General features: G+C 71.2%; 103 protein-coding genes, 8 tRNA genes, 5 pseudogenes and 1 riboswitch (2 of these 117 only partly in view). Of the genes and pseudogenes, 60 read left to right on the top strand and 56 right to left on the bottom strand.

Annotated features, from left to right (window positions below; translation table 11 throughout):
- Positions 1-411, bottom strand: the 5' end (the start) of a protein-coding gene (locus ABH925_RS20210; protein ID WP_370149784.1) for a Pls/PosA family non-ribosomal peptide synthetase. The gene continues 3654 nt to the left of window position 1, outside the view; only the first 411 of its 4065 coding nucleotides appear in the window; it begins with the start codon at positions 409-411; its stop codon lies off the left edge, out of view.
- A gap of 409 nt (positions 412-820) precedes the next feature.
- Here ABH925_RS20210 and ABH925_RS20205 point away from each other — a divergent pair, with 409 nt between their 5' ends.
- The 3 genes from ABH925_RS20205 (at position 821) to ABH925_RS20195 (ending at position 2827) form a co-directional block, all read left to right on the top strand.
- Positions 821-1726 carry a LamG domain-containing protein gene (locus ABH925_RS20205; RefSeq protein ID WP_370149782.1) on the top strand — a complete coding sequence of 302 codons (906 nt, stop codon included), beginning with the start codon at positions 821-823 and terminating at the stop codon, positions 1724-1726.
- A gap of 168 nt (positions 1727-1894) precedes the next feature.
- Positions 1895-2362, top strand: a complete 468-nt coding sequence (locus tag ABH925_RS20200; RefSeq protein ID WP_370149780.1) for a DUF1003 domain-containing protein — start codon at positions 1895-1897, stop codon at positions 2360-2362.
- A 261-nt stretch (positions 2363-2623) separates the two neighbouring features.
- The gene (locus ABH925_RS20195) at positions 2624-2827 is read left to right on the top strand and encodes a cold-shock protein (RefSeq protein WP_370149779.1); all 204 of its coding nucleotides are present in this window, start codon (positions 2624-2626) and stop codon (positions 2825-2827) included.
- A gap of 116 nt (positions 2828-2943) precedes the next feature.
- Here the strand turns inward: ABH925_RS20195 and ABH925_RS20190 are convergent, their stop codons facing one another.
- A complete protein-coding gene (locus ABH925_RS20190) occupies positions 2944-3306 on the bottom strand; it encodes a four-helix bundle copper-binding protein (protein WP_370149777.1) in 363 nt (120 codons plus the stop codon).
- Between the two features lie 307 nt (positions 3307-3613).
- Between ABH925_RS20190 and ABH925_RS20185 the strand changes: the two genes are divergently transcribed.
- The 4 genes and pseudogenes from ABH925_RS20185 (at position 3614) to ABH925_RS20170 (ending at position 5542) form a co-directional block, all read left to right on the top strand.
- Positions 3614-3817 (top strand): cold-shock protein, encoded by a 204-nt coding sequence (locus ABH925_RS20185; protein WP_134001919.1) that lies wholly within the window; start codon positions 3614-3616, stop codon positions 3815-3817.
- Between the two features lie 219 nt (positions 3818-4036).
- Positions 4037-4886 (top strand): annotated as a pseudogene (locus ABH925_RS20180) (helix-turn-helix domain-containing protein).
- Between the two features lie 60 nt (positions 4887-4946).
- Positions 4947-5360: a hypothetical protein gene (locus tag ABH925_RS20175; RefSeq protein WP_370149775.1), complete on the top strand. Its 414-nt coding sequence runs from the start codon at positions 4947-4949 to the stop codon at positions 5358-5360.
- A complete protein-coding gene (locus ABH925_RS20170; protein ID WP_370149773.1) occupies positions 5357-5542 on the top strand; it encodes a hypothetical protein in 186 nt (61 codons plus the stop codon). The genes ABH925_RS20175 and ABH925_RS20170 overlap by 4 nt, the downstream gene beginning before the upstream one ends.
- Positions 5543-5973: 431 nt before the next feature.
- Here the strand turns inward: ABH925_RS20170 and ABH925_RS20165 are convergent, their stop codons facing one another.
- Positions 5974-6450, bottom strand: a complete 477-nt coding sequence (locus ABH925_RS20165) for a hypothetical protein (RefSeq protein ID WP_370149771.1) — start codon at positions 6448-6450, stop codon at positions 5974-5976.
- A 228-nt stretch (positions 6451-6678) separates the two neighbouring features.
- Between ABH925_RS20165 and ABH925_RS20160 the strand changes: the two are divergent.
- The 5 genes and pseudogenes from ABH925_RS20160 to ABH925_RS20140 all read left to right on the top strand — a co-directional run.
- Positions 6679-6765, top strand: a pseudogene (locus ABH925_RS20160) (cold-shock protein); the annotation flags it as partial.
- Positions 6766-7123: 358 nt separating this feature from the next.
- Positions 7124-7345 (top strand): hypothetical protein, encoded by a 222-nt coding sequence (locus ABH925_RS20155; protein ID WP_370149770.1) that lies wholly within the window; start codon positions 7124-7126, stop codon positions 7343-7345.
- Between the two features lie 43 nt (positions 7346-7388).
- Positions 7389-7832 carry a DUF6879 family protein gene (locus ABH925_RS20150; RefSeq protein ID WP_370149769.1) on the top strand — a complete coding sequence of 148 codons (444 nt, stop codon included), beginning with the start codon at positions 7389-7391 and terminating at the stop codon, positions 7830-7832.
- 19 nt (positions 7833-7851) lie between these two features.
- Entirely contained in the window at positions 7852-8694 is an 843-nt protein-coding gene (locus tag ABH925_RS20145) for a helix-turn-helix domain-containing protein (protein WP_370149767.1), read from the top strand.
- Positions 8695-8756: 62 nt separating this feature from the next.
- Entirely contained in the window at positions 8757-9668 is a 912-nt protein-coding gene (locus ABH925_RS20140; RefSeq protein WP_370149765.1) for a hypothetical protein, read from the top strand.
- Positions 9669-10048: 380 nt separating this feature from the next.
- Here the strand turns inward: ABH925_RS20140 and ABH925_RS20135 are convergent.
- A tRNA-Lys gene (locus tag ABH925_RS20135) sits at positions 10049-10124 on the bottom strand.
- Between the two features lie 81 nt (positions 10125-10205).
- Entirely contained in the window at positions 10206-10706 is a 501-nt protein-coding gene (locus ABH925_RS20130) for a MarR family winged helix-turn-helix transcriptional regulator (RefSeq protein ID WP_370149764.1), read from the bottom strand.
- Positions 10707-10829: 123 nt separating this feature from the next.
- On the opposite strand from ABH925_RS20130, the gene ABH925_RS20125 reads away from it, so the two are divergent.
- On the top strand, positions 10830-11675 hold the full coding sequence (locus ABH925_RS20125) for an SDR family NAD(P)-dependent oxidoreductase (protein ID WP_370149762.1): 846 nt from the start codon (positions 10830-10832) through the stop codon (positions 11673-11675).
- A gap of 64 nt (positions 11676-11739) precedes the next feature.
- On the opposite strand, the gene ABH925_RS20120 is transcribed toward ABH925_RS20125, so the two are convergent.
- The 3 genes from ABH925_RS20120 to ABH925_RS20110 form a co-directional block, all read right to left on the bottom strand.
- Positions 11740-11816, bottom strand: a tRNA-Phe gene (locus ABH925_RS20120).
- 42 nt (positions 11817-11858) lie between these two features.
- Positions 11859-11932, bottom strand: a tRNA-Asp gene (locus tag ABH925_RS20115).
- 31 nt (positions 11933-11963) lie between these two features.
- Positions 11964-12036, bottom strand: a tRNA-Glu gene (locus tag ABH925_RS20110).
- Positions 12037-12193: 157 nt separating this feature from the next.
- Between ABH925_RS20110 and ABH925_RS20105 the strand changes: the two genes are divergently transcribed.
- The 7 genes from ABH925_RS20105 (at position 12194) to ABH925_RS20075 (ending at position 19840) form a co-directional block, all read left to right on the top strand.
- Entirely contained in the window at positions 12194-12535 is a 342-nt protein-coding gene (locus ABH925_RS20105; protein WP_370149819.1) for a metallopeptidase family protein, read from the top strand.
- A 229-nt stretch (positions 12536-12764) separates the two neighbouring features.
- Positions 12765-13271 (top strand): hypothetical protein, encoded by a 507-nt coding sequence (locus ABH925_RS20100; protein WP_370149760.1) that lies wholly within the window; start codon positions 12765-12767, stop codon positions 13269-13271.
- 443 nt (positions 13272-13714) lie between these two features.
- Positions 13715-16093 (top strand): DEAD/DEAH box helicase, encoded by a 2379-nt coding sequence (locus tag ABH925_RS20095; protein ID WP_370149759.1) that lies wholly within the window; start codon positions 13715-13717, stop codon positions 16091-16093.
- A 243-nt stretch (positions 16094-16336) separates the two neighbouring features.
- Positions 16337-17905 carry a hypothetical protein gene (locus ABH925_RS20090; protein WP_370149758.1) on the top strand — a complete coding sequence of 523 codons (1569 nt, stop codon included), beginning with the start codon at positions 16337-16339 and terminating at the stop codon, positions 17903-17905.
- A gap of 183 nt (positions 17906-18088) precedes the next feature.
- On the top strand, positions 18089-18817 hold the full coding sequence (locus tag ABH925_RS20085) for a VIT family protein (RefSeq protein WP_370149757.1): 729 nt from the start codon (positions 18089-18091) through the stop codon (positions 18815-18817).
- A 266-nt stretch (positions 18818-19083) separates the two neighbouring features.
- Positions 19084-19641 (top strand): NADPH-dependent FMN reductase, encoded by a 558-nt coding sequence (gene ssuE, locus ABH925_RS20080; RefSeq protein WP_370149754.1) that lies wholly within the window; start codon positions 19084-19086, stop codon positions 19639-19641.
- A 125-nt stretch (positions 19642-19766) separates the two neighbouring features.
- A tRNA-Asp gene (locus ABH925_RS20075) sits at positions 19767-19840 on the top strand.
- Between the two features lie 388 nt (positions 19841-20228).
- On the opposite strand, the gene bldC is transcribed toward ABH925_RS20075, so the two are convergent.
- Together bldC and ABH925_RS20065 are read right to left on the bottom strand one after the other, a co-directional pair.
- Positions 20229-20435, bottom strand: a complete 207-nt coding sequence (gene bldC, locus ABH925_RS20070) for a developmental transcriptional regulator BldC (protein ID WP_003949541.1) — start codon at positions 20433-20435, stop codon at positions 20229-20231.
- A 570-nt stretch (positions 20436-21005) separates the two neighbouring features.
- Positions 21006-21992 (bottom strand): hypothetical protein, encoded by a 987-nt coding sequence (locus ABH925_RS20065; protein WP_370149751.1) that lies wholly within the window; start codon positions 21990-21992, stop codon positions 21006-21008.
- Between the two features lie 180 nt (positions 21993-22172).
- On the opposite strand from ABH925_RS20065, the gene ABH925_RS20060 reads away from it, so the two are divergent.
- Entirely contained in the window at positions 22173-23315 is a 1143-nt protein-coding gene (locus ABH925_RS20060; protein ID WP_370149750.1) for a Glu/Leu/Phe/Val dehydrogenase dimerization domain-containing protein, read from the top strand.
- Positions 23316-23729: 414 nt separating this feature from the next.
- The gene (locus ABH925_RS20055; protein WP_370149749.1) at positions 23730-23981 is read left to right on the top strand and encodes a DUF3073 domain-containing protein; all 252 of its coding nucleotides are present in this window, start codon (positions 23730-23732) and stop codon (positions 23979-23981) included.
- A 268-nt stretch (positions 23982-24249) separates the two neighbouring features.
- On the opposite strand, the gene purM is transcribed toward ABH925_RS20055, so the two are convergent.
- The 3 genes from purM to ABH925_RS20040 all read right to left on the bottom strand — a co-directional run bounded on the left by purM (position 24250) and on the right by ABH925_RS20040 (position 27956).
- On the bottom strand, positions 24250-25332 hold the full coding sequence (gene purM, locus ABH925_RS20050; protein WP_370149747.1) for a phosphoribosylformylglycinamidine cyclo-ligase: 1083 nt from the start codon (positions 25330-25332) through the stop codon (positions 24250-24252).
- 74 nt (positions 25333-25406) lie between these two features.
- On the bottom strand, positions 25407-26993 hold the full coding sequence (gene purF, locus ABH925_RS20045; RefSeq protein WP_370149745.1) for an amidophosphoribosyltransferase: 1587 nt from the start codon (positions 26991-26993) through the stop codon (positions 25407-25409).
- A 111-nt stretch (positions 26994-27104) separates the two neighbouring features.
- Entirely contained in the window at positions 27105-27956 is an 852-nt protein-coding gene (locus ABH925_RS20040; protein ID WP_370149743.1) for a sterol carrier family protein, read from the bottom strand.
- Positions 27957-28172: 216 nt separating this feature from the next.
- Here ABH925_RS20040 and ABH925_RS20035 point away from each other — a divergent pair, with 216 nt between their 5' ends.
- Entirely contained in the window at positions 28173-28805 is a 633-nt protein-coding gene (locus ABH925_RS20035; protein WP_370149741.1) for a uridine kinase, read from the top strand.
- A 24-nt stretch (positions 28806-28829) separates the two neighbouring features.
- Here the strand turns inward: ABH925_RS20035 and mscL are convergent, their stop codons facing one another.
- The 6 genes from mscL to ABH925_RS20005 form a co-directional block, all read right to left on the bottom strand.
- Entirely contained in the window at positions 28830-29258 is a 429-nt protein-coding gene (mscL, locus tag ABH925_RS20030; protein ID WP_370149817.1) for a large conductance mechanosensitive channel protein MscL, read from the bottom strand.
- A 189-nt stretch (positions 29259-29447) separates the two neighbouring features.
- Complete coding sequence (locus ABH925_RS20025) at positions 29448-31244, bottom strand: MDR family MFS transporter (protein WP_370149739.1); 1797 nt, start codon at positions 31242-31244, stop codon at positions 29448-29450.
- On the bottom strand, positions 31241-31762 hold the full coding sequence (locus ABH925_RS20020; protein ID WP_370149737.1) for a MarR family winged helix-turn-helix transcriptional regulator: 522 nt from the start codon (positions 31760-31762) through the stop codon (positions 31241-31243). The genes ABH925_RS20025 and ABH925_RS20020 overlap by 4 nt, the downstream gene beginning before the upstream one ends.
- A 304-nt stretch (positions 31763-32066) precedes the next feature.
- A complete protein-coding gene (locus ABH925_RS20015; protein ID WP_370149735.1) occupies positions 32067-32519 on the bottom strand; it encodes a hypothetical protein in 453 nt (150 codons plus the stop codon).
- 494 nt (positions 32520-33013) lie between these two features.
- A tRNA-Arg gene (locus ABH925_RS20010) sits at positions 33014-33086 on the bottom strand.
- Between the two features lie 210 nt (positions 33087-33296).
- A tRNA-Ser gene (locus tag ABH925_RS20005) sits at positions 33297-33387 on the bottom strand.
- A gap of 230 nt (positions 33388-33617) precedes the next feature.
- Here ABH925_RS20005 and ABH925_RS20000 point away from each other — a divergent pair.
- Positions 33618-37277, top strand: a complete 3660-nt coding sequence (locus ABH925_RS20000; RefSeq protein ID WP_370149734.1) for a PAS domain-containing protein — start codon at positions 33618-33620, stop codon at positions 37275-37277.
- A gap of 157 nt (positions 37278-37434) precedes the next feature.
- Here the strand turns inward: ABH925_RS20000 and ABH925_RS19995 are convergent, their stop codons facing one another.
- Together ABH925_RS19995 and ABH925_RS19990 are read right to left on the bottom strand one after the other, a co-directional pair.
- Complete coding sequence (locus tag ABH925_RS19995) at positions 37435-39117, bottom strand: long-chain fatty acid--CoA ligase (protein WP_370149732.1); 1683 nt, start codon at positions 39115-39117, stop codon at positions 37435-37437.
- Between the two features lie 128 nt (positions 39118-39245).
- Positions 39246-40097, bottom strand: a complete 852-nt coding sequence (locus tag ABH925_RS19990) for a DUF1906 domain-containing protein (protein WP_370149731.1) — start codon at positions 40095-40097, stop codon at positions 39246-39248.
- A gap of 224 nt (positions 40098-40321) precedes the next feature.
- On the opposite strand from ABH925_RS19990, the gene ABH925_RS19985 reads away from it, so the two are divergent.
- Positions 40322-41656: a protein kinase gene (locus ABH925_RS19985; protein WP_370149729.1), complete on the top strand. Its 1335-nt coding sequence runs from the start codon at positions 40322-40324 to the stop codon at positions 41654-41656.
- 115 nt (positions 41657-41771) lie between these two features.
- Here the strand turns inward: ABH925_RS19985 and ABH925_RS19980 are convergent, their stop codons facing one another.
- The 4 genes and pseudogenes from ABH925_RS19980 to ABH925_RS19965 all read right to left on the bottom strand — a co-directional run.
- Positions 41772-42956, bottom strand: coding sequence for a lipid-transfer protein (locus ABH925_RS19980; RefSeq protein WP_370149727.1), 1185 nt, complete (start codon positions 42954-42956; stop codon positions 41772-41774).
- On the bottom strand, positions 42953-44365 hold the full coding sequence (locus ABH925_RS19975; RefSeq protein ID WP_370149725.1) for an OB-fold domain-containing protein: 1413 nt from the start codon (positions 44363-44365) through the stop codon (positions 42953-42955). Before ABH925_RS19975 ends, ABH925_RS19980 begins: the two co-directional genes overlap by 4 nt.
- A gap of 93 nt (positions 44366-44458) precedes the next feature.
- Positions 44459-44752, bottom strand: coding sequence for a hypothetical protein (locus tag ABH925_RS19970; RefSeq protein ID WP_370149722.1), 294 nt, complete (start codon positions 44750-44752; stop codon positions 44459-44461).
- 369 nt (positions 44753-45121) lie between these two features.
- Positions 45122-45283: pseudogene (locus ABH925_RS19965) on the bottom strand (GntR family transcriptional regulator); the annotation flags it as partial.
- Here ABH925_RS19965 and ABH925_RS19960 point away from each other — a divergent pair.
- From ABH925_RS19960 to ABH925_RS19920, 9 genes are all read left to right on the top strand, one after another.
- The gene (locus tag ABH925_RS19960) at positions 45263-45478 is read left to right on the top strand and encodes a helix-turn-helix domain-containing protein (protein ID WP_370149815.1); all 216 of its coding nucleotides are present in this window, start codon (positions 45263-45265) and stop codon (positions 45476-45478) included. The pseudogene ABH925_RS19965 and the gene ABH925_RS19960 sit on opposite strands and share 21 nt — an antisense overlap.
- A 29-nt stretch (positions 45479-45507) precedes the next feature.
- A complete protein-coding gene (locus ABH925_RS19955) occupies positions 45508-45819 on the top strand; it encodes a Uma2 family endonuclease (RefSeq protein WP_370149720.1) in 312 nt (103 codons plus the stop codon).
- A gap of 642 nt (positions 45820-46461) precedes the next feature.
- A complete protein-coding gene (locus ABH925_RS19950) occupies positions 46462-47169 on the top strand; it encodes a TetR/AcrR family transcriptional regulator (RefSeq protein ID WP_370149717.1) in 708 nt (235 codons plus the stop codon).
- 158 nt (positions 47170-47327) lie between these two features.
- Positions 47328-47969, top strand: a complete 642-nt coding sequence (locus ABH925_RS19945) for a thermostable hemolysin (RefSeq protein WP_370149715.1) — start codon at positions 47328-47330, stop codon at positions 47967-47969.
- A complete protein-coding gene (locus ABH925_RS19940; protein ID WP_370149713.1) occupies positions 47969-49516 on the top strand; it encodes an AMP-binding protein in 1548 nt (515 codons plus the stop codon). Before ABH925_RS19945 ends, ABH925_RS19940 begins: the two co-directional genes overlap by 1 nt.
- A 36-nt stretch (positions 49517-49552) precedes the next feature.
- A complete protein-coding gene (locus ABH925_RS19935) occupies positions 49553-50464 on the top strand; it encodes a TauD/TfdA family dioxygenase (protein ID WP_370149712.1) in 912 nt (303 codons plus the stop codon).
- Positions 50465-50469: 5 nt separating this feature from the next.
- A complete protein-coding gene (locus ABH925_RS19930) occupies positions 50470-50799 on the top strand; it encodes a darcynin family protein (RefSeq protein WP_370149710.1) in 330 nt (109 codons plus the stop codon).
- Entirely contained in the window at positions 50786-51778 is a 993-nt protein-coding gene (locus ABH925_RS19925) for a hypothetical protein (protein WP_370149708.1), read from the top strand. The genes ABH925_RS19930 and ABH925_RS19925 overlap by 14 nt, the downstream gene beginning before the upstream one ends.
- Positions 51775-53169: an MFS transporter gene (locus ABH925_RS19920; protein WP_370149706.1), complete on the top strand. Its 1395-nt coding sequence runs from the start codon at positions 51775-51777 to the stop codon at positions 53167-53169. Before ABH925_RS19925 ends, ABH925_RS19920 begins: the two co-directional genes overlap by 4 nt.
- Before the next feature lie 646 nt (positions 53170-53815).
- On the opposite strand, the gene ABH925_RS19915 is transcribed toward ABH925_RS19920, so the two are convergent.
- Positions 53816-53903: transfer RNA gene (locus tag ABH925_RS19915), tRNA-Ser, on the bottom strand.
- Between the two features lie 148 nt (positions 53904-54051).
- The gene (locus tag ABH925_RS19910; protein WP_370149704.1) at positions 54052-55863 is read right to left on the bottom strand and encodes a S1C family serine protease; all 1812 of its coding nucleotides are present in this window, start codon (positions 55861-55863) and stop codon (positions 54052-54054) included.
- A gap of 270 nt (positions 55864-56133) precedes the next feature.
- A riboswitch (TPP riboswitch) is annotated at positions 56134-56248 on the top strand.
- Here ABH925_RS19910 and ABH925_RS19905 point away from each other — a divergent pair.
- The 4 genes from ABH925_RS19905 (at position 56242) to ABH925_RS19890 (ending at position 60543) form a co-directional block, all read left to right on the top strand.
- On the top strand, positions 56242-57768 hold the full coding sequence (locus ABH925_RS19905; protein ID WP_370149702.1) for a cytosine permease: 1527 nt from the start codon (positions 56242-56244) through the stop codon (positions 57766-57768). Its footprint overlaps the riboswitch before it by 7 nt.
- A 92-nt stretch (positions 57769-57860) precedes the next feature.
- Positions 57861-58706 carry a glycerophosphodiester phosphodiesterase gene (locus tag ABH925_RS19900; RefSeq protein ID WP_370149701.1) on the top strand — a complete coding sequence of 282 codons (846 nt, stop codon included), beginning with the start codon at positions 57861-57863 and terminating at the stop codon, positions 58704-58706.
- Between the two features lie 270 nt (positions 58707-58976).
- The gene (locus ABH925_RS19895) at positions 58977-59480 is read left to right on the top strand and encodes an ATP-binding protein (protein ID WP_370149699.1); all 504 of its coding nucleotides are present in this window, start codon (positions 58977-58979) and stop codon (positions 59478-59480) included.
- Between the two features lie 76 nt (positions 59481-59556).
- Positions 59557-60543 carry a DUF5926 family protein gene (locus ABH925_RS19890; protein ID WP_370149697.1) on the top strand — a complete coding sequence of 329 codons (987 nt, stop codon included), beginning with the start codon at positions 59557-59559 and terminating at the stop codon, positions 60541-60543.
- A gap of 333 nt (positions 60544-60876) precedes the next feature.
- Here the strand turns inward: ABH925_RS19890 and ABH925_RS19885 are convergent, their stop codons facing one another.
- Positions 60877-61584 (bottom strand): bifunctional DNA primase/polymerase, encoded by a 708-nt coding sequence (locus ABH925_RS19885; protein WP_370149694.1) that lies wholly within the window; start codon positions 61582-61584, stop codon positions 60877-60879.
- 366 nt (positions 61585-61950) lie between these two features.
- Between ABH925_RS19885 and ABH925_RS19880 the strand changes: the two genes are divergently transcribed.
- The 3 genes from ABH925_RS19880 to ABH925_RS19870 all read left to right on the top strand — a co-directional run bounded on the left by ABH925_RS19880 (position 61951) and on the right by ABH925_RS19870 (position 66165).
- A complete protein-coding gene (locus ABH925_RS19880; RefSeq protein ID WP_370149692.1) occupies positions 61951-62787 on the top strand; it encodes a glycosyltransferase in 837 nt (278 codons plus the stop codon).
- Between the two features lie 251 nt (positions 62788-63038).
- Complete coding sequence (locus ABH925_RS19875; RefSeq protein WP_370149690.1) at positions 63039-64529, top strand: PP2C family protein-serine/threonine phosphatase; 1491 nt, start codon at positions 63039-63041, stop codon at positions 64527-64529.
- A 163-nt stretch (positions 64530-64692) separates the two neighbouring features.
- Entirely contained in the window at positions 64693-66165 is a 1473-nt protein-coding gene (locus ABH925_RS19870) for an aminopeptidase P family protein (protein WP_370149689.1), read from the top strand.
- 90 nt (positions 66166-66255) lie between these two features.
- Here the strand turns inward: ABH925_RS19870 and ABH925_RS19865 are convergent, their stop codons facing one another.
- The gene (locus tag ABH925_RS19865) at positions 66256-66507 is read right to left on the bottom strand and encodes a hypothetical protein (protein ID WP_370149687.1); all 252 of its coding nucleotides are present in this window, start codon (positions 66505-66507) and stop codon (positions 66256-66258) included.
- A 256-nt stretch (positions 66508-66763) separates the two neighbouring features.
- Here ABH925_RS19865 and ABH925_RS19860 point away from each other — a divergent pair, with 256 nt between their 5' ends.
- Positions 66764-67756, top strand: coding sequence for a helix-turn-helix domain-containing protein (locus tag ABH925_RS19860; RefSeq protein WP_370149686.1), 993 nt, complete (start codon positions 66764-66766; stop codon positions 67754-67756).
- A 61-nt stretch (positions 67757-67817) separates the two neighbouring features.
- On the opposite strand, the gene ABH925_RS19855 is transcribed toward ABH925_RS19860, so the two are convergent.
- Both ABH925_RS19855 and ABH925_RS19850 read right to left on the bottom strand, forming a co-directional pair.
- Entirely contained in the window at positions 67818-68588 is a 771-nt protein-coding gene (locus ABH925_RS19855; protein WP_370149684.1) for a MerR family transcriptional regulator, read from the bottom strand.
- Positions 68589-68666: 78 nt separating this feature from the next.
- Positions 68667-69326 carry an ATP-binding protein gene (locus tag ABH925_RS19850; RefSeq protein ID WP_370149683.1) on the bottom strand — a complete coding sequence of 220 codons (660 nt, stop codon included), beginning with the start codon at positions 69324-69326 and terminating at the stop codon, positions 68667-68669.
- A gap of 235 nt (positions 69327-69561) precedes the next feature.
- Here ABH925_RS19850 and ABH925_RS19845 point away from each other — a divergent pair, with 235 nt between their 5' ends.
- From ABH925_RS19845 to pheA, 8 genes are all read left to right on the top strand, one after another.
- Positions 69562-70479 carry a hypothetical protein gene (locus ABH925_RS19845; RefSeq protein ID WP_370149682.1) on the top strand — a complete coding sequence of 306 codons (918 nt, stop codon included), beginning with the start codon at positions 69562-69564 and terminating at the stop codon, positions 70477-70479.
- A gap of 92 nt (positions 70480-70571) precedes the next feature.
- Positions 70572-71321, top strand: a complete 750-nt coding sequence (locus tag ABH925_RS19840; protein WP_370149679.1) for a YcnI family protein — start codon at positions 70572-70574, stop codon at positions 71319-71321.
- A 123-nt stretch (positions 71322-71444) separates the two neighbouring features.
- Positions 71445-72113 (top strand): SCO family protein, encoded by a 669-nt coding sequence (locus tag ABH925_RS19835; protein ID WP_370149677.1) that lies wholly within the window; start codon positions 71445-71447, stop codon positions 72111-72113.
- Positions 72110-72592 carry a copper chaperone PCu(A)C gene (locus ABH925_RS19830; RefSeq protein ID WP_370149676.1) on the top strand — a complete coding sequence of 161 codons (483 nt, stop codon included), beginning with the start codon at positions 72110-72112 and terminating at the stop codon, positions 72590-72592. Before ABH925_RS19835 ends, ABH925_RS19830 begins: the two co-directional genes overlap by 4 nt.
- 8 nt (positions 72593-72600) lie before the next feature.
- Positions 72601-74778: a copper resistance protein CopC gene (locus ABH925_RS19825; RefSeq protein WP_370149674.1), complete on the top strand. Its 2178-nt coding sequence runs from the start codon at positions 72601-72603 to the stop codon at positions 74776-74778.
- Between the two features lie 4 nt (positions 74779-74782).
- Entirely contained in the window at positions 74783-76021 is a 1239-nt protein-coding gene (gene efeB, locus ABH925_RS19820; RefSeq protein WP_370149672.1) for an iron uptake transporter deferrochelatase/peroxidase subunit, read from the top strand.
- Positions 76022-76552: 531 nt separating this feature from the next.
- Positions 76553-76786, top strand: coding sequence for a hypothetical protein (locus ABH925_RS19815; protein ID WP_370149671.1), 234 nt, complete (start codon positions 76553-76555; stop codon positions 76784-76786).
- Positions 76787-76956: 170 nt separating this feature from the next.
- Entirely contained in the window at positions 76957-77889 is a 933-nt protein-coding gene (gene pheA / locus ABH925_RS19810) for a prephenate dehydratase (RefSeq protein WP_370149669.1), read from the top strand.
- A 479-nt stretch (positions 77890-78368) separates the two neighbouring features.
- On the opposite strand, the gene ABH925_RS19805 is transcribed toward pheA, so the two are convergent.
- A complete protein-coding gene (locus ABH925_RS19805) occupies positions 78369-79244 on the bottom strand; it encodes a polysaccharide deacetylase family protein (protein ID WP_370149667.1) in 876 nt (291 codons plus the stop codon).
- A 180-nt stretch (positions 79245-79424) separates the two neighbouring features.
- Between ABH925_RS19805 and serS the strand changes: the two genes are divergently transcribed.
- The 6 genes from serS to ABH925_RS19775 all read left to right on the top strand — a co-directional run bounded on the left by serS (position 79425) and on the right by ABH925_RS19775 (position 86586).
- Complete coding sequence (gene serS / locus ABH925_RS19800; RefSeq protein ID WP_370149666.1) at positions 79425-80702, top strand: serine--tRNA ligase; 1278 nt, start codon at positions 79425-79427, stop codon at positions 80700-80702.
- Positions 80699-81523, top strand: coding sequence for an HAD family hydrolase (locus tag ABH925_RS19795; RefSeq protein WP_370149665.1), 825 nt, complete (start codon positions 80699-80701; stop codon positions 81521-81523). Before serS ends, ABH925_RS19795 begins: the two co-directional genes overlap by 4 nt.
- 43 nt (positions 81524-81566) lie before the next feature.
- Positions 81567-82394 (top strand): SDR family oxidoreductase, encoded by an 828-nt coding sequence (locus ABH925_RS19790; RefSeq protein ID WP_370149663.1) that lies wholly within the window; start codon positions 81567-81569, stop codon positions 82392-82394.
- Positions 82395-82499: 105 nt separating this feature from the next.
- Positions 82500-84470, top strand: coding sequence for a serine/threonine-protein kinase (locus tag ABH925_RS19785; protein WP_370149661.1), 1971 nt, complete (start codon positions 82500-82502; stop codon positions 84468-84470).
- A gap of 104 nt (positions 84471-84574) precedes the next feature.
- Positions 84575-85294 carry a FadR/GntR family transcriptional regulator gene (locus tag ABH925_RS19780; RefSeq protein WP_370149660.1) on the top strand — a complete coding sequence of 240 codons (720 nt, stop codon included), beginning with the start codon at positions 84575-84577 and terminating at the stop codon, positions 85292-85294.
- A gap of 38 nt (positions 85295-85332) precedes the next feature.
- Positions 85333-86586 carry a CynX/NimT family MFS transporter gene (locus ABH925_RS19775; protein ID WP_370149658.1) on the top strand — a complete coding sequence of 418 codons (1254 nt, stop codon included), beginning with the start codon at positions 85333-85335 and terminating at the stop codon, positions 86584-86586.
- A 115-nt stretch (positions 86587-86701) separates the two neighbouring features.
- Here ABH925_RS19775 and ABH925_RS19770 read toward each other — a convergent pair whose 3' ends face one another.
- The 9 genes from ABH925_RS19770 to ABH925_RS19730 form a co-directional block, all read right to left on the bottom strand.
- A complete protein-coding gene (locus ABH925_RS19770; RefSeq protein WP_370149656.1) occupies positions 86702-87418 on the bottom strand; it encodes an ABC transporter permease in 717 nt (238 codons plus the stop codon).
- Between the two features lie 43 nt (positions 87419-87461).
- Entirely contained in the window at positions 87462-88382 is a 921-nt protein-coding gene (locus ABH925_RS19765; RefSeq protein WP_370149655.1) for an ABC transporter ATP-binding protein, read from the bottom strand.
- Positions 88383-88392: 10 nt separating this feature from the next.
- Positions 88393-89322 carry an ABC transporter permease gene (locus ABH925_RS19760; protein WP_370149654.1) on the bottom strand — a complete coding sequence of 310 codons (930 nt, stop codon included), beginning with the start codon at positions 89320-89322 and terminating at the stop codon, positions 88393-88395.
- Positions 89315-90319 (bottom strand): ABC transporter ATP-binding protein, encoded by a 1005-nt coding sequence (locus ABH925_RS19755; RefSeq protein ID WP_370149652.1) that lies wholly within the window; start codon positions 90317-90319, stop codon positions 89315-89317. The genes ABH925_RS19760 and ABH925_RS19755 overlap by 8 nt, the downstream gene beginning before the upstream one ends.
- Positions 90320-90402: 83 nt before the next feature.
- Positions 90403-91287 carry a hypothetical protein gene (locus tag ABH925_RS19750; protein WP_370149650.1) on the bottom strand — a complete coding sequence of 295 codons (885 nt, stop codon included), beginning with the start codon at positions 91285-91287 and terminating at the stop codon, positions 90403-90405.
- On the bottom strand, positions 91284-92096 hold the full coding sequence (locus ABH925_RS19745; RefSeq protein ID WP_370149648.1) for a hypothetical protein: 813 nt from the start codon (positions 92094-92096) through the stop codon (positions 91284-91286). The genes ABH925_RS19750 and ABH925_RS19745 overlap by 4 nt, the downstream gene beginning before the upstream one ends.
- Positions 92093-92902, bottom strand: coding sequence for a hypothetical protein (locus tag ABH925_RS19740; RefSeq protein WP_370149647.1), 810 nt, complete (start codon positions 92900-92902; stop codon positions 92093-92095). The genes ABH925_RS19745 and ABH925_RS19740 overlap by 4 nt, the downstream gene beginning before the upstream one ends.
- Before the next feature lie 72 nt (positions 92903-92974).
- The gene (locus ABH925_RS19735) at positions 92975-93808 is read right to left on the bottom strand and encodes a hypothetical protein (RefSeq protein WP_370149646.1); all 834 of its coding nucleotides are present in this window, start codon (positions 93806-93808) and stop codon (positions 92975-92977) included.
- A gap of 356 nt (positions 93809-94164) precedes the next feature.
- A complete protein-coding gene (locus ABH925_RS19730) occupies positions 94165-94782 on the bottom strand; it encodes a hypothetical protein (RefSeq protein WP_370149645.1) in 618 nt (205 codons plus the stop codon).
- 298 nt (positions 94783-95080) lie between these two features.
- On the opposite strand from ABH925_RS19730, the gene ABH925_RS19725 reads away from it, so the two are divergent.
- Positions 95081-95872 carry a hypothetical protein gene (locus ABH925_RS19725; RefSeq protein WP_370149644.1) on the top strand — a complete coding sequence of 264 codons (792 nt, stop codon included), beginning with the start codon at positions 95081-95083 and terminating at the stop codon, positions 95870-95872.
- A 26-nt stretch (positions 95873-95898) separates the two neighbouring features.
- On the opposite strand, the pseudogene ABH925_RS19720 reads toward ABH925_RS19725, so the two are convergent.
- Positions 95899-96290 (bottom strand): annotated as a pseudogene (locus ABH925_RS19720) (type II toxin-antitoxin system VapC family toxin).
- Positions 96287-96553: a hypothetical protein gene (locus ABH925_RS19715; RefSeq protein WP_370149642.1), complete on the bottom strand. Its 267-nt coding sequence runs from the start codon at positions 96551-96553 to the stop codon at positions 96287-96289. The pseudogene ABH925_RS19720 and the gene ABH925_RS19715 overlap by 4 nt, the downstream one beginning before the upstream one ends.
- Before the next feature lie 89 nt (positions 96554-96642).
- Here ABH925_RS19715 and ABH925_RS19710 point away from each other — a divergent pair.
- Positions 96643-96879, top strand: a pseudogene (locus tag ABH925_RS19710) (LLM class flavin-dependent oxidoreductase); the annotation flags it as partial.
- A 44-nt stretch (positions 96880-96923) separates the two neighbouring features.
- Here ABH925_RS19710 and ABH925_RS19705 read toward each other — a convergent pair.
- The 3 genes from ABH925_RS19705 to ABH925_RS19695 all read right to left on the bottom strand — a co-directional run bounded on the left by ABH925_RS19705 (position 96924) and on the right by ABH925_RS19695 (position 99353).
- A complete protein-coding gene (locus ABH925_RS19705; protein ID WP_370149640.1) occupies positions 96924-97385 on the bottom strand; it encodes a DUF5615 family PIN-like protein in 462 nt (153 codons plus the stop codon).
- Positions 97382-98029, bottom strand: coding sequence for a DUF433 domain-containing protein (locus ABH925_RS19700; protein WP_280691158.1), 648 nt, complete (start codon positions 98027-98029; stop codon positions 97382-97384). Before ABH925_RS19700 ends, ABH925_RS19705 begins: the two co-directional genes overlap by 4 nt.
- A gap of 76 nt (positions 98030-98105) precedes the next feature.
- Entirely contained in the window at positions 98106-99353 is a 1248-nt protein-coding gene (locus tag ABH925_RS19695) for a hypothetical protein (RefSeq protein ID WP_370149637.1), read from the bottom strand.
- Positions 99354-99533: 180 nt separating this feature from the next.
- Here ABH925_RS19695 and ABH925_RS19690 point away from each other — a divergent pair, with 180 nt between their 5' ends.
- The gene (locus ABH925_RS19690) at positions 99534-100421 is read left to right on the top strand and encodes an LLM class flavin-dependent oxidoreductase (protein ID WP_370149636.1); all 888 of its coding nucleotides are present in this window, start codon (positions 99534-99536) and stop codon (positions 100419-100421) included.
- Between the two features lie 13 nt (positions 100422-100434).
- On the opposite strand, the gene ABH925_RS19685 is transcribed toward ABH925_RS19690, so the two are convergent.
- Positions 100435-101103: an alpha-ketoglutarate-dependent dioxygenase AlkB gene (locus ABH925_RS19685; protein ID WP_370149634.1), complete on the bottom strand. Its 669-nt coding sequence runs from the start codon at positions 101101-101103 to the stop codon at positions 100435-100437.
- A 140-nt stretch (positions 101104-101243) separates the two neighbouring features.
- Here ABH925_RS19685 and ABH925_RS19680 point away from each other — a divergent pair, with 140 nt between their 5' ends.
- Positions 101244-102062, top strand: a complete 819-nt coding sequence (locus ABH925_RS19680) for an HAD family hydrolase (protein WP_370149632.1) — start codon at positions 101244-101246, stop codon at positions 102060-102062.
- A 20-nt stretch (positions 102063-102082) separates the two neighbouring features.
- On the opposite strand, the gene ABH925_RS19675 is transcribed toward ABH925_RS19680, so the two are convergent.
- The 9 genes from ABH925_RS19675 to ABH925_RS19635 all read right to left on the bottom strand — a co-directional run.
- Positions 102083-103900 carry a GAF domain-containing protein gene (locus ABH925_RS19675; RefSeq protein WP_370149630.1) on the bottom strand — a complete coding sequence of 606 codons (1818 nt, stop codon included), beginning with the start codon at positions 103898-103900 and terminating at the stop codon, positions 102083-102085.
- 151 nt (positions 103901-104051) lie between these two features.
- The gene (cydD, locus tag ABH925_RS19670; RefSeq protein ID WP_370149627.1) at positions 104052-107768 is read right to left on the bottom strand and encodes a thiol reductant ABC exporter subunit CydD; all 3717 of its coding nucleotides are present in this window, start codon (positions 107766-107768) and stop codon (positions 104052-104054) included.
- A 108-nt stretch (positions 107769-107876) separates the two neighbouring features.
- A complete protein-coding gene (cydB, locus tag ABH925_RS19665) occupies positions 107877-108875 on the bottom strand; it encodes a cytochrome d ubiquinol oxidase subunit II (RefSeq protein WP_370149626.1) in 999 nt (332 codons plus the stop codon).
- 10 nt (positions 108876-108885) lie between these two features.
- Complete coding sequence (locus ABH925_RS19660) at positions 108886-110421, bottom strand: cytochrome ubiquinol oxidase subunit I (RefSeq protein ID WP_370149625.1); 1536 nt, start codon at positions 110419-110421, stop codon at positions 108886-108888.
- 288 nt (positions 110422-110709) lie between these two features.
- Positions 110710-112206, bottom strand: a complete 1497-nt coding sequence (locus tag ABH925_RS19655) for a sensor histidine kinase (protein ID WP_370149624.1) — start codon at positions 112204-112206, stop codon at positions 110710-110712.
- Entirely contained in the window at positions 112181-112909 is a 729-nt protein-coding gene (locus ABH925_RS19650; protein WP_370149623.1) for a response regulator transcription factor, read from the bottom strand. Before ABH925_RS19650 ends, ABH925_RS19655 begins: the two co-directional genes overlap by 26 nt.
- 105 nt (positions 112910-113014) lie before the next feature.
- On the bottom strand, positions 113015-113773 hold the full coding sequence (locus ABH925_RS19645) for a hypothetical protein (RefSeq protein ID WP_370149621.1): 759 nt from the start codon (positions 113771-113773) through the stop codon (positions 113015-113017).
- The gene (locus ABH925_RS19640) at positions 113766-114977 is read right to left on the bottom strand and encodes an ABC transporter permease (protein WP_370149619.1); all 1212 of its coding nucleotides are present in this window, start codon (positions 114975-114977) and stop codon (positions 113766-113768) included. The genes ABH925_RS19645 and ABH925_RS19640 overlap by 8 nt, the downstream gene beginning before the upstream one ends.
- Positions 114974-115343: the end of an ABC transporter ATP-binding protein gene (locus ABH925_RS19635; RefSeq protein WP_370149618.1), read on the bottom strand. The gene runs 506 nt beyond the window's last position; only the last 370 of its 876 coding nucleotides appear in the window; its start codon lies off the right edge, out of view; the stop codon is at positions 114974-114976. The genes ABH925_RS19640 and ABH925_RS19635 overlap by 4 nt, the downstream gene beginning before the upstream one ends.

Raw genomic sequence — 115343 nt, 5'->3', positions numbered from 1 at the left:
GACCCGCACCCCGACCCGGTCCCCCGGGCCGATGCCGTACCCGGACAGGGTGGCCGCCAGTCGCCCGGTCGCCGCGAGCAGCCCCTGGTAGTCGAGCACGACACCGCCCGCGTCCAGCGCCGGGGCGTGGGGGTGGCGTCGGCAGGTGTCGTCGAGCAGGTCGAGCAGCGTGCGAGCGGGTGCGGCGGCTTCGACCGGCCAGACCGCCCCCGTCGCCCAGGTCTGCGGATGCTCGGGGAGCTGCTCCTGCGGGTACGAGGTCTGCGGGTAACCGGCCTGCGGGTATTGGGCCTGTGCGTACGGAGCCTGCGGGTATTGGGCCTGCGGGTATTGAGCCTGTGCGTACGGAGCCTGTGGGTGCGGCTCCTGCGGGTACGGCGGTGGGGCCGCAAGGTACTGCTGTGATTCCACGCGCTGTTCTTGTCCTCAGGTCAACTGTCTGTTCGACGGCTACATCCTCGCCTCTGCGGCGATCACCCCGTCAGCCGGGGTCGGTCATTCGCGAGTTTCGAGGAGCGTGGGCCTTCGTTCGTACGATCGATCCAGCTGGCAGAGCGCGAAATCCCAGGCCGTCCCCCCGGGTCCCGAGCCGAGCCACCCGCCGAGCACGACGCCCGTCAACACCCCCGGGGTTCCACTCCGCGCCCGGAACGCTAACCGCGGCTCTTGTGAATACCTTGTGGCCCGTTCGCACCGTCCCCCGGGTCACCCCGACCGCCGTGCGCCCCGAGGGGTGGCCTACAGTTCCGCCGACGGAGAGTGCCGGGGGAAGCGGGGACGTGTGGGTGGCGACTGGGGCACACCGGGCTACCGGGCCGGGGTGACCGGAAGCACGCCGGACTGGGCCGGGATGGCCGAGGCCAACGAGCGCGAGGGCCGCCGGAAGCGGCTGCTGCGCGTCGGCCTCGGACTGGCGGGCGCGCTCGCACTGGGCGGCATCGTGGTCGCCGCCGTGGTCGTGCAGGGCTCCGGCGGTACGACACCCTCGGCCGACCACCTGCCGGCGATGTCCGCGTCGGCTTCGAGCCCGGCCTCCGGTTCGGCGTCGAGCCCGGCCGGTGCGCAGTCCGTCACTCCGTCCGCCACGGCGTCCGGTGCCGGCGATGGCCTGAGCCTCGGCCCCGCCGCCCAGGTCGGCTCCGTCGACGGCCACAACGGCCCGGCCCTGACAGTGCTGGGGCACTCCGACGGCTACGCCGAGGCCGACTCCACGGGCGTCGACACCGCCACCAGCTTCACCGTCTCCGCGATGGTCCGCAACGACGCGTCGGCGCAGCCCAAGGCCGCCGTCTCCGAGGGCGGCGACGCGTTCTTCTCCCTCTACCTGGGCCGTGAGGACTATTCGACTGCCACCCGCGACCGCTGGGTCTTCAAGGTGCAGACCGCCGCGGCGGCCGGCAACAGCGTCATGGCTCTGTCCACCACCCCGGCCGCCATCGGCCGGTGGACCACGCTGACCGGTGTGTACGACGCGAAGGCCAGGACCATCTCCCTGTACGTCGACGGCGCGCTCGCGCAGACCACCCCGGTGCCGCACATCCTGCCGGCCAACGGCCCGATCGAGATCGGCCGGGCACGGTACAAGTCCCACTGGGCCGACGCCTGGAACGGCTCGATCGCCGATGTCCAGGTATGGGCGCAATCCCTGGCCCCGACCCAGGTCGCCCAGTTGGCCAGAACCCGCTCAGCGGACATCCCCGCCCAGGCGACCTGGCTCCGGTTCTGATTCTGCAGGTCGAGCAGACGGGAATCGCACGGTCAATCAATTCTGCTTTTCCACAGTGGAACTGACGTGGCAACGGCGAATTCCTCGCAGCCTGACAGCCGCCATTCGGAGGGATCATGGGGCCCGTCCGGCCGATACCCATGTATGGGCCTGGCACAATACCCCGCCATGAGCAATCAGCTGATATCCACGGCCGCCGAGACCGCCAGGACGACGATGCACCGATGGCACCGCCACCCCGGCGTGCGCAGCGACAAGCAGCTCACCCTGGGCGAGCGCGCCGCCGACAAGATGCGCAACAGCATGGGCTCCTGGACCTTCGTCCTTGGCTCGCTGATTTTCCTGGCCGTGTGGATGGGCTTCAACGGCAGCCACGGCTTCGACCCCTACCCGTTCATCCTGCTCAATCTGGTGCTGTCCTGCCTTGCGGCGATGCAGGGTGCGATCCTGCTGATCGCCGCGAAGCGCAGCGACCAGATCTCCAGTGAACTGGCCGAGCACGACTTCGAGACAAACTGTCGCTCGGAGGAACTGCTGAAGCAGCTGATGGCCAACTTCGAGGCGCTCAGCGCCCAGCACGGCGAAATGCACCAGCAGCTCGCCCGGGTGACCGCCCAGCTCGAGGCCAAGGTGTAGCCGCGGTCCGCCCCCGTTGCCCTGCACGGATCCCGACATTCCTGGCATCGTGCAGGCGCTTCAGGTCCCCATCACGATCCGGCCGTCGGCATATGAGGTCCGTATATTCCATGGCGGCGGAGACTCGCTTCGGATAGCGTCATGACCAGCAGTCGTGGCTCCGATGTTCCGCTTCACCAGCAGTCCGAGGACCAGGGCGATCACCTCACCCAGGGGTACTGAACAGCCAGTACCCCACAATCCCGGACAGGGAGCAACATCGTGGCCAGTGGCACCGTGAAGTGGTTCAACGCCGAAAAGGGCTTCGGCTTCATCGAGCAGGACGGCGGCGGCGCCGACGTCTTCGCCCACTACTCCAACATCAACGCCCAGGGCTTCCGCGAGCTCCAGGAAGGCCAGAAGGTCACCTTCGACGTGACCCAGGGCCAGAAGGGCCCCCAGGCCGAGAACATCACCCCGGCCTGATCCAGGGCAGAAGAGGTGCCCCGTACCGGTCCGGTACGGGGCACCTCCGCGTTCCGGCACGGATCGGGCTTGTGGTGTGGCCGCACATGCCCGGCGGCCGGCCCGACCAGGGCGGCTCAGACGGCCGCGTCAGCCATCTGCAGGCACATGCTCGCCGCGTGCCGACACGCGTCCGCGCAGGCGCGCATCGTCGGATCGTCGAAGCGCGCACACATCTCGGCGCAGGACATACAGATCTCCGCGCACATCCGGCACATCTGCGCGGCCATGCTGGACTGGCGCATCATCATGTCGGCCGACATTCGGCAGCTGTCCGCGCAGTCCATCAGCGCCATCACCACATCGCGCCGGGCAAGCTCGCCGCCCTTGTTGAGGGCGTACGCGATGGTCCGCTCGCACATGGAGTGCGTCTCGTTGCAGGCGTCGATGCACTGACGCATCTGCATGGACATGGCCATGGTGCCTTGGGTCTGAGTCATGGGAATCCTCCAGCGGTGGGTTGTATGAACCTCACCCAGCCGACACGGGCGCATTCTTGATCGCACACCGAGCCGGGCGAACGGGTGACATCGCAGCGAGGAGACCCGTACGCGTGGCCCAGGCTCGGGCTCCTGAATCTGACGGCTCAGAGCCTCCTGGCCCGTTGATCGCCCTGCGCGTAACGTGGTCGTCGAACGCACGTGGCTCCGATGTTCCGCTTCACCAGCTGTCCCGAGGACCAGGGCGATCACCTCACCCCTGAGGTACGCGCCAGTGCGTACCTCGCGATCCCGATTGGGAAGCACCATGGCCAGTGGCACCGTGAAGTGGTTCAACGCCGAAAAGGGCTTCGGCTTCATCGAGCAGGACGGCGGCGGCGCCGACGTCTTCGCCCACTACTCCAACATCAACGCCCAGGGCTTCCGCGAGCTCCAGGAGGGCCAGAAGGTCACCTTCGACGTGACCCAGGGCCAGAAGGGCCCCCAGGCCGAGAACATCGTCCCGGCCTGACCCTGCTCCCAGCTGCGCCCCGCACCGGATCGGACTGGTGCGGGGCGTTCGCCGACTTCGGTCACCCGAATCTCGTGCAAGTTCCCGCATATCCATGGCTCCGCCAACAGCAGAGCGTGCAAGCTCGGTCACAGCACCCTCCCCGACCGAGAGAGGCACAGCCATGACGCTGCACAAGCTCGGCAAGGACCCGGAGTCCCCGGTCGACAACTCCTGAGCATGTCCTCACCGTCCTCCAGCGTCCAACAGGCCAAGCAAGCCCTCGGTCAGCGCCTGCGCGAGATCCGGCTCGACTCCGGTCTCACTGCGCGGGCGCTGGCAGACTTGTGTGGCTGGCATGAGTCGAAGTGCTCCCGCATCGAGCACGGTAGGACGCCGCCGTCGGACGCCGACCTACGGGGCCTGGACGAAACACTGCGGGGCGGCGGACCAGATCGCCGACTTGATCGCCACTGCCTGAGGCATCGACGGCATGTACGTCGAATGGAGGCGCGTGGAAGGCGCGGGCCTCAAGAGGGCCCAGGAGAGCGTGAAGCCGCTATTCGAGAGCACCCGCCGGTTCCGCGCCTACGCATCGTGGCTCATCCCCGGACCGCTGCAGACCGAGGCGTACACCCGGGCCCTGTTGCTGGCGACGGCTCGTCAGCACGGGCACTCCGAGAACGTCGACGACGCCGTCGCAGTACGCATGGAGCGCCAACGTGTGCTGTACGAGGGTGACCACCGATTCGCCATCCTCATCGAGGAACACGTTCTTCGGAAGATCATCGGTGGCCCTGACGCGATGGTCCGCCAACTCGGGCATCTGATCGAAGTAGGCACGCTGCCGAGTGTGAGCCTGGGCATCGTTCCGGACGCTGCGGACCGACGCGTGATGCGCCCGGTCGAAGGGTTCTGGATCTTCGACGATGCGCACGTGAACGTCGAGCTGGTCTCGGCATATCTGACAGTCACCCAACCGCACGAGGTGGACTCGTACATCCCGACCTTCGCGGAGCTCGCCGGGCTTGCCGTGTATGGCGCCCCCGCGCGGCGGCTCGTCACCTCTGCGATCAACGCGTTGGAGTGATCGTGCAAGTCTGTACACATCCGTTGAGGTCAGATTCCGGCCGTCCCTAGCGTCAGTGGTATGGCGGATTCAGTGAGCCCCTCCACGCTCGCGCTGCCGGTGGACGATGCTCTGCTCGCCCGCCTGCACGGCGCAGCCTGCATCACCTGCGGCACCACGACGGCTCCCCTGACCGCTGCCGTCCACATCTACAGCGGTGACCAGGACGGCGGCCGTCTGGGCTGGCCGGTGGCCGCCTGTCCCAAGCACCTGGGGGTTCCCGTGCCACTGACCGAACCTGTCACCATCAAGCCGCCGCTGACGCCCGCCCAGGACTTTCGCGTCGGTGTCGCCCGCCACGACCTGGAACGCGCCCGACACGTCGACCTGTTCACCGTCGCGCCGGCCGAGCTGCTGCTCCTCGCCTCGGCGTTGACCGGCACTGTCGAGGACCTGCTCCGGCTCGTCGCCGACCTCGCGAAGGTGACCGAATGAACGTTCCCACCACTCCGCGCCCGGCCCGCAGGTGCGACTTCTGCCAGCAGCCCGCCGACGGGATCACAGTCCGCGCTGACGTCAGCGACCCGACGTCCAAGCGGGTCGCGATCAACCACGCTGACTGCTTCCGCGAGTACGTCACCGGCCTGCCCATCGTCCTCGTCGAGCCGGCGCCATGACCGAGCACCCCGACGACACGGCGTTCCTCGACTCGCTGCAGTGGGAGTCGGGTTGGATGCGCCGGTACTGCGACCGATGCGGGCAGCAGGCCTCGACGATCCCGGTCGGGCATGTCGAGGCCGCGTCCGGGCCCGGCTACGAGCTCAGGTACTGCCGGGCGTGCGTCGCCCCCTTCCTGCAGCGGGCCAGGCCGCGGCGAAGAGGCCCCGGTCGTTTCGTCCCACTGTGCCGGTCCTGGTGTACGCCTGAGCCCTGAGACTGCCGTCCGGGACCTGCCCACCATCGCGGGCCCGGACGCTGGGCCGTCCCGCCCGAGTCGTGGAGGCAGTGGGCGGGGCGGGCGGCCGACCAACCCACTTGTGCCCCTAGAAGGATCACGAGGAGAACTGCGCTGACCTACGTGCCGGACTGGTGCACGGCCCATGTTCGATCAGTCCTGCAGGAGGTTGGAATGCTGCGCTGCGGCAGCGGTAGCGCCGAAGGTGATCTGCGGATGGTCGCCCACCCAGTTGATCTGCGGTACGGGCGGGCTCTGGAAGCCGGTCCTGGCCATCATCCAACCCCACCGGGCCGCCTCGCGCATGACCTGCTCGACGGCGTCGCGTCGTAGGGCCTGGACGTGGTCCTGGACTTGGTCCTGCGTGGGCGCCTGCCCCTCCCCACTGGTGGACTGGGCGAGTTGTGCGTCAGGTGCGGCTGCCATCGCGACGGCAGCCGAGGACGGGGGAGACCAGTCGAAACCTATGCCGCCGGGGAGGTCGACTTTGAGGCCGCGGCTGATGACGGCGTTCCGTAAGGCGGCCTTGGTGGCCGGGCTGCTGCGCTTGATCCCGACGACGACAAGGCCAACGAGGATCAGGGTCAGGAAGACCCACTTCATGTCAACGATGAACTGGAGGATGGTCACGGCGGCATTCTGGCCCACCAAGCATCGCCCCGGACGGACTTGGAGCCAGCCATCTTCCGTCGGCGCCGTGTGGTCCTGCCGCATGCTCCCCAACTCCGCAGGGCAGGCACGGCGGGTGAAAGGACGGCAGCAAGGAACTGCTCGGCTACTTCGAGGACGTCGACGAATGGGAGGACAACCCGCTCAGCGGAACCGGGCTGTGCGTTACGAGTCCGTGTCGGGCGTCTCCGCAAGACGCAAGAAGGCCAGAAAGTCACCTTCGACGTGACCCAGGGCCAGAAGGGCCCCCAGGCCGAGAACATCGTCCCTGCCTGACCCAGAGCGACACGGGCGCCCTGCACCGCACTGGTGCGGGGCGCCTCGCCGTTGCGGAGTGCTCAGCCGATGCTGTTGACCGCAGTCTGGTAGTCCTTCGCCTGGTCGGGTGTCAGGTAGTGGCTGACACGGATCAGGACGGTGTCGTGGACGTAGTCGTACTCGGCTGCGGCGGGCAGGGCCTTAGTGACGGCCTGGATGTAGGCGGCGCGGGTACGCGGCGTTCGACTACTGGCCGAGCAGGCAAGCTGGGCGTTAGGCAGATCAGACCCGCAAGTTTCCGCATCCTCATGGCGATCTCGACAACGGAGCGTGCAAGCTCAGTCACAGCACCCTCCCGACCGAGAGAGGCACAGCCATGACACTGCACAAGCTCGGCAAAGACCCCGAAAGCCCCAACAATGGCAGCCCGACGGTGTACCTCGACGACGAAACCGACACATACGTGCTGCAGGGCTGGAAGGTCACCGACCCCGACCGGCTGGCCGAACTGGTCGTCCCCGAGCACGAGACTGTGATCGAATTCCCCCGACGCATGATGCAGTTCTTCCCGGAGGTCAACGGTGGCGGCGGCGTTTGAGGGCCTGTTCCGCTCGGCACAGCGATCAGCTGTACACCTGGAGATGCGCGACGGCTACGGCCGTGACGCGGACTTCGAGGAGTGGACGAGCGGGCGTCGCTTCGACCCCGCCGAGCGGTGGCGGTCCTGGTTCGATCTCATGGCTCAGACCACGATCCGGGGCATCGAGGTTCGCCGCGCCCGGATCGTCTCCGAGCCGGTCAGCGACTACATCCGGTTCGAGTACGACGTCACCAGCGGACACAACATCAAGTCGGGCGAGCAGGTGCGTTGGCTTCCGCGCCGGCTCGCCTCCGACCTCGCTCTGCCAGGTAACGACTACTGGCTTTTTGACGGCGAGACTGTGCTGTTCAACCACTTCGCCGGAGACGGCACGATGACCGGCGAGGAACTGGTCACCGAGGTCCGCACGGTAGCGCTGTGCAGCGTGGCCTTCGAGGCCGTTTGGCAACGCGCGATCCCTCATGAGGACTACCGCCCAGCCTGAGAGTCGGCAAGCTGATCACGTGTCCTCATCCAGCGTCGCCCACGCACGGGAAGCCCTCGGTCAGCGCCTGCGCGAGATCCGGCTCGACTCCGGTCTCACTGCGCGGGCGCTGGCCGTGTTGTGCAGCTGGCACGAGTCCAAGTGCTCCCGCATCGAGCACGGCGGGATGACCCCCTCCGATGCCGACCTACGGGCTTGGGCACTGCACTGCGGCGTCCCGGAACAGGCCGCGGATCTGATCGCCACCGCCCGCGGCATCGACGGCATGTACGTCGAATGGCGCCGGATTGAGAGCTCCGGTCTCAAGCACGCCCAGCAGTCCGTGCTGCCTCTGTGGGAGCGCACCCGGCGCTTCCGCGCCTACTCGTCCTGGCTCATTCCAGGACCACTGCAGACACGGACGTACATCGAGACGCTGCTGGCCGCGATCCGCGACCGGCGAGCCGTCCCTGATGACCTGGACGCCGCAGTGCAGGTCCGCATCAACAAGCAGCAGGTCCTGCATCAGGGCGGGCGGAGGTTCGCGATCCTGCTGGAGGAGAACGTGCTCCGGCATCGGATCGGCAGCGAAGAGGCCATGGCGGAGCAGCTCGGCCATCTCCTGTCGGTGGCGTCGCTGCCGGCGGTGAGTCTGGGCATCGTGCCGTTCACCGCGGACCGTTCGGAATTGTGGCCGGTCGAGGACTTTTGGATCTTCGACGATGCGCAAGTGAACGTCGAGCTGGTGTCGGCGTATCTGACGGTCTCGCAGCCGCATGAGATCGGCATGTATGTGGACACCTTCACGGCATTGTCCCGGCTGGCTGTGTTCGGCGGCGGCGCCCGCCGGCTGATCGGCGCGGCAATTCAGGCGCTCGGCTGACCGTCCGCAAGTTCTCGCACATCCGTTGAGACTGGATTCCGACCATCTCTACCGTCACTGGCATGGCGGATTCAGTGAGCCCCTCCACGCTCGCGCTGCCGGTGGACGATGCTCTGCTCGCCCGCCTGCACGGCGCAGCATGCTTCACCTGCGGCACCGTCGAGGCCTCGTTGACCGCTGCCGGCCGCATCTACACCGGCGACCAGGACGGCGGCCGTCTGGGCTGGCCAGTGGTCGAGTGGATCAGCGCGACCAGGAATCCCGCCGAACATGACCACGCCGGTGACCTCGCCGGCGGCAATGCCGCAGCCGAGTCCGGCGTGCGCGGCGGCCTAACCGCCCGCCTGCGCCAGAGCCACGCCGATGTGGGGCGCGACACGGGCTGCTGGAACAGCTGGATGGCGGTCCTATCACGATCGCGGGAAGCAGCATCCGGGTGGCGTCCCGCCGCGGCAGGCTGTCAGCCGGGGTGGTCCAGGTCAACGGCTGGGGGGCTCATGCTTGCTGAGATCGGCACGATCGGCAGCCTTATCGGGTTGATCATCACGCTTCTTCTGCTCGGCTGGCAGACCCGTGCCGTGGCCCAGCAAACTCAGATCGCCAACAACATCGCCGGCGCCGGCGTACTGCACGACGCGTTAGACGATGTCCGCTCAGTGCTGCTGATCCTGGTCGAGCGGCCAGAACTGAGGAAGTACCTGTACGACAACAAGCCTTGCCCGACTGTTGGTCTGGAAAGAGATCGGATTCTCGCGCTGGTCGAGATTCTGGCCGACGCCCTGGAGGCCGGCCTCCTGTCGACGCGGAGGGTCAGCGCGAGCGAATCGTTCGACGACTGGAGCGCATACACCTCCTACATGCTTGCGCACAGTCCAACCCTCGCATCCATGGTTGGTCAGCACGAGGGTTGGTGGCCCAACATGGCGAAGCTCCTCGCTTCTGGCGGTACAGGTCAGCCACTGCCATCCCCGTGAGACCGCTGAGCCCGAGTGTGCAGTTGCCGGCCAAGACGACGTGCTGCCCGCCGCCACTGCCGCGCGAGCAGGGGACGGTGTGGCGCAACAGGTAGGTGATCCGACTGCTGACGGTACGTATCACGGAGGGAAGCGAGCGGGCGCTCGACTACTCCGATATCCGGGCTCCGTGGACCACTCGACGGTGTGCTCTCTACCTCCCTGAACGGCGATCAGAGCAGGTCACGGACGTGCGGCCGACCGCCGCGCCACGAGTCCTGAAGTCCCAGCAGCGTCCCAGCAGACGTAGATCGTTTTGCGCTCGTCCCGGCAGGACCACATTTCGACCGCCCTGAGGGCATGAAAAAGCCCAGGCCATGTGCTCTGACCTGGGATCGAAATGGTGGGCCGCGTGGGGCTCGAACCCACAACCTACGGATTAAAAGTCCGCAGCTCTGCCAATTGAGCTAGCAGCCCGTCAGCCTACGGAGCACCCGTCGGGGTACGCCACCGGCCACCGTGATCCTACCCGCAGATCCACAACGGTTGGCCACCCGGTTACCGCCGCCGCGCGGCGTTCTGGGCCTCTCCCGCGCGCGACGTGCCGCCGGGCTGCTTGAGCTTGCCCCACACGGTCTCCAGGGCCTGGATGTCGTGGTCGTCCAGGCGGTCGTCGAAGACCTCGGCGAGGGCCTGCCGCCGGGTCGCGTCCGCCTCGGCGAAGAGGCTGCGGCCCGCCTCGGTGAGTGCTATCCGCACCGAGCGGGCGTCAGTCGGCGAGGGGATCCGGTCGACTAGGCCGCGCGCCTTGAGCGCGTCCGCGACGCGGGAGACCTGGCTGCGGCTGAGCAGGGTCCGGTCCCCCAGGTCGGAGGCGGCGATGGGCTCGTCCTGCCCGTTCAGCCAGAGCATGACCTCGAACCAGGAGAGCGGCAGGTCGTGCGCACGCGTCAGGGCGCGGTCGACGTGCGCGGTGAGGGTCGTGCCCGCCCAGACCAGGCCGTAGAAGGCGTGGTCGCGGGCGGAGATCTGGCCCAGGGTGATGTCGGAGCTCGCCATGCAGGCACCGTACCAGGTTGCGTGTGCACGCACACAGCCGTATCGTCTGTGCGTGCACACGCACAGACAGGTCCGTGCCCTCGTTCCCGTCCCGTCACTCCCCCGCGCAGCGAAGGAAGAGCCATGACCTCCAGCAGCACCGTCCTGATCACCGGAACCTCCTCGGGCATCGGCCTGGCCGCCGCCGTCGCCGCCGCGGACGCCGGCTGGACCGTCATCGCCACCATGCGCGACACCGCGAAGGCGGGCGCCCTGCAGGAGGCCGCCGACCGGGCCGGTGTCGCCGACCGGGTCCACGTCAAGCGTCTGGACGTCACCGACGCCGGCTCCATCGCGGCCTGCCTGGACGAGGTGATCGCCGAGTACGGACACCTCGACGCCGTGGTCAACAACGCCGGGGCCGGTCAGGTCGGCACGGTCGAGCAGAGCGGCACGGAGCCCTTCCGTACGGCCATGGAGGTGAACTTCTTCGGCGTCGTCGAGACCACCCGGGCCGCCATGCCGCACCTGCGGGCCTCCGGCGGCCGGGTGGTCACCGTCACCAGCGTCGGCGGCGTCATCGGGCAGCCCTTCAACGAGGCCTACTGCGCCGCGAAGTTCGCCGTCGAGGGGTTCATGGAGTCCCTGGCCCCGGTCGCGGCGACCACCGGCGTGCGCGTCTCCGTGGTCGAACCGGGGGCGGTGGCCAGTGAGTTCGTCTCCAGCCAGAGCCTGGACATCCCCGGCCTGCTGGAGGCCGCCGGACCGTACGCGCCCGCGCTCAAGGGCTACATCGACCGCACCCTGGCGGCCTTCGGCTCGGCGCAGTCCTCGGCCGACGCCGCCGCCTCGATCGTCGAGGTGCTCGCCGCGGCCGAGCCGCCGTTCCGGGTGCAGACCTCCGACACGGCGCGCGCCTTCGTCGCCACCAAGCTCGCCGACACCGACGGCGCCGCCGTCCAGACCCTCACCGGCACCTGGGTCCGCTGACCCCGCCACAGCGCAAAAAGGCCCCGTAGCGCGATGCGCTCCGGGGCTTCTCACTGCTCAGAACTGGTGGCCAGGGCCGGGGTCGAACCGGCGACCTTCCGCTTTTCAGGCGGACGCTCGTACCAACTGAGCTACCTGGCCATGCCCCCCGAAGGGGGCAAACTCCCCTCGGAAGGGGTGAAGCGACCTCGACGGGACTTGAACCCGCGACCTCCACCTTGACAGGGTGGCGAGCTAACCAACTGCTCCACGAGGCCTCGTACAGGCGAACCTGCACGCGGTTAAGCGTGCCCCCAACGGGATTCGAACCCGTGCTACCGCCTTGAAAGGGCGGCGTCCTGGGCCACTAGACGATGAGGGCGATTGGCCCTCCCGGCTTCCTTGCGGCCGTCGGGGACGTTCAGAGCATATGGGATCGGGGCGGGTATCGCCAAAATGGTTTCGGCGAGCCCCGTGGTTCCCGTGCCGCACCGCCTGCGAACGGGCGGACCCCGTCCCCGAGGAGTGACGTGCTGGAGATGTCCCGCGAGCGGTTCGAGGAACTGGTCGGCGAGGCCCTCGACCGGATACCGGCCGAGCTGACCCGGCTGATGGACAACGTCGTCATCTTCGTGGAGGACGACCCGGAGCCGGGCATGCCGGAACTGCTCGGCCTGTACGAGGGGACCCCGCTCACCGAGCGGGGCGACTGGTGCGCCGGAGTGCTTCCGGACCGGATCACCATCTACCGCAACCCCACGCTGCGGGCCTGCGCCAGCAGTGAGGAGGTCGTCGCCGAGGTGGGCGTGACCGTGGTGCACGAGATCGGGCACCACTTCGGGATCGACGACGAGCGGCTGCACGCCCTCGGCTACGGCTGACGGGCGCGCGAGCGGGCGCGCAAGGGGCGCGCCGGCAGGGCGCCGACATGCCCGCCAGGAGATGCGCCGAGCGGCCCGCCGATCGCCCCGCACCGGGCCGGGGCCGAAGCGGTGGGCGGCCGTGTCCTTTCGCCGCCGGCCGCCGTTGGAGGGACGGAGAGCCGTCACCGTCGGCGGCCGGGGTGAACGGGAAGCGGGGCCGCGCGCAGTGGGCAAGTTCGATTCCGGGATGACCGGCGTACACCGGGCGTTGACGGCGGGGTCGTTGGCGGCACTGGCCGTGCTGGCGACGTCCGCGCTGTCCGGGTGCATGGACGTGGCCGGGTCCGCCGACAAGCCGAGCGTGGCGGTCAGCCCCGCCGCCGGCAGTACCGACGCCGTCGACCAGTCGCAGGACGGCCTGGCGCAGAGCCGGATCGGGACCAGGCATCGCGGCGACCCCGGCGCCGCGACAACTGCCACGCTGGGCAAGGCCGCTGTCGGTCCCTCGGGTTCTCCGGCCGCGAGCCGGCCAGGGGGGCCGGGGGTCGTCGCCGGACAGCCGTCCGCCACCGGGAACGGGGCCCACGGGACCCCTGCCGGGAACGGCGGGGGCGGGGGCGTGACCGGGGGCCCCACCAGCCCGGCCGCCAGTAGCAGCGCATCCGCGCCGGCGTCGCCGCCGCCCACCACCGCCGCCCCCAGCCCGCCCCCGGCCTCCTCTCCGCCGGCGACGCCCGCCCCGAGCGCGGCCTGACCGGAGCGGAACACGTCCCGTTCGGAGCCCGGACCGCGGGCCGACCTCAGCCTGACCTCAGCCCGGCCCGGCTCAGCTCGCCCCGGTCGATGGCCACCCTGCGGGAGGAGTCCGACGTGGCGGGAGGACCCCGGCGGGAATATCCGGCGGAAGGCCCGTGCTGAGCAGGTCGTAGCGCGACGGGCTCGCGCAACGGCGGCCGTCGGCCGCCGTTCTCCTCGGGCCTGCTGTTTGCCCCGGCCAGAGGGGTCGCGATGAGGTCATTTGCCCCCAGGACGCGACCTAGGCTATCTTGGTAGATCGTTGTTTGTTTCATTTGCCCGGCGCTGCTGCTACTCCCATCAGGCGCCCTGGCGCGTACCGGCACTCCGTGGCTGACCGCATTGAGGCGGTTGTAGGTGAACCCGCGGACTTGGCGCGTGCCAACATCCGGAAGGTTCTTCATGTCTCTCGTTGACGACGACCGCTTCGCCATGCCCGAAAACGGCATCGAGGCCCCTGCCGCCGCCACGGACCCCACCGACACCGACACTCAGGCCGACACTCAGGCCGACACCCTGACCGACGTCCTCACCGACGCCGCCACCGACATCATCGACGATGTCACCGGCGATGAGGTCGAGGCCGACGAGGTCGACACCGACGCCGACACCGAGCCGAAGGTCACCTTCGGCGACCTGGGCCTGCACCAGGACATCGTGCGCACCCTCGCCAAGAAGGGCGTCACCGAGCCGTTCCCGATCCAGGCCGCGACCATTCCGGACGCGCTGGCCGGCAAGGACGTCCTCGGCCGCGGCCGCACCGGCTCCGGCAAGACGCTGAGCTTCGGTCTCCCGCTGCTCACCCGCCTCGGCGGCAACCGCAGCCAGGCCAAGCGCCCCCGCGGCCTGATCCTGGTGCCGACCCGCGAGCTGGCCATGCAGGTCGCCGACGCGCTGGAGCCGTACGGCTCGGTGCTCGGCCTGCGCCTCAAGGTCGTGTGCGGCGGTACCTCGATGTCCAACCAGATCTACGCGCTGGAGCGCGGCGTCGACATCCTCGTCGCCACCCCCGGCCGCCTGCGCGACCTGCTCGACCGCGGCGCCTGCACCCTGGACGAGACCGAGGTCGTCGTCCTGGACGAGGCCGACCAGATGGCCGACATGGGCTTCATGCCCGAGGTCACCGAGATCCTCGACAAGGTCCCGGCCGGCGGTCAGCGGATGCTCTTCTCCGCCACCCTGGAGAACGAGATCGACGCGCTGGTGAAGCGCTACCTCAAGAACCCGGTGACGCACGAGGTGGACCCGTCCGCCGGCGCCGTCACCACCATGACCCACCACGTCCTGGTCGTGAAGCCCAAGGACAAGGCCCCGGTCACCAACGCCATCGCCGCCCGCAAGGGCCGCACCATCATCTTCGTCCGCACCCAGATGGGCTGCGACCGTGTCGCCGAGCAGCTCCGGGACGCCGGCGTGCTGGCGGACGCGCTGCACGGCGGGATGACCCAGGGCGCCAGGACCCGGACCCTGGGCGACTTCAAGGACGGCTACGTCAACGTCCTGGTCGCCACGGACGTCGCCGCGCGCGGTATCCACGTCGACGGCATCGACCTGGTGCTGAACGTGGACCCGGCCGGGGACCACAAGGACTACCTGCACCGCTCCGGCCGCACCGCCCGGGCCGGCAAGTCCGGCACGGTCGTCACCCTGATCCTGCCGCACCAGCGCCGCGGTGTGTTCCGCCTGCTGGAGGACGCCGGGGTCGAGGCCACCCGCCACATCGTCGGCGGCGCCTTCGACGCCGACCTGGTGAAGATCACCGGCGCCCGCTCGCTGAGCGAGGTCCAGGCCGAGTCGGTCGCCACCCAGGCCAAGCAGGCCGAGCGTGACGTCCAGGAGCTGACCCGCGAGCTGGAGCGTGCCACCAAGCACGCCGCCGACCTGCGGGCCGACGCCGAGCGGCTGGCCGCACGGGCCGCCCGCGAGCGCGCCGAGCTGGGCATCGAGGACGAGCCCGCGGTGGACGCGGCCGAGACCGAGACCGGCGAGCGGACCGCGATCCGCACCGAGGCCTCCGTCCCGGCGCAGAGCGCCCCGGCGGACGTCGAGGACACCCGCCCGGCCCGTACCGCGGCGGTGCGCGACGAGCGCGGTCGTGACGAGCGTCGCGACGACCGCGGTAACTTCCAGCGCCGTGACGACCGGGGCGGCGAGCGCAGCTTCGAGCGTCGTGACGACCGTGGCGGCTTCCAGCGCCGCGACGACCGTCCGGCCGGCGGCAGCCGCTCCTACGGCGACCGCGACAACCGCACCTCCGGCGGTGGCTTCCAGCGTCGCGACGACCGGGGCACCGAGCGCCGCGACGACCGTGGCGGCTTCCAGCGCCGCGACGACCGCGGCAGCAGCGACCGCGGCGGCTTCCAGCGCCGTGACGACCGGGGCACCGACCGTCGTGACGACCGTGGCGGCTTCCAGCGCCGGGACGACCGTCCGGCCGGCGGCAGCCGCTCCTACGGCGACCGTGACAACCGCACCTCCGGCGGCTACCAGGGCCGTTCCGGTGGCAGCTTCGGCGAGCGCAGCGGTCGCCCGTCGACGCCGTACCAGAGCCGTGACGACCGTCCGGCCGGCGGCAGCCGCTCCTACGGCGACCGTCCCTCCTCGGGCAGCAGCCGTCCGGCCTTCGGCCGTCGGGACGACCACCGCCCCGCAGGTGGCGCCAGCCGCTCCTTCGGTGACCGCGACAACCGCTCCGGCGGGTTCCAGCGTCGCGACGACCGTGGCGGCAGCTTCAACGGCGGCTCCGCCGGTGGCGACCGCAAGCCCCGCTGGAAGAACTGACCCGGCGACAGGCTGAACCAAGCGAAGGGCCGCTTCCCGTACTCCGGTACGGGAAGCGGCCCTTCGCCGTTCCCGGGAGGGCGACGGCGACGGCGACGGCGACAAGATCGCGTTAAGAAGAGTCGGCAGACCGTCAGTAACGCGTCAAGATTTGCCATTCGGCGTACAGACGCGCGGAGAGTGATCGCCGGTGCGGGCTCCGGTTCACAGCTGGCGGAGCCCCAGCGGGAACGGCGGGGGACGATGACAACGACGGCGACGACGGCGGGCAGTGCGGCCGGCACCGAGCAGGAACAGGGGAGCGGGGCAGGCGAACGAGCGGCGACGCGCCGGGAGCCCGAGGGCCCGATGCCGGGTGGTCAGCACGGACCGGGACGGTTCTCCCCGGCACGGCTGGCCCAGACCTGGTCCCGGTGGTGGCGGCACGCCCACGACATGCCCTCCCGGCTGCGGACCGGCACGGCGGTCTGCCTGGTGCTGACGGTGGCCCTGGGCGGGCTGCTCACCGGCGTCGCGGCGCAGGCCGGGGGCACCTGGTCCACCATCAGCGACCGGCAGGCCCCGCAGGTGGTGGATGCCACCGACCTGTACCAGGCGCTCACCGACCTGGACGCGCAGACCGCGAACGTGCTGATGGTCGGCGCGGACACGACGCTGGCCGGCCACCGCACCACGGCCTTGGCCCAGTACGCGAAGGACCGCACCGACGCCGACCACGACCTGCAGCGGGCCACCCTGGACGCCTCCGGCGACAGCACGGTGCAGCAGGCGCTGGCCGGAGTGCTCGACGGCATGGGCAGTTACCAGGACCTGGCCGCGCGGGCGATGGAGCTCAACGACCGGGCCGGCGCCGGCGCGGGCCACCCCGACCCGACCGCGCTGACCGAGTACCGCAAGGCCACCGACCTGATGCGGACCACGCTGCTGCCCGCCGCCGACCGGCTGGTCCAGGCCGACAACGCGGCCTTCGACCGCTCCTACAACGCCGAGCGCTCCACGCTCGGCGCCGCCGGATGGTGGCTGGGTGTCCTGGGCATCGCCCTCCTCGGCACCCTGATCGCGACCCAGGTCTGGCTCGCACTCAGGTTCCGACGGATCGTCAACCCGGCGCTGGCGGCGGCGACCCTGATCACGGTGGTGCTCGTGGCACTCGGCGGCTCGATGTTCGCCAACCAGAGCGACAAGCTGCACCTGGCCCGCCGCGACGCCTTCGACTCCGTGGTCGCCCTGGCCCGGGCCCGCGCGGTCGCCTACGACGGCAACGCCGACGAGAGCCGCTACCTGCTCGACCAGGGCCGCGCGGCCACCTACCAGGACGCCTTCGAGACCTCCTCTCAGCAACTGGTGGACCTCCCCGGCGCCACTCTGTCGACCTACGACGCCGGCCTGGCCGGAGCGCTCTCCGCCTACCAGGCCGATCACACCGACGTGCGCTTCCAGGGATTCCTGGGCACGGAGTTCCGCAACATCACCTTCCCGGGTGAGCGTTCGGCGGCCGAGTCCGCGCTGACCACCTATCAGGCGTACCAGCTGGACGACCGGAAGATCCGGGCCCTGGTGGCCGCCGGCCGGCTGGACGACGCGATCCGCTTCGGCACCAGCTACAACACCGGTGACTCCAACTGGGCCTTCGCCCAGTACGACACCGCACTGCAGCAGGTGATCCAGGTGAACGCCACCGCCTTCGCCGGCGCCGGCCACGACGCCCAGGACCAGCTCGGGGTCGACCTGCCGCTGCTGGGCGCCGGGGCGGGACTGGTGCTGCTGCTCTGCCTGCTCGGGGTGCACCCGCGACTTCGGGAGTTCCGCTGAGGGTTGAGCGCTGAGGGTTGAGCGCTGAAGGTTGAGCGCTGAGGGTTGAGCGCCGAGGGTTGAGCGCCGAGGGTTGAGCACTGAAGGCTGGGCGTTGAGGGTTCGGAGCCGGGAGTTGACGGCGCTGAGGCCGGTTGCCGTGTCGGCGGAACGGCATGGCGGCTCCCGGGGGAGACTCCAGGGGTGACCAGTGACCCGAGCAGCGCACAGAACGAGCACGGCGAGCCGCACCACGACGACCTCGGCAGCAGGCTGAACTGGCTCCGGGCCGGGGTGCTCGGGGCCAACGACGGCGTGGTGTCCACAGCCGGGCTGGTGGTCGGCGTGGCCGGGGCGACCAGTTCCTCCAGCGCGCTGCTCACCGCCGGGCTGGCCGGGCTGCTGGCAGGCTCGCTGTCGATGGCCGCCGGCGAGTACGTCTCGGTCAGCACCCAGCGGGACTCCGAGCGGGCCGCGTTGGACCTGGAGCGCCGCGAGCTGCGGTACACCCCCGACGCCGAACTGGACGAACTCGCCGGCCTCTACGAGCAGAAGGGGCTGAGCCCCGAACTCGCCAGGGAGGTGGCCGAGGCGCTGACCGCCCACGACGCGCTGGCCGCCCACGCCGAGACGGAACTGGGCATCGACCCCGAGGATCTCACCAACCCCTGGCACGCCGCCGGGGCGAGCTTCGTCGCCTTCACCGTCGGCGCGCTGCTGCCGTTGCTGGCGATGGTGCTGCCGCCGGCCTCGGTGCGGCTGTGGATCACCGTGCTGGCCGTGCTGGGGGCGCTGATGCTGTGCGGCTGGATCAGCGCACGGCTGGGCCGCGCGCCGCTGCGCCCGGCGATACTGCGGAACGTCGCAGGCGGCGCCGTCGCCATGGCGGTCACCTACGTCGCGGGGTCGCTGCTGGGCGCGGCCGGCGGCTAGCGTCGGCCCACCGAGGGATCCTTGACCCCCGGGAAGCCTCCGTGCTTCACTCGCCGCATGCTCCAGCGGTGGGTTCTCACGCGTCGACGTCACGTCGACCTTCTTCGCGTGTCCGCCACCAGCTGTCCGGTTCACCTCTGAGCGTGTCGGTTCCGCTCCTCCCGGCCCCGCGCTGACCCGTGTCAGCCGCGCACCCCGGTGCCTGTCCCGGCCCGGGTGCGTTCCGCCTGCCTGCCCGGCTCCGGGCTTTCCCACTGAGGTGATCCATGTCCTTCGTCCTGTCCGTCTCCGGCAGTCCCTCCCGCACCTCGCGCACCGCGCGGCTGCTGCGCCACGTCGACGCCCGGCTGACCGCCCGCGGGCACGAGGTCGTCCACCTGTCGGTGCGCGAGCTGCCGCCGGCCGCTCTGCTCGCCGCGGACACCTCGCACCCCGAGATCAGCGCCGCGGTGGCACTGGTCGAGCGGGCCGACGCCCTGGTGATCGGCACCCCGGTGTTCAAGGCCGCATACTCGGGGCTGCTCAAGACCTACCTCGACCTGCTCCCGCAGTACGCCCTGGAGGGCAAGTCCGCCCTCCCACTGGCCACCGGCGGCTCCACCGCGCACGTCCTGGCGATCGACTACGCGCTGCGTCCGGTCCTGCAGTCGCTGGGCGCGGCGCATGTCGCGCAGGGCTACTTCGTGCTGGACCGGCTGATAGCGGTCCGCGAGGACGGCGGCACCGTCCTGGACGCCGAGGCCGACCGCGGACTGGCGCGGACCGTGGACCGCTTCGCCGAGGCGATCGACCGGACCACGCAGCCGCTCGCCGCCTCGGCCTGACCCCCTGTCCGACGCGCCCTCGGCCCCTCCCGAACGCCCGCCTCCGCCCGTCCTCTGACCAGGCACACAGCGGTTCGACCTCGACCCCCAGGATGGAGTACAGTCATGGAGTCGCAAGACAACCTGGCCTCGTGGAGCAGTTGGTTAGCTCGCCACCCTGTCAAGGTGGAGGTCGCGGGTTCAAGTCCCGTCGAGGTCGCCTGACGATCAGCCCGGATCCTTCTGGATCCGGGCTGATCTGCGTTCCGCCCGCCTGCGAGGGCTCCGGAGTGCCCTTCACCCCTCTGAGACGCCCGTCACGGCCGCCGCGCAGGGCTCCGCGGTGACCCTACGCCATGTGACACGGCTCACTTACATTTCCTTGAGACCTGCTCATGTTGACCCCCCTGCGAGGGGTGGCAATTTAATATGTAAAATTGCACACTCTCAACGGGGTCACCACAACACGAAACCGCACCGAACCCGGCGGAGTTCGGTGCGGCTCGTGGTGTTGCTTCAAAGATCCCTGAGAGTTCCCCCACCGGCTACGTGCCGATCAACAGTGCCCGTCGCTTGGACATGTCGCCGCAGAAAGCGGAGGAAATGATTCAGGCCTCGCTGCGCTGCTGTGGAATGCCCGCGAGCAGGGCGCGAACCTCTGCTTCACGGTAACGACGGTGCCCACCAAGCGTCCGGATCGACGTGAGCTTGCCGGCCTTGGCCCAGCGTGTGACCGTCTTGGGGTCAACGCGGAACATGGTGGCGACCTCAGCCGGCGTCAGCAGCGGTTCGGCGTCAGGGGTACGAGCGGTCATGTGAGCGGCCTCCTCGGGAGAACCAAACCAGCGCGGTTCTTTCCTTCAAATTCTGCACCTTGGTCTGCGATGCCCGAAATGGCGCATGCCGACCAAGTCGGTAATAGGACGAACGGCTTGTCCTCGGCACTACAACTACACCATCCGTCCAGCCCCAACGGCCAAACCGTAGGAATTGACCCCTGCGGGCTCAAGCTCGGCGGATAGCTATGGACCATGCCATAACGGACAGTCACGCGAACGTGACCATGGGTCATGACGGACCAGGCCCCCTCCGCGTCCCCCACGAAGTCTCTCGATTCTCCACAGATCCCCGCAGATGCGGGCACAACGACCTATGGTGAGGCTGGTTGTCCTATTTTGACACCCTGAGTGTGCTTCGCGTCAACGGTGAGGCACGTCACGTTCGTGGGGTATTGACCCGTTCCGGGACCTTGGTCCCATGTGGGCGGGAGATAAGCCCTCGTGGGACTTATGAGGGAAGGATGCCATGCGCCACTGACACTGGTCTGGGCCAGTAGTGACGTGATCCGTCGTGGCGGAACCCCGCCACCCGGTTCCGACGGGCCGTCAGTTGGCGTACTGGAGTTCCTGGACCCGGCGCCAGCGCTCCGTCATCGAGCGGTAGGAACGGCCCGCCCGGACCGGGTCGCCCTCGCGCAGCGCGGCGATGCCCTCGGCGACCTCCTCGGCCGAGCGGTCCTCGGCAAGGCCCGCGGCGGGGATCGCGTGCACCAGCCCGCCGTAGTCCAGCTCCACCAGCGAGCGCGGGTGGAACTCCTCCAGCCAGCGCCCGACCTCCTCGACCCCGGAGACCATCGGGCCGTCGTCCAGGCTCTCCCGCAGCACCCGGTAGCCCCGGGCCAGACGTCGCCGGGCCTGCGCCATCGGCGTCCGGTAGCGAAGCACCGGCGCGGTCATCCGCCGCACGCCCCCCGACTGCTCCCCCGCGACGTCGGAGGCCGCGACCCCCGACGCCGAGGCTGAGCCCGACCCGGACCCGCCCGGCTCCTGCACCGGTTCGCCGGGCCCGGGCGGGTCCGCCGGTCCGGCCGGGGCGTACTCCCGCTCCTCCGCGCCGAAGAGCAGGAACCAGCGCATCGGCACGTTCCAGGTGCTGGTCAGGATCCACGGCCGGCCGTCGGGGTTCTGCACCCGCCAGCGGTCCCAGTCCGCCTCCGCCTGGGCCCGCACCACCGGCGGCACCACCGCGTCCAGCAGCGGCGGCGGAAGCAGCTGAGGCAGCTCCTCCAGGGCCAGCCAGCTGCGCAGCCGGGTACGCCAGGGACAGAGATAGGTGACGCCGTCCGCCTGGTGCACGAAGGCCTCCCGGCTCTCGCGCTCGGGGACCGCCATCGGCGGCACCGCGATGAGGTCGGCGAGCCGGCTCCTGCCCTCCTCCAGCGCGGTGGCCGGATCGATCCCACCGGGCCCTGACCGCTCTGCGGCATAGGTCTGCCAGTACGAGCGCTCCGGCTCCTGGAAGGCCGCCAGCGGCTCGTACACACGCAGATAGGCGGCGTAGGGAGGCAGCACCGAGGTCCGCAGCGTAGGCACGCTGGAATCGTCGCACGGCGGCGGCCTCCAGCGGCCCGGAAGCCGGTGCTCCGCACCGTCCCGGCCGGGGATCACACTAGTGATGAACCTGCTTTCAACGGCCCCCGAGCGGGTCCTAGGCTTCTCCGTACAACGTCCGCACCACAGCAGCGGACGCGATTCGACAATGGAGTCACCACCGTGACCGATGTCAGCGAGCGTTCCGGCGTCCTGCGCCGGATTTTCTCCTCGGAGTCCGATTCGGCCCCCGGCGACAGCCACGAGCAGGTCGTCCTGTGCCACGACCGCGACAGCGGCCTCAAGGCCGTCATCGCGATCCACTCGACCGCGCTGGGCCCCGCCCTCGGCGGCACCCGCTTCCACCCGTACGCCTCCGAGGAGGAGGCCGTGCAGGACGCGCTGAACCTGGCGCGCGGCATGTCCTACAAGAACGCCCTGGCCGGGCTCGACCTCGGCGGCGGCAAGGCCGTGATCATCGGCGACCCGGCGACCGTCAAGACCGAGGCGCTGCTGCGCGCGTACGGCCGCTTCGTGCAGTCCCTCGGCGGGCGCTACGTGACCGCCTGCGACGTCGGCACCTACGTCGCGGACATGGACGTCATCGCCCGCGAGTGCGACTACGTCACCGGCCGCTCGCCCGAGCACGGCGGCGCCGGGGACTCCTCGGTGCTGACCGCCTTCGGCGTGTTCCAGGCCATGCGCGCGTCCGCCCAGCACCGCTGGGGCGCCCCGACGCTGGCGGGCCGCCGGGTCGGCGTGGCCGGCATCGGCAAGGTCGGCCACTACCTGGTCCAGCACCTGGTGGAGGAGGGCGCGCAGGTCGTCGTCACCGACGTCCGCGAGGAGGCCGTCAACCGGGTCCGCGCCGCTCACCCGACCGTGGAGGTGGTGGCCGACGCCGAGGCGCTGATCCGCGCGAACCTCGACGTGTACGCCCCCTGCGCGCTCGGTGGCGCCCTCGACGACAGCACCGTGCCCGCGCTCAGCGCGGCCATCGTCTGCGGCGCCGCCAACAACCAGCTGGCCCACCCCGGCGTCGAGAAGGACCTGGCCGACCGGGGCATCCTCTACGCCCCCGACTACCTGGTGAACGCCGGTGGCGTGATCCAGGTCGCGGACGAGATCGAGGGCTTCGTCTTCGAGCGGGCCAAGGCCAAGGCCGCGAAGATCTTCGACACCACCCTGGAGATCTTCGCCCGGGCCGAGGCCGACGGCGTGCCCCCGGCGGTCGCCGCGGACCGGCTCGCCGAGCGCCGGATGGCGGACGTCGGCCGGCTCCGCTCGATCCTGCTCCCCGGTGCCCGGCGCGAGCGCCGCGGCTGAGACAGGAGCCCGGCGGCCGCACCCGCGCGACACCCACGAGAGGGGTGCGGCCGCCGCTGCCGCCGAAGGCGGCCCCGTCCCGTCCCCTGATGAAGAACCGCGTTCTCACCTGACGGGCCCGTCCGGGTGATACCCGGTACCCGAAGGGGGGATAATCGTGTCGGAGCGGCCCCTTCCGGCGCTCCGGGACGAGTACCGCAAAAGCCACCCAATGCCCCTATGACCTGCATCGATATGGTCACAGGTAGGGTCGTGGTGCGGCACGTCGCACGGGCGGCGTACCGTACGGCGCTGTAAGCAGGTACCGTTATTGCTCTAAGGACCGACCCTCTCACTCCGGCGAGGGGTCGTTTCTCATCATGAACGCGTGTCAAGACTCGGGGCCATGAGCCCCGTCGTTGAGGGGGTCGAGCCATGGGGCGCGGCCGGGCCAAGGCCAAGCAGACAAAGGTCGCCCGCCAGCTGAAGTACGGCGACGTGGGTTTCGACCCGTCACGTCTGGCCAACGAGCTGGGCGCATCGTCACCGAGGGGACCGGTCAATCCGGAACCCGTCGAGGACGACGAGGACGACGACGATCCGTACGCCTCGTACGCGCAGTTGTACAACGGCGAGGACGACGAGGAAGAGGACGAGGCTGCGGGCCCCGCCCGTAAACACGCCTGACCTCTTTCAGCCAGCCGAAGCGCCGATCCGGGACCGACCGGGTCGGCCATTCGGCGTTTGCGCCCGCCGCAGGCGCAAGCACGCAGCGCCCGCCGCAGGCGCAAGGACGCAGCCGCCCGACGCAGGCGAAAGCAGGCAGCCCCGCCGCGGGGCAGGCGCACAGGCGCAGCCACCGCCGCAGGCGGCAGGATGCGGGCCCTCGCGCAGGCGGAAAGACAGGGGGCCGGGCGGCCGGGTGGAACCCCGCCACCCGGCCCCGCAGCGTCCGCTACGCGTACGTCCCGTACAGGGCCGCGCCACCGGCGGACCACTCGCCGCCGCGCTCGACGATGTCGCCCAGCAGCCAGGCCTCGACGTCGCGGTCCGCCAGAACTGCCAGCACGGTGTCGACCGACTCCGGCGGGACCACGGCGACCATGCCGATGCCCATGTTCAGGGTCTTCTCGATCTCCAGCGTCTCCATCCGGCCGACCTGCGCCACCGTCTGGAACACCGGCATCGGGGTCCAGGTGCCGCGGTCCAGGCGGGCGTGCAGGCCCTCCGGGATGACCCGGGCCAGGTTGGCCGCCAGGCCGCCGCCGGTGACGTGGGAGAAGGCGTGGATCTCGGTGGAGCGGGCCAGCGCCAGGCAGTCCAGCGAGTAGATCCTGGTGGGCTCCAGCAGTTCCTCGCCGAGGGTCCGGCCGAACTCCTCGACCTGCCGGTCCAGCGACCAGCCGGCCTGGTTCAGCAGCACGTGCCGGACCAGGGAGTAGCCGTTGGAGTGCAGACCGGACGCGGCCATGGCGATGACCACGTCACCGGCCCTGACCCGGTCGGCGCCCAGCAGCGCGTCGGCCTCGACCACGCCGGTGCCGGCGCCCGCCACGTCGTACTCGTCCGGGCCGAGCAGGCCCGGGTGCTCCGCCGTCTCACCGCCGACCAGCGCGCAGCCGGCCAGCACGCAGCCCTCGGCGATGCCCTTGACGATCTGCGCGACCCGCTCCGGGTGGACCTTGCCGACGCAGATGTAGTCGGTCATGAACAGCGGCTCGGCGCCGCAGACCACCAGGTCGTCCACGACCATGCCGACCAGGTCGTGGCCGATGGTGTCGTGCTTGTCCATGGCGGCGGCCAGGGCCACCTTGGTGCCCACGCCGTCGGTCGCGGAGGCCAGCAGCGGGCGCTGGTAGCGCTTGAGCGCACTGGCGTCGAAGAGCCCGGCGAAGCCGCCCAGGCCGCCGACCACCTCGGGCCGGGTGGCCTTGCCGACCCACTGCTTCATCAGCTCGACCGCGAGGTCGCCCGCCTCGATGGAGACGCCCGCGGCGGCGTAGGTGGCACCGGCGGTGGCCTGGGACTGGTCGCTCACGAGAACGGCCCTTTCAACGGTTGGTGGTGCTCAGGGACGGCGCCGGGACGCCTCGGGGACGTCCCACGGACGCCTCAGGGACGGCGCAGCGCGTCCGAAGCGCCGATGCCGCCGAGCAGCGACTGCACGCCGTCGGCGTCGCTGCGGTTCTTGCCGGCGTTGCTGCGTACCGCCGGGGCCTGGCCGGCCGAGGCGATCTCCGCCTCCAGCAGGTGCTTGCCCAGCAGCTGCGGGTCGGGCAGCTCCATCGGGTACTCGCCGTCGAAGCAGGCCCGGCAGAGCCGGTCCTTGGGCTGGTCGGTGGCCTCGACCATGCCTTCGAGGGAGATGAAGGAGAGCGAGTCCGCGCCCAGCGAGGCGCCGATCTCCTCCACCGTGAGGCCGTTCGCTATCAACTCGGCCCGGGTGGCGAAGTCGATGCCGAAGAAGCAGGGCCACTTGATCGGCGGCGAGGAGATCCGGATGTGCACCTCGGCGGCGCCCGCCTCGCGCAGCATCCGCACCAGCGCGCGCTGGGTGTTGCCGCGGACGATGGAGTCGTCCACCACCACGAGGCGCTTGCCGCGGATGACGTCCTTCAGCGGGTTCAGCTTCAGCCGGATGCCGAGCTGACGGATGGTCTGGTTGGGCTGGATGAAGGTGCGCCCGACATAGGCGTTCTTCACCAGGCCGGAGCCGTAGGGGATGCCGCTGGCCTCGGCGTAGCCGATGGCGGCCGGGGTGCCGGACTCCGGGGTCGCTATCACCAGGTCGGCGTCGGCCGGAGCCTCCTTGGCCAGCCGGCGGCCCATCTCGACCCGGGACAGGTGCACGTTCCGGCCGGCGATGGTGGTGTCCGGGCGGGCCAGGTAGACGTACTCGAAGACGCAGCCCTTGGGCTTGGCCTCGGCGAAGCGCGAGGTGCGCAGACCGTTCTCGTCCACCGCGATCAGCTCGCCGGGCTCGACCTCGCGGATGAACGAGGCGCCGACGATGTCCAGCGCGGCGGTCTCCGAGGCGACCACCCAGCCGCGCTCCAGCCGGCCCAGCACCAGCGGGCGGATGCCCTGCGGGTCGCGGGCCGCGTACAGGGTCTGCTCGTCCATGAAGACCAGCGAGAACGCACCCTTGACCTTCGGCAGCACCTGCCGGGCGGTCTCCTCGATCGACAGGTCCGGGTAGCCGGCCAGCAGCGCGGTGACCAGGTCGGTGTCGTTGGTGACGGCGGACCGGCCGGAGCGGGAGACATGCTGCTCGCCCGGAAGCCCGGCGACCATCTCCGCCAGCTCGGCGGTGTTCACCAGGTTGCCGTTGTGGCCGAGCGCGAGCGAACCCTGCGCCGTGGCCCGGAAGGTGGGCTGGGCGTTCTCCCACACCGAGGATCCGGTCGTGGAGTACCGGGCATGGCCGACGGCGATATGGCCGAGCAGCGAGCCCAGGGAGGTCTCGTCGAACACCTGGGACACGAGCCCCATGTCCTTGTAGACCAGGATCTGCGAACCGTTGCTCACTGCGATTCCCGCGGACTCCTGTCCGCGGTGCTGCAGGGCATACAGCCCGAAATAGGTGAGTTTGGCGACCTCTTCGCCGGGAGCCCAGACTCCGAAGACTCCGCAGGCATCCTGCGGGCCCTTCTCGCCGGGAAGGAGGTCATGGCTGAGTCGTCCGTCACCGCGTGGCACATCTTGAGTCTAGGGCAGCGCGACCACACCAGCCGAACGGGGGATTCGGGGGCAACCCGCCGCAGGTCACCCGGCAGATCGCGGACGCGCGTAGATCGCGGCGGAGACGGCTCAGCCCATCACGGGGAGTAGCGAGGAGAGATCACTGCGCTCTCCGCCGGCCGTGAGTTCCGCCACGTCCAGGGCCTCGCTCCAGGTGCGGCGCCCGGTCGCGAGCCGGATCCAGGGCAGCGGCGCGGTCTCCACCACGTTCGGCGGCGTCCCCCGGGTGTGCCGGGGACCGGCCACGCACTGCACCACGGCGAACGGGGGGATGCGCAGCTCGACCGAGCCGCCGGGGGCGCGCGCGGCCAGCGCGTCGGCGAGCAGCCTGGTGGTCGCGGCCAGCGCCTGCCGGTCGTGCGGGAAGGCGTCCGGGACGGGGTACCGGGTGGGGAGCGCGGCGGCCAGGTCGTCCGCGTGCACCACCGTCTCCACGACGCGGGTCACCAGGTAGTCGCTGAGCAGCATCGGGCCGAAGCGCATCGCGATCCGCAGCAGCGGGGCATGGTCCTCTGCCAGCGTCCGCAGCAGCGCGTCGACGGGCCGGTCGAAGGTCCGCGCCAGTTCCTCGGGCGTTCCGGTGAACTCCGCCTCGGCATGCTCGCGCACCCCGGCCGCGATGGTCGGCGCGGCGGTGCGGGTGAGGCCCACCCAGTCGGTCAGCGCCAGCGGCTCGCCGTCCGGGACCGGGTCGCCGAGGTACTTGGGCACCCAGTCGATCACGATCGCGAGATGCGCGATCAGGTCCCTGACCCGCCACTCGCCCAGCCGGGTGGGCGCGGCCAGCAGTTCCTCCGCGTCGGGCAGCGCGCACAGCTCGTGGACGGCGCCGCGCAGCGCCTCGACCTGTCCGGCGAGCGCGGCCCGGGTCCGCAGCGGGTCGTAGGTGCGGGCGCGCGTGGTTCTGGCGGCTGGCGACATGTCAGAAACCCTAGATCCTCGGGCCGCTCCCCGGTAGCGGGCTTCGAGCCCGGCTCGGCGGCTGCGATCACCGGGGCGCTGGGTAGGGTCGGTGTGTCGGCCGCAGGGGCTGTGCCGGCTCCGCCGGCCACCGTGGCCGCGTTGGGTTCCCAGCCCCCGCTCTGACCGCGTTGCCCGCACCGGCCGCCTCGGCCGCGTCGATCCGGAGGAGCAGCTGTGCAGGTCCGACCGCTCAGCCCGGAGGCGCTCGCGGAGCACCTGGCGGAACGGATCGCGGCGCTGCCGCCGGGAGCGGGCGGACGGCTCCGGGTGGCGGTGGACGGCGCACCGGCGGCCGGGACCGCCGGTCTCGCCGACGCGGCGGCGGATCGGCTGCGACTGCTCGGCCGCCCGGTGCTGCGGCTGAGCGCCGGCGACTTCCTGCGCCCGGCCTCACTGCGGTACGAGTACGGGCACGAGGACCCCGACTCCTACTACGACGGCTGGCTGGACACCAACGCCCTGTTCCGCGAGGTCTTCGACCCGCTGGAACCGGGCGGCAGCGGGCGGGTACTGCCCTCGCTGTGGGACCCGCGCGCCGACCGGGCGACCCGGGCCGCGCCGGTGCCCCTGCCACCGGGCGGGGTGCTGCTGCTGGACGGACCGCTGCTGCTGGGCCGGTGGCTGCCGCTGGACCTCTCGGTCCACCTGCGGCTGAGCCCCGCCGCGCTGGCCCGCCGGACGCCGGCCGAGGACCGGTGGACCCTGCCCGCCTTCGCCCGCTACGAGCAGGAGGCCCGGCCGGCCGAGACCGCCGACCTGGTGGTGCGGGCCGATGACCAGCGCCGTCCGGCCCTGGTCATCGGCTGAGCGCCGTTCGGAACTGCGGGTCCGTCAGTACTGCTGCTGTCCGTGCTGCTGGTAGCTGACGACCTCGACCGTGCAGAAGGAGCAGCGGCGGGCGGCGACCGGGATGGCGCTGAGGCACTCCGGGCACTCGTGCGTGGCCGCCGCCTTCACGGGGGTGAAGCGGGCGTGCAGCTTGTTCACCGGCAGCACCACGCAGTAGTAGACGACAGCGGCTATCAGCACAAAGCTGATCAGCGCGCTCACGGCCGCACCATAGGGGAACGTCACCCCGGAGACGTTCCACGAGGCGGACTCGAAGTCCCCGCTCTTGTGAGTGATCAGACCCACGATGGGGGTCAGGAACGCCTTGACGAATCCGTTCACCACGGCGGTGAACGCGGCGCCGATGACGATGCCGACCGCCAGGTCGACGACGTTTCCGCGCAGCAGGAAACTGCGGAAGCCCTTCACGATGTGCTCTCCCTACAACTGTTCGGCGCCTGGGGGATGGCGCGGGCTCACCCTTTCAGGCGAGCGGCCGAACAGGCGAACGCCGCAGCTCGCGGGCCACGCGCACGAACGCCGCCGGGGGCGCAGGGCTGAGCCCCGCGCCCCCGGCGGGCGGGTCTGTCGCCGATCGGACCGGAGAACCGGTCGGCTGCCTCAGGCGGAGTCGGTGACCTCTTCGGACTCGTCCTGCGCCGTCGCCCGGTCCCCGGCATCCACGACGACACCCGCTTCGTCCTGGGCAACCGCCTTGGCGTCGGCCTGGGCCTTGGCATGCGCCTGAGCCTGGGCCTGGATGCCGGAGACGCTGCGGAGCGGCACCTCCTTGATGAACAGCACCAGGACGAAGGCCACCACCATCACGACCGCGCCGAGCAGGAACACGGTGTGCATGGAGTCCGCGAAACCCTGCTTGAACGGGGCTGCGAACACCGCGTCGAGCCGCTGGATGAAGGAGGAGTCACTCAGCACCGAGGATGAGCCTCCTCCGGCCGCCGGGTGCTGCAGCATCTGCACCACGGGCTGGTTGGCCGGCTTGCCGACCACGGCCGGGTCGTGCAGCGCCGCCTGGAACTGCGGGGTCTTCGAGGCCGCGGTGAAGGCGTTGCCGATCTTGTCGCCAACGGTGCTGAACAGCACCGACAGGAAGACCGCGGTGCCGACCGTCGCGCCGAGCTGGCGGAAGAACGTGGCCGACGCGGTCGCCACGCCCATGTCCTTGGCCGGGACGGCGTTCTGCACGGACAGGGTCAGCGTCTGCATGGTGAATCCCAGGCCGATGCCAAACAGCAGCATGTAGGCCATGGTCTCCGGCAGCGCCGTGTTCCACTGCACCTCGTAGTGGAACAGCAGCATGGCGACGACCATGAGTGCCGTGCCGATGACCGGGAAGATCTTGTAGCGCCCGCTGCGGGCGGTGAGCTGGCCGGTCAGGATCGAGGCGGCCATCATGCCCAGCATCAGCGGCAGCATCAGCAGGCCCGACTTGGTCGGGCTCGCGCCCTTCACGATCTGCAGGTACTGAGGGATCATCAGCATCCCGCCGAACATCCCCATGCCCACCAGCACCGAGAGCACGCTGGTCTGGCTGAACACCTTGTTGCCGAACAGCCGCATCGGGATCAGTGCCGCGTCGCCCATCCGGCGCTCGACCAGGATCCAGGCGACCACCCCGACCACGCCGATGACGTAGCAGGCCAGCGAGCGGCCGGAGAGCCACCCCCAGTCCCGGCCCTGCTCGGCGACGAGGAGCAGCGGGACCACGCCGACGGCGATGGTGACCGCGCCCCACCAGTCGATGCGCTGCTCGCGGCGGACGTGCGGGACGTTGAGCACCTTGGCGACGACGACCAGCGCGATCATGCCGATCGGCACGTTCACCAGGAACACCCAGCGCCAGCCCGCGATGCCGAGGATGGTGCTCTGGCCCGCCAGGAAGCCGCCGACCAGCGGACCCAGCACGCTGGAGGTGGCGAAGACGGCGAGGATGTAGCCCTGGTAGCGGGCCCGCTCACGCGGCGGCACGATGTCGCCGATGATCGCCAGTGCCAGGGACATCAGTCCGCCGGCGCCCAGGCCCTGGAACGCCCGGAAGGCGGCCAGCTCGATCATCGAGGTGGAGAAGGTGCAGGCCACCGAGCCGACCACGAAGATGCTGATCGCGGCGAGGAAGAACGGCTTGCGGCCGTAGATGTCGGAGAGCTTGCCGTAGAGCGGCGTGGCGATGGTCGAGGTGATCAGGTACGCGGTGGTGGTCCAGGCCTGCTCGCTGAGACCGTGCAGGTCGTCGGCGATGGTCCGGATCGCCGTGCTGACGATCGTCTGGTCCAGGGCGGCCAGGAACATCCCGATCATCAGACCGCTGAGGATGGTCAGGATCTGGCGGTGACTCAGCCCGCCCGGCGCGGGGGTCGGCGCGGCGACCGCCCCCGCTGTGCTGTTGCCGCTGCTCATGCGGGATCTCCTTGGTGTGCTGCGGCAGTGGCCATCGGAGCGGTGGCTCCGGGCGGGCCGCCGAACAGTTGTGCGCGGTTCTCGGCGAAGTCGTCGTTGAGGCGGCCGAACAGCCGGACCAGCTGGTACCGGTCCTCGGCCGGCCAGGCCTCAAGGATCACGGCCAGCTGCTCGTTGCGCTGGTCGCGGTAGTGCTGGAAGGCGAGCACCCCGTCGGGGGTGGCGGAGAGCAGGGCACCCCTGCGGTCCTCGGGGTCCGGACGGCGCTCGACCAGCCCCCGGTCGACCAGCGAACGGATCTGCCGGCTGACGGTGGACAGATCCAGCAGGGTGTCCGCGGCGAGATCGGTGGCCCGGCGCGGACCGCAGGTGACCAGCCGGGCCAGCAGCAGCCGGTCGCCGCCGCCCGGGTCCTCCCGGGAGCGCTGCTTCCACGCCGTGATCAGCCTGACGAAGCGTGACATCTCGTCCCCGAGCGCAGTCGCCGCATCCGCGGCGGTCGCAGTCCCCTGCTCCATGGCCACCCTCCCCTGACACTTACGGCGACGTTATTGCTTGCCTCCAGCAACTAACTGTACACCGCATGCTTTCATTCCCAAGGATGAGATCCCCCGCAGCTCTCGCCCCGGGACCCGACAGGCCATCAGCGACCGCCCTCGACCGCCCTCGAGAAAGGCCCCCGAGCCTGGAGTCAACCCCCAGGCCCGGAGGCCCTCACACTGTCGCAGCCGTCCTCATCTGGTCACGCGGATGACCTGATAGACAGAACCCAGCCTACGGCTGTACGGCGGCGTCCTCAGTCGTCACGGACGCGGATGCCCGTCAGCAGGTCCAGTTGATCGGCGTGGTGCCGACGTAGATCCGGCCCTGGGAGTTGATGTCGACGGTGGTTCCGCCGCCACCCATGGTGTTGCTGGCCCACACGGCGTTGCCGTAGGCACGGTAGAGGACGAAGTTCCCGTCGGCCTGGTAGTCGGCGTGCGTAGCCCCGGAATTCATGGTGTTCGACGCCCAGCAGACGTACTTGTTGCCGGTGCTGTTGTCGAAGCGGTACTCCACCAGATTGCCGTCGGCCTGCATGTCCAGCTCCCAACCCGTGGCGTTGCTGGAGTCAGCCGGGTTGTAGCGGTAGATGTACTGGCCCACCGTCAGCTGCTGTCCCCTGGTGAGCTGGCTGCCGAATGCGTCGGCCGAGGCGTTGCCGGTGGAGATGGTCATCACCATCGGGATGGCCGCGGCCACCGCGGCGATCCTGGCGATACGCGCCTTGCGCATGGATGTCCCCTGAAATAGGTGAGTTGGGTGTGCTGGGTGGCGCTCATGGCCCTGGCAACTGGCACAGACGGCTCTGGAGTGCGGCCCCACCGTGCCGTTTGGCACGCGGCGGTGGCAACCTGGATCGGTGTCTCCGCGTCTCCATCTGCTCGCGCGCCTCTGACCTGCGGATTGAGACGTCTCACAAAGGCTGAGCGCACGCGGTCCACGCGAAGAGCGATCTTTGGCGGGATGATCTCGTGGGGGTTCCGCGTAGGCCCTTGGGCGCCAGGTCGAGGAAGAGGCCACCCGCGTGATGGAGACCACACTTCGGGAAGCGGCGGCCGGCATGGCCGGCGTGCTGGGGGACCGACCTGACGAGGGGTCCGCAGAGGACGAGGGCGACAACGGTCCGGAGCCCGCAGGGGCGCCGTGCGGCGCTCAGCAGCCACGTTGCTGTCAGCCGTGGACGCCAAAAGGCCCGGAGACTAAGTCTCCGGGCCTCTGGCCTGCGGTGCGCTCAGCAGGATTCGAACCTGCAACCTCTTGATCCGTAGTCAAGTGCTCTATCCGTTGAGCTATGAGCGCCTGCTTGGCTTCCGGGCGTTTTTCGTTCGCCCCGCTGCCTTGCGAGAACTACATTACACGAGCCCCGCCCTCGGGTGAAATCGAGTATTCGAGGCCCCTGAGCTGCGCCTCGACCCCGCCTCGGGTGAGGCTGCGGGAGGGAGCCCAGACGGGTCCCGGACCCGTAGACGCAGACAGGGTCCCTCGCCGAAGCGAGGGACCCTGGGGCTGCGGAGGCTGAGGGATTTGAACCCTCGATGGGGGGTAAACCCCAAACCGCATTAGCAGTGCGGCGCCATAGACCGGACTAGGCGAAGCCTCCTTGCTGCCGGACGTGACCGCCGCCACAAGTGGCGCGCACGACCGTCTGCATGGATGATGCCACAGCCCCTGGGGCTGCGGCCAACCAGTAACCACGTTACTAGGCGGGTCGCCGTGACTGCAAAAAGGATGGGATAGTGCTTGCTGGCGAGCCCGGGGGGAGTCTCGTCGGCGCAGGGGTCGGACCCAGGCCGCTGCGGCAGCGAAGTCAGCTAGGGAGGACGGCTCGTCGTGAGCAGCAGGCCGACCCGAGGCACTGCTCGCCTCGCAGCGATACTGGACGCACTGCCGGACGCGTTGTTGCTGGTCAACAGCAACGGCACGGTCGTGGACGCGAACGCCGCCGCCGTGCGCAGCCTGCAGGCTCCCGGCACCTCACTGGTCGGCATGGGCGTCCTGGACCTCCTCCCCGAGTTCGATCCGAGCCGGATCCCCGGCTCGATGCGGCCGCGCGGGCGGACCGAGGACGGCGCCGAGGACGACGGCAAGCCGGTGCGGATGACGGCGCGGCGTACCGACGGCACCAGCTTCCCGGTCGAGGTCGCCGGTAACGAGTTCGAGGACGACGGGCTGCTCGGCGGCAGCGGCGCCGGGCTCGGTGAGAGCAGCCGTGACGGCTTCGGGCCCTACGACTCCTACGGCGGGGTGTCCCGCTACGGCTACGGGTCCAGCGGCGGCAACAGCCGGCCCGCCGACCGTGAGCTGTTGCTGATCGTCGTCCGGGACCTGTCCGGACGGCTGGAGGTCGAGGCGGAGCTGCGCCGCCAGCACAAGCAGACCGAGATGATCCTGCGGGCCGCCGCCGAGGGCGTGCTCGGGGTGGACATCGAGGGCCGCGTGGTCCTGGTCAACCCCGCCGCCGCGCACATCCTCGGTTACCGGGCCAGCGAGCTCGGCGGCCTGGAGCTGATGCCGCTGGTCCAGCACTCCAGGGCCGACGGCACCCCGCTGCCCGCCGAGGAGTCACCGCTCGCCGACACCCTGGTCTCCGGCCGCAAGCACCGGGTCCGGACCGCGACGCTGTGGCGCAAGGACGGCCGCCCGGTCAGCGTGGAGCTGTCCACCGCGCCGGTACGGGACGGCGACCAGCTGGTCGGCGCGGTGATGACGTTCACCGACCGGAGTGCGTACCTGGCGCTGGCGGCACGGCACGAGCACCTCACCGCCGTCCTGCAGGAGGAGCTGGACGAGCCGCTGACCAGGCTTCAGGACACCCTGGACCAGCTCGCCCGGGACCCTGCCGGACAGCTGTGGCCGGAGGCGAACTGGGTGCTGCGGCGGCTGGCCGCCGAGTGCGCGCGAACCTCGCGGATGCTCGACGGGGTGCTGTCCTACCAGCGCTTCGACGCCGCGCTGGACAGCGGCCGGGAGACCCTGGACCGGCAGCCGGTGGGCCTGGACCAGGTGGTGAACCGGGCCGTGGCCGCGGCGACCGAGCTGATCGGCGCGGACCGGGTGCGGTTCGCGGTGCACCCGTCCGAGGTCGAGGTGATCGCGGACCAGGAGCGGCTGGCACAGGCGCTGGGCCACCTGATCGCGGACGTGGCCACCGAGGCGGCGCCGGCCGGGTCCGCGCCGGGCAAGGGACAGCTGTACGGGATGGCCGTGGGGGTGGCCAACGGCCTGTCGGCCTCGTCCGCGCAGGGTCCGACCGTGGTGATAGCGGCCGCGCAGCGCGGGCAGGTGGCACGGATCGAGGTGCGGGGCCCGAGCGCGGGCGGCAGCCGGGTGCATCTGCCGATAGCGCGGGGCATGGTGGAACGCCACGGCGGCGTGCTGCAGTCGCACGAGCTGCCGGGGAAGCAAGGACGCACCTACGTGGTGGAGCTGCCGCTGGATCCGGCGACGGCACTGGAGGCCGCGGAGCGTGCCGCGGCGGCGGCCCGGACCACGGACCGCTCCAAGGTCAACGACACGGCGATACTGCCGGAACTGCCGGGCATGGGACCGGCTGCGCCGACCGCGCCGTCGGCCGTGCCGGACCCCGGCACCGACCAGAGCCTGGGCGGCAACGGGTCGCTGGGCGGGAACGCGTCGCTCGGCGGCCGGTCGCTCGGCGGGAACGGCTCGTTGGGCGGCAACGGCTCGTTGCGCGGCAATGGCTCGCTAGGTGGCGACGGCTCGCTGGGCGGGAACGGCTCGTTGGGCGGTGGTGCGTCCTTCGGCGGCTCCGCGCCGCTCGGTGGTGCGTCGCTGCCTTCGGCGCGGCGCAGCGAGGAGAGCCTGGCCGCGGAGTCGCGCGGCGGCTCCGGTGCCGGTGCCGAGGCAGGCAACGGGACGCAGGGCCAGAGCCAGGCCGCGCGCGGACCGGAGACTCCTGCCGAGGGCATCGACCGTTCGCGGCGGCGCAGGGCGCTGCCCGCGCCCGAGGTGGTGCGGCCGCCCCGGGCGATGGCGCCGCCGGAACCGCAGTCGGCACAGTCGGCGCAGGCCGGACAGATGAGCCAGGTGACACACCTGGGCCAGATCGGCCGGATCGGCCAGCAGGCCACACCGGCCCAGCAGGGCCAGCAGGGGCAGCAGGGGCAGCAGGGGCAGCAGGGCGTGAACGGATCGCCGGGGAACTTCCCCGGGTTGATCGGCGCGCCGGTGTACCCCGGACTCGAACACGCGCTCCCGCCGGCCGGCAGCAGGATCGACACGCCCGCGCGGGGGACCGAGGCGCAGGTGCCGAGCGGGCGGCGGCGGAGGCTGGCGATTCCGCCGGCCGAGGGATCGGCGCGGCCGCTGGGGAGCAGCCCGCTGGCGCTGGACCCCGTCGGCGGACCCACCGCTGCGGCAACTGCCGAGCCCACCGGCCCGAACCCGGCCGGGGCAGCCGGACCGGGCGCGGCTGGAGCTGCGGGGCCCGGGTCCGGCGCGGCCGCGCTGCAGCCGGTGCCCGCCACCGCCCCGTTCGGCGGCCGGTTCGGCCCCGACGGCGGTGGCGCGGTGACCACGACGGAGCGTCAGGGCAGCGACGGTGCCCGCAGTACCGCCGATGGCACCGGCAGTGGAAGTGCCGGCGGCTACGCGCTCGGGCCGGGGCAGGACGCCCGCGCGCTGGGGGCTGTCGCAGGCACGCAGCCGCCGATGCCCGCGCTGCCCGGTGACACGGACGAGGACGCGCCGGGGACGGAGAGCCGGCTGGAGTTCATCGCCGGGGCCGACTACCCGACGATGATCGCGCCGGCCGCGGACGGACGGCCGCGCCGGCTGCTGGTGTGGCCGGAGCCGGACCCGTCGACCCGTCAGGCGCTGCAGGACCGGGGCTACCGTCCGGTCAACGTCCGTACCCGGGAGGAGGTCGAGGGGCAGGTCGCCGGCTATCCGGCAGCACTCTTCGTCGACCCGCTGACCGGACCGATCACCCGGACCGCGCTGCAGTCGCTGCGCACCGCCGCGGGGGACGCCAACATCCCGGTACTGGTCACCGCCGGGCTGGGGCAGGCCACCCGGGAGGCCGCGTACGGCGCGGACCCGGCGGTGCTGCTGCGGGCGCTGGCGCCGCGCGACAGCGAGCGGCACGCGCCGAGGGTGCTGCTGGTCGAGCAGGACCACGACATCGCCGCGGCCTTCACCGGGACTCTGGAACGGCGCGGCATGCACGTGGTCCACGCCGTCAGCGAGAACGACGCCGTGGAGAAGGCCGGCAGCGTGCAGCCGAACCTGGTGGTGATGGACCTGATGCTGATCCGGCGCCGCCGCGTCGGCATCGTGGACTGGCTGCGCGGCAGCAACCAGCTGGCCCGCACTCCGCTGGTCGTCTACACCTCGGTGGACAGCTCGGACGAGACGCACCGGCTGCGCTCCGGCGAGACCGTGCTGTTCCTCGCCGAGCGGTCCACCAGCGCGGAGGTCCAGAGCCGGATCGTCGACCTGCTCGGCAAGATCGGATCCCTCGGCCAGTAACCGGCACCCCGGCACGCCAGACGGAGGCGCCGCGCCCCGTACTCGGGGCGCGGCGCCTTCGTCCGTCGGCGGGTGTCCCCGGGCGGCGGCGGAGCCGGAGCGCCTCCGCCCGTGGCGCGGCACGGTGGTGACGCTCCGCCGGAGGGGATCGGCCCTGCTAGGCGGTGGTGTCCTTGCCGAGGACGGTGACGTCGAGGGCGCCCTCGGCGTACTCGCGCCGGATGACCTTCTTGTCGAACTTGCCCACCGAGGTCTTGGGTACCGACTCGACGACGGACCAGCGCTCGGGGAGCTGCCAGTGCGCGATCCTGCCGGCGAGGAAGGCCCGCAGCTCGGCGAAGCCGGCCTGGGCGCCGGGCCGGAGCACGACGGTGGCGAGCGGGCGCTCGCCCCAGCGCTCGTCCGGCACGGCGACGACCGCGGCCTCCAGCACGTCCGGATGCGCCATCAGCTCGTTCTCCAGCTCGACCGAGGAGATCCACTCACCGCCGGACTTGATCACGTCCTTGGAGCGGTCGGTGAGCGTCAGGTAGCCGTCCTCGCTGACGGTGCCGACGTCGCCGGTGCGCAGCCAGCCGTCGGGGCTGAATTTCTCGCCCAGCTCCGGAGGGTTGCCCGCGCCGCCGTAGTAGGCGGCGGCGATCCACGGACCGCGGACCTCGATCTCGCCGGCCGAGCTGCCGTCGTGCGGCATCGGGGTGCCGTCCGGTCCGATGACCCGGACCTGGACCGAGGCCGGGAAGCGGCCCTGGGTGAGCCGGTACGGCCAGGCCTCCTCGGCGCTGAGCCCGCCCGGCGGCAGCGAGACGCTGCCCAGCGGGGACGTCTCGGTCATGCCCCAGGCGTGGATCAGAGTGATGCCGTGGCGCTCCTCGAAGGCCTTCATCAGGGACGGCGGGCAGGCGGAGCCGCCGATGACGACACGACGCAGGGTGCTGACGTCGTAGCGGCCGGGGTTGGCGTCGAGCTCGCCGAGCAGCCCGGTCCAGATGGTCGGGACGGCCGCGCTGAAGGTGGGGCGTTCGGCGGTGATCATCGTGGCCAGCGGCTGCGGCTGCAGGTACCGGTCCGGCATCAGCAGCGAGGCGCCGACCATGAACGCGGCATAGGGGATGCCCCACGCGTTCACATGGAACATCGGCACGACCGGGAGGATCAGGTCGGCGTCGGTGAAGGCGAAACTCTCGGCGGAGACCACCTGCATGCAGTGCAGGTACATGGAGCGGTGGCTGTAGGCCACGCCCTTGGGATCCCCGGTGGTGCCGGAGGTGTAGCAGAGGGCGGCCGCACTGCGCTCGTCCAGGTCCATCGGGAAGGGGAAGCTGGTCGGGCGGTCGGCGATGAGCTCCTCGTAGTGGTGGACGGTGCCGGCGAATCCGTCCAGCTGGGCGGCGGCGGCGTCGCCCGCGTCGCCGACCAGCACGATGTGCCGCAGCGTCGGGCGCAGCTGCGGCAGCAGCGGTGCGAGCAGCGGCAGCAGACTGCTGTTGACCAGGATGGTGTGGTCGGCCGCGTGGTTGATGATGAAGGCGAGCTGCTGCGGGGGCAGCCGCAGGTTGAGCGTGTGCAGGACCGCGCCCATGGAGGGGATCGCCAGGTACGCCTCCTGGTGCTCGGTGTTGTTCCACATCAGGGTGGCGACCCGCTGGTCGCCGGTGACACCCAGCTCGTCCCGCAGTGCGTGCGCCAGCTGGGCCGCCCGCGCCCCGACCTCGGCGAAGCTGCGCGGCACGGCCTTCTGGCCGTCCCAGGTGGTGACCGTGGAGCGGCCGTGGATGGTGGACCCATGGGCGAGTATCCGGCCCACGGTGAGTGGGACGTCCTGCATCGTGCTGAGCACCTGGATCCTCCTTGGCCGTGAGCGGACTACCGGCGGGTAGCGGCGGTCGCTGAGTGGAGATTCTGTCGCTCCGGCGGCGCTATGTCAGCAAAGGCGAGGAAGGAGTGTTCAGCCGACGTCAGCCGACGTCACCCGACGATCGCGACGGGAGCGTCCACGGCGTTGCGGTCGATGAGCATCCGCACTCCGCCGTGGGTCTCGTCGGTGTTGCCGTAGAACTGGTGCAGTCGGCGGTGCGCGACCCACTGGCCGTGGCCCAGCGCACGGAAGCCGTCGGTGCTGGCCCGGGCGTCCCAGCGGGCGTACCAGACCACGTCGGGCAGGTTGGTCGCCGGATGGCGCTGGAGGGCGACCGCGGCGAGGTCGGCGATGCCGGAGTCGGAGCTGCTGTAGAAGCCGGCCAGGTAGCCGGCCGAGCGGACGGTCTGCGACCAGGCCGCGGTGTACTGCAGCACGGCGAGGGTGCAGCGGCCGCCGTCGCGGGCGTAGTCCTCCATGTCCAGGTAGACCGGACTGCCCGGTCTGAACCCGAGCCCGCGCAGCGCGCGGGCGGCGTCCCGTCCCTCGTCGACGCCCTCGGCGATGGCACGCCTGGGGTCGATCCGGGTGGACCTGTGCTCCTTCGTCACACACGGGGCCTGGGAGCCGACATAGAGCGGCAGCAGCTGCCAGCCCAGGGCGACGGCGGACCTGGCCCAGGCATGGCTGAGCCGGGGTTGCGAGCAGGCCCGGTTCCGGCCGCCGACGTAGATGCCGAGCGCGCCGTACGGCGAGCTGCGATGCCAGGCGTGGAGCTCGCCGAGGGCGGGGGCGGCGCAGGTGTCGAACGCCTGGCCGGTGAAGACGTGGGCGGCCGCACCGGACTCCTGGGCACCGGCGGGGGTGACGCCGATGATCGTCCCTGCGACACAGACCAGGGCGAGCACCGCGGCGGAGAGGGAGGCGTGGGTGGCGGCGACTGCCGTTCGAAGAGTAGTCACATGCGATCGTGACCGTAATATCCGATATAGGACGATCTGCCACGCCCAGGTAATCAGCGTGATGGAGTAACCACACTGATGCCCACTCAGCTGATCGGGGCACGGACCGGGGCGCTGCGGCCGCGCCCCGGGAGGCGTCCGCCCGCCCACAGGAATTCCACACGATCCGGGTCTACGGTGCGCAGCGGTCATGGCCGGGCGAACGGGCGAGAGGACGGTGCCTCGTGGAGGACCGGGTGCTGGGTGGGCGCTATGTGGTGTCCGGACTGCTCGGACGGGGCGGGATGGCGGAGGTGCACCTCGCGCACGACCTGCGGCTGGACCGACCGGTCGCGGTGAAGCTGCTGCGGCCGGACATCGCCGTCGACCCCACCTTCCTGGCCCGGTTCCGGCGCGAGGCGCTCTCCGCGGCCTCGCTGAACCACCCGGGGGTGGTCGCGGTCTACGACTGCGGCGAGGACACCGCCGAGGGAGTGCTGCTGCCGTACCTGGTGATGGAGTACGTACGCGGCTCCACCCTGGCCGAACTGCTGGCCGAGGAGGCCCCGCTGCCGGTGCGTGAGGCGCTGGAGCTGACCGGGGGCGTGCTGGACGCCCTGGCCACGGCGCACGCGCAGGGCATCGTGCACCGCGACATCAAGCCCGCCAACGTGATGCTGACCGGCGACGGCCGGACCAAGGTCATGGACTTCGGCATCGCCCGGCCCATGAACACGGCGGCCACCGCGCTCACCCAGCCCGCGATGGTGATCGGCACGGCCGACTACCTCTCCCCGGAGCAGGCCGGCGGCCGCACCGTGGACACCCGCTCGGACCTCTACTCCACCGGCTGCCTGCTCTACGAACTGCTCACCGGACGGCCTCCGTTCACCGGTGGCACGCCGATGGAGGTGGCCTGGGCCCGGCTGCGGACCACGCCGGAACCGCCCTCGGCCCGCGCCCCGGCCCTGACCGCCGACTGCGACCGGCTGGTGCTGCGGGCCCTGGCCCAGGATCCGGACCAGCGGTTCCAGAGCGCGACGGAGATGCGCGGAGCGGTGGACGCGGCGCTGCGCGGGCTGGAGCCGGCAGCGGCGGGGCACCCGGCACTGTCCGCCGTCCCGTCCCGCGCGTCAGCCGCAACGCCGTCCGCCGTTTCGTCGACGCTGCCGCTTGCCGCTCGGCAGCGGGCTCCGAGGCCAGCGCCGGCGCCGACGCGGGTCGAGCGCGCGGTGCGTCCGCGGCGTCGCCGGGGCCGGACCGTCGCGATCGCCGTCGGCGCCGTGCTGCTCAGCGTCGGCGGAGCGGTGGCGGTGGCCCGGAACGCGGGCGTCGGCACCACCGCGGGCACGAGCCCGCGTCCGGCCCAGGCCGTGGTGCCCGACCTGGGCGGCCGGACGCTGCTGGAGGCGCGGCTGGCGGCCCGCGGCTCCGGCCTGCAGGTCGGCGCGGTGGTGCAGGGCGGCTGCACCACGGCGGCGGTCGTGCCGCGCCATGTCTGCGGCCAGTTCCCCGCGTCCGGCGGGTCCGCCGCCCGGGGCTCCCGCATCACGGTGCACCTGTCCCCGGCGACCCCCTGACCGCACCCGGGCGCCGACCAGCGCGCACCGGTCGGCGGTGACCGGTCAGCCGTCAGCGGTCAGCGGTCAGCCGTCAGCCGTCAGCGGTCAGCGGTCAGCGGTCAGCCGTCAGCCGTCAGCGGTCGATGCCCAGGATCAGGCCGGAGGTGGGGACGCCGGTACCCGCCGTGACCAGGACGTGCTCGGCGCCCGGGATCTGGTTGACGGAGCTGCCGCGCAACTGGCGCACCGCCTCGGCGATCCCGTTCATACCGTGCAGGTAGGCCTCGCCGAGCTGGCCGCCATGGGTGTTCACCGGCAGCCGGCCGTCGAGTTCCAGGACACCGCCGGCGGCGAAGGCCGCCCCCTCACCGGGGCCGCAGAAGCCGAACTCCTCCAACTGCATCAGCACGAAGGGGGTGAAGTGGTCGTAGAGCACCGCGGTGTCGATGTCCGCCGGGGTCAGCCCGCTGGTCCGCCAGAGCTGGCGGGCGACCACGCCCATCTCCGGCAGGCCGGTCAGGTCGTCGCGGTAGAAGCTGGTCATCGCCTCCTGCGCGCGGCCCGCGCCCTGCGCGGCGGCGGTGACCACCGCCGGGGGCCGGGGCAGGTCCCGGGCCCGCTCGACGGTGGTGACGACCAGGGCCTGGCCGCCGTCCGTCTCCTGGCAGCAGTCCAGCAGGCGCAACGGTTCGACGATCCAGCGCGACGCCCGATGCTCGTCCAGGGTGATCGGACGCTGGTGGAAGTAGGCGGCGGGGTTGGTAGCGGCGTGACGGCGGTCCGCGACCGCGACGGGGCCGAAGACGTCGGGGCCGAGCCCGTAGCTGTGCAGGTAGCGCTGGGCGTGCAGGGCGACCCAGGAGGCCGGGGTGAGCAGCCCGTACGGCATGGTCCAGCCCATCGACACGCCCTCGGCCGAGGGTTGACGACTCGTCAGCCCGGCGCCGAAGCGGTGCCCGGAGCGCTCGTTGAAGGCCCGGTAGCAGACCACCACCTCCGCGATGCCGGTCGCCACCGCGAGTGCGGCCTGCTGGACGGTGGCGCAGGCGGCACCCCCGCCGTAGTGGACCCGGGAGAAGAAGCTGAGCTCACCGATGCCGGCCGCCTGGGCGACGGTGATCTCCGGACTGGTGTCCATGGTGAAGGTGACCAGTCCGTCCACATCCTGTGGACGGAGCCCGGCGTCGTCCAGTGCGGCGTGCACGGCCTCGACGGCGAGCTTGAGCTCGCTGCGCCCGGAGTCCTTGGAGAACTCGGTCGCGCCGATGCCGGCGATGGCGGCGCGGCCGCCGAGGGTGTCGGCGCGGTGGACGCTCACGCGGGGCCTCCGGACGGGTCGGCGAGGAGTCGTACCTCGGCGGTGACATGGGCGCCCCTGGCGGTACTGCCGACCACCGCGAGGGTCAACTCCGTGCGGCCGTCGCCGCCGGCCCCCGGGTCACTCCGGCCGGGAACCCTGTCGACGACCCGGCCGGTGAAGGTCAGCTCGTCCCCCGGGTAGGCGGGAACGCCGAGCCGCAGTGCGATCCGCAGGATGGTCGCACCCGATCCGGCCCAGTCGGTGACATAGCGTCCGACCAGGCCGTTGCTGGTGAGGATGTTCATGAAGACGTCCGGTGCGCCCTTGGCGCGGGCCAGTTCGGCGTCATGGTGCACGTCCTGGTAGTCCCGGGTGGCGATGGCCCCGGCCACGATCAGGGTGCGGGTGACCGGGATCCGCAGCACCGGGAGGTGGTCCGGTCCGGCCGGCCGGAACAGCGGCAGCGTCAGCTCGTCGTCGCAGCGTTCGAGGGAGAGCCGGACCGGCAGGCCGATCCGGACCTGGTCCGGGGCCAGACCCACGACGTTGCTCACCACTCGGACGCCTTCGGCCAGTTCGACCAGGGCGACGGAGTACGGCGCGGCGAACGCGGCCGGCAGCGGGTGGTGGACCACGACCTGCGAGTAGACCGTGCCCTCGCCCGAGGCCGCCTCCGCGGACCAGGCGTCCGAGCCGCAGGCGTTGCAGCCGGGCAGCCAGGGGAACCGGGGGGTGGCGCAGTCCGTGCAGCGCTGGAAGCGGAGTTCGCCCTCGGCGACGCCCTGCCAGAAGCCCTCGTTGTCGCGGTTGACGACCGGACGCGGGCGCAGCCCCGTCCCGTGGCCCCGCTTCGGCTGCCCGGTCGGCTGCCGGGCCGACTGACCGGCCCCCGGCTCCGCCGACCGTCGTGGCGGCTGCTCGCCGGCCGCCGGGCGGAACTTGAGGATCCGGAAGCGGTGCGTGGCGACCGGGCGGGCCTCCTCGGGCTTCTCGCCGGCCGCCTCGTCGTAGGCCCGCAGCTCGGTACGGGTGGTGACGAAGTGCCCGGTGCCGAGGGCCGTGGTCTTCTCCGGCGACACCGTCTCGATCTCGGACTCGAAGAGCACCCGCTGCCCGGGGCGCAGCGGCGCGAGGTACTCCTGCTCGCAGTCGGTGGCGACGACGGAGGCGTAGCCGTCGGCGTCGAGCCGCCCGAGGAGTTCGTCGTACGCACCGCTGCGACTGCCGTGCCCGCTCAGCCCGGCCATCGTCCAGACCTGCAGCATCGCCGGCGGAGCGATGGCGTCGGGACCCGCGTAGGCGGGGTTGGCGTCGCCCATGGCCTCGCACCAGTGCCGGATCATGGGCGCGTTGACGGGGTCGGGCGCGCGGCCACCGGCGGCTGCCGGACGGCCTGCGTAGGACTGGAGCTCGGTGGGCTCGATCACGGATCTGACTGTGCGTCAGATCTACTCGCTCCGTCAAGGGCACCCATGCGTCGGCCCCGGGGTCCGGTCCCCGGGGCCGACGCGGTGCGACCGCTAGAAGATCACCCGCACATTGGACTGGCTGCTGTAGATGGTGCCGGAGTTGCCCTTCACGCCCAGGGTGTTGTTGGCGTTCGAGGCACCCCAGCCGGTCGCGGTCTGCTGGGTCCAGTTGGAGTTGCCGTCGACCCAGCCGGAGAGGTTGCCGCTGCCGGTATCGGACACCACGCTGCTGTTGGAGTGGTCGTTTGCGAACGAGCCGTCGTCGGCGGCCGCGGCACCCGCTCCGGCCAGCATCAGGGCGATGGCGACGGGGGCGGCGGCGAGAGCGATGCGAATGCGGGACATGTGATCCTCCAGTGGTGCGCGAAGCGTGAGTTGGCCAGTGATGGACGGTTCCGCACGGCCAGTTGCGGTCTGTCCGGACTGCGACGTCGCACCGCAAGACTTGCTCAGAAAATCGACAAGTATCCAGCGTCCGCCTGCATTTACCCCCTTCAGGTGACAAGGGAGCGCCAACCACGAACAGCCAACAATTCGTCCGCAACCGTCCCGGCCAGCGAATACCCCGCCGGACGGCACGCCCCGATCCCTCCGCGGCGACCAGGGGGCTCACGACCGTCACCGATCGCGCGCCCCACAGCGCGCATGCCCACCCCGCGCATCCGTTCAGGGCCCGGTCACGGCATGAACCGCGGAAGCCACCAACAGTGATAGCTAGACGAACTCGTATTGAAGCTCGTACAAGTGACCCGCCCTTGCCATGACCGTCACTTCAACGGGACGGTCCCCATCGCTGTACACAACTCGGAGAGTACGCAGAATCGGCAGGTCACTCGGCAGCCGCAGAGCCTCGTACTGCTTCTGAGCAGGCCAACGCTGGTACGCCTGCTGGACGCCGGGCGGATCCCGTACAGCCAGCCGGGCCGGCACCGGCGGATACTCCTCCGCGATGTCCTCGACTACGAACAGGAACGACGGCATGAGCGGCATGCCGGACTGGACGAACTGGTAGCGGCCGGCGAGGAGGCCGGGATGCACGAGGCCACCGCCACGCCCCGGCGGACCCGGTAACGCCGCCAGCGGCCGGCACGGCCGCCGACGTGGAGGCGGACGCACCCCGCGAGGCTGCGGATTCCAATCAGGTCCCCGCCGACGCCGCAGCGATCGCCGTCGAGCTGGTGTCGCCGTCCAATTCCGAGAACGACGGGGTGGGCAAGGTTCGGGACTATCCGCTCATGGGAATCCCGCTGTACCTCGTGATCGACGCCCGGCTCAAGACCGTCACTCTCTTCAGCAACCCCGACAGCAAGAAGTACCACCGCCGCGAGAACGTCGACTTCGGCGAAAGCCTCCGGATCCCCCCGCCTTTCGACTTCGACCTCGACACGGCGAGTCTGCTTCCGTACGCCTGAACACGAATGCACAGCGACACGCGGACGCCTGCCGACCCAAACGCCCTGGTCGCCCGGACCGTACGCTCCTGCCGCCTACTGGTCCTGCGCCCGGTCCGCGGGAACCCTGCGTCGCAAGGCTGGGGTGGAATCGAAAAGGGTGGGTATGGGAGTTATCCCTATGATCCACGCCTGGTCCACGCGCCCGACCATCCCACCAGCGGCCACCCTGCACCCGGTGCCCACGATGGCGGTCGCCGCCGCCGACCGGCCGCCGCGCTGTTCTCCCAGTAGTGCCGGCTGTGACCAGGATCGGTGGATGGCGCTTCCGATCTGTGGTTGGCCCGATGTGACAGCTGTCGAATGCGGTCGCAGCAACCCGAGCGGTGTCGTCCAGTTCGTAGATGTGCACCACCCTCGGGCCTTACCTGCGCAAACTCAACCCCGCCGAGGAGCAGGGTGCTGTCTGAACTTCCGGGCGAAGCGCGGGCGGGCCTTCTACTATCGCGGGGGTGTGGGCTGGTCACGGAGGCCTGTCCACGACTGAACCTCGCGGGGTGGCCTCGCATCCGGGGTAGGGCGCTGGTTCTCGCTGCGACCATCAGATCTCAATCTTATGACCATTGGTCGAAAATCGACCTCTGGTCATCCATACTCTGAGCCATGCGTACTACTCAGAGAAAAGCCCAGGAAGTAGCGGATCGTGAGCAGATGCTGGTGCAGCTCGCCCTGGAGATGATCCGTCGAGACGGCTTCCACAACCTGACGCTCAGCCGCCTGGCGGAGGAGTCAGCCTTCTCGAAGGGCACCGTCTACAACCACTTCACCTGCCGCGAGGACCTCCTCATCGAGTTGTCGGCGGAGAGCGCCCGGCGCCAGTTGCGGTATTTCCAGGCGATCGCCGACCTCCCCTGGGGCGCAGTGCAGACGCTGTACGGTCTGGCCTTGGCCTATATGCACCACGCCGAGGTGTCCCCGGTGCTCTTCGAGTGCAGCATCACTGCGCGCACCGACGCGGTCTGCGCTCTCGCATCCGAGAACCGGCTGCTCCGGCGGGATCTGGTGGAGTCCCAGATGGCCCAGATCATCGGTGCCGTGGTGGAGCGAACAGTGTCCGGCGGCGCATATGCGAACCCGAACCTGCCACCCCCGGTCGCCGTGGACGCGCTGCGCTCCTACATCCTGGGCTACGCGGCGATGCACCTGCTGTCCCGGCGCTTCCAGTGGGCACAGGAGCAGGACCAGGCGAGCAGGCTGCACACCTTGGCGTCGATGATGCAAGGCCTTGGCTGGCCGGCCCTGGGCATCCAAGAACTGACCACCACTCAGAAGGTCGTCACCGATGTGATGTCGTCCCTCACCCCCGCCTAGCGCCACCCAACGTAGCGAACGGGAGATCCTCCTGGGTGGCGCGTGTGCACTCGCCGCGTGTGACATGCAAGCCATTTTTTGACTACTTGTCAAAGTTCGACTGATCGTCATAGTGTTCCCTCGTTGCCTGCAGGGGGCAGGTGAGAGGGGGAGTGCAGATGCGAATCAACATCGCCCGCCAGGGAAGTGCGCTGTGGCAGGAGTGCGTCGACCTGGCACGGGTGCGGTACGAGCGCGACTACGGCGCGGACATCGCGCCGTCGCCCGACTGCTTCATCGCGCTGTGCGCGGACGGTCCCGGGGAGCCGGTTGCCCTGGCCTGCGCGGGGCTGACCTACGGCGGCTCGCGGGACCTGCTGATCGAGAACTACCTCGGCGAGGAGCCCGCCGAGGTGCTCGCCCGCCGGTTCGGGGAGCCGTGTGAGCCGACTGACCTGGTCGAGGTGGGTCCGCTGGCGTCCAGTGAGTCGGGAGCGGGCCTGGCTTTGATCCGGATGCTCCCGGCCCTGGGTTGGTGCAACGGCGCTCAGTTCCTGATGTGCACCGTAACGCGGTCCCTGGCGCGGACGCTCGCGCGGATCGACATCGAGTTCACCGCGATGGCCGCCGCCCGGGAGGATCTGCTGCCGCCCAGTCAGCAGGGGCGCTGGGGTACGTACTACGACACCGAGCCCGCCGCTGGGTATATCGACCTGCGCGGATTCGATGCGCAGTTCAGCCGGAGTGGCGAGGTGGGTTACCACCTTGCCGTGACTTGGGGCCAGGAGATCGCGCCCCTCAACGAGGGGGCGGCAGCCTGATGCAGGCCGTGAAGAGGAACCTCAGCGCACCCGAGCTGCAGGACCGGGTGCTGATCGAACAGCTCGCGGCCGACGGGACGGTCGCCGAGACCTTCACCTACGCCCGGGTGCGGGCGTGGAGCGGTGTGATCGGCCAGGCGTTGCGTGAACGCGGAGTGTCGCCGGGCAGCACAGTCGGGCTGGTCGCGGCGAACGGCCCCGAGTGGGTGGCCGCAGACCTCGCGCTGCTGCTGGGCGGGTACGTGGAGGTACCGGTGCCGCTTGCGTTCTCCGGCGAGCAGGCCGCCTCGCTACTGCGCGAGGTCCGTGTCTGCCTGGCCGACCGGGCGGGCGTCCGCAAGCTGGAGGAGTGGGGTCTGGCGGGTTCGATCGCCATCATCCCCGTCACGGCCGACGAGGCACCGGCAGCCGGAACCCGCGACGAACAGCAGGAGTTCCTGCCGGACGACGCGGAAGACCGCATCATCAAGGTCATTCACACCTCGGGTACGACGGGCGTCCCGAAGGGCGTGAAGATCCGGGCGAATGCCCTGGGCGCACTGCTGGATTCACTGGAGAGCATCTCTCCGGCCGGAGTCTACGAGCGGTACCTCTCGCTCGTGCCCTTCAGTCTGCTGATCGAGCAGGTCACCGCGGTCTACCTGCCGATCCTCGGCGGCGGGCGGATGGTGCTGCTGCCCGGATCGGCCGCGCTGCTCGGCACCGCCGGGTCGCGGGCGGGGGACGTGCTGACCTGGCTGCGGGCCGGCCGGCCGACCGCGGCTGTGCTTCCGCCGGCGGCGGTGAGCGCGTTGGACAAGGCGGTCCGAAGCCCGGGGACGGGAGCGGATGAGATCTTCGGGGCTGGGCGTCGGCCGTTCCTGATGGCGGGTGGGGCACCGGTGGATGTCGATGCCCTGCTCCGGCTGGATGCGGCGGGCCTGCGGGTGCATGAGGGGTACGGGCTGTCGGAGAACAGTTCCGTGGTCTCGTGGAACACGCCGGGCAATTGGCGTCCCGGAACCGTCGGACGGCCGCTGCCGCACTGCCGGGTCCGGCTCTCCGAGGAGGGCGAACTGCTGGTGAAGTCCACCTCGCTGTTCGCCGGCTACACCGTGGAGGACCCGACCAGCCGCCCCGTGGATGACCAGGGCTGGCTGCACACCGGCGATCGCGCGGAAATCGACGATGACGGATACATCCGCATCCTCGGCCGACTCAAGAACGTGATCATCACCGGCCACGGGCGGAACGTGTCCCCGGAGTGGGTCGAGGGCCGCCTGCGTACCTGCCCCGCCGTGGTCGACGCGGTGGTGTTCGGCGAGGGCATGGAGTACCTGACGGCCGTCCTGGTCACCTCCACCGACGCCAGCTCCTTCGACAGCGTGCGCCACCAGGCCCGGGAGTACGCGGCCCAGCATCTGGCCGAGACGGATCGTCCCGAGCAGTTCGTCGTGCTCCTGGACGACCACGGGGTCCGCGAGCGCTATTTCACCGTCACCGGCCGCCCGCGCCGAGACCTCATCTTCGACGAGTTCATCCGCCCCGCCCTCGCACATGCGAACTGACTACTTTTCACAACTGCTACCACCTGGGGGAATGTCATGACAGTTGTTCAGAACAGCCTTCGCCTCACCTCCACAGGAGTCGGCGACGGCATGCTGATCACCCCGTCCGCCGACCCGGCGGACTTCACCGAGCTCTTCACGGCGGGGCTCGACGAACTCCTGGCGGACGCCGGACACCTGGTCATCCGCGGCTTCCACCCCTCTGTCGAGGCCTTCAACGAGCTCGTGCAGCGCTACAGCTCCCGCACGACGCTCGACCCGGCCCGGGTGTTCCACGGTTCCGCCGCACAGAAGGTCGACTCCGGCCGCGACCCGATCGGTCTGCACGTGGAGAACGGCGCCACGCCCTTCGCACCCGACCTGCTGTGGTTCCACTGCGTCAAGGCGGCCCGGTCCGGCTCGCAGACCACGGTCTGCGACGGGTACCGGGTGTGGGACGCCCTCTCGGACCGGTCGAAGGAGTTGTTCGCCGCCCAGCCCATCGGCTACTCCCGCAAGGTGCCGGCCGCGCTGTGGCGCCGGTTGGCCGCGTTCATGGTCGGTGATGGCCGCGGCGAGCAGGACGTCTCCATCGACGACCTGTACGCCCAGGCGAACCCGGGCTCCCAGGTGACGTTCACCGAACTCCCTGACGGCAGCCTGCACTACGCCTACCAGGTTTACGCCGCCCACCCCACCAAGTGGTCGACCCGTACAGCCTGGGCCAACAGCTTGCTCGGCCCCTCCTACAACTACGAGGCTCCCGAGATCTTGTTCGAGGACGGCTCCGCGATTCCCGCGGACGTGATCGCCGAGTACACCGAGGTCACCGAGGCTGTGACCGAGGAAGTGCAGTGGGAGGACGGCGACATCGTCCTGATCGACAACTCCCGTGTCATGCACGGTCGGCGCGCGATATCCGATCCCGACCGCACGATCCTCAATTCTCAGAGCTACGCAAGGAACTGACCGCGATGAAGTACGCGATCATCATTCGCTACGAGTTCGACCCCTCCTGGCTGCGACTCACCCGCGACGAACGCGGCAGGCGCGAGGAGGCCTTCCAGAAGGACATCGTCGGCCCCGGTGTGGACAAAATGTCCGTTCGGCACTTCGACGCCGAGGCGTTCTCCGCCGCCTTCTCTGACTTCCTGCTGGTCGAGACGGAGGATCTGCAGGCGTACTACTACTTCATCGAACGCCTGCGGGACAGCGACTTCGTCGCCCAGGGCTGGGTCCGCATCAAGGACATCTCGATCGGTATCCAGGACGGCTACAAGGAGTACGAACATGACCTCGCCTGACCAGTTCGCCGGCGTCGCCGCCGCGGTCCGTACCGAGCTGGCCTCGGTGACCGAGCTGGCGCACGTGAACACCTTCCACCCCAACGCCTTCGACTGGTCGCAGGTGGACACCGCGGCCGAACTCGACTTCCTTTCCGAGGTGGTCTACGGCGAGCCGGGCCACCAGCAGCAGGCCGTCGCCTACATCACCAAGGAACTGGCCCAACTCGCTGAGATCGAGCGTCATGTCAGCACGGTCATGGCCCTGGTCATGGGCGAACTGCACGACCTGCGTGACGCGATCAACACCGGCCACGAGCTGCACCACGCGCTGTCCTGCTTCGCCGCCGAGGAGATCCAGCACGCCAACACCTTCTACCGCTACGTCCGCGGATTGTCCGGCGTGGAACCGCGTGTGGACAAGGCGCTGTTCGACGACCGTCTCGACGTCTTCCGCACCGACGACCACCCCTACGTCAAACTCGTCGCTCTGTGCTGTTCCGCCTACGTGGGCGAGTCGGTGATCACCGTCTTCGAGCACCGCGTCGACGGCCTGGACCCGCAGCGCTCCCACTTCTTCACTCGCCTGCTGCACACCCACGGGCTGGACGAGGCCCGTCACGTGAAGATCGACCACGTGGCGATGAAGTCCCTCTACCCGGCACTCACCGGTGTACAGCAGGACCGGGTGCGACAGCTCCTCGGGCAGATCGAGGACCTCAACCGCCGCCTGGCCATGTCCTTCCAAGAGGTGACCACCCAGGCGCTCGGCGTCGACTTCATCACTGCCAACCCCGCAGCCGCTGTCCAGCTGGAGATGACCCGCGGCTTCGGCGAGCGCATCTTCGCAGGCGACGGCACGCTGCACACCGTCGATGAGGTCCTCGACGCCGACCTCAGGGACCTCGTCACCGCGTTCTCCGGAACCAGCCAGGTACACGGCACCAGCACGCCGACCCTGTCCGCCGCCATGCCCCCCATCGCCGGAGGGACCAGGTGACCTCTGCAGCGACGCAGGCCCAGGTCGCCAAACAGACAGAGACCACGGAGCACACGAACACAGCCCGCACCCTTGCCGTGGGCGCGGCCGTTCTGGCCCTGCTGCTCGCGGCGATGGACGCCACGGTCATGGGCACCGTCCTGCCCAAGGTCCTCGGCTCGGTAGGCGGCGGTGCACACGGCGGCTACGCGTGGCTGGTCTCCGGATTCATGCTGGCCCAGGTGGCAGCGACGCCTCTCGCGGGTTGGGTGGCCGACCGGCTCGACGACCGCGTCGTCGCCGTCAGCGCAACTGCCGTCTTCCTGGCCGCCTCGGTCCTGGCCGGGTTCGCAGGCTCCTTCCCCGTTCTGGTGGCCGCGCGCGTGCTGCACGGCCTCGCGGCCGGAGCGATCGTGGTCTCCAGCTACGTGATCGTCGGCCGCCTGTACGGACCCGAGCGGCGCGCCGCAGCGCAGAGCCTGCTCAGCACCGTGTGGGGAGTCGCTGCGGTCCTGGGTCCCGTGATCGGCGCGGTGGTCACCGCGGCATGGGGCTGGCGCTGGGTGTTCTTCATCAACGTGCCGCTGTGCGTGCTCGTCATGCTCGCGGTGGCCTTCGCCCTGCCCCGACGGCCCGTCAGCGGGAACCGAACCCAGCCCTCGCGCGGGTTCCCCGCCCGCGAGTACGCCCTGGTCACCGGCGGGGCCGCCCTAGTGCTCATCGGCCTGCAGGGCGCGTCGCTGGGCCTCGGCACCGTCGGCGGCGTGGCCTGCGGACTCCTGGGCCTGGCTGCCCTGATCCTGGTCCGCAGGTTCGGCGGCCACCTGTTGTCGCGCGAGGTCTTCACCATCTCGCCGTCGGGCCGCGCGGCCATCACCACCATCGGCGCCTGCGTGGTGATGTACGCGACGGTCACCGTCCTGCCGGTCCGCCTCGCCGCGCACGGCATGTCCACCGCCGGAATCGCTGTGGTGGTCGGAATCTCAGCTCTGGGCTGGGTCGTCGGTAGTGCCGTGACCGGCGGGATGCTGTCCAAGCGAGGCTACCGCCTGCCGATGACCGCCGGAGGATCAGCGCTGCTGATCAGCGCCGTGTGCAGCGCCACCGGCCAGCTGCCGTGGGTCGCCGGCGCGGCAGCGGGCGTCGGCACCGGCGCGGTGACCGCGGCAGCCCTCGCACTCTTGCAAGATCAGGCATCCACAGAGCAACTCGGCCTCGCCACGTCCTCGGCAACCATGCTGCGGAACATCGGCTCCGCCGCCGGAATCAACGGGATCGCCGCCCTGTCAGCAGTTCTCGCGGCCTCCTCCGTCGGTGAGAACGCCGCATTCTGGGCGCTCGCCATCGTGGCCGTGCTCGCCGTCCTGATCCCCGCGCTCTCCGCGCCGCGCGAGCGGACAACCCAAGGCTGACGATCACGTGATGGGCTCGGCCCGCGAGTCGCGGGTAGGCGGTCGGCGACACTCAACTCCCGGACAGCTCTGGCGAGTGCGCGAGCAGCTCGTGCCTGCAGTCCCAGCGGACGCGGGGCTGCACGGTACCAGCACGTTCAGGCGTAGTAGCCCTTCCAAGTCCCACAATCACGTTCACGGTGCCGTGGGCGTTCCGGACGGTGATGTAGCCCTGGTCGTCGACCGGAACCACTGCCAGCTGGTGGCGCTCGTGGCGCCCAAGCTCACCGAGCGGGAGGACCGCGTCCTGCTTGAGCGTGTCCGGGCCTTCACCGGCACCCCCGACAAGCTCCGCACGGACACGAAGATCGCAGCGCAGCTCCAGCAGCGGCGCAAGGCCAGGGGCTCTGATCTATCGGGGGTCAGCCTTCGGGCTGGCCCCCGCCACCCCTGCGGGGCATCAAGGTCCCCTGCACAAACCGCCGTGGACACAAGTCCACGGCCGTCCACAGCACGTCACCCACGCCGTCCTCGGACGCCCCGGCAGCCATCCCACAAGCGGTGTCGAGCCCGAATCCGGTCCAACGAACACCCGTGAGACAGGAATCGAGAAGGGCGGGTATCGGAATCCAGCCGAGACCCGCCCCCACCTGGGCATTCCTACCTGCGGAGAGCGAGGGATTCGAACCCTCGGTACGGGGTCACCGCACGACAGTTTTCAAGACTGTTCCCTTAGGCCGCTCGGGCAGCTCTCCAGGCGCGGACATGGCACCGGGCGAGCCCCGTGGATGACCGTGCCCAGGGATCTTCTCATGAGTCGGGTGCTGCGTGGGCGGCATTGGGCCCCGTACGGCGGCGGGGAGGGTCGCCGTACGGGGCCGGGGCCGGGTCGCGCCGGGGGGGTTACTGGTCGCCGACGCGGGAGCCCAGGGTGAGCGACGTGGTGTGGCTGCTTCCGTCACGGGTGTACGTGACGTCGACGGTGTCGCCCGGGTGGTGCGACCAGATCTCGCTGACCAGGGTCGGGCCGCTGTCGATCTGGACGCCGCCGAGTGCGGTGATCACGTCGCCCGGCTTGAGGCCGGCCTTGTCGGCGGGGCCGCCGGCGGTGATCGCCGGGACACCCTGGACCGGGGTCGAGGCGATCTTCGCGCCGACGCCGGTGTAGGTGTCGTCGCGCAGGATCCCGATGATCGGGTAGACCGGCTTGCCGGTCTTGATCAGCTGGTCGGCGACCCACCGGGCCTGGTTGATCGGGATCGCGAAGCCCAGGCCGATGCTGCCGGACTGGCCGCCGCTGGTGCTGTTGCTGCCGGTGGACTGGATCGCCGAGTCGATCCCGATGACCTGCCCCTGAGCGTTCATCAGCGGGCCGCCGGAGTTGCCCGGGTTGATCGAGGCGTCGGTCTGCAGGGCGTTCATGTACGAGGTCTGCGCGCCGGTCTCGTCACCCGAGGCGACCGGACGGTTCTTCGCGCTGACGATGCCCGAGGTGACCGTGCCGGACAGGCCGAAGGGCGCACCGATCGCGATGGTGGTGTCGCCGACCGCGACCTGGTCGGAGTTGCCGAGCGCCAGCGGCACCAGCGGCTTCTTCGGCGTCTGGGTCAGCTTGATGACCGCGACGTCGTAGCCGGAGGCCCGGCCGACGATGGTGGCCGGGTAGCTGCTGCCGTCGGAGAACTTCACGGTCAGCTTGCCGCCGTTGTCCGACGGGGCCACCACGTGATTGTTGGTCAGGATGTGGCCCTGGGTGTCGTACACGAAGCCCGTGCCGGTGCCCGACTCCTGCGAGTTGCTCGCCTCGATGGTGACCACGCTGGGCAGCGCGCGGGCGGCGATGCCGGCGATGCTGTCGGGCGCGCGGCTGAGGGCCTTGGGGTCGACCGAGGAGGAGGACGAGACCGTGGTGCTGCCGTCGGAGCTGTTACGGGTCTCCAGCCAGGAGCCGATGCCGCCACCGATGCCGCCCGCGATCAGCGCCGTCGCGCAGAGCAGCGCGACCATGCCGCCGCGTCGCTTCTTCGGCGGCGCGGTCGGGTAGGGCTCGCCGAGGCCGGTGACCTCGCCGTAGGGCGGGTAAGGCGGGACCGGGCCGGCGGCGGGGTACTCGGCGCCGCCGCCGTAACCCGCACCACCGTTGCCACCGTTGCCACCGTTGCCACCGTTGCCACCGTTGCCACCGGCGTAACCGCCCGGGGCGGGCTGCGGAAGCTCCTGCGTGCCGTACGACGGGAGGGCCGGCGGGGTCGGCGGCAACTCGGGGGCGGGCGGCGCGGCGTAGGGCTGTGCGGGCGGCTGCTGAGCGGCCGGCGGCGCGGGCGCATAGGCCGGCGCCGTCGCCGGGGCCGCGGGCGGCGGCGCCATCGGCGGCGGGAACCCGGCCAGCGCCGGGTCGGCCGGGGGCTCGACCGGGTAGCTCGGCGCCGCGGCCGGCGGCGGAGTCTGCGCGGGAGTCTGCGGAGCGTACGGAGGCTGCGGGGCCGGAGCTGCCACGAGCGGCTGCACCACGGTCACGTCGGTCACCACGGTGTCGTCGGCCACTGCGGTGCCGCCGACCACCGTGTCGTCAGCCTCGGCCGCACCGGGGGTCGCCGTGGCAGCCTCGGTCGGGGCGACGCGGTCCTGCGCGTCGGAGGGCTGCCCCACCGATCCGCCACCGGCGGGCGCCTGCCGGTCCGAACCGGCGTGCCCACCCTCGTGCTCGGTGCTCACGAATGACCTCCTCATTGCGGGACCTCGGCCCCAAGCATTGCCCACCCAGTGTCAGGGCATCGTAAGCGCCAGCCGTGCGCCGGCCGCATGCCTGCCGCCCTCTGGCTGCCTGTCCGCATCTATAGCGCAGCCGACTGAGAGCTTCATGAGCGACCGTCCCGACCGGCACGCTTTCCCGCCGGCACGCGCCCGGCGGAAGCGGAGGATGGCAGTCCGAGGGGCGGACGCCATATTGGCCCCGCCAGCGTATGCCCCTACCATGACATCCGAACTGATATACGCGGGAGCTTGGACCCATCCAGGCTGAGAGGGCGCCGACCACGGGGCGCCGACCGCCTGAACCTGACCGGGTAATGCCGGCGTAGGGAGCTGAGTCTCGTGACGTCTGTTTCGCCGTCCCCTGTCCTGGACACCGGACCACCCGCGGGCCCCCGTCCGGAGGCGCCACTGCTGCTGGACACCGAGCCGCCGCGCCCTCTCGGTTTCCGCGACCAGGCCGCGTTCTGGACGAACCTGGGCGTCAGCCTGATCGGCTTCCAGAGCGCCGCGACCGTGCTGGTGTTCAACAACAAGGACCTCTCCGTGGCCGCGTCGCTGACGGCGATCGTCCTGGGCACGGTGATCGGCGCGCTGATGCTCGGCGTCGCGGCGGTGATCGGCACCAGGACCGGTGCGCCGGCGATGGCGATCCTGCGCGGGCTGTTCGGCACCCGGCTGTCCTACCTGCCGACCGTGCTCAACATCGTGCAGTGCCTCGGCTGGGGCGTGTTCGAGCTGACCGTCATCGCGATGGGCGCCGACGCGCTGTTCAAGGGCGGGCCGCACTGGGTGTACGTGGTGCTGGCGGGCGCGCTGACGACACTGATGACGATCCGTCCGCTGGGCTCCATCGCCGTGCTGCGCCGCTACGTGGCGATCGCGGTCGGTGTCGCCATGCTCTTCTTCACCGTGGAGCTGCTGCGCCGTGGTGTGCCGAACCCGAACCCGGGCAACTGGACCGGCTTCCTGCCGGCCGTGGACTCGGTGATCGCGGTCTCCATCTCCTTCGTCCCGCTGGCGGCGGACTACACCCGGCACGCGCGGACCACGCGCAGCTCGTTCTGGGGCGCGTTCAGCGGCTACACGGTCTCGCAGGTGTGGTGCTACGTGGTCGGGCTGCTGGCGCTGCTGCAGGTCGGCGGCGACCCGAACAAGATCTTCACCACCTTCATGGGCATCACCGCCGGCTGGCTGTTCTTCGCGGTGCTGGTGCTGCGCGAGACCGACCAGTCCTTCGCCAACGTCTACTCGACGGCGATGTCGCTGCAGAACCTCTTCCCGAGGGTGGACCGGCGCTTCCTCAGCGTCGGCCTGGGCGTGCTGGTCACCGGGCTGGCCCTGCAGGTCACCGACTTCAGCGGGTACGAGGCGTTCCTCGGGCTGATCGGCGCGGTGTTCGTGCCGTTGTCGGCGGTGCTGGCGGTGGACTTCTTCTTCGGCGCGGGCAAGCGCGAAGGAGATGCCGCGCGAAGCGCGTCGGACAAGGGTGGTGGCGGGCGACGGGAGGAAGATGCCGCGCGAAGCGCGTCGGACAAGGGTGGTGGCGGGCGACGGGAAGAAGGTGCCGCGCGAAGCGCGTCGGACAAGGGTGGTGGCGGGCGACGGGAGGGCGGGTGGGATCTTTCCGAGGGCGCGCCGACGCGCTGGCTGACGCTGCTGCCGTGGGCGGTCGGCTTCGCGGTCTACCAGCTGATCGCGCCGGCCGCGCTGACCGGGTGGATGAGCTTCTGGCCGACCTTCTGGGCCAAGGCGCAGAACCTCACCCACATCCACCCGCAGGTGTGGACGTCGGCATCGCTGTTCTCCTTCCTCGTTCCGGCGCTGATCACCTGGGCGATGACCCCGCTGCTGCGGCGCGGCCGGTAGCGGTGGGGCCAGTGGGGCCGTTAACCGGGCATACCGTCAGAATTCACCTGCCACGACCGGGGTCCGGACACTTCCCCGTCTATCGTGGTGGCGTGTCCGACAGACCCTCCACACGCCTCTCCGCCGCCGTCCCCGCCGTCCCGAACCGGGCGACGACCCGGGTCGTCGCCCATCGCGGCGCGTCCGGCACGCTGGCTGAGCACACCCTGGCGGCGTACCGGCTCGCGGTGGAGCAGGGTGCGGACGCGCTGGAGTGCGACGTGCGGCTGACCGCCGACGGTCACCTGGTGTGCGTCCACGACCGCCGGGTGGACCGCACCTCCAACGGCCGGGGGGTGGTGTCGACCCTGGAGCTGGCGCAGCTGTCCGAGCTGGACTTCGGCTCCTGGAAGGCCGCCGAGGGCGAGGTCGGCGAGGCGGACTGGGCCGACGCCGGACACACCTCGGTGCTCACCCTGGAGCGGCTGCTGGAGTACGCCACCAGCTGCGGCCGGCGGATCGAGCTCGCCATCGAGACCAAGCACCCCACCCGCTGGGCGGGCCTGGTGGAACGCAAACTCCTGGAGATGCTGCACCGATTCGATCTGGTCACCCCGAGCAGCGGCGAGCGCTCCCCGGTGCGGATCATGAGCTTCTCGCAGCTCTCGCTGCGCCGGGTGCGCGAACTGGCCCCCGCCATCCCCACCGTCTTCCTGATGGAGCGGGTGCCGCTGCGGTTCCGCGACGGCAGCCTCCCCTACGGGGCCAGGATCGCCGGGCCCGGCATCGACCTGGTGCGGGCCAACCCCGGCTACGTGGCCGCGCTGCACCGCGCCGGCCAGCGGGTCCACGTCTGGACCGTGGACGACCCGGAGGACGTGGAGCTGTGCCTGCGGCTGGGTGTGGACACCATCATCACGAATCATCCGCGCCAGGTACTTGACCAGTTGGGCCGGTAGTGCGGACCATACCGAGTCAGTAGGTCTTTCCGGACACTCCGCCGTAGGCGTGCGCGGGCGCGTGGGAATGGCTTGAATTTCCCCCTGCGCGCCATATTTCACCACCCCGGACAAACGCTCCGTCACCATCCGGCTACGCTTCGTGAAATGCATGCCGGAGCCTCGACTTGTTGCGCCTTCTTGACGTCCCGAGGTCCTTCTATTCTCGTTTCCGCCATGCTCGCACCGGGCATTCACACCCTGGCTGACAGCTGAGGAGGAGGTCCGGGGGTGGCGCTGGTGGTAGCGCGTGATGTGCCGACTTCTTCGGCGACCATGGCAGTACCCCATGGTCCATCGAGTGTGAGTGCCGCACGACGCCGACTGCGTAAGGATCTCGCCGAGCACCAGGTGCCGGAGGTCGTCATCGACGACGCCGTCCTCATACTCTCCGAACTGCTGAGCAACGCCTGCCGGCACGCCCGTCCTCTGGAAGTGGTGCTGGAGTGCCCGCCGGAGCAGTTGGTCGAGGACGACGGGCGGGTCGTGGTCGGCTGGGAGCTGCACAGCGACGGACTGCTCACGGTGGAGGTCACCGACGGCGGCGGGCCGACCCGGCCGCGGCGGGGCAGCCCCTCGCTGACCGCGCGCGGCGGCCGCGGCCTGGGCATCGTCGGGCAGCTGGCCAGCGACTGGGGGGTCAGGGACGCGCCCGGCGAGGTCACGGTCTGGGCGGTGCTGCCGGTGCGGGCCCGGCACGCGCGACGCGGCGGCGCCGCGTCGGGGACGGCGTAGCGGGGACCGCCGGGACGACTACGCTCGGGGGCTGCAGAGCCACCGCACAGCAGTCGCCCACCTGGAGATCCGCACCATGGCCAAGAAGCCCGCGAAGAAGGCGCCCGCGCGCGCTCAGTCCACCGCAGCCGCGACCGGGACGGTCCCGGTGGTCGGCGCACGGGAGGCATGCCCGTGCGGCTCCGGCCGCCGCTACAAGGCCTGCCACGGGCGCGAGGCGTCGCACGCCGTCCAGGAGTTGGTGCAGCGTCCGTTCGAGGGCCTGCCCGGCGAGGGCGACTGGGTGGCCCTGCGCGAGCTGGTCCCGGCCGCGACGGTGCCGCTGACGCTGACGGCGGAGGCCCTGGCCGGCGCCGACGGCGAGGTGCCGTCGGTGCTGCTGGCCACCGTGCTGCCGATGGCCTGGCCGGCGATGCGCCGCCAGGACGGCAGCGTGCTGCTCGGGCTGCAGACCAACAGCTCCTCCGGCGACATCAGCAGGGACGCGGCGGACGCGCTGGTCCAGGCGCTGGCGGCGAAGCCGGGAACGCCCGTGCCGCCGCGCCGCCCGCTGGCCGACGCGCCCCGGCTGCAGGACCTGCTCGACCTCTCGGCCGGGTTCGAGCCCACCGTGCACACCGGCTTCGAGTTCTGGCTGGAGGACGCGGATGCGGCCACCGGAGAGGTGGCAGCCTCGCTGGAGCAGGCCAACGCCGCGGTCATTCCCACGGTTCGGCTGTCCTCGGTGGACACCGCCTACTGGTGCTCGGTCCCGGACAAGAACCACCTGCGCTGGGTGATGCCCTACGCCGAGGAGGAACTGCTGGACGCGCTGGCGCGACTGGCGGCCACCGAGGACGCCGGGCTGGGCGAGGGAACCAAGCTGGTCGGCTCCTTCCGGGCGCACGGGCTGACCGTGCCGGTCTGGGACCTGCCGTCCGGGATGTCGGCGGACGACTGCGAGAAGCCGGCCGCGGAGTTCTTCGAGCGACTCACCGGCGCACTGGCGCAGAGTGCGCCGCTCACGGCGCACGAGCGCCGGGCGCGCGCCAATCTGGTGAACCGTCAGGTCACTCTGGGCTGAATGGGCTGTGTCGCCCTGCTCACAGTCGGAAGCAGCCCAAATACCGACATTGAGCACAAGAAAGACGGCCGCATCGAACTCAATGGCGTGACGTCCATCACATATTGATGCGGAACTCCGGATTCAGCCGCCCGGACCGCGCCGGGGGAATTTGCTTGCGGCCCGATTCTTGTTACGGTTTAAACAGCTCGGTCGCTGGTGCATCCCCCGTCGCCAGCGGCCGAGCCTTCATGCTTTCCAGGGCCCGTCGTTCCGGAACCCACTGTTCCGGGAGGCTCGGTTCGATGACGCGGTGTCAGCGGGCCGCCGTCGGCGGCCCGCCGGCAACACCCCTCAGAACGCCAGCCGTGCCCCGTCCGGTGTGGCCGTACTCGCGGCGACCAGAGCCTCCATCAGATCGCCGACCGAGGGCAGCCACGGCGCCCCGGCCGCCCCGGACCGCGGCTCCGGCTCACGCAGCCAGCCGACATCACCGCCGCCCACCCGCGACGGCGGCAGCACGACATAGCCGCCGGTCCCGTGGTAACGCAGGCTGGTGGGCACCCACTCCTGCGCGATCAGCAGCTCCGCCAGCTCCTGCATCGTGTACGGGGCGACCAGCAGCAGGCAGCGGGTCGGTGTCGCGATCACCGGACCGGTCCTGATCCGCAGCGCGTCGAAGTAGTCGAGCACCCGGACCCCGGCCTGCAGCGGCAGGCTCACCGCCGACACCGGCCCGCCGGTCGCGACCACGATCGGCGCGTCCGGACGGCGGCCCCACCACCAGCGCACCATCCGGGCGTCGGTGGTCGCCGCCAGCAGCGACGGGTCGTGGGGATGCGCGCCGGGCGTCGGGCAGTCGGGGCGCGGACAGCTGCACTGCTCGCCGTCGGCACCCGGCGCGCCGGGCAGCGCGCCGGGGACGACCGGCCAGCGCCAGTCCCGGGCGCAGGTCGTCGCGGCGGCGAGCAGCAGCGCCCGCTCCCTGCGTCGCCTCCCCCATCGGAACAGGTCGCGACGGGGGAGATCTCGTTCGAGGAGGATGGTGAGGACCCCGCGCATGAGCACTCGTTCCTTTCCGTGACCGTGATGGATCTGGATCGGTACGTGATCTCGCGCAACGAGTAGCGCACCACGTCCACCGCTCTGTGCGAAACCTGGCGGAAGGTGGCGCAGGGTGGCGAATGGCCTGCCATCCGTACCAGGCTTCTACCCCGGAACTCGGATGTTGCCCCAGCATTCCCGACGCGGCTTCCGGCGTACCCGCTCCGGCTCTACTGGACGAGATTGACGCATCGTCCGGAATGACGCACGGCAGCAAGCTGCCGGTTCCACCGTTCGGGTCATTCCCGGGCGTTGCAGACACCCCAACGGTTTGACATGTGCATATCGGCAGCGCCGGACGCGACTGGACCGTACGATCCTGGGATGGACGCGCAGCGGGAGCGACGGAGCACCCCGGAGAGCACCGCCGGGGGCGCATCGGGCATGGCGGAGGACGCTTCTGACACCTCGTCCGATCGTACGCGCCTGACCTCGGATCCGGCCGCCGGCGACGGCCCCGCCGCGGTGCCGGTCGCGGTGGTGATCCCGGCCCATGACGAGGCGTCGCGGATCGCACTGACCGTGCTCGCGGCGCGCCGGCTCCCGGGGGTGGATCTGGTGGTGGTCGTGGACGACCACTCCGGCGACTCCACCGCGCGGGTGGCCGAGGAGTCCGGGGCGACCGTGGTCCGGCTGCCGGCGCGGCAGGGCCGGACGGCCGCACTGGTCGCCGGGATCGCGGCGGTCACCGCCAGGGAGGCGGTCGAGGTGGCCGAATCCCGTCCCCGGCATCTGCTGTTCCTCGACGCCGATCTGCAGCAGGGCGCGGCCGAGGGGGCGCGCCTGCTGGAGCCGGTCCTGGCCGGCCTCGCGGACGTGGCCGTGGCCGCACGGCCGCCGGGTGCGGAGCCGGGTGCGACGGCCCCGGGCGGCGCCTCCCGACGGGCCGGCCGGGCCGTCGAGCGGGCCACCGGGTTCACCGTCGCCCGCCCGCTCGCCCTGGAGATCTGCCTGACCAGGGCCGCACTCAGCGCCGCCGAGCCGCTGGCCGAGGGCGCCGGGGCCGGACCCGGTCTGATCATCGACCTGCAACGGCGCGGGTTCCGGATCGAGCAGGTCGAGGTTCCGTGGACGCACAGACCGGACCCGCGCGGGATCCGCGCGGGACTGCGCGAGCTGTCCGGCTACCGCCAGGTGCGCCGGGCCCTGGGTGCCCGCTAAAGCGAACAAATAAACGATCACCGAGGGCGACGTTTTTCAGCCAGATATTCGGGCAAAGACACCAATCATCCGACACCTCGCAGTTCTGGACATCACCCGATCGGTATGTGTAGAAGTGAGACATTAAATGCCGTAAGGCGTGACATGGGGGTGCACAATGACTGATTTCAGACAAAAGGGGCATCCTTCCTCGCCGGACTTGACCGTCGGCCCATCACTCTGCGTGACAAGAACCGCGAAGGGCGGCCGGCATGGCTGAATCTCCCTCCCCCGGTGCCCGCCAGACCCTGGGCGGCAGTGCTCTCGACTTTCCCGCGCCGACACCGCCGCCCCGCCCGCAGCCGGTCACGGCCACGCCGGTCGGCACCGCGATGCCGGCCGGCGACCGCGACCCGCTGGCCGAGCTCACCACGCTGTACGAACTCACCGAGCGCCTCACCGGCGCCTCCGGCCTGGAGGACGCGCTGCACTGCGTGCTGGAGGCGGGAGCCGCGCTGCTCGGTGCCCGGCGCGGCATGCTGCTGCTCGCCGAGGACCCCGAGCACCACACCCCCGCCCTGGACGGCTCCGCGTCCGCCTTCGGCACCGTGGACGCGCCCGGCAGTGCCGTCGGCTTCGGCCTGGACCGCCCCGCGCTCGGCGCGCTGGAGACGGTGCCGCGCGACAGCGGCCCCTACGCCGGGCTGCTGCACGGCGCCCCGCAGGTGCTCTACCCCGACCTGACCACGCACCCGGCCGACCGGGCCGGGCCCTGCCCGGTCGGCGAGCGGTTCCACGAGGTGTCCCGTCACCTGGGCATCGGCGCCTCCTTCGCGCTGCCGCTGACCACCCCGGGCGAGGGCGCCGACCCCTTCGGCACCGCCGTCTGGTTCTACGACGCCCCCGCCGTCCCCACCGCGCGCGAACAGCGGCTCGCCGGGCTCTACTGCTCGGCCGCCTCCCGGCTGATCGCCAAGGAGGTGGAACGCGACCGGCTCCGGCGCACCGCCGACGCCCTGCGCCGCGGCCTGCTCCCGGACCGCCTCCCGCGCGTCCCCGGCATCCAGCTGGCCGCCCGCTGCCTGCCGGCCGGGCTCGACCTCTCCGCCGGCAGCGACTGGTACGACGCCCTGGCCCTGCCCGACAACGGCCTGGCCCTGAGCGTCGGCAGTGTCACCGGCGGGGGCGCCGACTGCGCGGCCGCCATGGGCCGGATCCGGGCGGCGCTGCGTGCCTACGCCGTACTGGAGGGCGAGGACCCGGTGTCGGTGCTCGGCGATCTGGAACTGCTGCTCAAGACCACCGAACCGGCCCGCACCGCGACCGCGCTCTACGCGTACCTGGACCCGCGCAGCCGGCAGCTGTCGCTGGCCGGGGCCGGGCAGTGCCCACCGCTGCTGGTCACCTCCTTCGGCGCGAGCTTCGTGGAGACCTCGCTGTCCGCACCGCTGGGGATGCTCAGCTGCTGGGAGGCTCCGGGCGTGGAGCTGCGCGCCGACCGCGGCGACCTGCTGCTGCTCTACACCGAGGGCCTGGCCCGGCGCAGCGGTCACTCGCTGCACGCCGGACAGGCCCGGCTGCGGGCGGCCGCCGCCGCGGCCACCCGCGAGGACCGGCAGGACCCGGACCGCTTCTGCGCCCACCTGCTCAACACCTGCCTGGACGGCGCCGACCGCGGCGGGCCCGGTCCCGACCGGCTCTGCGACGACCTCTCGGACGGGGCCACGGACGACATCGTGCTGCTCGCCGCACGTTTCGAATAGCCGTTCGGCGAGCGTTCAGCAGCCGTTCAGCAGCCTTCGGCCTGCCGGTCGGCTGCACGGGCAGGTCTGGGTTCTGGACGGCGGGCCTAGGATTGTAGGGACCGCCCACCCGTCTGACCCCTGACGCGCCGGGGCGGTCTCGTACAACGAGGAGGCGACACCGGTGACCGAGACGACCGAGGCGATCGAGCCGACCGAGGACGAGAAGCCGATCAAGGGCCGTAAGAACGGGCTCTACCCGGGCCTCTCCGACGAGCTGGCCGAGGTCATGAAGTCCGGCTGGGCCGACACCGAGCTGCGTGACCTCGCCCCCGCCGAGCAGTCCGCGTACGCGGCCAAGCGCCGCGCGGCGCTGTCGGCGCGCTTCCCCGGCGAGCGCCTGGTGATCCCGGCGGGCACCCTGAAGACCCGCTCCAACGACACCGAGTACGCCTTCCGGGCCTCCACCGAGTACGTGCACCTCACCGGCGACCAGACCCAGGACGCCGTGCTGGTTCTGGAGCCCCGCGCGGGCGGCGGCCACGACGCCGTCGGCTACCTGCTGCCGCGCTCCGACCGGGCGAACGGTGAGTTCTGGCTGGACGGCCAGGGCGAGCTGTGGGTCGGCCGCCGACACAGCCTGGCCGAGGCCGAGGCGCTGCTCGGACTGCCCACCCGCGATGTCCGCAAGGTCGCCGAGGAGCTCTCCACCGCGGTCGAGGAGCGGCCCGCCCCGACCCGGATCGTCCGCGGCCACGACGCCGCGCTGGAGGCGGTGCTCGCCGAGCACACCACCAAGCACGGCGACGAGGAACTGCGGGTCTTCCTCAGCGAGCTCCGCCTGGTGAAGGACGACTGGGAGGTCGGCCAGCTTCAGGCCGCCGTCGACGCCACCGTGCACGGCTTCCAGGACGTGGTCCGGGAGCTGGCCCAGGCCGTGGCCACCTCCGAGCGCTGGATCGAGGGCACCTTCTACCGCCGGGCCCGGGTCGAGGGCAACGACATCGGCTACGGCTCGATCTGCGCGGCCGGCCCGCACGCCACCACCCTGCACTGGGTCCGCAACGACGGTGCGGTCCGCCCCGGCGAGCTGCTGCTGCTGGACGCCGGCGTGGAGACGCACACCCTCTACACCGCCGACGTCACCCGCACCCTGCCGATCAACGGCCGCTTCAGCGACCTGCAGCGCACGATCTACGACGCGGTGTACGACTCGCAGCAGGCGGGCATCGAGGCGGTGCGGCCCGGCGCGCGCTACCGCGACTTCCACGAGGCCTCGCAGCGGGTGCTCGCCGAGCGCCTGGTCGAGTGGGGCCTGGTCGAGGGCCCGGTCGAGCGGGTGCTGGAACTGGCGCTGCAGCGCCGCTGGACCCTGCACGGTACCGGCCACATGCTCGGCCTCGACGTCCACGACTGCGCCCAGGCGCGCACCGAGAACTACGTGGACTGCGTGCTGGAGCCCGGCATGGTGCTGACCGTCGAGCCCGGACTGTACTTCCAGGCCGACGACCTGACGGTCCCTGAGGAGTACCGCGGCATCGGTGTCCGGATCGAGGACGACATCCTGGTCACCGCCGACGGCAACCGCAACCTGTCGACCGGACTGCCCCGGACCTCGGCCGACGTCGAGGCGTGGATGGCCGGCCTGAAGGGCTGAGCGCCTGCACCGCGAACGGTGAACTGTGTCGCCCCGGTCGGTTGGCTGAGGCGGCACAGTCATTCGCTCACCCGTGCGGCGGGCATCGCTTCACTGGGGCAGGTACCCGAGCCGGGACGCCATCGTGGCGAGGACCTGCGGGGCGTCACCGGCCGGATCGATTTCGGTGCCGCCGGCCTGGATCTGAACCAAGGTGATCACATTTCCCGAGCGGACGAAGAGCTCCTGGGCGTCGGAGCCGATATCGGGGCCCGCGCCCGGCTGGCCGTCCGGGGTGCGCAGCTCGGTGCGGTAGGCGAAGCCCGAGGCGCTGGTGGCGGTGCGGGTGACCGTCCACCTCAACGGTTTGCCGGTGTTCTCGTCCTTGCCGAGACAGCGGCGGCGACGGTGCCGACGGCGGTGAGGTTCTTCGCAATCCGGGATGAAAGGTATGCGCGCATGACGGAGTCCCCCAGGGGTGCATGTGTCAGTGGTTGGTGAAGGCGGCCGTGTTTGCCGGCCCTCAACTCCATAGGACGTGCATCCCCCGCAGAGGTTGCAGGTGGTTTCGGAGTTTTTCTGGACTGGTGGGAAGAGCGGTGCTCGTTAGGATTCGGCCATGCTGACCATCGCCCCGCGCCGCCCCGACGCGCACACCGTCGCCGTGCTCGCCTTCGACGGCATGGCGCCGTTCGAACTGGGCGTGGTGGTGGAGGTGTTCGGGCTGCACCGGCCCGAGGTCGGCGACATCCCCTGGTACGAGCTGCGGGTCTGTGCCGAGGATCCCGGCCGCGACCTGCGGGTCGTCGGCGGGTTCAGCCTCCGGGCCGAGCACGGGCTGGACGTGCTGTCGGCCGCCGACACCGTGATCGTCCCCGGGGTGGCGGACGTGCACGGCGCGGTGTCACCCGCGCTGGTCTCCGCGCTGCGGACGGCGCACGCGCGCGGGGCGCGTCTGGTCTCCATCTGCTCGGGCGCGTTCGCGCTCGCCGCGACCGGCCTGCTGGACGGGCAGCGGGCCACGACGCACTGGCGCTACGCGGACCTGCTGACGGAGCGTCACCCGGCGGTCCGGGTCGACCCCGAGGTGCTGTACGTCGACAACGGCGGGGTGCTGACCAGCGCGGGCAGCGCGGCCGGCATCGATCTGTGCCTCTACCTGGTCCGCGCCGACCACGGCGCCACCGTCGCCAACACGGTCGCCCGCCGCTTCGTCGTGCCGCCCCACCGCGAGGGCGGGCAGGCGCAGTTCATCGAGGCGGCGGTACGGCCGGTGGACGGGGAGGACGACGGCGTGGCCCGCAGCATGGCCTGGGCGCTGGACCGGCTGGCCGGCCCGCTGACCGTGCCGGCGCTGGCCCGGGCGGCACGCATGTCGGAACGCTCCTACCTGCGGCACTTCACCCGCCGCAACGGGACCAGCCCGATGCGCTGGGTCATCGCCCAGCGCATCGCGGCCAGCCTGCCGCTGCTGGAGGCCGGGGACGGGACGGTCGAGCAGGTCTCCACCGCGGTGGGCTTCGACAGTCCCGCCACCTACCGGCACCACTTCACCCGCGCCATGCGGACCACCCCGACCGCGTACCGGCGGGCCTTCGCCCGCGCGGCCTGACCGCGGCGCGCACCGATGCGGACCGGACCCGCAGCGCCGCGCGCCCCCGGTCGGCCGGTGGCTACCGGCCCGCCGCCCGCTCGCCGCGGTCGGCGTTGGCGATGACCGCGTCGTGGAACCAGGCGGCCCCGCCCTCGACGGTCTGCTCGTAGGTCTCCTGGAAGCGCGGGTCGGCGAGGTACATCTCGGCCAGACCGCGCTGCATGGCGTACGTGCAGTCGTAGAAGTTGCGTACGACAAGCTGCCGGTGGTCCTCGGCGACGGCCATGCCCTCGTCGCTGTCGGGGGCGACCCCGCCCCGCACCGCCTCGGCGATGCGCAGCATGATGGCGTCGCCCTCGGCCTTGATCCGGATCCAGTCCTCCTTGCCGAGCTTCGCCGCCTTCGCCTGCGACTGCTTCCAGGCGTCCGTCTCGCCCCAGCGCTGCTCCGACTCGGCCTCGTACTCCAGGTAGCCCTCGCCGAAGATCTCGAACTTCTCCTCGGGGGTCAGCTCGATGCCCATCTGTTGTGCCTCCAGTGCTTCCTCCACGGCCGCGGCCATCTGCTGGAGCCGGGCGATCCTCCCGGTGAGCAGCCGGTGCTGGCGGCGCAGGTGCTCGGAGGGGGTCACCTCCCGGTCGTCCAGGACGGACGCGATCTCTTCGAGGGAGAACCCGAGCTCGCGGTAGAACAGGATCTGCCGCAGCCGGTCCAGGTCGGCGTCGTCGTAGCGCCGGTACCCCGCGGGTGTACGGCCGCCCGGCGACAGCAGCCCGACCTCGTCGTAGTGGTGCAGCGTGCGCACGGTGACCTTGGCGAAGCCGGCCACCTGGCCCACCGAGTAGCTCATCGGGTCCTCCTCTCCCTGTCGTGATCCAGCCTGGATCCTCACGTCGCGTGAGGGTCAAGCCGGAACAGGGAGTCCCGCTCAGGAGGCGTGCAGCAAAGGCCGGTCCCGGTAGGTGAGCATCTTGTCGAAGGAGACCACGGCGCCGCTGCGCGGATTGTTCCGGAACTGGACGTGGTCCATCAGCGCCCTGATCAGGAAGAGGCCGCGGCCGTGCTCGGCGTAGAGGTCGGGAAGCACGGTGCCGGCCTCGGCGGACAGCCCGGACGGGGTACCGAGCGCGGTCCGCGCCGGGGTGGTGCAGCGGGCCGTCAGGGGTGCGCGGAGCCGGACCCGGCTCCGCGGCCGGGGTCCGCGTGCCGCGCACGGCCGGATCCAGGTGCGGGTGTCGCCCACCTCGGGGAGGTGCCCCGGTACGGGGGACGCGTTGCCCGGCTCGGCGGAGAAGCCGGGGCCGGTGTCGGTGATCTCGACCCGCAGACAGCCGCCCTCGATGGTCGCGGTGACCTGGAATCCGCCGTCCGGCGCGGCCACGCCGCCGCAGACCGCGTGCTCGACGGCGTTGGCGCAGGCCTCGGTCAGGGCCACGCCGACCTGGTGCGAGACCTCGGGGTCGACACCGGCCGAGGCCATGGTCCCCAGCAGGATCCGCCGTGCCAGCGGCACGCTGGCCGGTTCGCGCCGCAGGTGCAGGGACCACCAGATGTCCACGGCGGGTTCCTCCTGGCTGCGGCTCCACATACCAGTACCTATAACCGAGCGTCAGCCGAATCAACCACGTCGGCGGCAACCGATCACCCCTACGGCCGAATCAGTGGAGCGGAAGCGGCGGAACACGACCCCCGAGGGGCGCGCGACCGGCGCCGACGGCCGGGTCGGCACCAGGCTTCCGCGCCGCCCCGCGCTCCCCCGTCCGGACGAGCCCGGGCCCCCTCGGACGGTCCGCCTTGACCACGATGAGAGACTGTCCGGCGACATGCCCGTACTCCCAGCCTCCGTGTGCTCAGACGCCCCGGCCACCACGCCGGGACGCGCCGCCGCACTGGACCTTCGCGTACTGAGGGCTCTGCCCTTCGCGACGGTCTGCGTCGTCGTGTCCGCGCTCGGACACTGCCTGGGCGGGGGCGGCTCGCTGCCGCCGCTCGCGCTCCTGACCGGCTGGCTGGCCGTCTGGGCCCTGGCCACGGCCCTGGCCGGACGGGAGCGGTCGCTGCCCGCCATCGCCGCCGGGCTGGCCGTCGGCCAGCTCGGACTGCACCTGCTGTTCCACCTGCTGGCCGGTTCGGGCATGGGCGCGATGGCGGGCATGACGGGCGGCACCGGCACGGCGGGCGCCGGCGGTGCGGCAGGCATGGGCGCGATGGCGGGCATGCCCGGCATGGCGGCCGGCACCGGCGGCAGCGCGCTGGACCAGCTCGCCGAGCGGCTGCTCTGCGGCCCGGACGGCTCCCCCGCGCTGCCGCTGCCACCGGGCACCAGCGCCGCCCAGATCGTCAGCCGGGCCGGGATCGACCCGCACCTGGTCCTCTCCACGGCCCCGCACCTGCCGTTCTGGACCCACGCCTCGCTGCTCGGCCTCACCCCGCTGATGCTGCTCTGCCACCTGGTCGCCGCCGTGGTCGCGGGCTGGTGGCTGCGCCGCGGCGAGGCCGCCGTCTGGCGGCTGCTGCGGCTGACCGCGCAGCTCACCGAGACCCTCGCGGAGACCTGGACGGCCCCGCTGCGCACCCTGCTGGCGCTGGCCGCGGCGCTGCTGCGCGGGCTGCTCGGCGCGTTGCTGCCGCCGGGAACGATCCGCCGCACCGGCCTCGCCGACGCGCCGCGCCGCCCCCGGGCCACACCGCTGCGCCACCAGGTGACCAGGCGCGGACCCCCGGCCGTGCTCACGGCCTGACCCCTGCCCCGGGTCCGCTCCCGGACGGGAGGACGGAGGACAGGCCGACGCGACGTCCTGCCCTGTCCCCTCCTCATCCGGAGAGTTCCTTCATGCGTACCTCGCTTCGTTCGCGCATCGGCGCGACCGCCGCTCTCGCCACCGCAGGTGTCCTGCTGGTCGCGGGTCCCGCCTCGGCGCACGTCACCGTGCAGCCTTCGACCGCCGCCAAGGGCGCGTCCGACCAGACCTTCTCGTTCCGGGTCCCCAACGAGAAGGACACCGCCTCCACCACCGAGGTGCAGGTCTACTTCCCCGCCGACCACCCGATCCCCTCGGTGCTGGCGGACTCGACGCCCGGCTGGAAGGCGGACATCACCACCACCAAGCTGAAGACCCCGATCCAGACGGACGACGGCGCCATCACCGACGCCGTCTCCGCGATCACCTGGACCGGCGGCAGCATCGCCCCCGGGCACTACCAGGACTTCACGGTGGACTTCGGCCAGCTGCCGAGCGACGCCGACGAGCTGGACTTCAAGGCCCTGCAGACCTACAGCGACGGCACCGTGGTGCGCTGGATCCAGACGGCCCAGGCCGGCCAGCCCGAGCCGGCGAACCCGGCTCCGGTCCTCAGGCTGACCGCGGCCGCGAACGGCGCCGGCAGTGACGGGACGCCCGCCAAGGGCGGCGCGACCGGCGCTGCGGCGGCCCCGGTGACGGCCTCCGGCAGCACGGCGTCATCCGGCGACGACAGCACCGCGCGGGTGCTCGGCGCGGCAGGCCTGGTCGTCGGCCTGCTCGGCGTCGGCTTCGGCTTCCTCGGCTGGCGCCGGGGCGGATCGGCCCGCAACAGCGAGTGACCGCCGGGGTGGGCACGGCCCCACGGCCGGGCCCACCCCCGTCCCGCCCCCGCCCCGCTGCCGGCCTGCCCGGCTGGCCCCTGCCCGATTGCGACCTCCGGTATGACGAACGGAACCACGACCATGACGCACCTCCCACGCCGCTCGCTCCTCCTCGGAGCCGCCGCGACCGCCACCGGCCTGCTGCTCTCCGCCTGCGGCAGCTCCGGCTCGGCGAACTCCACCGGCTCCACCGACTCCTCGGTGGTGCAGCCCTCGGTCCAGAACAACTCCCCCTACAAGGGCGTCTATCTGAACCGCACGTTCCCCAAGCCGGACGTCACCCTGACCGACACCACCGGCAAGCCCTACGAACTGGCCCAGCGCACGGCGGGGAAGGCCACCCTGCTGTACTTCGGCTACACCCGCTGCCCCGACGTCTGCCCGACCACCATGGGCGACATCGCGGTGGCGGTCTCCAAGCTGCCCAAAGCACAGCAACAGCAGCTCCAGGTGGTCTTCGTCACCACCGACCCGGCCCGGGACACCCCCGCCCAGCTGCGCACCTGGCTGGCTGCCTTCAACACCGACTTCGTCGGCCTGACCGGCGACATCACCACCATCATCGCCGCCGCCAAGTCGGTCGGCGTGGCGGTGGAAGCGCCGGTCCAGGGCCAGGAGCCGGTGCACGGGGCGCAGGTGCTGGCCTACCTCCCCTCCGACAACAAGGCCCATGTCCTCTACACCAGCGGCACCTCCTCGGCGGACTTCGCGCACGACCTGCCGCTGCTGATCAAGGGCGTGACCGGATGAGGCGGGCCGCGCTGGCCGGGGCGCTGGGCGCGGTGCTGCTCGGCGCCGCCGGGGTCGCCGGCTGCGGCGCCGGGCACGGCACGGCCGCCGGGGCGGCAGGCACCACGGCGCCGCCGCTCATCGCCGTCACCGGGGCCTACATACCCCTGCCCGCGTCCCCCGACATGGCCGCGGCGTACTTCGCCCTTGCCAACACCGGCGGCAGCGACGACGCGCTGGTCGGCGTGAGCAGCCCGAACGCGCAGAGCGCGGAGCTGAACGAGTCCACGGCCACCTCGATGGACGCGATCAGCGAGGTCGCCGTCCCGGCGCACGGCTCGGCGCTGCTGGCGCGCGGCGGGAAGCACATCATGCTGATGGGGCTGAAGCCCGCGCCCGCCGTCGGGCAGACCGTCGATCTGCGGCTGACCTTCCGGAAGTCGGGGACGATCACCGTCCACGCCACCGTCGAACCGCTGACCTACCAGCCACCGAGGTGACGTCCACCATGCCGATCGCACGTACCCCGATCGCACGTAGTTCCATGGCCCGAGCGCCGATCATCCGCGCGCCGCGGCGCCGGCCGCTCGCCGTGCTCGGGCTGATGCTGGCCACCCTGCTCGGGCTGATGCTCATGGGGGCCGGCACCGCTTCCGCGCACGCCGCGCTGCTGTCCACCGATCCCGCCCAGGGCTCGGTGGTGCAGAGCACGCCGACGCAGGTCACCCTGCGTTTCGGCGAACAGGTGACGCTGGAGTCCGACGCGATCCGGGTGTTCGACCCCAGCGGCCGGCGGGTGGACACCGGTTCGGCCGGGCACGCCGGTGCGGACGACGCCACCGCGCGGGTCCAGCTCACGGCCGGCCTGGCCCAGGGCACCTACACGGTGGCGTGGCGGGCGATCTCGGCCGACACCCACCCGGTCTCCGGCGCCTTCACCTTCTCCTACGGACACGCCTCCAGCGTCACCGCGGTGGCCGGGGAGCAGGCGACCAGGGGCGACACCCTGGTCGACACCCTCTACGGGACCGCACGCAGCGTGCAGTACGGCGCGTACGCGCTGCTGGTGGGGTCGGTCGCGCTGGTGCTGCTCTGCTGGCCCGGCGGGATGCGGCTGCGCTCGGTGCAGCGGCTGATGCTGGGCGGCTGGGCCGGGCTCCTGCTCGCGACGGTGGCGCAGCTGCTGCTGCGCGGTCCGTACGAGTCGGCGTCGGGGCTGGGCCGGGCGTTCGACCTGACGGCGGTTCAGCAGTCCCTGGGTGAACGGCTGGGGACGCTGCTGGTGGTGCGGATCCTGCTGCTGGCCGCGTTCGGGGTGTTTCTGTCCCTGCTCGCCGGACAGTCGGGCGGCAGCGCGGACGGCGAAGACGGCGCAGAGCAGGCGGGCAGTGCCGAGCACGCGGGCGAGGAGAGCACTGCTCTCGATGTGGAGCAGGTCAATAGTGGCGAGCGCTCGGGCCAGGAGAGCGCTGCTCTCGGTGTGGAGCACCGGCTGCGAGTCACCCTCGGCGTGGTGGGAGCGGTGCTCGCCATCGCCATCGCCGCGACCTGGGCGCTGGCCGACCACGCCTCGGTGGGCATCCAGGTCGGCCTGGCCGTCCCGCTGGACATCGTGCACATCCTCGGCATGGCCTGCTGGCTCGGCGGATTGACCACCGTCCTGACCGGGCTGCGCCGACCGGTCGCGGCGGGCGGCATCGGCGTCGCCGCAGTCGAACGCTTCTCGACGGTCGCGCTCTGCTCGGTCACCGCACTGGTCTGCACCGGCGTCTACCAGGCCTGGCGCGGCCTCGGCTCCTGGGGCGCACTGACCTCGACCACCTACGGCCGACTGCTGCTGGTGAAGGTCGGGGCGGTGGTGGTGATGCTGGCCGCCGCCTGGATCTCCCGCCGCTGGACCGCCCTGCTCCGCACCGACCCGGCCCCGACGGCCGAGGCCGGAGCGGGAGCCACGGCCGGAGCGGGAGCCACGGCTGGAGCGACGGCCGCGGTCACGGGTGATGCGGAGGCCGCCCTCGACTCCGGAGCGCGACCGGCAGCCGGAACGGAGCCCGAGCCCGTACCCGGGACGACGCCCGAGGCAGGAAGCACGGACCCGGTCCGCCTCGCGCAGCTCGCGCGCCAGAGCGCGGCCCGGCGCGCGGTGGCGGAGCAGCGCGTCCGTGAGGCCAGCCCGGCGCGCGGCATGCTGCTGCGCTCGGTCCTGCTGGAGGTGGTCTTCGCCGTGGTGGTCCTGGTGGTCACCACCCTGCTCACCAACGCGCCGCCCGGACGGGCCGTCACCGCGCAGGCGCAGAGCCGGGCGCAGGCACAGGGCCAGAGCCCCGCCCCCGCGTCCGGTCCGGTCGACCTCACCCTCCCCTACGACACCGGCGGCCCCGGCGACAACGCCAAGGGCAAGGTCACCGTCGACATCGACCCGGCCACGTCCGGCCCGAACCAGGTGCACGTCTACGTCTACGACAGCAGCGGCAAGCCGGTGGACGTGCCCGAGCTCGACCTCGCCCTCACCCTTCCGGCCAAGAGCCTGGGCCCACTCCCGGTGACCCTGGACAAGGTGGACGTGGGCCACTGGGCCGCGTCCGGCCTGCAGCTGCCGATGGCGGGCAGCTGGCAGCTGTCGGTGAGTGTGCGCTCCGACGCGATCGACGAGACCACGGTGAACGCACCGATGCAGGTGGGCTGAACATATGTCGAACGATCAGAACCTGTCCCGGCGACGGCTGCTGGCCTCCGCCGGAGCGGCCGGACTGGCCGTCGGCGGAGCCGCCGGGTACGGAGCCGACGCACTCCGGTCCCCGAAGGCCCCGGGGCTTTCCGCGCCACCCGCCCTCGGCTCGGCCGCCGTCCCCTTCCACGGTGTCCACCAGGCCGGAATCGTCCAGCCGATGCAGGCCCGGATGCACGCCACGGCCTTCGACCTGACCCCGGGCACCGCGCGTCCCGGTCTGGCCGCGCTGCTGCGCCGCTGGTCGGGCGCGGCCGCCGCGATGGCCGAGGGGCGCGTCCCGCCCGGCGGCACCGACACCGGCGTGGCGCTGGACGCCGGTCCCAGCTCACTGACCGTCACCGTCGGCTTCGGCGCCTCCGTCTTCGCCAAGGCCGGTCTGGCCGACCGGCTCCCGGCCGCGCTGGCACCGCTGCCGGCGTTCCCCGAGGACGCCCTGGACCGCGGCCGCAGCGACGGCGACCTCTGGGTGCAGGTCTGCGCCGACGACGCCCTGGTCGCGTTCCACGCGACCCGCGCCCTGCAGCGGCTGGCCTCGGGCGCGGCCACCGTCCGCTGGCAGATGACCGGCTTCTCCCGCTCACCGGGCGCGACCGCGACGCCGCACACCGGGCGCAACCTGATGGGCCAGATCGACGGCACCAACAACCCCCGGCCGACCGACTCCACCTTCGACGCCCGGGTGTTCGTCCCGGCCCAGGGCGATCCCGCCTGGATGGCCGGCGGCAGCTACGCGGTGTTCCGTCGGATCCGGATGCTGCTCGACCCCTGGGAACTCCAGACGACGGACAGCCAGGAACGCACCATCGGCCGCCGCAAGGACACCGGCGCGCCGCTCTCGGGCGGCACCGAGACCACGCCCGCCGCGCTCGACCGGCAGAACCCCGACGGCTCGCTGGCCATCCCCGGCGACGCCCACATCCGGGTCGCCGCCCCGGCCTCCAACCAGGGCGCGGCCATGCTCCGGCGTGGCTACTCCTACGCCGACGGCCTGCGCCCGGACGGCGCTCCGGACGCCGGGCTGCTCTTCGTCGCGTTCCAGGCCGACCCGCTGACCGGCTTCGTCCCGGTCCAGCGCAAGCTCGCCCGGGGCGACGCGCTGTCCCGCTTCATCGTCCACGAGTCGAGCGGCCTGTACGCGGTACCGGGGGGCACAACGGACGCCGGCGGATATGTCGGGCAGGCGCTGCTGGAGAGCTGAGACCCCCTGGTGACGGGTGATTCGCGTACCGCTAGACTCAGCGCACACACAGACGTCACACGAATCACTCAGCGGAGTCGCAGCGCCCCAGCGCTCCTCCGCCACCAGGGAGCCCGCGCATGCCGCGCGGTAGCCAGCCCACGCTGGGCCCCGGCGGCACGTTCACCGTGCACAGTGGGGTAATCAACCACGATCCGTGCCAGGGTGTCACCGCAGTGATCGTCAACATCACCGCCAGCGGGGGGATCGCGTCCAGCCACATCACGGCCCACCCCACCGGCACGGCCGTCCCCAACGCCTCCAACCTGAACAAACCAGTTGGGGAACGTCGCGGTCGCCGTCGACGTCCAGGGGTTCTACGCAACCGCGTACCCCCTCCCCGACCTGCAGGGCTTCGTCCCCATCATTCCCACCCGGGCGCTGGACACTCGGTCCGGTGTCGGCGCACCGAAGGCGCCGCTCGGAGCCCAAGCCTCGCTTCGGGTCAAGGTGACAGGGCTCGGGGGCGTCCCCGTGGGGGCGAGCGCAGTCATGGTGAACCTGACCGGCATCACCCCCACCGTCAACACCCGGCTCTACGCATACGGTTTCATCGGCGCCGGGATCAGCGGCTACCCCACCATCTCGTTGAGCCCGGGCCAGGTCCGACCCGTCCTGGCAGTCCTACCCGTCACCAGCGACGGATACATCACCGTCTTCAACGCCGCCGGCACCATCGACGTCCTCGCCGACATTCAGGGCTACTACTTCGACACCCGGATGTAGCAGCCTCCGTCCGCAGCCCGCCGCCCGATACCCCAGGGCGACGGGCTGCGGTCGTTTCCGGCGGCGGGGGACCACGCAGTGAGACCGGGCCGCTCCGGGGGGCGGTTGTGGCTAACGTTGCAATCGTCCGTATGCATCTGCCCGGAACCGTCTGGCTTGGGGGCCGCCCAATGTCCGCCACCCGCTACACCTACCTCGGCCCCGAGGGGACCTTCACCGAGGCCGCGCTGCGCACACTCCCGGAGGCGGCGACGCGGGAGCTGGTGCCGTCCGTCTCGGTCGCGGCGGCGCTTGACGCGGTGCGCAGCGGGGAGGCGGCGGCGGCACTGGTGCCCATCGAGAACTCGGTGGAGGGCGGGGTGACCGCCACGCTGGACGAGCTGGCCACCGGCACCCCGCTGATGATCTACCGCGAGGTGCTGCTGCCGATCGCCTTCGCCCTGCTGGTCCGGCCCGGCACGGCGCTGAAGGACGTGAAGACGGTCACCGGGCATCCGGTGGCACAGCCGCAGGTGCGGCGCTGGCTGGGGGCCAACCTGCCGGACGCGGTCTGGGAGTCGGCGGCGTCCAACGCGGACGGGGCGCGGCTGGTGCAGGAGGGCCGGTTCGACGGGGCGTTCGCGGGGGAGTTCGCCGCCCCGCTGTACGGGCTGGAGCCGCTGGTCACCGACATCCACGACGCGTCCAGCGCCACCACCCGCTTCGTCCTGGTCGGTCGCCCCGGGCGGACGGCGGCGCCGACCGGCGCGGACAAGACCTCGTCCGTGTTCTGGCTGGCGGACGACCACCCCGGTGCACTGCTGGAGCTGCTGCAGGAGTGGGCGGTGCGCGGGGTGAACCTGATGCGCATCGAGTCCCGGCCCACCGGCGAGGGCCTGGGCCAGTACTGCTTCTCGGTGGACGCCGAGGGCCACATCACCGACCGCCGGGTCAGCGAGGCGCTGATGGGGCTGCACCGGATCTGCCCGAAGGTGCGTTTCCTCGGTTCCTACCCGCGTGCGGACCGGGTCGCGCCGACGGTGCGTCCGGGGACCTCCGACGACGAGTTCCACCGGGCCTCCGACTGGCTGTCCCGCTGCCTGGACGGTCGCGGCGAGGGCTGACCCCCGGCACGTGATCGACTGCGATCGTTTTGGATCACCTGTCGCGGGCTCCGGGGTGCCCGCCTGAGAGCATGCTGTGAGGGTTTTCCCCAGCCAAGGTGGGCTGTGAGTCCCGGCAAGTTATCCACAGGCTGGGGATGAATCGACAAATCCTCTTCTCGCGGTCCACCGGAAGCTCAATCGGCAAAACGGACATTTGGCAGAAGAAGCCGCTTGTTTGCCTGTAGTCACCCAACAGGCCATCCAAAATCACGCAAACGTGTAGAGAGCGGAGGTTTGGCGCCGGGATCCGCCGCTCCGGATCAAGGTCCGGGAATCCACAGGCCGGCCGGCGGCACTGTGGACAAAGCCATGAATCCCCAGGTCGCATCGAGATATCCACAGACCCGCCATGGTTATCCCCAGGCGCCGGCCATAATCCATTTGCCCGATTTGCGATCAGACTGCGGCAGAAGACAGCCAAATCCAGCGAAGACTGATCATTTGGCGGGGAAGTCGAAAGAGTACCCCTGCTGCACCAGTTGCGGCAGCAGTTGCTGCAGTGCGGCCACGGTCTGGCTGCGGTCACCACCGCCGTCGTGCATCAGGATGATGGCGCCGGGACGCACGTTCTTGCGGATGTTGGCGAGGATCGCGGGGACCCCGGGGCGCTTCCAGTCATCGGAATCCGACGTCCAGGCCAGCGGGCGGAGCCCGTTCAGTGCCGATATGTGCCGGTTCAGCGGCGAGAAGTCGCCTCCCGGCGCACGGAACCAGCTCACCTCGGTGCCGCTGCCGCCGGCCGTCAGGATCATCTGCTTGGCGTCGGCGATCTCATGGGTCTGCCGGTCCGCGCCCCACTTGCTCATCGCCTCGTTGTGCGAGACCGAGTGGTCGCACAGCTGGTCCCCGGCGGCGCGGATGGCCTGCACCATGGCGGGGTTCGCGGTGGCGTTCGGGCCGATCTCGCAGAAGGTCGCGTGGGCGTGGTACTGCGCCAGCACCGCCAGGATCTTCGGCGTCCACTGCGCGCTGGGACCGTCGTCGAAGGTCAGCGCCACGGACTTGTCGTGGGTGCCGGTGGTGTACTCCAGCACGCTGCTGACCGTCTCGGTGCCGCCGGGCGGGACGTTGTCGCCCGAGGTGCTCTTCGGGGTCGGGTCGCCGGACGGGTCGGAGCCGGACGAGGATCCCGGCGAGGTCCCCGGGCCGGGTGCGGAGGAGGAACCGGCCCCGGAGCCGGCCCCCGACGACTGCCGCCCCGCAGCGGTCGTCGCGGCACCGCCGCAGCCCGTCGCCGTGAGCGTGACCAGTGCCGCAACAGCCGCCGCCACCAGCGCCGTTCGCCTGCTGCGGGCTATTCGGGCCATGCCCATGGGAGCTCCCCCTGTCGTGTGCCTGTCCGTTCTGTGGTCACACCCTATGCAGCCGGAGATCCCTCTCATGCCGCTCTTACGTCTCTGACGAGAAAGCGGGACAAACGCGTGACAAAGGACTCCGGGACCCGGGATCAATCCCGGAGCAGGTGAGAGGCCGCGACCGGTAGGCTCGTCCCTGTGATTGACCTTCGCCTGCTCCGTGAGGACCCCGACCGAGTACGCGCCTCGCAGCGCGCCCGTGGAGAGGACGTCGACCTCGTCGACGCCCTCCTGAGTGCCGACGAGCGGCGCCGGTCGTCCGGGTCCCGCTTCGACGAGCTCCGCAACGAGCAGAAGCAGATCGGCCTGCAGATCCGCTCCGCGCAGGGCGACGAGAAGGCCGAGCTGCTGAAGCGCGCCTCCGGCCTCGCCGCCGAGGTCAAGGCCGCGAGCGCCGAGCAGGCCGAGGCCGACGAGGAGGCGAAGCAGCTGCTGGGCCGCCTCGCCAACCTGCTGCACCCCGACGTCCCGGTCGGCGGCGAGGAGGACTTCGTCACCCTGGAGGAGGTCGGCACCCCGCGCGACTTCGCCGCAGAGGGCTTCGAGCCGCGCGACCACGTCGAGTTGGGCCGGATCCTGGGCGCCATCGACATCGAGCGCGCCGCCAAGGTGTCCGGCTCGCGGTTCTACTACCTCACCGGCGTCGGCGCGCTGCTGGAGCTGGCCCTGGTCAACATGGCCATCGCCCAGGCCGTCGAGGCCGGCTTCACCCCGATGCTGACCCCGGCGCTGGTCAAGCCGCGCGCCATGGAGGGCACCGGCTTCCTCGGCCAGGCCGCGGAGAACGTCTTCCGGCTGGAGGAGGACGACTTCTACCTGGTCGGCACGTCCGAGGTGCCGCTCGCGGCGTACCACATGGACGAGATCATCGACGCGGACCGGCTGCCGCTGCGCTACGCCGGCTTCTCGCCCTGCTTCCGCCGCGAGGCCGGCACCTACGGCAAGGACACCCGCGGCATCATCCGGGTGCACCAGTTCGACAAGGTCGAGATGTTCGTCTTCACCGCGCCGGAGGACGCCGAGGCCGAGCACCAGCGGCTGCTGGAGTGGGAGAAGCAGTTCCTCGACAAGTTGGGCCTCGCCTACCGGGTGATCGAGGTGGCCTCGGGCGACCTCGGCGCGTCCGCGTACCGCAAGTTCGACATCGAGGCCTGGATCCCCACCCAGGGCAAGTACCGCGAGCTGACGTCGACCTCCAACTGCACCGAGTACCAGTCCCGCCGACTGGACGTCAGGATGCGCGGCGAGCACGGCAACCGCCCGCTGGCCACCCTGAACGGGACGCTGTGCGCGGTGCCGCGGACCATCGTCGCGATCCTGGAGACGCACCAGCAGGCGGACGGGTCCGTGGTCGTCCCCGAGGCGCTGCGCCCGTACCTGGGCGGCCGCTCGGTGCTGGAGCCGGTCGGGAAGTGATCCCCTCCGCCGATCGAGCCTCCCGCCCGTTCGACCTGGTCGCCACCGACCTCGACGGCACGCTGCTGCGCTCCGACCACACCGTGTCGGAGCGCACCCGGCGGGCGCTGGCGTCGGCGACGGCCGCCGGGGCGGTCCACATCGTGGTGACCGGCCGGTCCGCGTCCTGGACCAAGCCGACCCTGGACGCGATCGGCTACACCGGGCTGGCCATATGCAGCCAGGGCGGACAGCTGTACGACGCGGGGGCGCACCGGCTGCTCACCTCGATCACCCTGGACCGGATGCTGGCGCAGCTGGCGCTGAGCAAGATCGAGGCGGAGACCGGCCGGCTGTACCTGGGCGCGGCCCGGGACGGGCTGGACGGAGAGGTCCTGGTCGCCCCCGGCTACACGCTGCCGGGGGAGGTCGAGACCCGACGGGTCGAGGACCGGTCCGAGCTCTGGGCCGAGCCGGTCACCCGGCTGTTCCTGCGGCACCCGACGCTCGGCGACGACGAGCTCGCGGAGACCGCGCGGGCGATCGCCGGTCAGCTGGTGGACGTGGTGATGGCGGGACCGGGCTTCGTCGAGGTGCTTCCGCTGGGCCTGTCCAAGGCGACCGGGCTGGCCCTGGCCGCGGCCAGGCTGGGCCTGAAGAAGGACCGGGCGGTGGCCTTCGGCGACATGCCGAACGACCTGACCATGTTCGGCTGGGCCGGGCACTCCGTCGCGATGGCCAACGCCCATCCCTCGCTGCTCGCGGTGGCCGACGAGATCACCCTCGACCATAACGAGGACGGCGTGGCCGTGGTCCTGGAGCGGCTCTTCCCGCAGGCGTGAACACCCGAGGCACCGGTCCCGCCGCCGGGTTACGCTGCGCCGCATGAGCACTGGCAGCAGCAACGACATCGGCGGCGGCACCGGTTTGGGTGACGACCGCGCCGGCGACGACGACGCGGCGGGGGCGCAGCGGGTCGCGCTGGTCACCGGGGCGGGGTCCGGGATCGGCCGGGCGACGGCACTGGCGCTGGCCGAGGCCGGCTGGGCGCTGGTGCTCGCCGGGCGGCGGCGGGAGCCGCTGCTGGAGACGGCCGCGGCGGCGGCCGGGCTCGGGACCGCACTGGTGGTGCCGACCGACGTGACCCGGCCCGGCTCGGTCGACGCGCTGTTCGCCGCCGTCCGCGAGCGGTACGGCCGACTGGACCTGCTGTTCAACAACGCCGGGGTGGCGGCGCTGTCCGCACCGCCGGAGCAGCTGGCCTACGAGCAGTGGCGCACGGTCGTCGACACCAACCTCACCGGCGCGTTCCTGTGCGCCCAGGGCGCGTACCGGCTGATGATGGAGCAGGACCCGCAGGGCGGCCGCATCATCAACAACGGCTCGGTGTCCGCGCAGACTCCCCGCCCCAACAGCGTCGCCTACACCGCGACCAAGCACGCCATCACCGGACTGACCAGGTCGTTGGCGCTGGACGGGCGCCGGCACGGCATCGCCTGCGGCCAGATCGACATCGGCAACGCGGCCACCGAGCTGACCGAGCGGATGCGGACCGGGAGCCTGCAGGCCGACGGCCGGATCGCGGTCGAGCCGACGATGGACGTCGCGGACGTCGCACGCACCGTGGTGCACATGGCGTCGCTGCCGCTGTCGGCGAACATCCCCTTCGTCACGGTCATGGCGACGGCCATGCCGCTCCTCGGCCGGGGGTAGCCGAGCGATCGTCGCGGCGGTGCCGACCGGAGGACGCCGCCACCGGTGCCCGGCGTCGGCCGCGGGCCGCGGGGTGCGGGGCACGGGGTGCGGGGATTCGCGCGAATGTCGCGCAATCACCGCCGGGTGGTGGTCTGCTGGACGATGATGGGATCCTGGCACCACCGCCCGCTGTCGCCCGCAGGACCGGAGCGAGAGGTCTCGCCGATGACCACGCACTCGTCCGGAGACGGCCCCGACCGCATCCTCGTCGGCCGCTACCTGATCGGCGAACGTCTGGGCCGGGGCGGCATGGGCATCGTCTGGCGGGCCCACGACCAGGTGCTCGACCGCGAGGTCGCGGTGAAGGAGCTCAACGTCGGCGGCCTCCCGGACGAGGAGCTGTCCACCCTGCACTCCCGGATGAAGCAGGAGGCCCAGGCGGCGGCGCGGATCGACCATCCCGGTGTGATCACCATCCACGACGTCGTGGAACAGGACGGCCGGCCGTGGATCGTGATGGAGCTGATCGACGGCCGCTCCCTCGCCGAGATCATCACGGCCGAGGGCACGCTGCTCCCGCGCGACGCGGCCCGGGTGGGGGTGCAGGTGCTGTCCGCGCTCAGACAGGGCCATCTCCTGGGCGTGCTGCACCGGGACGTCAAACCGGCCAATGTGCTGATCGACCGGCGTGGGCGGGTGGTGCTCACCGACTTCGGCATCGCCATGTTCGAGGGCAGCGGCGGACTCACCAGGACCGGGGAGATCGTCGGCTCACCGGACTACCTGGCCCCCGAACGGGTCACCGGGCACCGGCCGGGCCCGGAGTCGGACCTGTGGGCTCTGGGCGCGACGCTCTACGCCGCCGTCGAAGGTCAGTCCCCCTTCATGCGCAGCTCCACCATCGGCACGCTGCAGGCGGTGATCACCGATCCGCTGCCCGAGCCGCGCAACGCCGGGCCGCTGTTCCCGGTCATCGAGGCCCTGCTGCGCAAGGACCCGGCGGAGCGCGCCACGGCCGACGAGGCCCTGCCGATGCTGGAGGAGGTGGCGCAGGGCCGTACCCCGCCCACACCGACCGTCTTCTCCCCCGCGGCCGGAACCTCCCCCGTTCCTGGAGCCTCGCCGGCGTCCGGGGCCTCCCCGGTGGCCGGAGCGGCTGCGGCCGGAGCGGCCGGGTTCGGGGCCGGGGCGGCCGGTGCCGGGGCCGGGGCGGCCGGGGCCGGTCCTGCGGGAGCCGCACCCGGGGGCGACCGGTCCAGCGCTGCCACCCAGTCGACACCGCCCACGCCACTGCCGCCTTCGGCGCTGCCCCTCGCGACGCCGCCGCCCTCGGCACCGCCCCCACCCCCACCGTTTCCGCAGTCCCCGGGCACCCCGTACCACCCCGCGTACGGCTACGGCGCCGGCACCCCGCCGACCTGGTCGGCCCCGCCCGGCGGTGTACCGGTCGGCCCCGGCGGCCCCGGTGGGCCGGTGGGCCCGGTCGGGCCCGGAGCCCCGAACTACCCCAGCGGCCAGAACTACCAGGGCGGATCCGGCCGGCCCGGTGAACCCGGCGGCCCACCGCGAAGACACCGGCTCTGGCCGCTGCTCCTGGCCGCCGCTCTGGTCGCCGCACTCCTGGCCGGCGGCGTCACCCTGCTCGCCCAGCGGTCGACCTCGAACCACGCGGCGCAACCCCGCACCAGCAGCTCCGTCACCGCGCCGCCGACCACCGCGACATCGACCGCACCCACCCAGCCTCCGTCGACGGCGGCCGGCACCGCGCCCGCTCCGCCGGCTCCCAGCCCGACGCCGACCCCGCCCGCCGCGCCCGCCTCGGTCGTCACCGCGTACTACGACGCGATCAACGCCCACGACTACAGCACCGCCTGGAACCTGGGCGGGAAGAACCTGGGCGGCAGCTACTCCGACTTCGCGAACGGCTTCGCCGGTACCAGCTCGGACACGCTCACCATCGACGGCGTGAGCGGCGGCACCGTCGACGTCCATCTGCATGCCGTGCACACGGACGGCTCCACCGCCGACTACAGCGGCTCCTACTTCGTCCAGAACGGTGTGATCACCCAGGCCACGCTGCAGCAGACCGCCTGATCCGTCACATCGGCGCAGCGGCCGGCGGGGCGGGCGACATCAGCACTGGGGTAGTTGTAGGATGACTGGGCAAGAGGATGTCGGATCACCGGAGGGCGGACCCCATGGCCAACAATCTGCAGGCCGCCGGCCGCACCTCGCTGGTGGACTCCGCCATCGAGCAGTTGCGTGCCCAGCTGAGCAGCGGTGCCTGGCAGGTCGGCGACCGCATCCCCACCGAGCACGAGCTCGCCGAGCAGCTTCAGGTCGGGCGGAACACCGTCCGGGAGGCGGTGCGGGTACTGGTGCACTCCGGGATGCTGCAGTCACGGCAGGGCGAGGGCACCTTCGTCCGGTCCACTAGCGACCCGGCCTCGGTGCTGCACGGGGTGCAGCGTGCGGGCGTACGGGACGTGCTGGAGGTCCGCGCCGCGCTGGAGACCGAGGCCGCCCGGCTCGCCGCACTCCGGCACACCCCCGAGGACCTGGCCCGGATGCGGGCCGCGCTCGACGCCGAGGCACAGATCCTGCAGCGGCAGGACGCGGACGGCGGGCCGGAACGCGCCGGGCGCGAGGCCAGTGTCGAGCACGACCTGGAGTTCCACACCGCGATGGTCGAGTCCGCGCACAACCCGGCCCTCACCGAGGTCTACCGCTACTTCAGCGCCTCCGTGCGCGAGGCGATGCGGGCCTCCTCCGTCGACCAGGACATGCCCGAGGTCGACCTCGACACGCACCGCGCCCTGGTCGACGCCGTCGCCTCGGGTGACCCCGAGGCTGCCGAGGCCGCCTGTCGACTGCTGCTGGCCGAGCCGATGGCCGCCGCCGACCAGCTGCCCCGATGACCGCAATCCACCAGGTACAACCCGAGATGAGCCCGCGCATGTCCCGCACCACCGTCGACGCCCCGGCCCGGTACACCAGCGACGCCCCCGCGCCCTCCCGGCTGGCCCGGATCGCCGTTCACCCGGCGACCGCGCTGGTCGGCATCCTGCTGGTCTCGCTGAACATGCGCGCCGCGCTGTCCGCCGTGTCCCCGCTGCTCACCGACATCAGCGGGACGTACGGGCTGTCCGCCACGGCCGGCGGCCTGCTCACCACCCTGCCGGTGCTGCTGATGGGCATGACCGCGCCGTTCGTCCCGAAGCTGGTCCGCAGGTACGGCCCCGAGCGGGTGGTGCTCGGCGCGCTGGGTCTGCTCGCGGCCGGGGTCGGGCTGCGCGTGGTCAGCGGCGGCTGGGCGCTGTTCGCCGGCAGCGTGGTGATCGGCGCGGCCATCGCGCTGCTCAACGTCACCATGCCGGGGCTGGTGAAGCGGGACTTCCCGGACCGGGCGGCGACCATGACCGGCGTCTACTCCACCTCGATGATCGTCGGCGCGACCCTGGCCGCGGCGCTCTCCGTCCCCATGGAGCACGCCTTCGGCGGCTGGCAGGGCTCGCTGGCGTCGTGGTCGGTGCTGGCAGTCGGCGCGGCCGTGGTGTGGCTGCCGCAGGTGCGGCGCCCGGTCACCGGCGCGCCGCTGGCCGCCGAGGCGGCGGCCGCGTCCGGTGCGAAGCTGCAGGGCCTCTGGCGGCACCCGCTGGCCTGGCAACTGGCGGTCTACATGGGCATGATGTCGCTGCTCGCGTACACCCTGATCGCCTGGCTGCCGACGATCCTCACCGAGCAGGGCATGTCCCGGGGCACGGCCGGACTGATCTTCGCCTTCAGCAACCTGGTGCAGGTCGGCGGCGCCTTCCTGGTGCCGCTGGCGGCGGGGCGGATGAGCAGTCAGCGGAAGCTGGTGGCACTGATGGTGGGATGCTGCGCCGCCGGGATCCTCGGCCTGCTGATCGCCCCGGTGGGCGGCGCCTGGCTGTGGGCGGTACTGCTGGGGATCGCCCAGGGCGGCGGCTTCGGCCTCGCCATGGCCCTGATCGTGCTGCGCTCCGGCGGGGCGGCGGTGGCCTCGCAGCTCTCCGGGATGTCGCAGATGGTCGGCTACTTCATCGCCGCAGCGGGCCCGGTCGGCTTCGGTGCGCTGCACCAGCTCACCGGCGGATGGACGCTGCCGCTGGCCCTGCTGCTGGGATGCTGCGCCATCGCCCTCACCGCGGGGCTCGGTGCGGGCCGCGCACACACCCTGCGCGGCTAGCCATGCATATACCCAGGGGCGCGGGGAACTGCGCTGCCAGCCATCTACGATCTGCATGGTTGGCAGCGCCGTCAGTTAATGAAGCAGAGCCCCGCGCCCGTTAGGCCGTAAGTGGTTACTCTTCGCCCGCGAGGGTCAGGCGGGACAGCCGCACCGCGGCGAAGCCTGTGGCGGCCAGGGTGACCACGATCAGCAACGGAATCGCCGTAGGCAGGTGCACCGTGGAGCTGATCACGCCGGGATCGGCGATCCGCTTCGCCACCGACAGCGCCCACTGCTGCACGCTCAGCGTCTTGGCCCCGCTGACGAAGTTGCCGACCACGCTTTCCCACAGCAGCGAATACATCAGGCCGACCACCACCGCGTGCCGGGTGACGACCCCGAACAGCAGGAAGATCGAGCTGTAGGCGACCCCGGCGATCAGCGCGCCCACGCCGTAGGCCAGCGCGAGGTTCTCGAAGTTGCCGAAGAGGATCACCCCGGCGATGTATGTCGGGACCGCCGCGAAGACCACCGTGCAGCCGATGGCGACCAGCAGCTTGGTGACGATGATCTTCCAGCGCGGCAGCGGCTTCGCCAGCAGGTAGATGATCGAGCCGTCGTCGATCTCCGGGCCGATCGCCCCGGTGCCGGCGATCAGGCCGAGCAGCGGGACCAGGGTGCCCAGGGCGAGCGTGCCCAGGACGTTGACGGTGGTGGACTCGTCCTGGCCGACGGCCGCCCGGACGATGATCGACAGGACCAGCAGCAGCGCGGGCACCGCGAGCAGCAGCAGGCCGCGGCGGCGACCGAGCAGGCCGCGTACGGTCAGCCGGGCAACGGTGAGGTTCACTGACTCGACCTTTCTCGGTGGACGTGAATCCGATGAACGCCGGTCATGCCGAGGTCACCAGGTAGGAGAAGACGCTTTCCAGCGACTCGTCGGCGGGCGAGACGGTGAGCAGGCGGATGCCCGCCTCCTTGGCGACCCGCGGCACCAGTTCGGTGAAGCGGTAGAAGTCGATCGCCTGGATCCGCAGCGCGTTCTCGGTCCAGTCCAGCTCGATGCCGGACGTGGACGGGTCCGCGATCAGCGCGGCCGCGAGCGCCCGGTCGTCGCTGGAGCGGACCAGGTAGCGGTGCGGACGGTCCGTCATCAGCCGTCGGATCTTGCGGAAGTCGCCCGAGGCGGCGTGCCGTCCGGCGACGACGACCTCGATGTGCCGGGCCAGTTGCTCGACCTCCTCCAGGATGTGCGAGGAGAAGAGCACCGTGCGGCCGTCCGCGCCGAACCGGCGCAGCAGTTCCATCAGGTGCATCCGCTGGCGCGGGTCCATCCCGTTGAACGGCTCGTCCAGCAGCAGCACGGCCGGGTCGTGGACCAGCGCCGAGGCCATCTTGACGCGCTGCTTCATGCCCTTGGAGTACGTGGTGACCTTGCGGTCCTGGGCGTACTCCATCTCGACGGTCGCGAGCGCGCGCTGCGCGGCCGCGCCGGGGTCGGCCAGACCGTGCAGTTCGGCGTTGGCGAGCACGAACTCGTGCCCGGTCAGGAAGTCGTACATGGCCTCGCGCTCGGGTACAAGACCGATCTGGCGGTAGGCCTCCTGGTTCTTCCAGACCGGGACGCCGTCGATGGTGACGGAACCGGTGGAAGGCGGCAGGAAGCCGCTCATCATATGGATCAGGGTGGACTTGCCGGCCCCGTTGGGGCCGAGCAGACCGGTGACGCCTGGCTCGATCGTCATGCTGACGTCGTTGACGGCGACGACATTGCCGAACCAGCGGGAGACCCGGTCGATGCTGATGGTGGTCACGATGGGCCTCTCAGATCTTCCGGTAGCGACGGACCAGCAGTCCGTACGAGGCGAGGGCGAGCACGAGGATCTCGGCGATGAAGACATAGGCGCCGAACGTGCTGGGGACGCCGACGAAGCCCTGGTGCCGCAGGTTGAACATCCAGGTGACGGTGGAGTCCACCAGCCCGCCCGGGTTGATCAGCATGGCCCAGTGCGCGCCCGAGTGGTGGCCCTTGACCGTCAGGACGCCGTAGACGATGCCCGACACCGCTTCCGAGATCAGCAGCAGCCCGATGATCGCGGCCACACCGAACCCGCGGCGGGGCGTCAGCGAGGAGATGACCAGGCCGATTCCGGAGTAGACCAGGGCGTAGCAGGCGGCAGCCACCAGCCCGTACCCGAGGTGCTCCAGGTTGTAGCTGAAGCTCATCGACGCCAGCATCGAGCCGATCCACATGATCAGCATCGGCAGCGCGGTGAGGATGAACATCGCGCTGAACATCGCCGCGAACTTGGCCCGCACGTAGTCGCGCGAGGTCAGCGGGCGGGAGAAGTACAGCGGGAGGGTCATGAACCGCAGGTCCCGGGAGAGCGCGACGGGCGCCTGCGAGGCGATGAACACCGCGATCACGAACTGCAGGTTGGACAGGTAGCGCGGATACTCCAGCGGGAGCTGGCCCATCTTGGTGTAGACGGCCACCGCCACGATGATCACGGCGGGCACGCACATCACGGCCAGCATGCCCATCGGCAGGATCTTGGACTTGATGGAGCGTCCGAGACCGAAGCTGCCGCGCAGACCGAGCACGAACAGCGAGCGGGTCGCGTACGAGCGACCCAGCCGCGGGCCGTCGTAGTGGCGGTAGCCGATGTCGTGGATGACGTCCGCGCGGGGCGTCGCCGTGGGCTTGGCGTCGGCGGGCTTGATGTCGGCGGGCCTGATGTCGGCGTCAGACATGGGCGGGCGCCTCCTCGGTCGCGTCGGCGGCGGAGGCCGCGTCGTAGCTGAAGACCTCGGAGATGTGGTGGCGGCGCTGCTCCATCCGCACCAGGCCGAGGCCCAGGTCGGCGACGGCGTCCCGGATCAGGTCGTAGGTCTCGTCACCCTTGATCTCGACCAGCAGCACCCGGCTGCCGTCGGCGGTGACACTGAGCCCCGCCGCGGTCAGCCGGTCACGCATGGCGGCGTCCGCGTCGAAGGACGGGTCCGACTGACGGTCGGTGACCTCGACCGCGAGCGACTGGGTCGCCTGGGTGAACTCGGCCGTGGAGGAGGACCGCAGCAGCTTGCCCCCGTCGATGACCACCACGTGGTCGCAGGTCCGCTCCAGCTCGCCGAGCAGGTGCGAGGTGACCAGTACGGAGATGCCGAAGTCGCTGTGGACCCGCCGGATCAGGGCCAGCATGTCGTCGCGGCCGACCGGGTCCAGACCGTTGGTGGGCTCGTCCAGCAGCACCAGCTGCGGGTCGTGCACCAGCGCCTGGGCCAGCTTGACGCGCTGCTTCATACCGGTCGAGTAGCCGCCGATGGGGCGGTAGCGCTCCTCGTAGAGACCGACGTGGCGCAGCGTGTCGGCGGTGCGCTCGCGGGCCGCGGCGGCCGGCAGTCCGGACATCCGCGCCATGTGCACCACGAACTCGGTGGCGGAGACGTCCGGCGGCAGGCAGTCGTGTTCGGGCATGTAGCCGACCCGCTCGCGGATGGCGTCGCCCTCGGTGGCGACGTCCAGGCCGAGCACGCGGGCGGAGCCCTCGGTGGCCGGGGCGAGCCCCAGCAGAATCTTGATGAGTGTGGACTTACCAGCGCCGTTCGCTCCGACCAGGCCGACCACTCCGGGCTGCACGTCGACGGTGAGTCGATCCAGCGCGGTGACCCTCGGGAACCTCTTGGTGAGGTTGTCCGTGATGATGACAGACACGGTTTGACCGTATCCGCGGTGTGCCCTGGAACACATCAGGCTGGGGACGCAGGTTTCCCTGGTCTTGAGAGGTACGCGGCGGGGGGTGTCCCCTAGGGGACACCCCCCGCCGGTCCGCGTCAGCTCTGCAGAATCTCCCCCTGAAGGATCATGACCTGCTGGAACGCCGTCGGCGAGACCGCCTTGGGGTTGCTCATCACCACGACCTCCTCGACGTCGCCTTCGTTGACCATCCCCAGGTCCACGGCGGGCTGCGCACCGCCGGCCGGCTGGATCAGCACTCCCGGCGCGGTGTTGAGCCCCGGGAAGACCGTCGTGGTGTCGGAGACAGCCTTGGGCGCGGCCGCCAGCCGCAGGTTCAGCGTGTCCTGGAGGACTCTCTCGCTCGCAGTCGTCTCCGACCGGAAGGCCAGCAGGTAGATCTCCGTACGGGTCCCGTCCGGGGCCGTCCAGGCTGTCGCAGCGATGTGCCGTAGGCCGCGATCCGCGAACGTCGTGAGCAGGGACGCGCCCGTGGTGAACTTCGCGGCATAGGCACTGGACGGGTACCAGCCGTGCGCACCCGGGTAGGCGGCAGCGAGCCTTCCGCCCACCGGCACGGGCAGCAGCAGCCCGCGCAGGTCGGCGGTATGGAGGGGGTGCGAGCCGTCGGACGGGGTGTTCTCGGTGTCACTGGCGGCGCTCGGCATCGGCGGCAGCACGAACGCGGGAAAGACATAGCGCCCGTCCGCCGGGGTCTTCAGTCCCGGCAGGTCGGTGCGGTCCGGTGCCATCACCGCGAAGGCGGTGCCGGTGCCGACCGCCGCGCAGAGCACGGTGGCGATCGACCAGCGGAGGGCGGTACGCAGCCACGGACGGCTGCGCCGTGCAGGCGGCGCGAGGTGCGCGGGGACCGCCCAGACGGTGTCCTCGCCCGTGGGAGCGGGCACGGGTGCGGCGACCGGAGCGGGGTCGTGCGCGGCCGTGGCGGTGGGGTCCTGCGACGGGTCCGGGGTGTCGGTCATATCTGTGCTCCGGGGATCGCGAGGCGGGTGAGCTGCTGCCGCATCAGGTCGACGGCGGTGGCGGTGTCCAGCGGCGCCACCCCGGAGGCCCCCAGGTGGACGTACATGTCGCCGACCGAGGCGTCGCACTCCATGTAGTCCAGCTTGTCGCCGGACAACAGCGGCGGCAGGTAGCAGTGTGCGGTGGGGAAGCCGGGGACCGCCGGACCGGTCCGGTAGACGCCGGTCTTCGCCGCCAGCGCCGACGAGAAGCCACCCAGTTGGGCCGCGAACTGCTGATTCTCCTGGAGGAGTGAGATCTCGACGGACAGGGTGCCGCCCGACCGGTAGGTCCGGACCGCCCCGCCCTTGATATGGCTGGCGACGAAGTACGACTCCATGCCCTGGCGGTCACCGGCCGACAGCGACTTGAGGTCCTTGTCGTAGATGCCGTGGTACTGGGCGGCGGTGAGCACGGCGTCGTTGCCGACGCCCGGGTCGTCCGGCCCGGGGTAGAGCGAGCTGGGCACCGGCAGCAACAGGTCGCCGAGGTCACCGAAGTGGTTGCCGTTGGACATCGCCCCGTAGCTGGGCGTGGGTGTCGGCTGTCCGGTGGCCGCCGCGACGGGTGCGGCCTGCGTCTCGCCGTGCAGCACCAGCAGTCCGACACCGCCGCCGACGCCGACCGCGCTGAGCGCCAGTGCCGCCGCGAGCACGACCAGCCGACCCCGGCCGCGCGGAGGCGCTGAGGCCAGGGTGTTGGGCTGAGGCGCCTCGGCGGGCACGGTGGACCCGGTGACGGGGGTGGGCTGGGGGGATTCCGTGGTCACAGTCGCTCCAACTGCCGCTGCACGAGAGTCAGCAGCGTCTGCGCGCTGACAGGCGAGTCCGAGGTGATCTGGATCTGCACGGAGATGTCGCCGTGCTGGGCGAAGGCCTGCCCAAGGTAGTAGCTGGGGCCGTTGTCGGACTGGGCGCTCAGGCCCGGGTAGACCCGCCCGGACACCGTGCCCGGGATGAGGACGGAGGTGGCCGCCGACTGGTAGCTCTGCAGGTTGCTGACGTCCTGCAGAGCTGACGCATCCTGGTCGTGGGCGAACTGCACCAGTTGCAGCGCGTAGCGGCGGTTGCCCTGCACCCACACGGCCTGGGCGGCGCGACGAAAGCCGTTGCTCGCGTACCAGCTGAAGGCGGTACCCGGCTCGGAACGGGTCTCCGCAAAGGCGGCGAGGTCCATCCACGACGTGATCGAGTCGGCGCCCTGCTCGGGCTTGGCACCGGTCGGAGCGGGGACCAGCAGCGCGGTGAGGTCCCCGTCGGTCTTGGCCTGGTCGTCGTTCGCCGGGTCGGGCGCGGGCGCGGAGACCCGCGCAGCGGGGTAGCTGGGCTGCGCGACGGCCAGCGCCGGGAGCGGCGTGGGCGTACGCCCGGCCTGCACGGCATAGCCCGCGCCCGCCCCGCCGAGCACACCGAGGACGACAGCGCCGGCCATGATCAGGGCGGTCCGGCCCCGGCGACGAGGCCTCGGCAGGACGGACTCAGGCTGCGCCACCGGCGCCGGCAGGTCGGGCGCCGCCTGCGGCGTCGGTGCCGGGCCTGGCTCGGGAGTCGGCGGATCGGCTGCTTCGGTGGTCAACGGTCCTCCACGGGACGTTCTGCGGACGAGAGTTCAGGAGGCGGCGGGCGGCCGGCGCTCGGGTGAGGGCGCTCAGGTACCGCTGCCGAGGCGCTGTTCCTCGCGCTGCATCAGCGGCGCCAGCAGCGAGTGCGGCAGCGTGCCCGTCCCGGTGACGGAGATCTCGTACTCGACGTCGCCCACATGGGAGATGCCGATCAGCTGCCCCTGGTCCTGGGCGCTTCCCGGATCGAAGGCGTAGGCCTGGGCGTTGGAGACGCCCGTCACGGAGAAGGAACTGCCCTTGCTGAAGGACAGTCCGGTCACCCAGGCGGCGGCATGGCTGGATCCGTCGAAGTGGATCAGCTGGGCGTCGATGGTGTAGCTGCCGTCATTGGTGCGGTAGGTGCGGTCCGCACCGCCGTCACAGCCGTAGTCGTTGAGGACGCGCTTGCTGGTCGACACGTCGCCGAGCTCCTTGGCGATGTCGTCGACGCTCAGCTTCTTGCCGTCCGTGTCCCCGTACGCCTCGGCGTCGGAGGGGACCGGCAGCAGGAAGAACCGCAGATCGCCACTGTGCGTCGAGCCGCTGACGGATCCCCTGACCGTGGACGTCGGGCTGGGCGCGGCGGTGGGCACCGGAGCGGGCGCGGTGGTGCTGGGCACGGCCGACGGAGTGGCGGAGGGGGTGGCGGCCGCCGCCACGGTTCGGGCGTTGCCGGTCCGGCCGACGGCGACCACGGTGGTGGCGGTACCGGCCGCGACCACCAGCCACCCGACGACGGCCAGCGTCAGGTAGACACCCTTCCGCGAACGCGGCCCGGCGGAGCCCGACGCGGCGTCCTGCGGCAGATGGCCCGCCGGAGGCGGGGGAATCTGCAGGTGGTTGGGAGGTGCAGCGTTGGGAGGTGCAGCGTTGGGAAGCACAGCGTCGGGAGCCACCGTGGATGGTTCCGGCACCACCGACTCATTCTTCTTCGGGTCATTCGCCTGCGCTTCGGGCATGACCTCGTCGTCCCCCACACCAACCCCCATGAAATGGCAATCGTCCGTTCCCAGCGAGGGGAGGCGACAACCACCACGACCACACATGGGCAGCCCACAGGGGGCACAGGCAGTGAGTATGGCCAGGTGCACAGCCGGCCACCAACTTCTTTACGTGATCGAGACCTGACCGTCCGCCACCACCGTTGAAATCCACGCCCTATTCACCGGAATATCGCGTTCCGCCCGGTATGGGAATTCACTTGACGGAGCGGCAAGAATGCCAGAAACGAGGACACTCAGCGTCGGAACAGCCCGGCGACCATCGGGCCCAGCTTGCGCATGTCGGCGTCCCCGTAGAGGTCGTCGAAGCAGCCGACCGCGGCCAGGACCAGGATCCGGTTCACCCGAGGATCGTGGATCCTCACGTCGTAGCGGGACCGCATACCGCTGCGGCGGATCAGCTCGAAGCCCGACGAGTCGTCGCTGCGGTAGCGCAGCCGGTGGTCGAGGAGCGCGTCCGCCACGCTGTTGTCCATGTAGTCGTCGAGCAGGGTGTGACGGGCCCGGCTGCCGAGGCCGACCGGATTGCCGGCCAGGTCGCCGAAGCCCACCTGACTGAACGTCCAGACCTCGTTCTGCAGCAGCTGGCCGCGTACCCCTTCGACGCGGTCGCGGACGACACCGCCGATGCGGGTCCGGTCCGGGGCGAATGCGGTGCCTCCGGCCAGCAACCCGATCTCCGTGTCCAACTGCGGCCCGCTGTAGACCCGGTACGGCCTGCGCGAGCTCGGCCCGTCCGGCCGGTGCACCCGCGCCACCGGCGCGCGCTCGCCCTTGGCGTGCACCGTCCAGGTCGTTTCCCTGACCCGGAACTCGAACCTGACGGTAAAGGCGTCCAGCGTTCGTATCACCACAGCCCCCGTTCTCCGGCAGCACCCTACCGTCGGGCCCCCGGATCGACGGCTCGCGGTCGTGCAGAGGACACCTGGTCAGATATGGGACCTCAACGATCAGTTGTTGATGATCCCGGGCTGCCCTACCCTTGAGACATTTTCAGCCGAATGCAGCGGCCCGAGGGCCGCCGTTCGGGCTGCGGAACGGCGGTCGGGGGAGAACATGGGAGTCGTCGGCACACTGTCCAGAGCACGGCTGGAGCTCGCGCACGAGTCGTCCCGCCTGTTGTGGGGGAACGATGCCTGGGCGGAGAACAACGTGGGCCAGCAGCGTCTGCTGCGGCGCCGCCGGGCGGACCCGGCCGTAACCCTTGACCAGGCGGGACTCGCCCTCGCCGACACCGTCGTCCGGCAGGGCTACGCGGTGCTGGACCCGCGCTGCCGGGCCGGACTCGTCGACGAGGTGGCGCGGGGCTACGCCGAGATCATCGGCGACCCCTCGGCCACCGTCGACATGGGCGGACGGATCAAGGACGCGGTCCGTTACGTGATCGACCCCCTGTGTCATGTTCCAGCCATTCGGGAGCTGCTCACTCCCCCGGTACTGAGCGCCCTCGACGCCTACTACGGCGGCCGCTGGCGGGTGCAGCACGTCCGGATGTGGCGCATCAGCCACCTCACCGAGGAGCAGCGGCGGGTCCACCACTACGGGAACCTCTGGCACTGCGACCAGCACCCCACTTCGACGCTGAAGTACTTCGTCCAGCTCTCGGACGGCGTGACCGCCGAGGGCGGGGCGTTCCGACTGCACTCCATCCCCAACACCCGGCGGATCATGCGCAGCGGCTACCTGGGCCAGGGCTGGGCCAAGGGACCCGCGCGGGCGCTGCTGGACGATCCGGCGCTGGTGGTCCCCTTCGACGCCCCCAAGGGCTACGGCGCGTTCTGCAACACCACCCGCTGCCTGCACCGGGCCGGCATCCCACCGCTGGGCACCACTCGCGGCATGACCCAGTTCACCTTCGTTCCGGCCGACACGCCCAACCTCTCCGGCGACCCCTTCCACGGCCTGAAGCCGGACCCCAACGTCGCGGAGGGCCGCTACGCCTGACCCCGGAGCGGGAACGACGCGGCGGGTCAGACCTGTTCGACCGCGATGCGCGTGTGGCACAGCTGACGCAGATCCTCGACATCGCTGGTCACGACCGTCACGTCCCGTGCTCCAGGTGGGCCGTAGCGGCAAGCATCGCGTCGATGGCGTACTTGTGGCCGTGAAGCCCCTCAACTGCGAGCAGCTTGCTCGCAGCGCGTGCGATCTCCTCCGTGACCGGGCGCACCTTGGTCAGCGAGACGGCGTGGTCGAACGCCGCCTGCGGCAGCTTGGGATCGCGCGCCTCGACCAGCGTTGCCGCGCTCGTCACGACCAAGAGGTCCAGTGTGCGGGCGACGTCCAGCCACACGGTCATGTCCCGGTGTCGGCGGGAGAGCTTGGAGAGCGCCTCGCTGCCGAGCACGAGGGTGCCACTCATGCGGCGTCACCGCGGTGGGCAGCGTGATGAGCACGGATACGCTCGGCCCTCGCAGCCACCTCGGCTGTATCGACTGGCCCGTGTTCAGCCTCGGCGGTGGCGATGTACTCGTCGATGGCTTCGCGCTGGAGCTGCCGTTGCACGGCCTCCTCAATGTAGGAGGAGACTCCCTGCTTCCCGGCGCGTGCGCGGATCGCCTCCAGCGTCTCGGCACGCAGAGAGATGCTGGTGACTCGGGTCTTGCCGGAGCGCGGGGTATCCATGCACCAAAGTGCAATACATCACCTACCAAGACTGCGATCCGGGAGCGCTGCTGCGGGGCTGGAGACACGATTCCCGTAGGGTCACAGCTATGCGTCTGAGTACTGTGATTCTGCCGATCCACCGCTGGTCCGAGGGGCAGAAGGTCTGGCGGCGGGCCGAGGACCTCGGTTTCCACGCCGCGTACACCTACGACCACCTGTCCTGGCGGTCGTTCCGGGAGGAGCCGTGGTTCGGAGCGCTCCCGACCCTGACCGCCGCCGCCACGGCGACCGAGCGGATCCGCCTGGGGACGCTGGTGACCTCAGTCAATCCTTTTTCACCTATCGCATGCTGACCTGCGATGTTCCGCGGGTTCAGCCCCTGATGCCACTACCCCTGTGAGCTGGCGGGCCAGAACTTGGGCGGAGCGCTGGCAGGATCCACGATCCGCAAGCGGCTCTGCTGGGACGGGTCGACCGCATTCAGCGAGATCAGGCGCTGGCCGTCTGCCTGGTCGAGTTCAGCCAAGGCATGGGGCAGGCCGGCGCACACAGTGGCGATAGCTGCACCGAGACCCACCAACCCGCCGTGCTTGTGATTCTGGCGGTACTCGATGCGATGCAGGCCCGACTCGGCGATGGCGACTACCTCGAGTGGGCGGCTCAGTTGCTTCGTGTCGTTCGTGACAACGATCTGAAAGCCGTCCGCCGCCGCACGCGCATAGAGGTCGACGTCCTTGGTTCCCGCCCAGTCTCCGAGTTCGGCCACGTGCTCGACGACGTGGTGTTTCAGGAGCAGCCGCACGATCCGTGCCATGGGAAGCGGCACATTCTCGTCGAGCAGCAGCTTCAAGACGCTGCCTGCCTGATTTCCGCGTCCTCGTAACTGTCGACATAGTCGGCGAAGTCCGCTGCGTCGCGCGCTGCCTCTGCTGTGACGCCCGGGTAGTAGTCGCCGATCTGCTCAGGTGGCACGCCGTCCCGTAGGAGAGCGGCAACCTCTGTAGCCGGGATGCGTGTCCCCTCGACGACCGGCTCGCCGCCTCGCACGGCAGGGTCGATGGACACGTGCGGCCGGGGTTCAAGAAGGTCCGGGATTCGTCGACCACCACGGTAGAAAGGCGCAAGCACGTCCACCATGTCGTGGATGACGACATTGCCCTTGCTCCGCACGAGGTCCACTGCGTGGTCCGGGTCTGCCAGGTAGATCGTGTCACCGCCCGCGACCAGGCGGTAGGCCGAGAGGTGTTCCCTTTCGTCGAGGCCCTCGCGCAACGTGTTCAGCGCCCGCCTGATCTTCTGGAGGGATGCCTCCTCGCGAAGGCGGACACAGGCTCGCAGGGCGACCACGTCGCGAAAGGAGTAGAGGATCGGACGAGATGCTGAGATCTCCGGCACGAGGACAGCGCCGCGCTCGCCGGTGGCCCGCCGCCAGTGCGACAGCTGCCGCAGAGTCGCACCGGACAACGCGGCAGCCAGTTTGGGCTCGTACGACATGCGGCACCTCCTTGGCTCCAGACGACGATCCGACGCTACTTCATCGTCCCGTACGGGCATCAGGCTCGCCAGCATTTCACCCGGATGAGGCCGCCGAGACGCGCCGCGCTCTTGTGAGCTTCTGCCGTCGGTCGCCGGCGGTGAGCTCGCTCAGGCGCTCGCCGATCACGGAAACGCCGGGTCGGGGCTCCTGCGCGTAGTACCGGGACTTGCGTCGGCGCAGTAGGGCCTCGCCGTGCTCACCCCAGGTGAATCCGGGCTTCCGCAGCAGCTTCCCGAACACCTCATCGACTGTCTCCGGAAACGCGGCGGCCAGTCGGCGGAACGGCAGTGGTGAGATCGACTCCTCGCGCAGGTATGTGCGCAGCAGGTCCTGGTGCTGCCTGCGGCCCGCGAGGGCCGGGTCGGCGAAGAGGTCCCGCAACAGTCCGTAGTCCGCGTAGAAGTTGAGTCCGTCGACCTCGTCGTAGATGACGCCGATGGTGGCCGAGTCCGCAAGATCTTGTGGCAGTTCGAAGAACGGCAGACCCAGGCCAGGGAGCCGCCTGCCTCGGGCGCGGTCGGGCGCCCCGGCGACGGCGGCTTCCTGCCGGTGCCGGTAGTAGGCGTTGAGCCTGGCCTCGGCCTCGGCAGGGGGCAGGACCAGTTCGTCGCCGCCGCAGAACTCGACGAACGCGGCCCGGTCCTCCCGCATCCGCTCCCATCCCTGCTCGATCTTCTCGGGGTTGCGGAAGACCAGTTCGGGTTGGCTGGTGGCCAGTTGGAGCGCGGCCTGGGCGATCTCGGTGGCACTGGACTTCGGGTAGGACGACATCATCCCGGAGATCAGCCACACACCGTCGGCCGAGTGGATGGGCACCAAGCAGGCGAGAAGGAACTGTCCCTTGGACACTCCACGGAAGACCCTCGGCCCTACGTTCGAGTACACGCGGTACTCCAGGTCGTCGACCAGGTTCAGCAGGACGACGCCATCCCCGTCCTTGCGCCGGATCTCGAAGATGCCCTCGACCGGGCCACGCCAGCCGAGCAGCAGCTCCCGATCGACTTCGCTCAAGTCCCGCCGTGAGGCGACGAATCGGTCCACAACGGTGGTACCGCCCGGCAGGCGGTACCGCAGGATGAATTGGTCGGTGATCCGAACCGCCGTACCCTCGTCCAGCCGCCGCTCAGGGCCCGCGGCCTCCAGCAGGAGGGGAGTCAACCACTGGTCGAAGCGAGCGCTCTGCCCGAAGGCGACCAGCTCTCCCTTCAACTCGGCACTGCGCTCGATGAGATCGGTAAGCGAGCGCTCGCAGTGATCCGCATCCCGAACGGCGATCACCATGTCCTGCTCTCCCTGCTTGCCAGTGCCGAAATGATGTGTGAGCCGCTTGACGTCAGCCGGACCAGTAGCGGCTCGGCCCTGCCCAGCGCACCCATGGCGCCACGCTAGCGGTCGTGCAGGTGCCGTCGCCGCGGGTCGCTCGAATCTCACCTGCCGGAGCGAACGCGTAGGGTCGAAGCCATGCGTCTGAGCACAGTGATCCTCCCCATCCACCGATGGAACGAGGGACAGAAGATCTGGCGGCGAGCCGAGGACCTCGGCTTCCACGCCGCCTACACCTACGACCACCTGTCCTGGCGGTCGTTCCGGGAGGAGCCGTGGTTCGGAGCGCTCCCGACCCTGACCGCCGCCGCCACGGCGACCGAGCGGATCCGCCTGGGGACGCTGGTGACCTCGCCGAACTTCCGGCACCCGGTGACCCTGGCCAAAGAGCTGATCTCTGTCGACGACATCTCCGACGGCCGTCTGACCGTGGGCATCGGGGTGGGTGGGGCCGGCTTCGACGCGACCGTGATGGGACAGGAGCCGTGGACCGCGCGGGAGCGGGCGGACCGCTTCGACGAGTTCCTGCCGCTGCTGGACAGGCTGCTGACGCAGGATGCGACGACCGAGGAGGGCCGGTTCTACTCCGCCGTCGAGGCCCGGAACATCCCCGGCTGCGTGCAGCGGCCGCGGGTCCCGTTCTACGTCGCCGCCACCGGGCCGCGCGGGTTGAAGCTCGCCGCCGAGTACGGCCAGGGCTGGGTGACCTACGGCGACCCGCGCGGCCCGGAGGACGTGCCGGTGGACCAAGCGCCCGCCGTGGTCGAGGCGCAGCTGGCCAAGCTGCGCGCCGCGTGCGAGGCGAACGGACGCGACATCGCGTCGATCAACACGGTGCTGCTGCAGGGCTCGACCGCGGAGCGGCCGCTCGCCTCGGTGGATGCGTTCGTCGACTGGGCCGGGACGTACCGGGAGCTGGGCATCGACGAACTCGTCATCCACTGGCCGGTCCCCGACTCGGTCTTCGCCAACGACCTGGACGTCTTCGAGCGCATCGCGACCGAAGGGCTGCGGCAGCTCGGCTGACACGCTGTGCGGGTCAGCGGTCGGTGTCGGTGAGGCCGGTGACCCGCATGGTGATGTTCAGCCGGCCGCGCGGCAGACCGGTGGCCGGGTCGCCGGTGCCGGCACGGACCCTGGGAACCCCGTGGTAGATGTAGCGGGAGGGCCCGCCGAAGACGAACAGGTCACCGGACTCAAGCTCGATGTCGGTGTACGGCCGGGTGCGGGTGGCGGTGTTGCCGACGCGGAACACGCAGCTGTCGCCGATGGACAGGGAGACGACCGGGTCCCCGGCCCGCTCGTCCTTGTCCTGGTGCATGCCCAGGGTGGCCCGCTCGTCGTAGAAGTTGATCAATGCGGTGTCGGGGGAGTACTCGCCCGCCGCCGCCTCGTCCCGATAGGCCGCGAGGACCGCCCGGCGGCCCAGGTCGACCATCCAGTCGGGGAACGGCGCGACCCGCTCGCCGTTCACGTCGCCGGCGGTGCGGGTGTACCGGTAGGGCTGCCAGTGCCAGCCGATGCAGACCGTCTGCACCGACATGACGCCGCCGCGCGGCAGCGCCGTGTTCCGCATCGGTACCGGGCTGCCGGCCCAGCCCCGGCAGGCCTCCACCAGCCGGCGCTGCTGCGCCAGGGTGAGCCAGCCCGGCACATGCACCGCACCGGGTGCGATCACGCTGGGCGGGCGGGGAATCAGTGCGCTCACAGGGTCACCTCACTGTCGGTGCCATTGTCCGGCGCAGGCCGAATGTTCCACGTGAAACTACAGGACGGGTGCGGACAGGACCCCGTCGGCGGTGGTGCACCCGGCCGAGCGGGGCCCGGGGGGTGCGCGAGGATGGTGGGGTGACTTCTCCCCGCCGCGCCCCTCGCCTTGTCGCCACCGACCTCGACGGAACCCTGCTGCGCAGCGACGGCACCGTATCGGCCCGCACCCGGGCCGCACTGACGCTGGCCGAGGACGCGGGCCTGTGCATCGTCTTCGTCACCGGCCGTCCGCCCCGCTGGATGGAGTCGCTGACCGAGGTCATCGGCCGGCACGGTGTCGCCATCTGCTCCAACGGCGGCGCGGTGTACGACGTGCGGCGCAAGGAGCTGGTGGAGTCCTTCCCGCTGCGGGTGGCCGACTCGCTGGCGGTGGTGCAGGCGCTGCGCGCGGAACTGCCCGGGGTGTCCTTCGCCTTCGAGTACCCCGACGGCTTCTCGCACGAGGCCGCCTACAACGCCCAGATGTACGACGCGGGCGCGGTCGAGCAGGTCGCTCCGGCCGAGCGGATCCTCAGCGGCCCGGACGCCCGCACCGTGTTCAAGATCCTGGCCAAGCACCCCACCCTGGATCCGGACGAGATGCTGCGCCGCGCCCTCGCGGTGGCCGGCGACCTGGCCGAGATCACCCGCTCCAGTCCGATGCTGGAGATCAGCGCGACCGGTGTCAGCAAGGCCTCGACCCTGGCACGCTGGTGCGCCGAGCGCGGGGTGGCCGCCGAGGAGGTGGTGGCCTTCGGCGACATGCCCAACGACCTGCGGATGCTGGCCTGGGCCGGGACCGCCTACGCGGTCGCCAACGCGCACCCGGAGGTCCTGGCCGCGACCGAGGGACGGGCCGGCGACCACGACGACGACGGTGTCGCCGCCGTCCTGGAGTCGCTGGTCGCCTCGCTGTAGCCGGACAGGCACGCCCGCCGCTACAGCAGTGCGGTCCAGAACAGGGTGGTACCGCGTCCGTCCGGGCCGGGCTCGTGCCAGGCGGTACCGCCCAGGGCCGCCGCCCGCTCGGTCAGGTTGCTCAGCCCGCTGCGGCGCCCGCCCTCCGGGATGCCCACGCCGTCGTCGGTGACCGAGAGCAGTACGGCCGGGCGGCCGGCACCGGCCTGACGCAGGGCGGCGGCGAGGTCCTCGTCCGCGCGCAGCCGCAGCTCGGCGGCGCGGCCGGCGGTCAGCCGGCCCTCGTCGTCCACATGCGCGGTGGTGTCGACCGTCACCGAGACGCTGGCGGCACGCGCATGCCTGGCCGCGTTGGAGAGCATCTCGCGCAGCGCGGCGACCAGGTGGCGGCCGGTGCTCTCGCCGACCATGGTCCCGACCGGGCCGACGAAGGCCACCGCCGGCTTGAACCCCAGCGGTCCGGCCGCCTGCGACGCCTCCCGCAGCACCCGGCTGCGCAGATCGCCGCCGTCCTCGGGGGTGTCGTCGTGCTGCAGGGCGTAGATCGTGGTGCGGACCTCCTGGATGGTGGCGTCCAGTTCGTCGACCGCCTTGCCCAGGCGCTGCTGCACCTCGGGGACCTGGGCCAGCCGGGCGGCGCTGTCCAGCATCATGCCGGTGGCAAACAGCCGCTGGATGACCAGGTCGTGCAGGTCCCGGGCGATCCGGTCGCGGTCCTGGTACACGGCGAGCCGTTGCTGGTCCTGCTGGCCCTCGGCGAGCCGGAGTGCCAGCGCCGCCTGGCCGGCGAAGGTCTCCGCGAGCTGCTGCTCGTCGGCGGTGAACGGGCTGGCACCGGCGCGGCGCCAGACGGCGACCGCGCCGAGGATACGGCCCGCGCTCTTCATCGGCAGCGCCATGCTGGGCCCGAAGACCTTGGCGATCCGGGACGCGGAGCGGGGGTCGCCGACCAGATCGTCGATGATCACGCTGTCGCCCTTGAGCAGCAACTCGGCCTGGTCGCTCGCCGGGACGTGCTCGCCGATGACGAAGTCCGCCGCCTCGCCCGAGGCGTGCGCCACCCGCAGGCCGCCGTCGCCGGTGGGCAGCAGGATCATGCCGAGGGCGGCCCCGGCCAGGTCGCGGACCTGCTCGGCGGCGATGCTGAGCGCGGTGTGGGCGTCGTCGGAGGTCAGCATCGCGGTGGTGACCTGCCCGGCACCGGCGATCCAGCGCTCCCGGCGGCGGCCCTCCTCGTACAGGCGGGCGTTCTCGATGGCGACCCCGGCCGCGGCCGCCAGCGCCTCCACGACCTGCTGGTCCTCGGCGCTGAAGGCCTGGCCTCCGCGCTTCTCGGTGACATAGAGGTTGCCGAAGGCGGCGTTGCGGACCCGGATCGGGACGCTCAGGAAGGAGCGCATCGGCGGGTGGCCGACCGGGAAGCCGGAGGACCTGGGGTCCTCCGCCAGGTCGTCGAGGCGGAGCGGCACCGGGTCATTGATCAGCGCTCCCAGCAGGCCCTTCCCGGACGGCGGCGGGCCGAGCCGCTCGGCGTCCCGGTCGCTGAGCCCGACCTGGATGAAGTCGGCGAGTGCCTTGCCGTCCGGTGCGACCACGCCCACGGCGGCGTACTCGGCCCCGGCCAGGTCGGCCGCGGCGGCGGCGATGCGGTGCAGCGTGGCATGCAGGTCCAGGCCGGAACTGACCGCGACCACGGCCTCCAGGAGTTCCCGCATCCGGTCGTTGACCGCGGCGACGGCGTGCAGCCGCTCGGACACCTCGGTCACCAGGGCGTCGAGGCCGAGGGCCCCGACCGGGGGCAGCACCGGCTCGGGCTGGTCAGTCGTGCGGGAACTCATGCTTTGAGGGTAGTTTGCGATGATTCGTCCTGGCGGCAGGCCCGGCCGGGCGGCCGCCGTCGACCCGGCCGGGCGGCAGGCACCGCGGCGCACCGGAACGGCAGGCACGGCCACGCCGGCACGGCACCCGGCCGGCCCTGCCCCTCCCGGGTCAGGCCGGCAGCAGGGCGTCCGCCTCCCGCTCGCGCGCCCACATCCGGCGCAGCGGTCCTTCCGCCTCCACCAGCTGGTCCCAGCTGCCACGCTGAACGATCCGGCCCGCGTCCAGCACCAGGATCTCGTCCACCGCGTCCAGGCCCGCCAGCCGGTGGGTGACCAGCAGCGTCGAGCGGCCGGTGGTCGCCGTGAGCAGATCCGCCGTCAGCGCGTCCGCGGTGGCCAGGTCCAGGTGCTCGGCGGGCTCGTCCAGCACCAGTACCGGGAAGTCCGCGAGCAGCGCACGGGCCAGGGCCAGCCGCTGCCGCTGGCCGCCGGAGATCCGGGCGCCGTGCTCGCCCACCATGGTGTCCAGGCCGTCCGGCAGCTCGCGGACCCAGCCGTCCAGCCTGGCCGCCGCCAGCGCCGCCCACAGCTCCGCCTCCTCGCAGGCGGGACGGGCCAGCCGCAGGTTCTCCCGCAGCGAACTGTCGAAGATGTAGCCGTCCTGGGCACAGATGCCCACCACGGTCCTGACCTCGTCCCCGTCCAGTGCGGCGGTGTCCACCCCGTTCAGGGTGACGCTGCCCGACTCGGCGTCGAGGAAGCGCAGCAACAGCTGCGCCAGGGTGGTCTTCCCGGAGCCGCTGGGGCCGACCACGGCGACCCGCCGCCCCTCGGTCAGATCGAGGTCGATCCCGTCCAGGGCCAGGGTCCGCCGCCCGGGCCAGCGCGCGGACAGCCCGCGAACCCGCAGCGGCAGCGGCCGGGCGGGCAGCGTCTGCGGCTCCACCGGCTCCCGCACCGGGTCGGGAGCGTCCACCAGCTCCAGTACCCGGACCGCCGACTGCGCACTGCGGCGCCGGACCTGCGCGGCCACCGGAAGTCCGGTGATCGCCTCGAACGCCGCCAGCGGCGTCAGCACCAGCACCGCGAGCAGCACCCCGGACAGGCTACCGTCGGCCACCGCGAGCACCCCGGCCGCCGCACAGGCGGCCGCGGTCAGACCGGTCAGCGCGACACCGAGCCCGGTGCCCACCCCGGCGCCCGCGGCGGAGCGCCGGGCCAGCGCGGTGAGCTCGGCGTCGGTCGCCCGGAGCCGGTCGAGGCAGCGCGGCAGCGCCCCACTGACCGTCAGCTCGGCCGCGCCGTCCAGCACCCCGACCACCTCGGCGGCGAGCCTGCCCCTGGCCCCCGCCTGCGCCCGCTCGGCGCGGGCCGACAGACGCACCGTCAGCATCGGCACGGCCACTCCGGCCAGCAGCAGCCCCAGCGCCAGCAGCACGCCGGCGGCGGGCAGCAGCCAGCCGACGACACCGACGGTCACCGCGCTCGCCAGGAACGCGGCGGCGGCCGGCAGCCGGAACCGCAGCACGTAGTCCTGGATCGCGTCGACGTCGCCGACCATCCGGGACAGCAGGTCGCCGCGCAGCCGGCCGCCGCCACCGTTCGGTGCGAGCCGCTCCAAGCGCTGGTAGACAGTGCTCCGTAGCGAGCCCAGCGCGCGGAACACGGCGTCATGGCTGACCAGCCGCTCGGCGTAGCGGAGCGCGCTGCGCGCGGTGCCGAAGGTGCGCACGGCGGTGACGGCCACCATCAGGTAGAGCACCGGCGGCTGCTGGGAGGCCCGATCGATCAGCCATCCCGATGTCCCCATCAGCGCGGTGGCGCTGAGCAGGGCGAGTGCGGCGAGGGTCACCGCGAGCGCGGTCCGGGTCCGCAGCCGCCGGGTCCGTGCGGCACGCCGCACCCGCCGCAGCGCCAGCCCCTCCCGGACCGGAACACCCTCCCCCACCGGGGCGCCGTCCTGGGCGGGGGCGCCGTCCCGGACGGGGGCCTCGCCGGGGTGCGGGGCGCGTTCGCCGACAGTTGCGGATGCGTGCTCAGGATCGAACGGGCCGAACGGGTCGAACGGATCCAGGGCGTTGGCACCGTCCAGGCCCTGCCGGGCCGTCGCGGCGGCCGCCACCCGGCCGGGCGCACTCTCCGGGCCGTCCGCGACGGACCGGTCGGCGACGGACCGGGCCGCCACGACAGTGGGCCCGGCCAGGGAATCGGGCCCGCCGGCGGCGCGGAGCAGGACCGGCTCGGGGTGGGCGGCGTCGTCGGAGGGCTGGACGGTCAGAGCCAGGTGCCGGGTGGCCAACGCCAGCAGTGCCGGGCGGTGGGCGGTGAGGATCACCGTCCGGCGGCCGTCGCGGGCCAGCTCGCGGATCGCGTCGACGATCGCCGTCTCGCTCTCGCCGTCGAGGTTCGCGGTGGGCTCGTCCAGCAGCACCAGCGGGCGGTCCGCGAGGAACGCTCGGGCCAGCGCCAGCCGCTGGCGCTGGCCGGCGGAGAGGCCCTGGCCGTTCTCCCCCAGCGGGCTCGCGGTGCCCAGCGGCAGCGCACTGACGAACTCCCAGGCGTGCGCCGAGCGCAGCGCGGCGACCAGCTCGGTGTCGGTGGCGTCAGGGCGGGCCAGCCGGACGTTGTCGGCCACGGTGCCGGCGAAGAGGTAGGGGTGCTGCGGCACCCAGGCGATCCGGTCGTGCCAGTCGGCGAGGTCCGCCGGCGGCCGGCCGTCGACCCGGATCGCGCCCGAGGTGGGCGCGGTGAAACCGAGCAGCAGGGAGAGCAGGGTGGTCTTGCCGGCGCCGGAGACCCCGGTGACCGCCAGGGTCTCGCCCGGTCGCACCGTCAGCGAGAGTCGCCGGACACCCGGGGCGTGGGCGACGGTCACCTGGTCCAGCTCGATGGTGGGGCGCAGTGGCGCGGTCACCGTCCCGGCCGCGGCGACCGGGGTCTCCAGTACGGCGAAGATCTGCTCCGCCGCCGCCAGCCCCTCCACGCTCGCGTGGTAGTGGGTGCCGACCTGGCGGATCGGCAGGTACGCCTCGGGCGCCAGCACCAGCACCAGCAGACCGGTGTAGAGGTCGAGGCTGCCGTCGACCAGGCGCATGCCGATCCCCACCGCGACCAGTGCGACCGAGATGGTGGAGAGCAGTTCCAGCGCGAAGGAGGAGATGAAGGCGATCCGCAGGGTCCGCATGGTCGCCCGGCGGTACTCGTCCGTGGTCCTGCGGATGGCCTCGGCCTGCGCCTTGGCCCGGCCGAAGACCTTGAGCGTGGGCAGACCGGCGACCACGTCCAGGAAGTGGTGCGACAGCCGTCCCAGGGTGCGCCACTGACGGTCCATCCGGCTCTGCGTGGCGAGTCCGATCAGCACCATGAATACCGGGACCAGCGGCAGCGTCAGCACGATGATCAGCGCGGACAGCCAGTCCGCGAACAGGATCCGGGCGATCACCGCGACCGGCACCACCACCGCGAGCGCCAGCTGCGGCAGGTAGCGGGCGAAGTAGTCGTCCAGCGCGTCGACTCCCCGGGTGGCCAGGGTGACCAGCTCGCCGCTGCGGCGCCCGGACAGCCAGCCCGGGCCCAGCGCCGTGGCCCGCCCCAGCAGCCGCGCCCGCAGCTGCGACTTGACCTGTGCGGACGCCCGGTGCGCGGCCGTCTCGGTCCCCCAGGAGACGGCCCCGCGCAGCAGCCCGACCCCGGCCAGACCGGCCAGCTGCCAGCCCAGTCCGGCCAGGCCGCGGCCGTGCTGGAAGGCCCCCACCACGACCTCGGCGACCAGCATCGCCTGCACGATCACCAGCCCGGCACCGACCACTCCGAGGAGCACCGACAGCAGCAGGAACACCTGGGTCGCGCCCGCGTACCGCACCAGCCTCGGGTCAACCGGCTTCACGACTCCGCCCCTCTGCGCTTCCTAGCACGCCGCGTCTTCAACACGCCGCTTCTTCACCACACCGACTCTTCACCACACCGACTCTTCACCACGCGCGTCCGCACCACGTCAGTGCGCCGGGATGTTCTGCACGCCGATGCGCTTCCGGAACACCCAGTAGGTCCAGGCCTGGTAGCAGAGCACCACCGGCGTCATGACCCCGGCGACCCAGGTCATCACGGTCAGCGTGTAGGGGGAGGAGGACGCGTTGACCACGGTCAGCGAGTACGCCGGATTCAGCGTCGACGGCATGACGTCCGGGAAGAGCGACAGGAACAGCATCGCCACCGCGGCGACGATGGTCAGCCCGGAGAGCATGAACGCCCAGCCCTCCCGCCCGGCCTGGTTGAACGCCAGCGCGCCGAGCAGTGCCAGCACCGCGACCACCAGCGCGCCCAGCGACCAGCCGTCGCCGGAGTCGGCCTGGGTCCAGACCAGGAAGGCCAGCGCCAGCACCGCGGCCAGCAGCCCCAGCGTGCGGGCCAGTGCCCGGGACCGGTCGCGGATGTCGCCGAGCGTCTTGAGCGCGGTGAACACCGCGCCGTGGAAGGTGAACAGCACCAGTGTGACCAGCCCGCCCAGCAGGGCGTACGGGTTGAGCAGGTCGAGCACGGTGCCCGCGTAGTCGCCCGCGGCGTTGATCTTCACCCCGTGCACGATGTTGGCGAAGGCCACGCCCCAGAGGAAGGCCGGCAGCAGCGAGGTCCAGAAGATCGCGTGCTCCCAGTTGCGCTTCCATGCCTCGTCGCTGCGCTTGGCCCGGTACTCGAAGGCGACCCCGCGGATGATCAGGCAGACCAGGATCACCAGCAGCGGCAGGTAGAAGCCGCTGAACAGGGTGGCGTACCAGGCCGGGAACGCGGCGAAGGTGGCGCCGCCGGCGGTCAGCAGCCACACCTCGTTGCCGTCCCAGACCGGCCCGATGGTGTTGATCAGCACCCGGCGCTCGCTCTCGTCCCGGGCCAGCAGCTTGGTGAGGATGCCGACGCCGAAGTCGAAGCCCTCCAGGAAGAAGTAGCCGATCCAGAGGACCGCGATCAGCACGAACCAGACGTCGTGGAGTTGCATCTGACTCTCCTCAGTACGCGAACGCGAGCGGCTTGTCGGCGTCGTCGGACCGGCCGCCGAGCGTGGGGTCCTGGTCCGGCGGGTCCTCGTCGGTGGGTCCGGCCTTCGCGTAGCTGATCAGCAGCCGGATCTCGATCACCGCGAGCACCGCGTAGAGCAGGGTGAACACGGTCAGCGAGGTGACCTGCTCGCCGATCGACACCCCGGGGGAGACCGCGTCGGCGGTGGTCATCAGGCCGTAGACGGCCCAGGGCTGACGGCCCATCTCGGTGAAGATCCAGCCCCAGGAGTTGGCGATCAGCGGGAAGCCCAGGGTCAGGATCAGCAGCCGCCACATCCACCGGCTGAGGAAGGGACCGAGCTCGCGGTTCCTGGTGAGCATCAGCAGCGGGATCTCGTCCTCACCGCGCCGGTGCTCGGGGGCGAGCCAGAACCGCTTGCGGGTGAGCCAGAAGCCGAGGGCTCCGAGGGCGAACGAGGTCATCCCGAAGCCGATCATCCAGCGGAAACCCCAGAAGGTGGTGGGGATGTTCGGCTCGTAGCTGGGCGCCTTGTCGCCGTACTTGGCCTTCTCGGCGGCCTGGACGTCGTTGATGCCGGGCACGGCGTCGTGGAAGTTGCTGGTCGCCAGGAAGGAGAGCAGGCCGGGGATGGAGATCTCTATGGTGTTCCGGCCCTCGTTGACGTTGCCGTAGGCGAAGACCGAGAAGGGCGCGGGCTTGGCGGTGTCCCAGAGGGCTTCGGCGGCGGCCATCTTCATCGGCTGCTGGCGGAACATCACCTTGCCCAGGGTGTCGCCGCTGATCGCGGTCCCGATGCCGGCGATCACCACGACGACCAGGCCCAGCCGCAGCGAGGCCCGCATCGAGCCGACCTTGACCCGGTCCCGCTCCGGCTGCTCGGTCCGGCTCTGCCGGCGCAGCTGGTAGGCCGCGATACCGACCATGAACGCGCCGCCGGTGAGGAAGGCGGCGGTCAGCGTGTGGAAGACCACGACCAGCGTGGTCTGCTGGAACAGCACCGCGCCGATGTCGGTGAGCCGGGCCCTGCCGTTGGCGCCGATGGTGTAGCCGACCGGGTGCTGCATCCAGGAGTTGGCGGCCAGGATGAAGTACGCGGACAGCACCGTGCCGATGGAGACCATCCAGATGCAGGCCAGGTGGATCCGCCTGGGCAGCCGCTCCCAGCCGAAGATCCACAGCCCGATGAAGGTGGACTCGAAGAAGAAGGCGATCAGCGCCTCCATGGCCAGTGGCGCCCCGAAGATGTCGCCGACGAACCTGGAGTAGTCGGACCAGTTCATGCCGAACTGGAACTCCTGGACGATGCCGGTGACCACGCCCATGGCGATGTTGATCAGGAAGAGCTTGCCCCAGAACTTGGTGGCCTTGAAGTACTTCGCCTTGCCGGTGCGGACCCAGGCGGTCTGCAGTCCGGCGGTGAGCGCGGACAGACTGATCGTCAGCGGGACGAAGAGGAAGTGGTAGACGGTGGTGATGCCGAACTGCCAGCGCGCCATCGTCTCGTGGGCCAGGGCCAGTTCCACGGCCGTTCCTCCTCCTCATCGGCGGTCGTCGCGCCCAGCAATGCACCTTTGGTCCCACTTGTGTGGGATGCAGCGGTCTGACACGACAGGGTTGCCCGCTTGTGAAAGTATTCACTTTCACAAAGTATTATCACCACACGGACATGAGGACTCTGACAGGGGGGTGGGGTCAACCGTCAGCACCAGGTGGGACAAGTGTGCGGGGCCGAATGGTCCGACTGGACGGTTGCCGACGGAGCCGGAAGTCACTACGTCGACTCAGGCGCAGGGGCCATCCGGCCGGGCGCCTCAGGCGCAGGGCAGCCGCACCCTGAAGACCGCGCCCGCGCCGGGAGCGGTGGTCAGCTGCACGTCGCCGTGGTGGGCCGCGGTCAGTGCGGAGACGATGGCCAGGCCGAGACCGGCACCGCCACCCTCCTGACGGCTGCGCGAGGAGTCCACCCGGTAGAACCGCTCGAAGACCCGTTCGGCCTGCTCCGGGGCCAGACCCGGCCCCTGGTCGGCGACCTCGATCACCCCGTGGCCGTCCACCGTGCCCACACCGATGCGCACCGGCGTGCCCGGCGGGGTGTGCTTGACGGCGTTACCGACCAGGTTGGTGACGACCTGCCGCAGCCGCGCCTCGTCCCCCAGCACCAGCGCCGCCCCCGGGCTGGCCGCGCCGCCGGGCCCGGTCAGGGCGACCGGGCGGGTCGGGTCCAGCGCGGTGGTGTCGTGCAGGGCGTCCGCAGCCAGGGTGCGCAGGTCCATCGGGGCCAGCTCCAGCGGGCGCTGCTCGTCCAGCCGGGCCAGCGTCAGCAGGTCCTCGACCAGGCCGCCCATCCGGACCGCCTCGCTCTCGATCCGCCCCATCACCCGCTTGACCTCGGCGTCGGTACTGAGCGCGCCCATCCGGTAGAGCTCGGCGAAGCCGCGGATGCCCGCCAGCGGGGTGCGCAGCTCGTGACTGGCGTCCGCCACGAAGCGGCGCATCCGGTCCTCGGAGGCGGCCCGCGCCGAGAAGGCCGACTCGATCTGCGCCAGCATCGAGTTCAGCGCCCCGGTCAGCCGGCCGATCTCGGTGTGCTGCGACCCCTCCGGCATCCGGTTGGACAGGGCATGCCCACTGGCGATCTCGATCGCGGTGGTCTCGATCCGCCGCAACGGCTTCAGCCCGGTCCGCACCGCGAACCAGCCGGCCAGCGCGAGCAGCAGCAGCACCCCGCCGCCGATGGCCAGAAAGCCCTCGCTGAGCTTGCTGACCGTCAGATTCGTCTCCTCCAGCGAGGCGGCGACCAGCATGTCCGTCGACTGCCCGGTGACCGTGTCGGTGACCGGCAGGACCAGCACCCGCCAGCTGCCGCCGCCGTGGTCGCTGGGTGCCGTGAACGGATGGCCGACCCGGGCCGCCACCTCCGCGTCGCTGAGTACCGGCAGTGACGGCATCGGGTCGCTGTCCAGGACCGGCTGCCGCTGCCACTCGCTGTAACTGCCGTCGGGCCGCCGGAAGGTGATCTCGAACTGGCTGGGCAGCAGCCCGCGCTGGGTCCCCCAGTGGGGCAGGGTCGGCTCGTGCCCGTCCGCCAGCCGGTGCGCCATCGGTTTCGCGAAGCCCTGCAGCTGGCTGTCCACCCGGCTGACCAGCTGGTTCCGGACGATGCCCAGCACCAGCACATCGCTGACCGCCAGACCCAGCGCGACCAGCGCCACCGCCAGCACCAGCAGCCGCCCGCGCAGCGACAGGCCGCCGCGCACGGTGTTCGCCAGCCGGCGGCGGACCTTACGCAGCAGGACGGCGAAGGACATAGCCGATCCCCCGGACGGTGTGGATCAGCTTCGGGACGCCGCCGGCCCCGGAGTCGACCTTGCGGCGCAGGTACGAGATGTACGACTCGACGATGCTCAGGTCGCCGCCGAAGTCGTAGGCCCAGACGTGGTCCAGGATCTGCATCTTGGACACCACCCGGCCGGTGTTGCTCATCAGGTACTCGAGCAGCTTGAACTCGGTGGGGGAGAGCGAGACCGCCTTGCCGTCCCTGATCACCTGGTGGCCGACCGGGTCCAGCTCCAGGTCGGCCACCACCAGCCGTCCCGAGTCGGCCGGACCGCCGGTGCGGCGCAGGATCGCCCGGATCCGGGCGATCAGCTCCTCCAGGCTGAACGGCTTGGTGACGTAGTCGTCCCCGCCCGCGGTCAGCCCGCTGATCTTGTCGTCCACGCCGTCCTTGGCGGTGAGGAAGATCACCGGGATCCGGTCCCGCTCGCCCTGCCGGGTCTGTCCGGCCGGGTCGTCCCGCAGCCGCCGGACCACGGCGAAGCCGTCCATGTCCGGCAGCATCACGTCGAGCAGCACCAGGTCGGGCCGGTTCCTGGCCACGGCGGCGACCGCCTCGGCGCCGGAGGCGGCGGAGGCGACCCGGAAGCCGGCGAACCGCAGCGACGCGGAGAGCAGCTCGCGGATGTTCGGTTCGTCGTCGACAACCAGGAGGCTGGCTTCGGCGGTGTCCATGTGCGGCCCCTGACGGCTGGGACGGTGGGGGAAGGGTGCGGGAGGCGTGCGTCCTCGGGCACCGTACGGCGGGAGTATGAGGACCGGATGAGGACCGGCTGTGAATCAGCCGCCGCTGCTGCCGGCGCCGGAGCCGGAGCCGCCACCCGTGCTGCCGCCGGTGCCACCGCCGCCACCGCCACCGAAGCCGCCTCCGAAGCTGCTGCCGCCCTCGGTGACGGTGGTCGCGGCCACGTCGCCGGAGGCGTCGGTGCTGCCGCGCACCACCACGGTCTGGCCCGGCTGCAGGTCGCCGACCGCGCCGTTCTTGGCGACGCTCACCGTGGTGGAGGAGCCGGTGGTGACCTTGACGATGTTCCCCGAGGTGTCGGTCACGTAGATGGTGCTGCCGTCGACCAGCTTCACCGTGCCGATGGTGGCGCCGCTGCCGGCGCCGCCGGTCGCCCCGCCGCCGGTCCGGCCGGTGCCGGTGCCGCCGCCCCGGGTGAAGCCGCCCGCGCGACCGGAGGCCGAGGCGGCGCTGCCGCCCGAGCCGGTCAGGGTGTTCTTCTCCACGTAGGCCCCGCCGGCGAAGGCCGCGGCGGCCACCACGCCGCCGCACAGCAGCAGCGTCAGCCACGGCAGCTTGCGGCGCGGCGGCGCGGCCAGCTCGGCGGCGATGTCCCGGGAGTCCGGCGGCTCGGCGAGGATCTCCTCGGGCGACAGCTCGGGGCCGGCCAGCAGCTCCAGCTCCTCCGTCTGCGGCTCCTCGCGCAGTCCGGGAACGAACGAGTCCTCGGTCAGCTCGCTGTGGTGTCCGGCCATCGTCGCGGCCCTCTCCTTCTCTGCCTTCAGCCGGTAGTTCGGGTCGGTCTGGTCACTCATGGCGCAGCGCCTCGATCGGCCGCAGACCGGCGGCCCGGCTGGCCGGGTAGCTGCCGAAGAACAGCCCGATGGCGACGGCGATGCCGAACGCCCCGTAGACCGACTCCGGGATCACCACCGGCTTGATGCCGACGATGGTGAAGTGCGCCCCGATCAGCGCGGCGGCCACCCCGAGCCCGCCGCCGACGAGTGACAACAGCGTCGACTCGGCCAGGAACTGGCCCAGGATCACCGACTTGGGCGCGCCGATGGCCTTGCGGATGCCGATCTCCCGGGTCCGCTCGGTGACCGTGACCAGCATGATGTTGGTGATGCCGATCCCGCCGACCAGCAGCGAGATCGCGGCCACCGCACCGAGCAGCACGGTGAAGGTCTGGTTGGTGGAGGTGCGGGTGCTCAGCAGCTGCGTCTGGCTGGAGACCCGGAAGTCCACCGCGGTCGGGCTGGTGATGCCGTGCTGGCCCATCAGGATCGTGGTGATCTCGCTCTGGGCGTTGGTGGTGGCGTCCGCCGAGTTGGCCTCGACCAGGATCTGGTTCAGCGAACCGAAGCCGGTGAAGGCGTTCTGCACGGTCGGCAGCGGCGCGATGATGGTGTCGTCCGGGTCCTGGAAGCCGGTGCCGGAACCCTTGCTGGCCAGCTCGCCGACGATGGTGAACGGGGTGCCGCCGATGGTGACGACCTTGCCGATCGGACTGTCGGTGCCGAACAGGTCGGTGGCCGTGGTGGTGCCGATGACGGCGACCTTGCGGGAGTTCAGCACGTCGTCGTCGCTGAAGTAGTCACCCGAGGTGACCTTGCTGTTGGAGGCCTCGAAGTAGGCCGGGTAGGTGCCGACGATCGAGCTGACGGTGTGCGAGGTGCCCTGGTAGAGCGCCGTCTGCGAGGTGGTGACCTCGGGCGCGACGCCCTTGATGTCCGGGGCCTGGGTCGGGTCGGCCAGCGCACGGGCGTCCGCGACGGTCAGCGGCTTGGTGCTGGTCGCGGTCGAGGTGCTGGAGCCGGCCCCGGAGCTGACGGTGAGGGCGTTGGTGCCCAGCGCGGAGATCGCGTCCTTCACCGCCTGCGAGGAGCCGTTGCCGACCGCGAGCAGCAGGATCACCGCGGCCACGCCGATCAGGATGCCCAGCATGGTCAGCCCGGAGCGGACCTTGTTGGCGGCGAGGCCGCCGAAGGCGAAGCGCAGGGTCTGGAACGGGTTCACCGCGCCGCTCCGATCTGGTTGGCCTTGACGGCGTGCAGGTGCAGGGTGTGCGAGGCGAAGTCGTCCGGGTCGAGCAGCGCGGGCGGCGGACCGTCCACCGGAGCCTGCCGGACGTCCTCGTAGATCTGGCCGTCGACCAGCCGGATCACCCGCTTGGCGTGCCGGGCCACCTCGTCCTCGTGGGTGATCAGGACGACGGTGCGGCCGGCCGCGTTGAGGCGGTCCACGATGGCCAGCACGTCGTCGGTGCTGCGGCTGTCGAGGTTTCCGGTCGGCTCGTCGGCGAGCAGCATCGCCGGGGCGGTGACCAGCGCACGAGCCACGGCGACGCGCTGCTGCTGGCCGCCGGAGAGCTCGTTGGGCCGG

It is taken from the genome of Streptacidiphilus sp. EB129, assembly GCF_041262645.1.
GTDB lineage: Bacteria > Actinomycetota > Actinomycetes > Streptomycetales > Streptomycetaceae > Streptacidiphilus.
This window is presented reverse-complemented; position numbering and strand designations above follow the sequence as displayed.

Bases quoted from the DNA above. Each gene is read 5' to 3' on its own strand.
- ABH925_RS19750 (WP_370149650.1), bottom strand. From the start codon at position 91,287: ATGACCGACACCCCGGACCCGTCGCAGGACCCCACCGCCACGGCCGCG.
- ABH925_RS20015 (WP_370149735.1), bottom strand. From the start codon at position 32,519: ATGCGCAAGGCGCGTATCGCCAGGATCGCCGCGGTGGCCGCGGCCATC.
- ABH925_RS19840 (WP_370149679.1), top strand. From the start codon at position 70,572: ATGCGTACCTCGCTTCGTTCGCGCATCGGCGCGACCGCCGCTCTCGCC.
- ABH925_RS19650 (WP_370149623.1), bottom strand. From the start codon at position 112,909: ATGGACACCGCCGAAGCCAGCCTCCTGGTTGTCGACGACGAACCGAAC.
- ABH925_RS20190 (WP_370149777.1), bottom strand. From the start codon at position 3,306: ATGACTCAGACCCAAGGCACCATGGCCATGTCCATGCAGATGCGTCAG.
- ABH925_RS20105 (WP_370149819.1), top strand. From the start codon at position 12,194: ATGTCCCGCGAGCGGTTCGAGGAACTGGTCGGCGAGGCCCTCGACCGG.
- ABH925_RS20025 (WP_370149739.1), bottom strand. From the start codon at position 31,244: ATGAGCAGCGGCAACAGCACAGCGGGGGCGGTCGCCGCGCCGACCCCC.
- ABH925_RS19970 (WP_370149722.1), bottom strand. From the start codon at position 44,752: ATGTCCCGCATTCGCATCGCTCTCGCCGCCGCCCCCGTCGCCATCGCC.
- ABH925_RS19940 (WP_370149713.1), top strand. From the start codon at position 47,969: ATGCAGGCCGTGAAGAGGAACCTCAGCGCACCCGAGCTGCAGGACCGG.
- ABH925_RS19950 (WP_370149717.1), top strand. From the start codon at position 46,462: ATGCGTACTACTCAGAGAAAAGCCCAGGAAGTAGCGGATCGTGAGCAG.
- ABH925_RS20125 (WP_370149762.1), top strand. From the start codon at position 10,830: ATGACCTCCAGCAGCACCGTCCTGATCACCGGAACCTCCTCGGGCATC.
- ABH925_RS19825 (WP_370149674.1), top strand. From the start codon at position 72,601: ATGCCGATCGCACGTACCCCGATCGCACGTAGTTCCATGGCCCGAGCG.
- ABH925_RS19790 (WP_370149663.1), top strand. From the start codon at position 81,567: ATGAGCACTGGCAGCAGCAACGACATCGGCGGCGGCACCGGTTTGGGT.
- ABH925_RS20185 (WP_134001919.1), top strand. From the start codon at position 3,614: ATGGCCAGTGGCACCGTGAAGTGGTTCAACGCCGAAAAGGGCTTCGGC.
- ABH925_RS20170 (WP_370149773.1), top strand. From the start codon at position 5,357: ATGAACGTTCCCACCACTCCGCGCCCGGCCCGCAGGTGCGACTTCTGC.
- ABH925_RS19830 (WP_370149676.1), top strand. From the start codon at position 72,110: ATGAGGCGGGCCGCGCTGGCCGGGGCGCTGGGCGCGGTGCTGCTCGGC.
- ABH925_RS20175 (WP_370149775.1), top strand. From the start codon at position 4,947: ATGGCGGATTCAGTGAGCCCCTCCACGCTCGCGCTGCCGGTGGACGAT.
- ABH925_RS19695 (WP_370149637.1), bottom strand. From the start codon at position 99,353: ATGGTGATCGCCGTTCGGGATGCGGATCACTGCGAGCGCTCGCTTACC.
- ABH925_RS19755 (WP_370149652.1), bottom strand. From the start codon at position 90,319: ATGTGTTCCAGGGCACACCGCGGATACGGTCAAACCGTGTCTGTCATC.
- bldC (WP_003949541.1), bottom strand. From the start codon at position 20,435: ATGACCGCTCGTACCCCTGACGCCGAACCGCTGCTGACGCCGGCTGAG.
- ABH925_RS19690 (WP_370149636.1), top strand. From the start codon at position 99,534: ATGCGTCTGAGCACAGTGATCCTCCCCATCCACCGATGGAACGAGGGA.
- ABH925_RS19785 (WP_370149661.1), top strand. From the start codon at position 82,500: ATGTCGCGCAATCACCGCCGGGTGGTGGTCTGCTGGACGATGATGGGA.
- ABH925_RS20040 (WP_370149743.1), bottom strand. From the start codon at position 27,956: ATGTCGCCAGCCGCCAGAACCACGCGCGCCCGCACCTACGACCCGCTG.
- ssuE (WP_370149754.1), top strand. From the start codon at position 19,084: ATGTCCTTCGTCCTGTCCGTCTCCGGCAGTCCCTCCCGCACCTCGCGC.
- ABH925_RS20130 (WP_370149764.1), bottom strand. From the start codon at position 10,706: ATGGCGAGCTCCGACATCACCCTGGGCCAGATCTCCGCCCGCGACCAC.
- ABH925_RS19700 (WP_280691158.1), bottom strand. From the start codon at position 98,029: ATGTCGTACGAGCCCAAACTGGCTGCCGCGTTGTCCGGTGCGACTCTG.
- ABH925_RS20155 (WP_370149770.1), top strand. From the start codon at position 7,124: ATGACACTGCACAAGCTCGGCAAAGACCCCGAAAGCCCCAACAATGGC.
- ABH925_RS20020 (WP_370149737.1), bottom strand. From the start codon at position 31,762: ATGGAGCAGGGGACTGCGACCGCCGCGGATGCGGCGACTGCGCTCGGG.
- ABH925_RS19675 (WP_370149630.1), bottom strand. From the start codon at position 103,900: ATGAGTTCCCGCACGACTGACCAGCCCGAGCCGGTGCTGCCCCCGGTC.
- ABH925_RS19935 (WP_370149712.1), top strand. From the start codon at position 49,553: ATGACAGTTGTTCAGAACAGCCTTCGCCTCACCTCCACAGGAGTCGGC.
- ABH925_RS19780 (WP_370149660.1), top strand. From the start codon at position 84,575: ATGGCCAACAATCTGCAGGCCGCCGGCCGCACCTCGCTGGTGGACTCC.
- efeB (WP_370149672.1), top strand. From the start codon at position 74,783: ATGTCGAACGATCAGAACCTGTCCCGGCGACGGCTGCTGGCCTCCGCC.
- ABH925_RS20055 (WP_370149749.1), top strand. From the start codon at position 23,730: ATGGGGCGCGGCCGGGCCAAGGCCAAGCAGACAAAGGTCGCCCGCCAG.
- ABH925_RS19760 (WP_370149654.1), bottom strand. From the start codon at position 89,322: ATGTCTGACGCCGACATCAGGCCCGCCGACATCAAGCCCGCCGACGCC.
- ABH925_RS19845 (WP_370149682.1), top strand. From the start codon at position 69,562: ATGCCCGTACTCCCAGCCTCCGTGTGCTCAGACGCCCCGGCCACCACG.
- ABH925_RS20140 (WP_370149765.1), top strand. From the start codon at position 8,757: ATGGCGGATTCAGTGAGCCCCTCCACGCTCGCGCTGCCGGTGGACGAT.
- ABH925_RS19655 (WP_370149624.1), bottom strand. From the start codon at position 112,206: ATGTCCTTCGCCGTCCTGCTGCGTAAGGTCCGCCGCCGGCTGGCGAAC.
- ABH925_RS19855 (WP_370149684.1), bottom strand. From the start codon at position 68,588: ATGAGCTACTCGGTGGGCCAGGTGGCCGGCTTCGCCAAGGTCACCGTG.
- ABH925_RS20100 (WP_370149760.1), top strand. From the start codon at position 12,765: ATGACCGGCGTACACCGGGCGTTGACGGCGGGGTCGTTGGCGGCACTG.
- ABH925_RS19875 (WP_370149690.1), top strand. From the start codon at position 63,039: ATGGCTGAATCTCCCTCCCCCGGTGCCCGCCAGACCCTGGGCGGCAGT.
- ABH925_RS19850 (WP_370149683.1), bottom strand. From the start codon at position 69,326: ATGTGGAGCCGCAGCCAGGAGGAACCCGCCGTGGACATCTGGTGGTCC.
- ABH925_RS19930 (WP_370149710.1), top strand. From the start codon at position 50,470: ATGAAGTACGCGATCATCATTCGCTACGAGTTCGACCCCTCCTGGCTG.
- ABH925_RS19805 (WP_370149667.1), bottom strand. From the start codon at position 79,244: ATGGGCATGGCCCGAATAGCCCGCAGCAGGCGAACGGCGCTGGTGGCG.
- ABH925_RS20150 (WP_370149769.1), top strand. From the start codon at position 7,389: ATGCGCGACGGCTACGGCCGTGACGCGGACTTCGAGGAGTGGACGAGC.
- cydB (WP_370149626.1), bottom strand. From the start codon at position 108,875: ATGCAACTCCACGACGTCTGGTTCGTGCTGATCGCGGTCCTCTGGATC.
- ABH925_RS19645 (WP_370149621.1), bottom strand. From the start codon at position 113,773: ATGAGTGACCAGACCGACCCGAACTACCGGCTGAAGGCAGAGAAGGAG.
- ABH925_RS20090 (WP_370149758.1), top strand. From the start codon at position 16,337: ATGACAACGACGGCGACGACGGCGGGCAGTGCGGCCGGCACCGAGCAG.
- pheA (WP_370149669.1), top strand. From the start codon at position 76,957: ATGTCCGCCACCCGCTACACCTACCTCGGCCCCGAGGGGACCTTCACC.
- ABH925_RS19860 (WP_370149686.1), top strand. From the start codon at position 66,764: ATGCTGACCATCGCCCCGCGCCGCCCCGACGCGCACACCGTCGCCGTG.
- ABH925_RS19815 (WP_370149671.1), top strand. From the start codon at position 76,553: ATGGTGAACCTGACCGGCATCACCCCCACCGTCAACACCCGGCTCTAC.
- ABH925_RS19890 (WP_370149697.1), top strand. From the start codon at position 59,557: ATGGCCAAGAAGCCCGCGAAGAAGGCGCCCGCGCGCGCTCAGTCCACC.
- ABH925_RS20200 (WP_370149780.1), top strand. From the start codon at position 1,895: ATGAGCAATCAGCTGATATCCACGGCCGCCGAGACCGCCAGGACGACG.
- ABH925_RS19880 (WP_370149692.1), top strand. From the start codon at position 61,951: ATGGACGCGCAGCGGGAGCGACGGAGCACCCCGGAGAGCACCGCCGGG.
- ABH925_RS19885 (WP_370149694.1), bottom strand. From the start codon at position 61,584: ATGCGCGGGGTCCTCACCATCCTCCTCGAACGAGATCTCCCCCGTCGC.
- ABH925_RS19715 (WP_370149642.1), bottom strand. From the start codon at position 96,553: ATGGATACCCCGCGCTCCGGCAAGACCCGAGTCACCAGCATCTCTCTG.
- ABH925_RS19835 (WP_370149677.1), top strand. From the start codon at position 71,445: ATGACGCACCTCCCACGCCGCTCGCTCCTCCTCGGAGCCGCCGCGACC.
- ABH925_RS20095 (WP_370149759.1), top strand. From the start codon at position 13,715: ATGTCTCTCGTTGACGACGACCGCTTCGCCATGCCCGAAAACGGCATC.
- ABH925_RS19945 (WP_370149715.1), top strand. From the start codon at position 47,328: ATGCGAATCAACATCGCCCGCCAGGGAAGTGCGCTGTGGCAGGAGTGC.
- ABH925_RS19925 (WP_370149708.1), top strand. From the start codon at position 50,786: ATGACCTCGCCTGACCAGTTCGCCGGCGTCGCCGCCGCGGTCCGTACC.
- ABH925_RS19775 (WP_370149658.1), top strand. From the start codon at position 85,333: ATGTCCCGCACCACCGTCGACGCCCCGGCCCGGTACACCAGCGACGCC.